Annotated in this window: 106 protein-coding genes and 4 tRNA genes (1 of these 110 running past the window's edge); 27 read left to right on the forward strand and 83 right to left on the reverse strand. The window is 74.3% G+C overall.

All coding sequences use genetic code 11. From position 1 onward, the window contains the following. Window positions 1–209 precede the first annotated feature (209 nt). The 18 genes from BMW62_RS12235 to pyrR all read right to left on the reverse strand — a co-directional run bounded on the left by BMW62_RS12235 (window position 210) and on the right by pyrR (window position 20385). A complete protein-coding gene (locus tag BMW62_RS12235) occupies window positions 210–1607 on the reverse strand; it encodes an RsmB/NOP family class I SAM-dependent RNA methyltransferase (protein ID WP_091931142.1) in 1398 nt (465 codons plus the stop codon). Next, on the reverse strand, window positions 1604–2584 hold the full coding sequence (fmt, locus tag BMW62_RS12240; protein ID WP_091931143.1) for a methionyl-tRNA formyltransferase: 981 nt from the start codon (window positions 2582–2584) through the stop codon (window positions 1604–1606). Before fmt ends, BMW62_RS12235 begins: the two co-directional genes overlap by 4 nt. Then, the gene (def, locus tag BMW62_RS12245; protein ID WP_091931144.1) at window positions 2533–3066 is read right to left on the reverse strand and encodes a peptide deformylase; all 534 of its coding nucleotides are present in this window, start codon (window positions 3064–3066) and stop codon (window positions 2533–2535) included. The genes fmt and def overlap by 52 nt, the downstream gene beginning before the upstream one ends. Then, window positions 3063–3788 carry an aspartate/glutamate racemase family protein gene (locus tag BMW62_RS12250; protein ID WP_091931145.1) on the reverse strand — a complete coding sequence of 242 codons (726 nt, stop codon included), beginning with the start codon at window positions 3786–3788 and terminating at the stop codon, window positions 3063–3065. Before BMW62_RS12250 ends, def begins: the two co-directional genes overlap by 4 nt. A gap of 168 nt (window positions 3789–3956) precedes the next feature. Further along, window positions 3957–5918, reverse strand: coding sequence for a primosomal protein N' (locus BMW62_RS12255; protein ID WP_091931146.1), 1962 nt, complete (start codon window positions 5916–5918; stop codon window positions 3957–3959). Between the two features lie 93 nt (window positions 5919–6011). Continuing rightward, window positions 6012–7226 (reverse strand): methionine adenosyltransferase, encoded by a 1215-nt coding sequence (metK, locus tag BMW62_RS12260; protein WP_091931147.1) that lies wholly within the window; start codon window positions 7224–7226, stop codon window positions 6012–6014. Between the two features lie 98 nt (window positions 7227–7324). Further along, the gene (gene coaBC / locus BMW62_RS12265; protein ID WP_091931148.1) at window positions 7325–8566 is read right to left on the reverse strand and encodes a bifunctional phosphopantothenoylcysteine decarboxylase/phosphopantothenate--cysteine ligase CoaBC; all 1242 of its coding nucleotides are present in this window, start codon (window positions 8564–8566) and stop codon (window positions 7325–7327) included. A gap of 179 nt (window positions 8567–8745) precedes the next feature. After that, window positions 8746–9009 carry a DNA-directed RNA polymerase subunit omega gene (gene rpoZ, locus BMW62_RS12270; protein WP_014376157.1) on the reverse strand — a complete coding sequence of 88 codons (264 nt, stop codon included), beginning with the start codon at window positions 9007–9009 and terminating at the stop codon, window positions 8746–8748. Window positions 9010–9069: 60 nt separating this feature from the next. Beyond that, a complete protein-coding gene (gmk, locus tag BMW62_RS12275) occupies window positions 9070–9669 on the reverse strand; it encodes a guanylate kinase (protein WP_091931149.1) in 600 nt (199 codons plus the stop codon). Between the two features lie 45 nt (window positions 9670–9714). Next, window positions 9715–10071: an integration host factor, actinobacterial type gene (gene mihF, locus BMW62_RS12280; RefSeq protein WP_091931150.1), complete on the reverse strand. Its 357-nt coding sequence runs from the start codon at window positions 10069–10071 to the stop codon at window positions 9715–9717. A 461-nt stretch (window positions 10072–10532) separates the two neighbouring features. Continuing rightward, window positions 10533–10655, reverse strand: a complete 123-nt coding sequence (locus BMW62_RS23480; protein WP_280138651.1) for a hypothetical protein — start codon at window positions 10653–10655, stop codon at window positions 10533–10535. Then, window positions 10652–11530, reverse strand: a complete 879-nt coding sequence (gene pyrF / locus BMW62_RS12285; RefSeq protein ID WP_091931151.1) for an orotidine-5'-phosphate decarboxylase — start codon at window positions 11528–11530, stop codon at window positions 10652–10654. Before pyrF ends, BMW62_RS23480 begins: the two co-directional genes overlap by 4 nt. Window positions 11531–11603: 73 nt before the next feature. Then, window positions 11604–12980, reverse strand: coding sequence for a beta/alpha barrel domain-containing protein (locus tag BMW62_RS12290; protein WP_244524000.1), 1377 nt, complete (start codon window positions 12978–12980; stop codon window positions 11604–11606). A 5-nt stretch (window positions 12981–12985) separates the two neighbouring features. Further along, entirely contained in the window at window positions 12986–16315 is a 3330-nt protein-coding gene (gene carB / locus BMW62_RS12295; protein ID WP_091931153.1) for a carbamoyl-phosphate synthase large subunit, read from the reverse strand. Then, on the reverse strand, window positions 16315–17481 hold the full coding sequence (carA, locus tag BMW62_RS12300; protein WP_091931154.1) for a glutamine-hydrolyzing carbamoyl-phosphate synthase small subunit: 1167 nt from the start codon (window positions 17479–17481) through the stop codon (window positions 16315–16317). Before carA ends, carB begins: the two co-directional genes overlap by 1 nt. Window positions 17482–17558: 77 nt before the next feature. Next, entirely contained in the window at window positions 17559–18845 is a 1287-nt protein-coding gene (locus BMW62_RS12305; RefSeq protein WP_170852354.1) for a dihydroorotase, read from the reverse strand. Further along, window positions 18845–19765, reverse strand: a complete 921-nt coding sequence (locus tag BMW62_RS12310; RefSeq protein WP_091931156.1) for an aspartate carbamoyltransferase catalytic subunit — start codon at window positions 19763–19765, stop codon at window positions 18845–18847. Before BMW62_RS12310 ends, BMW62_RS12305 begins: the two co-directional genes overlap by 1 nt. Further along, window positions 19762–20385, reverse strand: a complete 624-nt coding sequence (pyrR, locus tag BMW62_RS12315; protein WP_091931157.1) for a bifunctional pyr operon transcriptional regulator/uracil phosphoribosyltransferase PyrR — start codon at window positions 20383–20385, stop codon at window positions 19762–19764. The genes BMW62_RS12310 and pyrR overlap by 4 nt, the downstream gene beginning before the upstream one ends. Before the next feature lie 224 nt (window positions 20386–20609). Here pyrR and BMW62_RS12320 point away from each other — a divergent pair, with 224 nt between their 5' ends. From BMW62_RS12320 to BMW62_RS12335, 4 genes are all read left to right on the forward strand, one after another. Next, window positions 20610–21167 (forward strand): transcriptional regulator BldD, encoded by a 558-nt coding sequence (locus BMW62_RS12320; RefSeq protein ID WP_091931158.1) that lies wholly within the window; start codon window positions 20610–20612, stop codon window positions 21165–21167. Window positions 21168–21350: 183 nt separating this feature from the next. Further along, window positions 21351–22268, forward strand: a complete 918-nt coding sequence (locus BMW62_RS12325; RefSeq protein ID WP_091931159.1) for an ABC transporter ATP-binding protein — start codon at window positions 21351–21353, stop codon at window positions 22266–22268. Further along, complete coding sequence (locus tag BMW62_RS22655) at window positions 22265–23296, forward strand: hypothetical protein (protein WP_091931160.1); 1032 nt, start codon at window positions 22265–22267, stop codon at window positions 23294–23296. Before BMW62_RS12325 ends, BMW62_RS22655 begins: the two co-directional genes overlap by 4 nt. A gap of 213 nt (window positions 23297–23509) precedes the next feature. Further along, window positions 23510–24163: a DUF6338 family protein gene (locus tag BMW62_RS12335; RefSeq protein WP_091931161.1), complete on the forward strand. Its 654-nt coding sequence runs from the start codon at window positions 23510–23512 to the stop codon at window positions 24161–24163. Between the two features lie 212 nt (window positions 24164–24375). Here the strand turns inward: BMW62_RS12335 and nusB are convergent, their stop codons facing one another. From nusB to BMW62_RS12410, 15 genes are all read right to left on the reverse strand, one after another. Further along, window positions 24376–24783 (reverse strand): transcription antitermination factor NusB, encoded by a 408-nt coding sequence (nusB, locus tag BMW62_RS12340; protein ID WP_091931162.1) that lies wholly within the window; start codon window positions 24781–24783, stop codon window positions 24376–24378. A gap of 16 nt (window positions 24784–24799) precedes the next feature. Then, a complete protein-coding gene (gene efp, locus BMW62_RS12345; RefSeq protein WP_091931163.1) occupies window positions 24800–25360 on the reverse strand; it encodes an elongation factor P in 561 nt (186 codons plus the stop codon). Continuing rightward, the gene (locus tag BMW62_RS12350) at window positions 25361–26479 is read right to left on the reverse strand and encodes a M24 family metallopeptidase (protein ID WP_091931164.1); all 1119 of its coding nucleotides are present in this window, start codon (window positions 26477–26479) and stop codon (window positions 25361–25363) included. After that, window positions 26476–26910 (reverse strand): type II 3-dehydroquinate dehydratase, encoded by a 435-nt coding sequence (aroQ, locus tag BMW62_RS12355; RefSeq protein WP_091931165.1) that lies wholly within the window; start codon window positions 26908–26910, stop codon window positions 26476–26478. Before aroQ ends, BMW62_RS12350 begins: the two co-directional genes overlap by 4 nt. Beyond that, window positions 26907–27968: a 3-dehydroquinate synthase gene (gene aroB, locus BMW62_RS12360; protein WP_091931166.1), complete on the reverse strand. Its 1062-nt coding sequence runs from the start codon at window positions 27966–27968 to the stop codon at window positions 26907–26909. The genes aroQ and aroB overlap by 4 nt, the downstream gene beginning before the upstream one ends. Next, complete coding sequence (locus BMW62_RS12365; RefSeq protein WP_091931167.1) at window positions 27965–28498, reverse strand: shikimate kinase; 534 nt, start codon at window positions 28496–28498, stop codon at window positions 27965–27967. The genes aroB and BMW62_RS12365 overlap by 4 nt, the downstream gene beginning before the upstream one ends. Further along, window positions 28495–29679: a chorismate synthase gene (aroC, locus tag BMW62_RS12370; protein ID WP_091931168.1), complete on the reverse strand. Its 1185-nt coding sequence runs from the start codon at window positions 29677–29679 to the stop codon at window positions 28495–28497. The genes BMW62_RS12365 and aroC overlap by 4 nt, the downstream gene beginning before the upstream one ends. A gap of 72 nt (window positions 29680–29751) precedes the next feature. After that, complete coding sequence (locus BMW62_RS12375) at window positions 29752–30414, reverse strand: prepilin peptidase (RefSeq protein ID WP_091931169.1); 663 nt, start codon at window positions 30412–30414, stop codon at window positions 29752–29754. Window positions 30415–30424: 10 nt separating this feature from the next. After that, window positions 30425–31231: a shikimate dehydrogenase gene (locus BMW62_RS12380; RefSeq protein WP_091931170.1), complete on the reverse strand. Its 807-nt coding sequence runs from the start codon at window positions 31229–31231 to the stop codon at window positions 30425–30427. After that, on the reverse strand, window positions 31224–32912 hold the full coding sequence (gene mltG / locus BMW62_RS12385) for an endolytic transglycosylase MltG (RefSeq protein ID WP_139206256.1): 1689 nt from the start codon (window positions 32910–32912) through the stop codon (window positions 31224–31226). The genes BMW62_RS12380 and mltG overlap by 8 nt, the downstream gene beginning before the upstream one ends. A 59-nt stretch (window positions 32913–32971) precedes the next feature. After that, window positions 32972–33646, reverse strand: a complete 675-nt coding sequence (gene ruvX, locus BMW62_RS12390; protein ID WP_091931251.1) for a Holliday junction resolvase RuvX — start codon at window positions 33644–33646, stop codon at window positions 32972–32974. Window positions 33647–33651: 5 nt separating this feature from the next. After that, window positions 33652–36336, reverse strand: a complete 2685-nt coding sequence (alaS, locus tag BMW62_RS12395; RefSeq protein ID WP_091931172.1) for an alanine--tRNA ligase — start codon at window positions 36334–36336, stop codon at window positions 33652–33654. Between the two features lie 50 nt (window positions 36337–36386). Continuing rightward, the gene (locus BMW62_RS12400) at window positions 36387–36677 is read right to left on the reverse strand and encodes a hypothetical protein (RefSeq protein WP_091931173.1); all 291 of its coding nucleotides are present in this window, start codon (window positions 36675–36677) and stop codon (window positions 36387–36389) included. Continuing rightward, complete coding sequence (locus BMW62_RS12405; protein WP_091931174.1) at window positions 36677–37102, reverse strand: DUF948 domain-containing protein; 426 nt, start codon at window positions 37100–37102, stop codon at window positions 36677–36679. The genes BMW62_RS12400 and BMW62_RS12405 overlap by 1 nt, the downstream gene beginning before the upstream one ends. A 100-nt stretch (window positions 37103–37202) precedes the next feature. Next, a complete protein-coding gene (locus BMW62_RS12410) occupies window positions 37203–38540 on the reverse strand; it encodes a replication-associated recombination protein A (RefSeq protein WP_091931175.1) in 1338 nt (445 codons plus the stop codon). Window positions 38541–38576: 36 nt separating this feature from the next. Here BMW62_RS12410 and BMW62_RS12415 point away from each other — a divergent pair, with 36 nt between their 5' ends. From BMW62_RS12415 to BMW62_RS12430, 4 genes are all read left to right on the forward strand, one after another. After that, window positions 38577–39434 carry an aldo/keto reductase gene (locus BMW62_RS12415; protein ID WP_091931176.1) on the forward strand — a complete coding sequence of 286 codons (858 nt, stop codon included), beginning with the start codon at window positions 38577–38579 and terminating at the stop codon, window positions 39432–39434. Window positions 39435–39560: 126 nt separating this feature from the next. Beyond that, window positions 39561–40970 carry a transaminase gene (locus BMW62_RS12420; RefSeq protein ID WP_091931252.1) on the forward strand — a complete coding sequence of 470 codons (1410 nt, stop codon included), beginning with the start codon at window positions 39561–39563 and terminating at the stop codon, window positions 40968–40970. Next, the gene (locus BMW62_RS12425) at window positions 40967–42613 is read left to right on the forward strand and encodes an amidohydrolase (protein WP_091931177.1); all 1647 of its coding nucleotides are present in this window, start codon (window positions 40967–40969) and stop codon (window positions 42611–42613) included. Before BMW62_RS12420 ends, BMW62_RS12425 begins: the two co-directional genes overlap by 4 nt. 37 nt (window positions 42614–42650) lie before the next feature. Next, window positions 42651–44087, forward strand: coding sequence for a gamma-aminobutyraldehyde dehydrogenase (locus tag BMW62_RS12430; protein WP_091931178.1), 1437 nt, complete (start codon window positions 42651–42653; stop codon window positions 44085–44087). A 37-nt stretch (window positions 44088–44124) separates the two neighbouring features. On the opposite strand, the gene speB is transcribed toward BMW62_RS12430, so the two are convergent. The 3 genes from speB to BMW62_RS12445 are packed head-to-tail and all read right to left on the reverse strand — an operon-like array spanning window position 44125 to window position 47521. After that, window positions 44125–45141: an agmatinase gene (gene speB / locus BMW62_RS12435; RefSeq protein ID WP_091931179.1), complete on the reverse strand. Its 1017-nt coding sequence runs from the start codon at window positions 45139–45141 to the stop codon at window positions 44125–44127. Next, a complete protein-coding gene (locus BMW62_RS12440; protein ID WP_091931180.1) occupies window positions 45138–46454 on the reverse strand; it encodes an aspartate aminotransferase family protein in 1317 nt (438 codons plus the stop codon). The genes speB and BMW62_RS12440 overlap by 4 nt, the downstream gene beginning before the upstream one ends. Further along, a complete protein-coding gene (locus BMW62_RS12445) occupies window positions 46451–47521 on the reverse strand; it encodes an alanine dehydrogenase (protein WP_091931181.1) in 1071 nt (356 codons plus the stop codon). The genes BMW62_RS12440 and BMW62_RS12445 overlap by 4 nt, the downstream gene beginning before the upstream one ends. Before the next feature lie 132 nt (window positions 47522–47653). Here BMW62_RS12445 and BMW62_RS12450 point away from each other — a divergent pair, with 132 nt between their 5' ends. After that, complete coding sequence (locus BMW62_RS12450; RefSeq protein WP_091931182.1) at window positions 47654–49276, forward strand: PucR family transcriptional regulator; 1623 nt, start codon at window positions 47654–47656, stop codon at window positions 49274–49276. Between the two features lie 22 nt (window positions 49277–49298). Here the strand turns inward: BMW62_RS12450 and BMW62_RS12455 are convergent, their stop codons facing one another. Genes BMW62_RS12455 through BMW62_RS12475 form a run of 5 tightly spaced genes read right to left on the reverse strand, consistent with a single transcriptional unit; the run spans window position 49299 to window position 54921 of the window. After that, window positions 49299–50717, reverse strand: coding sequence for an NAD(P)/FAD-dependent oxidoreductase (locus BMW62_RS12455; RefSeq protein ID WP_091931183.1), 1419 nt, complete (start codon window positions 50715–50717; stop codon window positions 49299–49301). After that, window positions 50710–51579 (reverse strand): ABC transporter permease, encoded by an 870-nt coding sequence (locus tag BMW62_RS12460; RefSeq protein ID WP_211435101.1) that lies wholly within the window; start codon window positions 51577–51579, stop codon window positions 50710–50712. Before BMW62_RS12460 ends, BMW62_RS12455 begins: the two co-directional genes overlap by 8 nt. A gap of 13 nt (window positions 51580–51592) precedes the next feature. Next, entirely contained in the window at window positions 51593–52498 is a 906-nt protein-coding gene (locus tag BMW62_RS12465; protein WP_211435102.1) for an ABC transporter permease, read from the reverse strand. 58 nt (window positions 52499–52556) lie between these two features. Then, window positions 52557–53726: an ABC transporter ATP-binding protein gene (locus BMW62_RS12470; protein WP_091931184.1), complete on the reverse strand. Its 1170-nt coding sequence runs from the start codon at window positions 53724–53726 to the stop codon at window positions 52557–52559. After that, window positions 53719–54921 (reverse strand): polyamine ABC transporter substrate-binding protein, encoded by a 1203-nt coding sequence (locus tag BMW62_RS12475; protein WP_211435103.1) that lies wholly within the window; start codon window positions 54919–54921, stop codon window positions 53719–53721. Before BMW62_RS12475 ends, BMW62_RS12470 begins: the two co-directional genes overlap by 8 nt. A 186-nt stretch (window positions 54922–55107) precedes the next feature. Here BMW62_RS12475 and BMW62_RS12480 point away from each other — a divergent pair, with 186 nt between their 5' ends. The 4 genes from BMW62_RS12480 to BMW62_RS12495 all read left to right on the forward strand — a co-directional run bounded on the left by BMW62_RS12480 (window position 55108) and on the right by BMW62_RS12495 (window position 59779). After that, entirely contained in the window at window positions 55108–56499 is a 1392-nt protein-coding gene (locus BMW62_RS12480) for an NAD(P)/FAD-dependent oxidoreductase (protein ID WP_091931186.1), read from the forward strand. Between the two features lie 123 nt (window positions 56500–56622). Then, complete coding sequence (locus BMW62_RS12485; protein WP_244524001.1) at window positions 56623–57099, forward strand: Lrp/AsnC family transcriptional regulator; 477 nt, start codon at window positions 56623–56625, stop codon at window positions 57097–57099. Further along, window positions 57096–58505 (forward strand): aspartate aminotransferase family protein, encoded by a 1410-nt coding sequence (locus BMW62_RS12490; RefSeq protein ID WP_091931188.1) that lies wholly within the window; start codon window positions 57096–57098, stop codon window positions 58503–58505. The genes BMW62_RS12485 and BMW62_RS12490 overlap by 4 nt, the downstream gene beginning before the upstream one ends. Window positions 58506–58570: 65 nt before the next feature. Continuing rightward, a complete protein-coding gene (locus BMW62_RS12495; RefSeq protein ID WP_091931189.1) occupies window positions 58571–59779 on the forward strand; it encodes a saccharopine dehydrogenase family protein in 1209 nt (402 codons plus the stop codon). Window positions 59780–59799: 20 nt separating this feature from the next. Here the strand turns inward: BMW62_RS12495 and BMW62_RS12500 are convergent, their stop codons facing one another. Both BMW62_RS12500 and gabT read right to left on the reverse strand, forming a co-directional pair. Then, window positions 59800–60594, reverse strand: coding sequence for a carbon-nitrogen hydrolase family protein (locus BMW62_RS12500; RefSeq protein WP_091931190.1), 795 nt, complete (start codon window positions 60592–60594; stop codon window positions 59800–59802). Window positions 60595–60683: 89 nt separating this feature from the next. Then, window positions 60684–62042: a 4-aminobutyrate--2-oxoglutarate transaminase gene (gene gabT, locus BMW62_RS12505; protein WP_091931191.1), complete on the reverse strand. Its 1359-nt coding sequence runs from the start codon at window positions 62040–62042 to the stop codon at window positions 60684–60686. A gap of 141 nt (window positions 62043–62183) precedes the next feature. Here gabT and BMW62_RS23485 point away from each other — a divergent pair, with 141 nt between their 5' ends. Beyond that, window positions 62184–63698 (forward strand): PucR family transcriptional regulator, encoded by a 1515-nt coding sequence (locus BMW62_RS23485; protein WP_211435104.1) that lies wholly within the window; start codon window positions 62184–62186, stop codon window positions 63696–63698. A 130-nt stretch (window positions 63699–63828) separates the two neighbouring features. Here the strand turns inward: BMW62_RS23485 and BMW62_RS12515 are convergent, their stop codons facing one another. The 5 genes from BMW62_RS12515 to BMW62_RS12535 all read right to left on the reverse strand — a co-directional run bounded on the left by BMW62_RS12515 (window position 63829) and on the right by BMW62_RS12535 (window position 69842). Beyond that, entirely contained in the window at window positions 63829–65526 is a 1698-nt protein-coding gene (locus tag BMW62_RS12515) for a flavin monoamine oxidase family protein (RefSeq protein WP_091931193.1), read from the reverse strand. Between the two features lie 106 nt (window positions 65527–65632). Beyond that, window positions 65633–66679, reverse strand: a complete 1047-nt coding sequence (locus tag BMW62_RS12520) for an LLM class flavin-dependent oxidoreductase (RefSeq protein ID WP_091931194.1) — start codon at window positions 66677–66679, stop codon at window positions 65633–65635. Next, window positions 66676–68211 (reverse strand): APC family permease, encoded by a 1536-nt coding sequence (locus tag BMW62_RS12525; RefSeq protein WP_211435105.1) that lies wholly within the window; start codon window positions 68209–68211, stop codon window positions 66676–66678. Before BMW62_RS12525 ends, BMW62_RS12520 begins: the two co-directional genes overlap by 4 nt. 135 nt (window positions 68212–68346) lie before the next feature. Continuing rightward, window positions 68347–69066 carry a cache domain-containing protein gene (locus BMW62_RS12530; RefSeq protein WP_139206257.1) on the reverse strand — a complete coding sequence of 240 codons (720 nt, stop codon included), beginning with the start codon at window positions 69064–69066 and terminating at the stop codon, window positions 68347–68349. After that, window positions 69063–69842, reverse strand: a complete 780-nt coding sequence (locus tag BMW62_RS12535) for a FadR/GntR family transcriptional regulator (protein WP_170852355.1) — start codon at window positions 69840–69842, stop codon at window positions 69063–69065. Before BMW62_RS12535 ends, BMW62_RS12530 begins: the two co-directional genes overlap by 4 nt. 129 nt (window positions 69843–69971) lie before the next feature. On the opposite strand from BMW62_RS12535, the gene BMW62_RS12540 reads away from it, so the two are divergent. The 4 genes from BMW62_RS12540 to BMW62_RS12555 all read left to right on the forward strand — a co-directional run bounded on the left by BMW62_RS12540 (window position 69972) and on the right by BMW62_RS12555 (window position 74916). After that, window positions 69972–71480, forward strand: a complete 1509-nt coding sequence (locus BMW62_RS12540) for a (Fe-S)-binding protein (protein ID WP_211435106.1) — start codon at window positions 69972–69974, stop codon at window positions 71478–71480. A gap of 2 nt (window positions 71481–71482) precedes the next feature. Next, window positions 71483–73036 (forward strand): FAD-binding oxidoreductase, encoded by a 1554-nt coding sequence (locus BMW62_RS12545; RefSeq protein ID WP_091931197.1) that lies wholly within the window; start codon window positions 71483–71485, stop codon window positions 73034–73036. After that, on the forward strand, window positions 73023–73349 hold the full coding sequence (locus BMW62_RS12550) for a hypothetical protein (RefSeq protein WP_091931198.1): 327 nt from the start codon (window positions 73023–73025) through the stop codon (window positions 73347–73349). Before BMW62_RS12545 ends, BMW62_RS12550 begins: the two co-directional genes overlap by 14 nt. 121 nt (window positions 73350–73470) lie before the next feature. Continuing rightward, on the forward strand, window positions 73471–74916 hold the full coding sequence (locus BMW62_RS12555; RefSeq protein WP_091931199.1) for a gamma-aminobutyraldehyde dehydrogenase: 1446 nt from the start codon (window positions 73471–73473) through the stop codon (window positions 74914–74916). A gap of 61 nt (window positions 74917–74977) precedes the next feature. On the opposite strand, the gene BMW62_RS12560 is transcribed toward BMW62_RS12555, so the two are convergent. Then, window positions 74978–76414, reverse strand: a complete 1437-nt coding sequence (locus BMW62_RS12560) for an aldehyde dehydrogenase family protein (protein WP_091931200.1) — start codon at window positions 76412–76414, stop codon at window positions 74978–74980. A 99-nt stretch (window positions 76415–76513) separates the two neighbouring features. Then, window positions 76514–77605, reverse strand: coding sequence for a pyridoxal-phosphate-dependent aminotransferase family protein (locus BMW62_RS12565; protein WP_091931257.1), 1092 nt, complete (start codon window positions 77603–77605; stop codon window positions 76514–76516). 18 nt (window positions 77606–77623) lie between these two features. Here BMW62_RS12565 and BMW62_RS12570 point away from each other — a divergent pair, with 18 nt between their 5' ends. Further along, window positions 77624–78121 (forward strand): ASCH domain-containing protein, encoded by a 498-nt coding sequence (locus tag BMW62_RS12570; protein ID WP_211435107.1) that lies wholly within the window; start codon window positions 77624–77626, stop codon window positions 78119–78121. Window positions 78122–78331: 210 nt separating this feature from the next. On the opposite strand, the gene aspS is transcribed toward BMW62_RS12570, so the two are convergent. From aspS to BMW62_RS12590, 4 genes are all read right to left on the reverse strand, one after another. Continuing rightward, window positions 78332–80107, reverse strand: coding sequence for an aspartate--tRNA ligase (aspS, locus tag BMW62_RS12575; protein WP_091931201.1), 1776 nt, complete (start codon window positions 80105–80107; stop codon window positions 78332–78334). Window positions 80108–80139: 32 nt separating this feature from the next. Further along, entirely contained in the window at window positions 80140–81123 is a 984-nt protein-coding gene (locus tag BMW62_RS12580; RefSeq protein WP_091931202.1) for an aldo/keto reductase, read from the reverse strand. Window positions 81124–81125: 2 nt separating this feature from the next. Further along, window positions 81126–82388, reverse strand: coding sequence for a histidine--tRNA ligase (gene hisS, locus BMW62_RS12585; protein ID WP_091931203.1), 1263 nt, complete (start codon window positions 82386–82388; stop codon window positions 81126–81128). A gap of 97 nt (window positions 82389–82485) precedes the next feature. Then, window positions 82486–83169 carry an MBL fold metallo-hydrolase gene (locus tag BMW62_RS12590; protein ID WP_091931204.1) on the reverse strand — a complete coding sequence of 228 codons (684 nt, stop codon included), beginning with the start codon at window positions 83167–83169 and terminating at the stop codon, window positions 82486–82488. A gap of 146 nt (window positions 83170–83315) precedes the next feature. Here BMW62_RS12590 and BMW62_RS12595 point away from each other — a divergent pair, with 146 nt between their 5' ends. Further along, window positions 83316–84152: a peptidylprolyl isomerase gene (locus BMW62_RS12595; RefSeq protein WP_091931205.1), complete on the forward strand. Its 837-nt coding sequence runs from the start codon at window positions 83316–83318 to the stop codon at window positions 84150–84152. Between the two features lie 128 nt (window positions 84153–84280). Next, window positions 84281–84634: a hypothetical protein gene (locus tag BMW62_RS12600; RefSeq protein WP_091931206.1), complete on the forward strand. Its 354-nt coding sequence runs from the start codon at window positions 84281–84283 to the stop codon at window positions 84632–84634. Between the two features lie 80 nt (window positions 84635–84714). On the opposite strand, the gene BMW62_RS12605 is transcribed toward BMW62_RS12600, so the two are convergent. The 25 genes from BMW62_RS12605 to BMW62_RS12725 form a co-directional block, all read right to left on the reverse strand. Beyond that, window positions 84715–87159: a RelA/SpoT family protein gene (locus BMW62_RS12605; RefSeq protein ID WP_091931207.1), complete on the reverse strand. Its 2445-nt coding sequence runs from the start codon at window positions 87157–87159 to the stop codon at window positions 84715–84717. A gap of 92 nt (window positions 87160–87251) precedes the next feature. Next, complete coding sequence (locus BMW62_RS12610; RefSeq protein ID WP_091931208.1) at window positions 87252–87839, reverse strand: adenine phosphoribosyltransferase; 588 nt, start codon at window positions 87837–87839, stop codon at window positions 87252–87254. Further along, on the reverse strand, window positions 87836–89170 hold the full coding sequence (gene secF, locus BMW62_RS12615; protein ID WP_091931209.1) for a protein translocase subunit SecF: 1335 nt from the start codon (window positions 89168–89170) through the stop codon (window positions 87836–87838). Before secF ends, BMW62_RS12610 begins: the two co-directional genes overlap by 4 nt. Beyond that, window positions 89167–90753 carry a protein translocase subunit SecD gene (gene secD, locus BMW62_RS12620; RefSeq protein WP_091931210.1) on the reverse strand — a complete coding sequence of 529 codons (1587 nt, stop codon included), beginning with the start codon at window positions 90751–90753 and terminating at the stop codon, window positions 89167–89169. Before secD ends, secF begins: the two co-directional genes overlap by 4 nt. 14 nt (window positions 90754–90767) lie before the next feature. Further along, a complete protein-coding gene (yajC, locus tag BMW62_RS12625; RefSeq protein ID WP_091931211.1) occupies window positions 90768–91079 on the reverse strand; it encodes a preprotein translocase subunit YajC in 312 nt (103 codons plus the stop codon). A gap of 147 nt (window positions 91080–91226) precedes the next feature. Then, the gene (gene ruvB, locus BMW62_RS12630; protein ID WP_091931212.1) at window positions 91227–92348 is read right to left on the reverse strand and encodes a Holliday junction branch migration DNA helicase RuvB; all 1122 of its coding nucleotides are present in this window, start codon (window positions 92346–92348) and stop codon (window positions 91227–91229) included. After that, window positions 92345–93004 carry a Holliday junction branch migration protein RuvA gene (gene ruvA, locus BMW62_RS12635; protein WP_244524002.1) on the reverse strand — a complete coding sequence of 220 codons (660 nt, stop codon included), beginning with the start codon at window positions 93002–93004 and terminating at the stop codon, window positions 92345–92347. The genes ruvB and ruvA overlap by 4 nt, the downstream gene beginning before the upstream one ends. Beyond that, on the reverse strand, window positions 92980–93549 hold the full coding sequence (gene ruvC / locus BMW62_RS12640; RefSeq protein ID WP_091931213.1) for a crossover junction endodeoxyribonuclease RuvC: 570 nt from the start codon (window positions 93547–93549) through the stop codon (window positions 92980–92982). Before ruvC ends, ruvA begins: the two co-directional genes overlap by 25 nt. A gap of 215 nt (window positions 93550–93764) precedes the next feature. Further along, window positions 93765–94526: a YebC/PmpR family DNA-binding transcriptional regulator gene (locus tag BMW62_RS12645; RefSeq protein ID WP_091931214.1), complete on the reverse strand. Its 762-nt coding sequence runs from the start codon at window positions 94524–94526 to the stop codon at window positions 93765–93767. Next, the gene (gene pdxT / locus BMW62_RS12650) at window positions 94523–95164 is read right to left on the reverse strand and encodes a pyridoxal 5'-phosphate synthase glutaminase subunit PdxT (protein ID WP_091931215.1); all 642 of its coding nucleotides are present in this window, start codon (window positions 95162–95164) and stop codon (window positions 94523–94525) included. Before pdxT ends, BMW62_RS12645 begins: the two co-directional genes overlap by 4 nt. Window positions 95165–95185: 21 nt before the next feature. Continuing rightward, entirely contained in the window at window positions 95186–96283 is a 1098-nt protein-coding gene (locus BMW62_RS12655; protein ID WP_091931216.1) for a heparan-alpha-glucosaminide N-acetyltransferase domain-containing protein, read from the reverse strand. Beyond that, the gene (gene pdxS, locus BMW62_RS12660; RefSeq protein ID WP_091931217.1) at window positions 96280–97188 is read right to left on the reverse strand and encodes a pyridoxal 5'-phosphate synthase lyase subunit PdxS; all 909 of its coding nucleotides are present in this window, start codon (window positions 97186–97188) and stop codon (window positions 96280–96282) included. The genes BMW62_RS12655 and pdxS overlap by 4 nt, the downstream gene beginning before the upstream one ends. A 50-nt stretch (window positions 97189–97238) precedes the next feature. Further along, on the reverse strand, window positions 97239–97844 hold the full coding sequence (locus BMW62_RS12665) for a LemA family protein (RefSeq protein WP_091931218.1): 606 nt from the start codon (window positions 97842–97844) through the stop codon (window positions 97239–97241). A gap of 11 nt (window positions 97845–97855) precedes the next feature. After that, window positions 97856–99070: a glycosyltransferase family 4 protein gene (locus BMW62_RS12670; protein WP_091931219.1), complete on the reverse strand. Its 1215-nt coding sequence runs from the start codon at window positions 99068–99070 to the stop codon at window positions 97856–97858. Then, window positions 99070–100008 (reverse strand): phosphatidylinositol mannoside acyltransferase, encoded by a 939-nt coding sequence (locus BMW62_RS12675; RefSeq protein ID WP_091931220.1) that lies wholly within the window; start codon window positions 100006–100008, stop codon window positions 99070–99072. The genes BMW62_RS12670 and BMW62_RS12675 overlap by 1 nt, the downstream gene beginning before the upstream one ends. Further along, window positions 100005–100622: a phosphatidylinositol phosphate synthase gene (gene pgsA / locus BMW62_RS12680; RefSeq protein WP_091931221.1), complete on the reverse strand. Its 618-nt coding sequence runs from the start codon at window positions 100620–100622 to the stop codon at window positions 100005–100007. The genes BMW62_RS12675 and pgsA overlap by 4 nt, the downstream gene beginning before the upstream one ends. Continuing rightward, window positions 100623–101201: an HIT family protein gene (locus BMW62_RS12685; protein WP_091931222.1), complete on the reverse strand. Its 579-nt coding sequence runs from the start codon at window positions 101199–101201 to the stop codon at window positions 100623–100625. It lies immediately after the preceding gene. Then, on the reverse strand, window positions 101198–103261 hold the full coding sequence (thrS, locus tag BMW62_RS12690) for a threonine--tRNA ligase (RefSeq protein WP_244524003.1): 2064 nt from the start codon (window positions 103259–103261) through the stop codon (window positions 101198–101200). The genes BMW62_RS12685 and thrS overlap by 4 nt, the downstream gene beginning before the upstream one ends. Before the next feature lie 78 nt (window positions 103262–103339). Next, entirely contained in the window at window positions 103340–104458 is a 1119-nt protein-coding gene (locus BMW62_RS12695) for a CapA family protein (protein ID WP_091931224.1), read from the reverse strand. Between the two features lie 11 nt (window positions 104459–104469). Next, entirely contained in the window at window positions 104470–105015 is a 546-nt protein-coding gene (locus tag BMW62_RS12700; RefSeq protein WP_091931225.1) for an MOSC N-terminal beta barrel domain-containing protein, read from the reverse strand. A 10-nt stretch (window positions 105016–105025) separates the two neighbouring features. Then, window positions 105026–105409: an HNH endonuclease gene (locus tag BMW62_RS12705; RefSeq protein ID WP_091931260.1), complete on the reverse strand. Its 384-nt coding sequence runs from the start codon at window positions 105407–105409 to the stop codon at window positions 105026–105028. Between the two features lie 109 nt (window positions 105410–105518). Then, window positions 105519–105590 (reverse strand) — tRNA-Val (locus tag BMW62_RS12710). A gap of 26 nt (window positions 105591–105616) precedes the next feature. Beyond that, window positions 105617–106078 (reverse strand): TIGR02611 family protein, encoded by a 462-nt coding sequence (locus BMW62_RS12715; protein WP_139206258.1) that lies wholly within the window; start codon window positions 106076–106078, stop codon window positions 105617–105619. 26 nt (window positions 106079–106104) lie between these two features. Next, window positions 106105–106899 (reverse strand): anti-sigma factor, encoded by a 795-nt coding sequence (locus BMW62_RS12720; protein WP_091931226.1) that lies wholly within the window; start codon window positions 106897–106899, stop codon window positions 106105–106107. After that, window positions 106896–107546, reverse strand: coding sequence for a sigma-70 family RNA polymerase sigma factor (locus BMW62_RS12725; RefSeq protein ID WP_244524010.1), 651 nt, complete (start codon window positions 107544–107546; stop codon window positions 106896–106898). Before BMW62_RS12725 ends, BMW62_RS12720 begins: the two co-directional genes overlap by 4 nt. A gap of 127 nt (window positions 107547–107673) precedes the next feature. On the opposite strand from BMW62_RS12725, the gene BMW62_RS12730 reads away from it, so the two are divergent. The 4 genes from BMW62_RS12730 (at window position 107674) to BMW62_RS12745 (ending at window position 108547) form a co-directional block, all read left to right on the forward strand. Next, window positions 107674–108138 (forward strand): SsgA family sporulation/cell division regulator, encoded by a 465-nt coding sequence (locus BMW62_RS12730; RefSeq protein WP_091931228.1) that lies wholly within the window; start codon window positions 107674–107676, stop codon window positions 108136–108138. Window positions 108139–108233: 95 nt separating this feature from the next. Next, window positions 108234–108306, forward strand: a tRNA-Gly gene (locus BMW62_RS12735). Between the two features lie 41 nt (window positions 108307–108347). After that, a tRNA-Cys gene (locus BMW62_RS12740) sits at window positions 108348–108418 on the forward strand. 57 nt (window positions 108419–108475) lie between these two features. Continuing rightward, a tRNA-Val gene (locus tag BMW62_RS12745) sits at window positions 108476–108547 on the forward strand. Window positions 108548–109347: 800 nt separating this feature from the next. Here the strand turns inward: BMW62_RS12745 and coaE are convergent. Beyond that, window positions 109348–109944 carry a dephospho-CoA kinase gene (coaE, locus tag BMW62_RS12755; RefSeq protein WP_091931230.1) on the reverse strand — a complete coding sequence of 199 codons (597 nt, stop codon included), beginning with the start codon at window positions 109942–109944 and terminating at the stop codon, window positions 109348–109350. Window positions 109945–110089: 145 nt separating this feature from the next. Here coaE and BMW62_RS12760 point away from each other — a divergent pair, with 145 nt between their 5' ends. Continuing rightward, a complete protein-coding gene (locus BMW62_RS12760; protein ID WP_091931231.1) occupies window positions 110090–110350 on the forward strand; it encodes a hypothetical protein in 261 nt (86 codons plus the stop codon). 253 nt (window positions 110351–110603) lie between these two features. On the opposite strand, the gene rpsA is transcribed toward BMW62_RS12760, so the two are convergent. Then, complete coding sequence (gene rpsA, locus BMW62_RS12765) at window positions 110604–112067, reverse strand: 30S ribosomal protein S1 (protein WP_091931232.1); 1464 nt, start codon at window positions 112065–112067, stop codon at window positions 110604–110606. Between the two features lie 219 nt (window positions 112068–112286). On the opposite strand from rpsA, the gene BMW62_RS12770 reads away from it, so the two are divergent. Then, window positions 112287–113135: a class I SAM-dependent methyltransferase gene (locus BMW62_RS12770; RefSeq protein ID WP_091931233.1), complete on the forward strand. Its 849-nt coding sequence runs from the start codon at window positions 112287–112289 to the stop codon at window positions 113133–113135. A gap of 15 nt (window positions 113136–113150) precedes the next feature. Here BMW62_RS12770 and BMW62_RS12775 read toward each other — a convergent pair whose 3' ends face one another. Next, window positions 113151–114149, reverse strand: coding sequence for an AI-2E family transporter (locus tag BMW62_RS12775; RefSeq protein ID WP_170852356.1), 999 nt, complete (start codon window positions 114147–114149; stop codon window positions 113151–113153). A gap of 174 nt (window positions 114150–114323) precedes the next feature. Next, window positions 114324–115343 carry the final stretch of a DNA polymerase I gene (gene polA / locus BMW62_RS12780; protein ID WP_091931235.1) on the reverse strand. Its footprint extends 1719 nt past the window's final position, so the window shows 1020 of its 2739 coding nt (coding positions 1720–2739); the start codon falls outside the window, past its right edge — the gene reads right to left on this strand; the stop codon is at window positions 114324–114326.

Genomic DNA, 115343 nt, shown 5'->3' on the forward strand with positions numbered 1-115343 from the left:
CCCGGCTGGACCCACACCCTCGACCCCGACGGCGTGCTCACCGTCATCACCCCCACCGGCGTCACCCGCACCAGCCGACCACCGGGCTTCCGCGTTCTCACCGCACCACCACAACCACCACCGGACCCGGAACCGAACCAGGCACCGGACCCGGACGACGACCCGCCACCCTTCTGACCCGATCGTCAGGCCGGGAGCGGCCGCGTCGGTCAGCGGGTGCGGCGGAGCAGCGCCATGAACATCGCGTCGGTGCCGTGCCGGTGCGGCCACAGCTGCCCGTGGTCCCCGCGTGCGATGCCCGGCACCTCCGGGAACAGCGGTGCCACCGGCAGCACCTCGACGTCGTCCCGGGCGGCGGCGGTGTCGACGACGGCCGCCGTCTCCTCGGTGTGCGGCGAGCACGTGACGTAGGCCAGCACCCCGCCCGGGCGCACCGAGGCCAGCGCGGCGGCGAGCAGCTCGGTCTGCAGCTCCACCAGCGCGGGAACGTCCTCCGGCGTACGCCGCCAGCGCACCTCCGGGCGGCGGCGCAGCGCTCCCAGCCCCGTGCACGGCGCGTCCAGGAGCACCCGGTCGAACGTCCCGGGCGCCCACGGCGGCTCGCGGCCGTCGGCGGCCAGCACCTCGACGTCGGCCTCCCCGCCCAGCGCCTGGCGCACCAGTTCGGCGCGGTGCGGCGCGCGGTCGGCGGCGGTGAGCCGGACCCCCTCGGGGCGGAGCGCGGCGAGCAGCCCCGCCTTGCCGCCGGGGCCGGCGCACACGTCCAGCCACGCCTCGTCCCGCCCCTCCAGCGGAGCGCGGGTGAGCAGCAGCGCGGCGAGCTGGCTGCCCTCGTCCTGCACCGCCGCGCGTCCCGCGCGCACCGAGGCCAGCCGGCCGGGGTCTCCCCCGCCGAGCCGCACCGCGTACGGCGACCAGGGGCCGGGCTCGCCGCCGGACTCCTCGGCGAGGGCGTCGCGCTCCATCCGGCGGGCGACCAGGTGCACCTCCGGGGCTGCGTCGTCGGCGAGCAGCGCCGGCTCCAGCTCGGCCTCATCCCCGAGCGCGTCGCGCCAGGCCTCGACGATCCAGCGCGGGTGGTCGCTGGCCAGCGCCAGCCGCTCGTCGCCCTCGGCACCCAGCGTCGCCAGCCAGGAGGCCCGGTCACCACCCGCCGCGACCTTGCGCAGCACGGCGTTGACCAGACCGGAGGCCCCGGTGCCGACGATCGCGCGGGTCAGGGCGACGGTGGTGTCCACGGCCGCGTGCGAGGGCACCCGCAGGTCCACGATCTGGTAGGCGCCCAGCCGCAGCAGGTCCAGCACCCGCGGGTCCAGCTCGGGCAGCGGGCGGGACACGAGGCCGGTGAGGATCGCGTCGAGGGTGCCCCGGGCGCGCAGCGCGCCGTAGGCGAGCTGGGTGGCGAAGGCGGCGTCGCGGGGCTCGAGGCCGCGTTCGCGCAGCAGCTGCGGGAGGAGCAGGTTGGCGTAGGCGTCGCGCGCCGAGACGCCGTCGAGGACGTCGTAGGCGGTCAGCCGGGCGCCGTCGAGCGGACGTCGTCGCGCGGCCGGGTGCGGGCGGCCACCGCGGCGCGGGCCGCCCCCCTGGCGCTTCGGCGGGCGGGTCACTCGCCGCCCAGCCGCTCGCCCGGTCCGGGTCGCGCCCCGCGGGCCCAGTCCGCGGCCGGCAGCATCCGCTTGCCCGCGGGCTGCACCCGGTCCAGCTGCACCGCGCCGTTACCGGTGCCCACGAGCACGCCTCCGCTCCCGACCTGCAGCTCGCCGGGCCCGAGGGCGGGCCCCTCCGGCGCGGGCACGACGGGGCCGAGCCGCAGCCGCTCCCCGCGCCACGTCGTCCACGCGCCCGGAGCCGGGGAGCCCCCGCGGATCCGCCGGTCCACCACGTGCGCCGGCAGCGCCCAGTCGACGCGGGCGTCCGCCGTCTCGACCTTCGGGGCGAGGCTGATGCCCTCGGCCGGCTGCGGCTGCGGCTCCAGCGCGCCCGCGGCGATGCCGTCCAGCGTGGCCAGCAGCAGCTGCGCACCGCTGACGGCGAGCCGCTCGAGCAGGTCGCCGGCGGTGTCCCGCGGCCGGATCGCCTCGGTGAGCGTGCCGTAGACCGGGCCGGTGTCGAGGCCGGCCTCCAGGAGGAAGGTGGACGCCCCGGTCACCTCGTCGCCGGCCATGATCGCGTGCTGCACCGGCGCGGCCCCCCGCCACGCGGGCAGCAGGGAGAAGTGCAGGTTCACCCAGCCGCGCGCCGGCACGTCCAGCGCCGCCTGGGGCACCAGCGCGCCGTAGGCGACCACGGGCACGCAGTCGACGCCGAGCCCCGCGAGCTGCTCGAGGAACGCGGGCTCGCGGGGTGACCGCGGCTGGAGCGCCGGGAGCCCGGCCGCGTCGGCCCGCTCCGCGACCGGGGAACGGCTGACCTTCCGGCCGCGCCCCGAACGGGCGTCCGGCCGGGTGAGCACGGCGACGACCTCGTGGTCGGAGGCGAGCAGCGCATCCAGGGAGGGGACGGCGGGCGCCGGGGTGCCGGCGAACAGGAGCTTCAGTGCGGGCTCACCTTCACGACGGGGAGGTAGCTGCCGTGGCCCTGCCATTCGGCGGCCTGGATCTCGGCGAGCGCGGCGGCGCGGTCGGCGTCGGCGAGCCGCTCGACGAACAGCACGCCGTCGAGGTGGTCGGTCTCGTGCTGGATCGCGCGGGCCAGCAGCTCGGAGCCCTCGACCCGCACCGGGTCGCCGTGCACGTTCCAGCCGGAGGCGACCACGTGCAGGTGGCGGCGGCAGTCGTAGCGCAGGTCGGGGATGGAGAGGCAGCCCTCGGGGCCGTCCTGCACCTCCTCCCCCACCGCGGCGACGTCGGGGTTGACCAGGTGGCCGACCTCGCCGTCGACGTACCAGGTGAAGACCCGGAGGCCGACGCCGATCTGCGGCGCCGCCAGGCCAGCGCCCCCGGCGGCCTGCATGGTGTCGGTCAGGTCGTCGACGAGCCGCCGGAGCTCGGCGTCGAAGTCCACGACCGGGGCCGCGGGCCGGTGCAGCACCGGGTCGCCGAACAGCCGGATGGGGGTGACGCTCACCGGTCGATCGTATGCGGGGGTGCCGCGCCCTCCTCGGCCAGCGCGGCCCGGACGGCGGCGGCGACGTGCAGCGCCGTCGTCGGGAAGGTCGCGACGGGCACGTCACCCGGCCCGATCAGCAGCTCGATCTCGGTGCAGCCGAGCACGACGCCCTGCGCGCCGCGGGCCACCAGCCGGTCGACCACCTCCTGGTAGGCCCGCCGCGACTCCCCGCGGACGACGCCGAGCACGAGCTCCTCGTAGATGACCCGGTGCACCAGGTCGCGGTCGGCCTGCTCGGGAACCAGCACCTCCAGCCCCGCGGCCGCCAGCCGGTCGGCCAGGAAGGGCTGCTCCATCGTGTAGCGGGTGCCCAGCAGGCCGATGCGGGACAGCCCTGCGGCGCTGATCGCCTCGGCGGTGCTGTCGCCGATGTGCAGGAACGGGACGTCGATCCCGCTCGTCACCGCGTCGGCGACGGTGTGCATCGTGTTGGTGCACAGGAGCACGAAGTCGGCGCCGGCGGCCTGCAGCGCGCGGGCGTCAGCCGCCAGCAGCTCGCCGGCCGCGGCCCAGTCGCCGGCGGCCTGCAGCCGCTCGATGACGGCGAAGTCCACCGACAGCAGGATGCAGCGCGCCGAGTGGAACCCGCCGAGCCGGTCGCGCACCTGCTCGTTGAGCAGCCGGTAGTAGAGCGTGCTGCTCTCCCAGCTCATCCCGCCCAGCAACCCGATCGTCTCCACCCGCGGCATCGTCGCAGCTCGCCGGTGTCCGGCCGAGGAGGGCAAGGCACCAGGCTTCCCCGGAGACAGTCGTCCTCTGCCCACCCGGGCGGGGCAGAGAGTGACTCCCCCTGAGACAGCACTGCTGGGGAGAGCGCTGCCGGGGGAAGCGCTGCCGGGAAGACGCGGCTAGACCAGGTCGAGCGGGTCGAGCTGCACGCGCACGTGCTCGGGCACCTTCTTCGCGCTCCGCACCCCCTGCACCTCGGCCAGCGCGTGCGCCAGGGCAGCGCCCTCGGTGCGCGGCACGCGCACCAAGTACCGCTCGCGCTCCCCCTCCTGCCCGGGCCGGGGCCGCTCCGGGACCGGCCCCAGGAGATCGGCGCCGGCCGGCAGCCGCGCCGCGGCCAGGAACTCGCCCAGCGCCGACGGCGACGCCACCAGCGATGCCATGCGCGTCACCGGCGGGAAACCGAGCTCCCGGCGGTCGGCGAGCTCCCGCTCGGCCAGCCAGGCCGGGTCCCAGCGCACCAGGGCCTGCACGACCGGGTGGGCGGCGTCGGCGGCGACGACCACCTGGCCGCCGGCCGAGGCCGGCCGCACGAGCGCGGCGGCGTTGGCCCACCGGCGCAGCGTCTCCTCCCCGGCGCGCAGGTCGGCCCGGCCCAGCAGCGCCCAGGAGTCCAGCAGCAGCGCGGCGCCGTACCCGCCGTCGGCCACCGGCTCCGCGCCCGGCGTCGCGACGACCAGCGCCGGCCCCGCGGGCACGGTGGCGAGGACCCCGGACGTGCTGCCGGAGGTGCGCACGGTCGTGCCCGGGAAGGCGCGCGCGAGCTCCTCGGCGGTGCGCGACTCCCCCACCACCGCGGCCCGCAGCTTCGTCGCGTGGCAGTGCGGGCAGTCGAAGGTGGCGGCCGGACGGGCGCACCAGCGGCAGGCCGGGATGCGGGCTCCCCCGGGACCGGGGCGCGCGGAGATGCCGAGCGGGCCGGAGCAGTGAGCGCACCGGGCGGGTGCCCGGCAGCGGGCGCACGCCAGCGACGGGACGTAGCCGCGCCGCGGTACCTGCACCAGCACCGGTGCGCCGGCGGCCAGCGCCCGGCGGGCCGTCTCGTAGGCCAGCGAGGGCAGGCGGGCGGTGCGGGCCGCGGGGTCGCGGGCCAGCTCGAAGTCGTCGCCCAGCGCCTGCACCCGGGGAGCGGACGCGCGCAGCGCGGCGCGGTCGGCGACCAGCTCGTTCGCCCAGCCGGACTCCACCAGCAGTGCGGCCTCGGCGGTGCGCGACGTTCCCGCGACGACCGCGGCGCAGGAGTCCAGCCAGGCCCGCTGCACGAGCACGTCGCGGGCGTGCGGGTAGGGCGCGCGCTCGTCGGAGTGCAGGTCGTCGCCGTCGTCCCAGACGACCACCAGGCCGAGGTCGCGGACCGGCGCGAACATCGCCGCCCGGGTGCCGAGCACCACCTGGGCGGCGCCCCGGGAGGCGGCGAGGAACCGGCGGTAGCGCTTCTCCGGGGAGTCGTCGGCCCGCAGCACCGTGAACGAGCGCTCGGGCAGCAGGCGCTGCGCCGCCGCCGTCAGCCGGTCCAGGTCCCGGCCGTCGGGGACGACGACCAGCGAGCCGCGCCGCCCCGACAGCGCGGCGCGGCACAGCTCGACGAGCCGGGTGGGCCAGTCCTCACCGGGCAGCGCCGTCCAGACCGCGCGCGCCGGCCGCCCCTCGGCCAGGGCGGTGAGGAGCGCCGGACCGGCCTGGTACCGGGCGAACCCGGCGGGGTCCGGCGGCTCGGGCAGCGCCTCGGGCGTCGGCGACTCGCGCTTCTCCGCCGCGCCGCGGCGCGGGGGCAGGGCCAGCCGCAGCACGTCGCCGGCGGTGCCCGCGTAGCGGTCCGCCACCGCCCGGACCAGCCGCGCCACCTGGGGAGTGAGAACCGGCTCCCCGGAGGGCACGTGGGAGAGCGGCTGCAGCGTGCCGGTGAAGTCCGTGGTGTCCGCGAGCTCCCAGACCACGCCGTCGACCAGCCGGCCGTGGAACCGGACCCGCACCCGGCACCCGGCCTGCACCGTTTCGGCGAACTTCTCCGGGACGGCGTAGTCGAAGGGCCGGTCCAGGTGCGCCAGGGGGACGTCCACGACGACCCGGGCGACCTGCACCCGATCAGTCTCCCCGCCGCTACTGACTGGAACGGCCCCCTCCCCGGGGCCCGGCCTGAGCGTGCGAAGGCTGGGGAGGGAGGGGGTCCTTCATCAGCCGATCGCGGCCTTGAGCGCCTCGACGCGGTCCAGCCGCTCCCAGGGCAGGTCGAGGTCGGCGCGACCGAAGTGTCCGTAGGCGGCGGTGGGGCCGTAGATCGGCCGCAGCAGGTCCAGGTCGCGGACGATGGCGCCCGGCCGCAGGTCGAACACCGAGGTGATCGCCTTCTCCAGCACCTCGTCGGCGACCGTGCCGGTGCCCTGCGTGTCGACGAACAGCCCGACCGGGTGCGCCGCGCCGATGGCGTAGGCCACCTGAACCTCGCAGCGGCGGGCGAGACCCGCGGCGACGACGTTCTTGGCCACCCAGCGCATCGCGTAGGCGCCCGAGCGGTCCACCTTCGACGGGTCCTTGCCGGAGAAGGCGCCGCCGCCGTGCCGGGCCATGCCGCCGTAGGTGTCGACGATGATCTTGCGGCCGGTGAGCCCGGCGTCGCCCATCGGGCCGCCGATGACGAACTTCCCGGTCGGGTTCACCAGCAGCCGGTGCCCCGTGGTGGGGAGGCCGAGGGCGGCCAGCTCCGGCTCGACGACGAGCTCCTCGATGTCGGGGGTCAGCAGCGTCTCGATGGAGATGTCCTCCGCGTGCTGCGAGGAGACGACGACGGTGTCGACGGCGACCGGGCGGTCGTCCTCGTAGACCACGGTGACCTGGGTCTTGCCGTCGGGGCGCAGGTAGGGCACCGAGCCGTCCTTGCGCACCGCGGAGAGCCGGCGGGAGAGGCGGTGCGCCAGCGCGATCGGCAGCGGCATCAGCTCGGGGGTCTCGTCGGTCGCGTAACCGAACATCAGGCCCTGGTCGCCGGCGCCCTGGCGCTCGATCGCGTCCTCGACGGCCTGCTCCTGGTCGCGGACCTGGGCCTGGGTGCGCGACTCGTACCCGATGTCGACGCCCTGGGCGATGTCGGGGGACTGCGCGCCGATGGAGACGCTGACACCACAGGAGGCGCCGTCGAAGCCCTTCCGGGAGGAGTCGTAGCCGATCCGCAGGACCGTCTCGCGGACGATCGCCGGGATGTCGACGTATCCGGCCGTGGTGACCTCGCCGGCGATGTGCACCTGGCCGGTGGTGATCAGCGTCTCGACGGCGACGCGGCTGCGCGGGTCCTGGCCGAGCATCGCGTCCAGGATCGAGTCGCTGATCTGGTCGGCGATCTTGTCCGGGTGGCCCTCGGTCACCGACTCGGACGTGAAGAGGCGGCGTGGCACTCGGACTCCCTGGGGACGTGGCTCGACGGGTCGTTCGGTGCGGAGCACCGGGGAGGAACGTTACCGGCGCGCTCCGCAGGCGGGCACGACGGCGTGCGTCAGGCCCGCCCGGGCGGGGTCAGCCGGGCTGCGACCGCGGTCCAGATCCCGGCGGCCACGGCGTCCTTGCTGCCCCGCGGGACCTCGGTGGCGGGGCCGTCGGCGGCGAGCACGACGACGGCGTTGTCCGGCCGGCCGAAGACCTGCCCCGCCGAGACGTCGTTGACCACCAGGAGGTCGCACCCCTTGCGGGCGAGCTTCGCCCGGGCGTGGGTGAGCACGTCGGCGTCGGCGTCCCCGGTCTCGGCGGCGAAGCCGACCACCAGCTGGCCGGGTGCCCGCTCGCCGACGAGCTCGGTGAGCACGTCGGGGTTGCGGACGAGCTCGACCGCGGTCGGCTCACCGGCCGAGCCCTTCTTGAGCTTGGTCGCGGCGACGCCGGCCGGGCGGAAGTCGGCCACCGCCGCGCTCATGACCACCACGTCGGCTGTCGCCCCCCCAGCCGCCCCGGCCTCGGCGAGCATCGCGGTGCGCAGCTGCTCGGCCGTCTCCACGGCCACGACCCGGACGCCGAAGGGCACGGGGGCCTCCACGTTGGCTGCGACGAGCACCACGTCGGCGCCCCGGGCGGCGGCGACGCGAGCCAGCGCCCAGCCCTGCTTGCCCGACGATCGGTTGCCCAGGTAGCGCACCGGGTCCAGCGGCTCACGGGTGCCGCCGGCGCTGATGACGACCTTCCGGCCGGCGAGGTCGCGGGGCAGCGCGGCGGCCCCGCCCTCGAGCACGACCGCGGCCAGCGCGGCGACGTCGGCGGGCTCGGGCAGCCGGCCGGGTCCGGAGTCGGGCCCGGTGAGCCGGCCGACCGCCGGCGGGAGGACGATCGCGCCCCGGCGGCGCAGCGTGGCGACGTTGTCCTGCGTCGCGGGGTGCAGCCACATCTCGGTGTGCATGGCCGGCACGAAGACCACCGGGCAGTGCGCGGTGAGCAGGGTGGCGGTCAGCAGGTCGTCCGCCCGGCCCGCGGCGGCGCGCGCCAGCAGGTCGGCGGTGGCGGGGGCGACGACGACGAGGTCGGCGTTCTGCCCGATGCGCACGTGCGCGACCTCGGGGACGTCGGACCACACGTCGGTGGTCACCGGGTTGCCGGACAGCGCCTCGAAGGTCGCGGCCCCGACGAAGTGCAGCGCCCCGGGCGTGGGGACGACGCGGACGTCGTGCCCCGCCTCGGTGAAGGCCCGCAGCAGCAGCGCGGCCTTGTACGCGGCCACTCCCCCGCTGACGCCCAGCACGATCCGGCTCATGCGCTCATCCTCCCGATCGCACCTCCGGTGTGTGACCGGAGCCTGCGGCACTGCTCTCGAAGAACGACGCACCCGGCAGCAGCTGCCGGGTGCGTCGTCATCACTTGGGGTGCTGGAACGGCCCCCTCGCAGGGCCCCGCCGCGAGCTCGCGAGCGGTGGGGGGCGAGGGGGTCCTTCTTCAGTTCTCGCCGGCGGTGTGCGCCAGGAGGCCCTCGTTGATCTCGCGGAGCGCGATCGACAGCGGCTTCTCCTGGGGCGCGGTGTCGACCAGCGGGCCGACGTACTCCAGCAGGCCCTCGGAGAGCTGGCTGTAGTAGGCGTTGATCTGGCGCGCGCGCTTGGCGGCGAAGATCACCAGGCCGTACTTGCTGCTGGTGCGCTCGAGCAGCTCGTCGATCGGCGGGTTGGTGATGCCCTCGGGGGCGGGTGCGACTCCGGACACGGTCGGACGGGTCTCCTCGATCGTTTTCGTGGGAGCGGGCGGGCCGGCGGACCGGCGGGCTCACTCGTGGGCGCTGCCCCCCGCAGACGGACCGGGTGACGGCGCAGTCAGCAAGCCTACCAACTCGTCCGCGGCGCGGGCGACGTCGTCGTTGACGACCACCACGTCGAACTCGCCCGAGGAGTCAAGCTCGGCCTGCGCGATCGCCAGCCGGCGCTCCTGGACGGCGGCCGGCTCGGACCCCCGGCCGGCCAGCCGGCTCACCAGCTCGGCCCACGAGGGCGGGGCCAGGAAGACCAGTTGGGCCTCCGGCGCCCGCGCCCGGACCTGCCGGGCGCCCTGCAGCTCGATCTCCAGCAGCGCGGGCCGGCCGCTGGCCAGCTGCGCCTGCACCGGCGCGAGCGGGGTGCCGTAGCGGTTGCCCGCGTACTCGGCCCACTCCAGCAGCCCCTCGGTGGCGATCAGGCGGTCGAACTCGGCGGCGGAGACGAAGTGGTAGTGCACGCCGTCGACCTCACCGGGCCGGGGACGACGAGTGGTGGCCGACACCGACACCCAGACCTCGGGGTGCCGCCGCCGGACCTCGGCGACCACGGTGCCCTTGCCGACCCCGGAGGGTCCCGAGAGCACGGTCAGCCGTGCCGGTGTCGCTACAGCCACTCGTCGTCCTCGCCCGGGGTCGTCGGCGGTTGCCGACGACCCTCCTCAGACGGAGCCGTCGGCGGGGACCTGATCGGCGTCGACCTTGTCGCCGCCGAACTCGGCCTCCAGCGCCCGCCGCTGGTTGGCGCCCAGCCCCCGCACGCGCCGCGTGGGGGAGATCTCCAGGCGCTCCATGATCTTCGCAGCCCGCGCCTTGCCCACACCGGGCAGGGATTCCAGCACGGCGGAGACCCGCATCTTGCCGATCACTTCGTCGGTCTCGCCCTGCTTGAGGACGTCGCCGACCGTGGCGCCCTTGCTCTTGAGTCGCTCGCGCAGCTCGGCGCGCGCCTTGCGGGCCGCGGCCGCCTTCTCGAGGGCGGCGGCCCGCTGTTCCGGGGACAGTTCAGGCAGGGGCATCGTGCAACCCAATCGTGTGTCGTCGTCGGCCGATCTCCGACCGGCGGTCGTTCGGTTTGCGGAGACGCACCGCGTCTCCGCCGCGAGCCTCTCGGTCGCCGTGGTTCCCGGCAAATCCGCAGGTCACGCGCGGGCACGGAGACCGGCCGCGCGACCCGGGAACCCCACGTTCACACGATCGCTGCCTGTCCGGTGACCGTGCGTAATCATCCCAGGTCGGGGCCTCTATCCGGACGGTCCGGTTTCGCCGCGTCGGCGCCCCGCGCAGGCGGGGGTCGGGAACCCGACACGCCGACGAGACGACACGCCCGACGGCCGTTCCGGCCCGGTCAGCGGCTCGGCGCACGGCTCGGGGAGCGGCTCTCGGGTGCCGCGTCCCGTGCGTGAGGGGCGTCGACCTCGCGGTGCGGTCGCCGTCCTCGCGGTGTGCGGCGAGGACGGCGGCGGTATCGCGCGGCTGATCAAGCGGCGTCGGCGAGCCCCGACCCGGCACCCGGGCGGTTGGCCGCGGCGAAGGCGAGCACCCCGGCGACGAGCAGCGCGGCGCCGAGCGCCCCGGCCAGCCACGGCAGCGCCCGCCTCATGCCGCCAGGGCCTCCGCCCAGCGCTCGGCCGCGACCCGCAGCGCCGTCGCGTCCGGGCCCGCGCCCAGCACGTCGCGGGACACCGTGGGCACGACCGCCGCGCGGTCGCCGAACAGCCTGCGCAGGTCGGCGACCGTCCCGCCCTGCGCGCCGAGCCCGGGCGCGAGGACCGGACCCCCCAGGCCGGAGAGGTCGACGTCGAGGTCGCGCAGGGTCGCCCCGACCACCACGCCGAAGGAGCCGGTGCTGGGGCCGAACCCGGTGGCGAGGTCCCGCAGGGCCCCCGGGTCGGGCAGCGGGTCACCCACGACCCAGCCGGGGGTGTTCCAGCCGCGCACCGTGTCGACGACGACCTGTGCGGCCGACCGCTCCCCCACGAGCGCGTGCTGGAGGGTGCCGGCGTCGGGGTTGGAGGTGCGGGCCAGCACGAACAGGCCCCCGCCGTGCTGCCGGGCGGTGTCCACCGCGGGCTGCAGCGAGCCCGGCCCGAGGTAGGGGCTGACCGTCATCGCGTCCACCGCCAGCGGGTGGTCCGGCCGGAGCTGGTCGGCGTAGGCGGCCATGGTGGAGCCGATGTCGCCGCGCTTGGCGTCCAGCAGCACCAGCGCCCCGGCGGCGCGCGCCCGGGCCACCCCCTCCTCGAGCACGGCGAGGCCGCGGGAGCCGAACCGCTCGTAGAAGGCGATCTGCGGCTTGAGGACGGCGACCGACCCCGCCAGCGCGTCGACGACGGCGTCGGTGAACCGGGCCACCCCGGCGGCGCTGTCGGGCAGCCCCCAGGCGTCGAGGAGGGCGGCGTGCGGGTCGATGCCGACGCAGAGCGGCCCGCGGGAGGCCACCGCATCGGCCAGCCGCTGCCCGAAGGGTGCAGTCACGAGTCCTCCTCGCTGTCGCTCGTCGGACTCGCGCCCGGCAGTGCTGTGCCCATGCGTGACCTCGCGAGCTCGGTCACTCGACCTCCACGGATCGGGACAGGGTCTCCCCCAGCTCGTCGACGCAGCGCCGGGCGAGCAGGGGGTCGGCGAACGCGCCGGCGGCGGACTGCACGGCGTCGGCCCCGGCGGCGAAGAGGGCCTCGAAGGACGCCGGGTCGGTCACCCCGCCCATCGCCAGGACGTCGAAGGGCACCCCGCCGGCCTCGCGCAGCGCCACCAGGCGGCGGGTGAAGTCCAGCGCCGATCCGCGCACCGCGATGCCCGAGAGCCCGGCCAGCTCCCGCCCGGGGAAGGTCGGGGTGCCGTCGCTGCGCCGCACCCGGCTCTGCACGGTGTTGATCCCGGCGATCCCGTCGACCAGCGGGGCCAGCCGCGGGACCAGGGCGGCGAGCCGCTCCCGGTCGAGCCAGGAGAGCTTGGCCACCAGACCGGTGCGGTCGTCCAGCTGCCGGCGCACCGCCTCGACGACCGCGACCGTCGCGTCGGCGTCCAGGCACAGCGGCGGCTTCACCCCGGCCGCCGACCGGTCGAGGGTGTTCGGGCAGGAGAGGTTCAGCTCGACCACCGTCGCGCCCGCCTCCTCGGCCAGCCGCGCCGTGCGGGCGAAGTCGGCGGCCAGCGCGGCCGCCTCGCCGGCGCCCTCGGGGTCCTCGCCCATGACACTCACCAGGAGGAGCTGCTCGTCCCCCACCGCGGCGACGGCGCGCGCGAGGTCGGCCATCCACTCCTCCGGCTCCGGCGACGGGACGCCGAAGGAGTTCACGCTGCTCACCGCCGGTGAGCCCGGCGGCACCCAGTCCCACGGGTCGGCGACGACGTCCGCACCGGCTCCCGGGGGGAGGCTCGCCGTCAGCCCCGGTGCGACGGTCCAGTTCGGGGCCTCGTTGGGCGGGTGGGCACGGCCGCGGACGGTCTTGTACGTCAGCACGTTCCAGCCGTCGGCCACGTTGCGCCGCACCCACGCCGCGCTGCCGTTGAGCACGCAGGAGGGCACCCCGATCGGGAACCCCACCGTGCGGCCGAGCAGCGGCCAGCGCCGGCCGCCCGCCGTCGGCCGCTCGGGCAGCCGCGGGCCCAGCGGGCGCTCCAGGTTCTCCCGGAAGGAGCCCAGCACGTCGTACGCCGGGCTCGGCACCCCGTGCCGGGCCAGCAGGTCGGCCTGCCGGGCGGTGTAGAGCGCCCGGGTCAGCAGCGGCAGGTCGTCCTCGCCGACGGCGCCGGTCGCGAGCCGGGCCGCCAGGTCGGTGGCTGCGCCGGTCAGCGCGTCGAGCTCCGCCTGCGGGGGCCGCCCGAACCGGGTGACCCCCGCGGCGAACGCCGCGGGCAGCCCGTCGACCAGCCCGCGGGCGACGAGGTCGTCCCGCAGCCGGGTCACGGCGCCGGGTGGCACCGAGGTCACTCCCCCGTCCCGGCGAAGGTGCTCGGCCCGCCGTGCGTGCCGCCGGCCAGCGCAGCGTGCACCTCCTGCAGGCTGCGCACCCCGATGCCGCCGTGGCGGAGCGCCTCGATGCCCTGCACCGCGGCGGCCATGCCCTGCACCGTCGTGATGCACGGGATGCCGGCGCTCACCGCGGCCGTGCGGATCTCGTAGCCGTCCAGCCGCGGCCCGCTGTTGCCGGGCGCCCCGAACGGCGTGTTGACGACCAGGTCGACCTCGCCGGCCTGGATCCGCTCCACGACGTTGCCCGGCCCCTCGCTGAACTTCCCGACCACCTCGGCCGCGACCCCGTGCCGCCGCAGCACCTGCGCGGTGCCGGTGGTGGCCAGCAGGCGGAAGCCCAGGTCGGCCAGCCGCTTGATCGGGAAGACCGCCGAGCGCTTGTCCCGGTTGGCCAGCGACACGAACACCGTGCCCTCGGTCGGCAGCGACCCGTAGGCGGCGGCCTGCGACTTGGCGAACGCCGTGCCGAACTGCGCGTCCAGGCCCATGACCTCGCCGGTGGACTTCATCTCCGGGGAGAGCACGGTGTCGACGCCGTGGCCCTCGACCGTGCGGAAGCGGTGGAAGGGCAGGACCGCCTCCTTGACCGCGATCGGGGCGTCGTCGGGCAGGTCGGTGCCGTCACCGGTGGCCGGCAGCACGCCGGCGGCGCGCAGGTCGGCGATCGACTCCCCGACGGCGATCCGCGCCGCAGCCTTGGCCAGCTGCACCGCCGTCGCCTTGGACACGAACGGCACCGTGCGGCTGGCCCGCGGGTTGGCCTCGATCACGTAGAGGATGTCGTCCTTGATCGCGTACTGGACGTTCATCAGCCCGCGGACACCGATCCGGGCGGCGAGCTTCTCGGTGGCCGCGCGGATCTTCAGCAGGTCCGCCGAGCCGAGGGTGATCGGCGGCAGCGCGCAGGCCGAGTCGCCGGAGTGGATGCCGGCCTCCTCGATGTGCTCCATGACCCCGCCCAGGTAGAGGTCGGTGCCGTCGTAGAGGGCGTCGACGTCGATCTCGACGGCGTCCTCCAGGAAGCGGTCGACCAGCACCGGGTGGTCCGCGCTGACCTCGGTCGCCTTGGCGATGTACGCCTCGAGCGTGGCGTCGTCGTAGACGATCTCCATGCCGCGCCCGCCCAGCACGTAGGAGGGGCGCACCAGCACCGGGTAGCCGATCCCCGTGGCGATGGCGTGGGCCTCGGCGAACGTCGTCGCCGTGCCGTGCTTGGGCGCCAGCAGGCCGGTGTCGGCGAGCACGCGGGAGAACGCCCCGCGGTGCTCGGCGGCGTCGATCGCCTCGGGCGAGGTGCCGAGCACCGGCACGCCGGCGTCCTTCAGCCGCTGCGCCAGGCCCAGCGGCGTCTGGCCACCGAGGGTGCAGATCACCCCGGCCACCGGCCCGGCCGCGCGCTCGGCCTCCACGACCTCGAGGACGTCCTCGAAGGTCAGCGGCTCGAAGTAGAGCCGGTCGGCGGTGTCGTAGTCGGTGGAGACGGTCTCGGGGTTGCAGTTGACCATCACCGCCTCGTAGCCGGCGTCCTGCAGCGCCATGACCGCGTGCACGCAGGAGTAGTCGAACTCGATGCCCTGCCCGATCCGGTTGGGCCCGGAGCCCAGGATCAGCACCGCGGGCTTCTCCCGCGGCTGGACCTCGGTCTCCTCGTCGTAGGAGGAGTAGTGGTACGGGGTGCGGGCGGCGAACTCGGCGGCGCAGGTGTCCACGGTCTTGTAGACCGGCCGCACGCCCAGCCGCCAGCGCAGCGCGCGGACGCCGTCCTCACCGGCGAGCTCGGGCCGCAGCGCCGCGATCTGCCGGTCCGAGAGCCCGTGCCGCTTGGCCCGCCGGAGCAGCTCCGGGGTCAGGGACGGCGTCTCGCGGACGGCGGCGGCCACCTCGCGGACCAGCAGGAGCTGGTCGACGAACCACGGGTCGAAGCCGCTGGCCTCGGCCACCTGCTCGACCGTCGCGCCCGCCGCCAGCGCCGCCTCGGCGGTGTAGAGCCGGCCGTCGACCGGGGTGCGCAGTGCGTCGAGGAGCTCCTCGGCCGAGCGCGGGTCGGCCGCGCCCGTCCAGAAACCGGCCACCTTCGTCTCGGTGGAGCGCATCGCCTTGCCCAGCGCCTCGGCGAAGTTGCGGCCCATCGCCATGACCTCGCCGACGCTCTTCATCGTCGTGGTCAGCCGGGGGTCGGCGCCGGGGAACTTCTCGAACGCGAACCGCGGGATCTTCACCACGACGTAGTCCAGCGTCGGCTCGAAGGCGGCCGGGGTGACACCGGTGATGTCGTTGGTGATCTCGTCGAGGGTGTAGCCGATGGCGAGCTTCGCGGCGATCTTGGCGATCGGGAAGCCGGTCGCCTTGGACGCCAGCGCGCTGGAGCGGGACACGCGGGGGTTCATCTCGATGACGACCAGGCGGCCGTCGGCCGGGTTGACGGCGAACTGGATGTTGCAGCCACCGGTGTCGACGCCGACCTCGCGCAGGACGGCGATGCCGACGTCACGCATGCGCTGGTACTCGACGTCGGTGAGGGTCATCGCCGGCGCCACGGTCACCGAGTCGCCGGTGTGCACGCCCATCGCGTCGATGTTCTCGATGGAGCAGATGACGACGACGTTGTCGCTGCGGTCGCGCATGAGCTCGAGCTCGTACTCCTTCCAGCCGAGCACCGACTCCTCGATCAGCACCGTCCCCACCGGGGAGTCGGCCAGCCCGTGGGCGGCCATGCGGCGCAGCATCGGCTCGTCGGTGGCGAAGCCGGAGCCCAGACCGCCCATGGTGAAGCTCGGCCGGATGACCACCGGGTAGCCGACCTCCTCGGCGGTCTCCAGCGCCTCCTCCACCGTCGAGCAGACCCGCGAGCGCGGGGCGTCGGCGCCGATGGACCGGACGATGTCCTTGAACATCTGCCGGTCCTCGCCGCGGTTGATCGCGTCGACGTCGGCGCCGATGAGCTGCACGCCGTACTTCTCGAGCACCCCGTTCTCGTACAGGCCGATCGCGATGTTCAGCGCCGTCTGCCCGCCGAGGGTCGCCAGCAGCGCGTCGGGGCGTTCCTTGGCGATGACCTTCTCCACGAACTCCGGGGTCAGCGGCTCCACGTAGGTGGCGTCGGCGATCTCGGGGTCGGTCATGATCGTCGCCGGGTTGCTGTTGACCAGGCTGACCCGCAGCCCCTCGGCCCTGAGCACGCGGCAGGCCTGGGTGCCGGAGTAGTCGAACTCGGCGGCCTGGCCGATGAGGATCGGCCCGGAGCCGATCACCATCACGTGCTCGATGTCGGTGCGCTTGGGCATCAGTTGGTCTCCCCCGTGCTCGACTGCACCGTGGTGGGCGGGCTGACGGCCGGGCGGTCCCCGCTGCGGGCTGCCTCCATCAGGTCGACGAAGCGCTGGAACAGCGGCGCCGCGTCGTGCGGTCCGGCCGCGGACTCCGGGTGGAACTGCACGCTGAAGGCCGGGGCGTCGACCAACCGCAGCCCCTCCACGACGTCGTCGTTGAGCCCGACGTGGCTGACCTCGACCGGGCCGTACGGGGTGTCGGTGGGCCGGTCCAGCGCCGCGTCGACGGCGAAGCCGTGGTTGTGGCTGGTCACCCGCACCGTGCCGCTGACCCGGTCGAGCACCGGCTGGTTCAGGCCACGGTGGCCGAAGCGCAGCTTGTAGGTGCCCAGGCCGAGCGCCCGCCCGAGGATCTGGTTGCCGAAACAGATGCCGAACAGCGGGCGGCGGGCGTCGAGCACCCCCCGCACCGCCTCGACCGCGTAGTCGGCCGCGGCGGGGTCGCCGGGTCCGTTGGAGAGGAACACCCCGTCGGGCCCGGCCGCCAGCAGCTCCTCGGCGGTGGCCGTCGAGGGCAGCACGTGGGTCTCGACGCCGAGCGCGGCCAGGTGGCGCGGGGTGGCCGTCTTGATGCCCAGGTCGAGCGCGGCGATCGTGAACCGCTTCTCGCCCACCGCCGGGACGACGTAGGGCTCGCCGGTGCTCACCGTCGGGGCGAGGTCGGCGCCGGTCATGCCCTCGGCCGCGGTGACGCGGGCGAGCAGCTCGTCGGCGGAGAGGTCGGTGCTGATGCCGGCCCGCATCGCCCCCCGGTCGCGCAGGTGGCGGGTCAGCGCACGGGTGTCGACGCCGCTGATCCCGACCACGCCCTGGGCGACGAGCTCGTCGTCCAGGCTGCCGGTGGCGCGCCAGCTCGCCGGGCGGCGGGCGGGGTCGCGCACGACGAAGCCCGCGACCCACATGCGGCTGCTCTCGTCGTCCTCGCCGTTGACGCCGGTGTTGCCGATGTGCGGCGCCGTCATGGCCACGATCTGGCCGGCGTAGCTGGGGTCGGTCAGCGTCTCCTGGTAGCCGGTCATGCCGGTGGCGAACACCGCCTCGCCGACCGTCGTCCCGACCGCGCCGTAGGCCTCGCCCCGGAACGTCCTGCCGTCCTCGAGCACGAGGATCGCGTCACTCACTCTGCTACTCCCGTTCGGCTGCGCGCTCGCTCCGCTCCTCGCTCGTTCCTCGCTGCGATGCTCACTCGCTGTCGCCGTCACCGCGTTGCCTTTCCGTCCAGAACCGTCGGGACGCCCCGCAGGAACGTCGCGACCACCCGGCCGGGGAGCTCCCGGCCGGCATAGGGGCTGTTGCGGCTGCGGCTGGCCAGCGCCGCGGGGTCCACCGTCGCGCGGGCGGCCGGGTCGACGAGCACGAGGTTGGCCGGCTCGCCCGGTGCGATGGGGCGGCCGTGGCCGTCGAGGCGGCCGATGGCGGCGGGGCGCACCGACATCCGGTCGGCGACGCCGGCCCAGTCGAGCCGGCCCGGCTCGACCATCGTCTCGATGACGACCGAGAGCGCCTGCTCCAGCCCGAGCATGCCGGGCCGGGCCTGCGCCCACTCGCTCTCCTTGTCCTCCACCGCGTGGGGGGCGTGGTCGGTGCCGACGGCGTCGATCGTGCCGTCGGCCAGCCCGGCCCGTAGCGCCTCGACGTCGCGGTCGGTGCGCAGCGGCGGATTCACCTTGAACACCGGGTCGTAGGACTCCGCGCAGGCGTCGGTGAGCAGCAGGTGGTGGGGGGTGACCTCGGCGGTGACCTGCACCCCGCGGGACTTCGCCCAGCGCAGGATCTCCACCGAGCCCGCCGTCGAGACGTGGCAGACGTGCAGCCGCGCGCCGACGTGCTCGGCCAGCAGCACGTCGCGGGCGATGATCCCCTCCTCCGCGGCGGCCGGCCAGCCGGTGAGACCGAGCTTCGCGGAGCGGTCGCCCTCGTGCATCTGCGCGCCGGCGGTCAGCCGCGGCTCCTCGGCGTGCTGGGCGACGACGCCGTCGAAGGCCTTCACGTACTCCAGCGCGCGGCGCATGAGCGCGGGGTCGGCGACGCAGTGCCCGTCGTCGGAGAAGATCCGCACGCGGGCGGCGGAGTCGGCCATCGCGCCGAGCTCGGCCAGCCGCTCGCCCCCGAGCCCGACGGTCACCGCCCCCACCGGGACGACGTCGACCAGCCCGGCCTCCTGGCCCAGCCGCCACACCTGCTCGACCACGCCTGCGGTGTCGGCGACCGGGTCGGTGTTGGCCATGGCGTGCACCGCGGTGAACCCGCCGAGGGCGGCGGCCCGGCTGCCGGTCTCAACCGTCTCGGCGTCCTCGCGGCCCGGCTCGCGCAGGTGGGTGTGCAGGTCGACCAGGCCGGGGAGGGCGATGAGGCCGGTGGCCTCGACCACCTCGGCGCCGGTGGCGTCCAGCGAGTCGCCGACCGCGGCGATCCGGCCGTCCTCCACCAGGATGTCGGCGGGCTCGCCGCCGAGCGGCCGCGCCCCCTTGATCAGGTAGTTCATCACTGGGGCGAGCCTCCGAGCAGCAGGTAGAGCACGGCCATGCGGGTCGAGACCCCGTTGGCGACCTGCTCGACGATCGTGGAACGGACGGAGTCGGCCACCTCGGCCGCGATCTCCATGCCGCGGTTCATCGGGCCGGGGTGCATGACGATCGCGTCGTCGGGCAGCGCGGCCATGCGGCGGGCGTCCAGGCCGTAGCGGCGGCTGTACTCGCGGGCGCTGGGGAAGAACGAGGCGTTCATCCGCTCCGCCTGGACCCGCAGCATCATCACCACGTCGCTCTTGGGCAGCACCGCGTCCAGGTCGTAGCCGACCTGGGCCGGCCAGCTGCCCACGCCGACGGGCAGCAGCGTGGGCGGGGCCACCAGCGTCACCTCGGCACCGAGGGTGTGCAGCAGCCCGACGTTGGACCGGGCGACCCGGCTGTGCAGGACGTCGCCGACGATCGTCACGCGGACCCCGTCGAGCCGGCCCAGCCGCTGCCGGATCGTGTAGGCGTCCAGCAGCGCCTGCGTCGGGTGCTCGTGGGTGCCGTCGCCGGCGTTGACCACGCTGCCGCGCACCCAGTTCGCCAGCCGGTGCGGTGCCCCGGAGGCGGAGTGCCGGACGACGACGGCGTCGGCGCCCATCGCCTCCAGGGTGAGCGCGGTGTCCTTGAGGCTCTCGCCCTTGGAGACGCTACTGCCCTTGGCGGAGAAGTTGATGACGTCGGCCGACAGTCGCTTGGCCGCGAGCTCGAAGCTGATCCGCGTGCGGGTGGAGTCCTCGTAGAAGAGGTTCACCACCGTGCGCCCGCGCAGGGTGGGCAGTTTCTTCACCTCGCGGCCGGCGAGCGCCTGGTCGATCTGCGCGGCGGTGTCGAGGACCAGCGTCGCGTCGTCCCGGTCGAGGTCGGCTGCCTCCAGCAGGTGCCGCTTCACCGGTCCCCCTCCTCGGTCACGAGCACCTCGTCGATCCCGTCGACCTCCTGCAGGTGCACGCGCACCTGCTGCGTCCGCGACGTCGGCACGTTCTTGCCGACGAAGTCGGCGCGGATGGGCAGCTCGCGGTGGCCGCGGTCGACCAGCACCGCCAGCTGGACGCTGCGCGGGCGGCCCAGGTCACGCAGGGCGTCCAGCGCCGCGCGCACCGACCGGCCGGAGAAGAGGACGTCGTCGACGAGGACGACCAGCCGGTCGTCGATCCCGTCGTCGGGCAGGACCGTGGGCTCCAGCGCCCGGACCCCGCGCAGCCGCAGGTCGTCGCGGTAGAGCGTGATGTCGGCGGTGCCGACGTCGACCGCGACGCCGGTGAACGCCTCGATGCGCCCGGCGAGCCGGCGGGCCAGCGGCGCGCCCCGGGTCGGGATGCCCACGAGGACCAGGTCGGAGAGCCCCCCGTCGGCCTGGTCGGAGCCGTCGTCGGGACGCATGCTGGCCGCCCGCTCGATGAGCTGGTGGGCCATGCGGTCGACGACGCGGGCGACGTCGGCGGAGGAGAGCAGGGTGCCGGGGGTGCTGCCGGGAGACGTGCTCCGGGCAGGGTCGGGCGAGCGGGCCATGAGGCCTCCTTCCCCGCCTCACTGGACGGGTCGTTAAAGGAGTGGTCGGACCGGCGTCGACGGTACTGCACGCCCACGTCCGGCTCGCCGCCGCCCGGGCGGCCCCGCCGGCGCGGCGTCCGCCTGCGGTTTCGCGCCGACCCGGCTGTTGTGATTCCCGCTTCGCACGTACGCTGCGTGACGAACAGCCCCGATCCGAGACGACGGACAGTGAGCAGACAGCGATGAGCACCGACTACTCACGGGCCCTCGGCGCCCGGCTCCGCGCGATCCGCAACCAGCAGGGCCTCTCCCTGCAGGGCGTGGAGGACAAGTCGCACGGCCGCTGGAAGGCGGTCGTCGTCGGCTCCTACGAACGCGGCGACCGCGCCGTGACCGTGCAGCGCCTCTCCGAGCTGGCGGTCTTCTACGGCGTCCCGGTGTCCGAGCTGCTGCCCGATCCGCGGCCCAGCTCCGCCGTCACCTCGACCAACAAGATCGTGCTGAACCTGGAGTCGCTGGGGTCGTTGCCGGCCGACGAGGCCGGCCCGCTGGCCCGCTACGCCTCGACCATCCAGGCGCAGCGGCACGACTACAACGGCAAGGTGCTGTCGATCCGCGCCGAGGACCTGAAGTCGCTGGCGATCATCTACGACATGAGCCCCGACGAGCTCACCTCCCGGCTGATCGAGTGGGGTGTGCTCTCCCCCGGGATGGAGGGGATCGTCAGCTCCGGTGGCGACGAGGAGCTCGAGGAGGACGTCGACGACGCCTGGGGTGACCGCCGGCGCTCCCCGCGCTGAGAAAACACCCCCTGCCCCCCGGCGCTCGCGAGCTCGCGCCGGGCCCCTGCAGGGAGCGGTCGTTCCATCCGCTCACCAGCGGACCGGCTGGTTCCGGACACGCGCCGCGGGTGCTGTCGCCGGAGCAGCGGATGTGCCAGGGTGCGGCGACCCGGGCACCCGACCGGGAGGCGGGAGACCGGCGTGCCGGCGGTGCAGATGACGGGGGTCGCCAAGACCTACCGCGGACGGGGCGGTCAGGTGCTCCGCGCGCTCGACGGCCTGGACATGACGGTCGACACCGGCGGCGTGCACGGGCTGCTCGGGCCCAACGGATCCGGGAAGACCACCTCGATCCGGGTCCTCCTGGGGCTGGTCCGCCCCTCGGCCGGCGAGATGCGGCTGCTGGACCGCCCCGTGCCGACCGATCTCCCCCAGGTGATCGGTGAGGTCGGCGCCCTCGTGGAGACGCCGCTGTTCTTCCCCGGCTTCTCCGGCCGGCGCAACCTCCGGCTGCTCGCCGAGACCGCCGGGGTCCCCGCCGCCCGCGTCGAGGAGTGCCTGGAACTGGTCGACCTCCGCGACCGCGCCGACGACCGGTTCAAGGGCTACTCCCTCGGCATGAAGCAGCGCCTCGGCATCGCGGCGGCGCTGCTCAAGGCGCCCCGCCTGCTGATCCTCGACGAGCCCAGCAACGGCCTGGACCCGGCCGGCATCCGCGACGTCCGCGAGCTCATCCGGCGGCTGGGCCGCGACGGCCGCACGACGGTCCTGCTCTCCTCCCACCTGCTCGCCGAGATCCAGCAGGTGTGCGACTCGGTGACCATCCTCGCCCGGGGGCGCCAGGTGGCCGCCGGCCCCGTCTCCTCCGTGCTGGACCGCGCCGGCACCGGCGACGTCCGCGTGGCGGTGCCCGACCCGGCTGCCGCCGCCGCCGTGCTGGGCGGCGCCGGGTTCTCCGTCTCCCCCGCGCCCGACGGGCAGATCCTCGTGCACGGCGCCCCGGCACCGGGCGAGATCACCCGCGTGCTCGCCGGGCACGGCCACTACGTCGAGGAGCTGGTCCGCGTGACCCCCGACCTGGAGAGCGCCTTCCTCGCGATCACCGGGGAGCAGGCGTGAGCGCGGTGACCGAGCAGCCGACGACGTCCCCCGAGCCGGCGGCCACCCGGCCGCGGGGCAGCCTCTTCCGCGCCGAGGTGCACCGGTTCACCTCCCGCCGCTTCATCCAGGTCCTGCTGGCCCTGGCCACACTCGGCTGGCTCGGGGCCGTCGTCATCGGGCTGCTCAACTTCGGCGAGCCGACCGACGCCGACCTCGCCGCCGCGACCCAGCAGCGCGACGAGTTCCTCGCCGGCGAGCGGGAGTTCCGGCAGGTCTGCGAGCAGGACGCCGAACAGGCCGGTCAGCCCGTCGACCAGTTCTGCGGCCCGCCCCTGACCGAGTCGGACGTCCCCGTCGAGGACTTCCTCACGACGGCGCCCTTCGACCTCGCCTCGGCCGGCGAGGCCGGGGCGGTGGGCTTCGCCGTCGCCGCGGCGGTGCTCGCCTTCCTGATCGGGGCCACCTGGATCGGGGCCGAGTGGTCCACCCGCACCATCGTCGCTTTGCTCTTCTGGGTGCCGAACCGGCTCAAGGTCATCGGCACGAAGACCGGCGTCCTCGCCCTCGCGGCGTTGACCCTCGGTGTCGCCGCGCAGCTCGCGTGGCTGGCCATGGCGTGGCTGCTGGACGCCCTCGTGGGCAGCGACCGTGGGGTCCCGGACGGCTTCTGGTCCGGGCTGCTGGCCGCGCAGGGACGCGGCATCGTGCTCACGGTGCTGGTCGGCCTCATCGGCTTCGGCCTGGCGAACCTGGTGCGCAACACCGGGGCGGCCCTGGGTGTGGGCTTCGTCTACTTCGCGGTCGCGGAGAACGCGCTGCGCATCCTCGAGCCCACGACGGACCGGTGGCTGCTGTCGACCAACTCCATCGCGCTCGTCCTCCCGGGCGGCCTGGAGCTGTTCGACCTCGGGGGCGGTGGACCCTCGGCGGCCGAACCGACCACCTACCTGGTCAGCAACCTGCAGGGCGGCCTCGTCGTCGGGGTCTTCGCCGCGGTGCTCATCGGCGTCGGCACCTGGCTGTTCGTGCGGCGCGACCTGCACTGAGTGATCTGTCGTCCTCCGGACGACACCGCGACCAACGGCAGTCACCCTGCTGCGACGAGCGCGTCCGCACACTCCTCGCCGGACCCTCCGGGCCCACCTCGTCGGTGCCGTGCAGCTGTGCTTCGTCGTCCTCCGGACGACACCGCGGCCAACGGCCGTCCCACCCCTGCCGCTCCGGACCGCTGTTGTCGTAGGCCCGTGGTGGAGTGATTCGTGATCTCGACGTTCCAGGCCTTGGTGGTCGCTCTGCTGTTCATCCTCCCGGGAGCGGCATACACCTTCGCCCTCGAGCGGGTCGGCGGCTCGTTCGGCGTGAAGCTCGTGGATCGCATCTTTCGGTTCCTTGCTGCATCGGCCGTCTTCCAGGCTCTCTTCTCCGGGCCGGAACTGTGGGCATACCGTGAATGGGTCGCCAGCGGACGTCTGGAGCGGGGCGAGGTCCCTTGGTGGCTGGTGCAGGCAGTTGCCCTGGCATACGTCCTGGTCCCCATCGGCGTGGGGAGCCTGGTCGGTAGGGGGCAGAAGGCACGCTGGCGCTGGGTCACCGCTTTCACAGGGGATTCTCCGGAGCCGCGAGCGTGGGACTACCTCTGGCGGCGCAACGCACGCGGGCTGGTGCGTGTCCGGCTGAAGTCGGGCAGCTGGCTGGCCGGCATCTATGGAGTCAGCGCCACAGGCGTCCGCTCCTATGCCTCGGGCTACGACGAGGAAGGAGACGTCTACCTGGCCGAAGCCCTGAGCGTGGATCCGGAGTCAGGCGCGTACGAAGTGGACGACGACAGTCGGCCCGTGCGCATGGAGGGTGCCCCGGGACTCCTCATACGATGGTCGGAAGTCGAGTACCTGGAGTTCGAGGAGATCGCATGACCCACGAGGACAAGAGGACTCCGACCCCCGTCCGCCGGGATCCTCGCTCGTCGGACTTCGAGAAGCGCGGGGGGTACCCGAGTTCCGGTGAGCCGGTGGCCCAACTACCCCGGGTGCGCCCCGGACCTGGTCCTGGCGGCAAGCGCCCGACCGAAGGTCCCCCACAAGCGCGCGCGAAGGGCTGATCCGCCAGCGTCGACCCGCTGGACGACTCAGGCGGTGGGGACCTCGGCGGCGAGGATGGCGCCGAGCACGCCGTTGACGTACCGGGGCGACTCGTCGGTGGAGATGGCGCGGGCCAGCTCCACCGCCTCGTCGATGACGACCGCGTCGGGCACGTCGTCCACCCAGAGCAGCTCGAAGGTCGCCATGCGCAGGATCGCCCGGTCGACGTCGGGCAGCCGCTCCAGCGACCAGCCGGAGGTGTGCGCCTCGATCAGCTCGTCGATGCGCGCACCGTGCTCGGCGACGCCCTCGACCAGGCGGATGGCGTGGTCGGGGATCGGCGGGTTGCCGTCGGCGACCCGTTCGCGGAGCAGCTCCACGCGCTCCCGGCCACGCACGTCGGCCTCGTACAGGACGTCGACGGCGCGCTTGCGCGCCTTGGTCCGTGCGGCCATGAGGGTTACCGCGCTGTCAGTTGACGCGGCCGAGGTAGCGGCCGTCGCGGGTGTCTACCTTCAGCTTCTCGCCGGTGCTGATGAACAGCGGCACCTGGATCTGCGCGCCGGTCTCCAGCGTGGCGGGCTTGGTGCCACCGGTGGAGCGGTCGCCCTGCAGGCCCGGGTCGGTGTGCTCGACGACGAGCTCCATGGTCACCGGCAGCTCGACGTACAGGGGGTTGCCCTCGTGCACCGCGACGACGACCTCGGTGTTGTCCAGCAGGTAGTTCGCGCCGTCGCCGACGGTCTCGGTCGGCACGTAGATCTGCTCGAACGTGTCCCCGTCCATGAAGACGAAGTCGGTGCCCTCCTTGTACAGGTAGGTCATCGACCGCTTGTTCACGGTGGCCGTCTCGACCTTGGTGCCGGCGTTGAAGGTCTTGTCGACGACCTTGCCCGACAGCACGTTCTTCAGCGTCGTGCGCACGAAGGCCCCGCCCTTGCCGGGCTTGACGTGCTGGAAGTCGGTGACGGTCCAGAGCTGGCCGTCCAGGTTGAGGACGATGCCGTTCTTCAGGTCGTTGGTGGTAGCCATCTAGAGGACCAGCAGTTCCTTGCTCGTGAGGGTCAACAACTCGGGCGCGTCGCCGGTGACGATCAGGGTGTCCTCGATCCGGACACCGCCGTGGCCGGGCAGGTACACGCCCGGCTCCACGGTGACGGCCATACCGGCGGCAAGAGTACCCGCGCCCTGCTGGCCGATGCCCGGCGCCTCGTGGATCTCCAGGCCCACGCCGTGCCCGAGGCCGTGGGTGAAGTGGTCGCCGTGCCCGGCCGCCACGATCACGTCGCGCGCCGCGGCGTCGACGGCGACGACGTCCGCCCCGACCGCGAGCGCCGCCCGGCCGGCCGCCTGCGACTCCGCCACCAGGGCGTAGACCTCCCGCTGCCAGTCCGCCGCCTGGCCCAGCACCAGGGTGCGGGTCATGTCGGAGTGGTAGCCCTCGACGGTGGCGCCGAAGTCGAGCTTGAGGAAGTCGCCCGAGCGCAGCTCGGTCTGGTCGGGCCGGTGGTGCGGGATGGCCGAGTTCGCCCCGGTGGCGACGATCGTCTCGAACGACGGCGCCTCGGCGCCCAGCGCCAGCATCCGCGCATCCAGCTCGCGGCCGACCTCCAGCTCGGTGCGGCCGGGACGGAGCGCGCCCTCGGCGGCCAGCTCGGCCAGCGCCTGGTCGGCGACGGCGCACGCGCGGCGCAGCGACTCGATCTCGTCGGGGTCCTTGACCGCACGCTGGGCCTCGACGGCCCGGCGCACCGACGCCAGCTCCGGGACGGTCCCGCCCGCGGCGGCGTCGGCGAGCACGCGCTCCAGCCCGTGCAGCCCGTCGACGGTGAGGTCGTGGGACTCGTAGCCGATCCGCCGGGCGGGCAGTGCTCCCGAGCCGGAGCGCACGGCCTCCCGGGCCAGGGCGGGCACCGTGGCCCGGTCGACGAGCAGCTCCACGTCGGGCACCTGCACGCCGGCCTGGGTCGTGTACCGGCCGTCGGTGCCGAAGAGGTCGCGGCCGTCCACCCGCAGCAGCAGCGCGCCGTTGGAGCCGGTGAAGCCGGTGAGGTACCGGACGTTGAGCAGGTTGGTGACCAGCACGGCGTCCAGCCCGCGCTCCGCGGCGGTGGCCCGGAGCACCTCGCGCCGCTGGGAAGCGCGGCTCACGAGACGCCCCGCAGCGTCATCCACTGCAGCGCCAGCACGTAGCCGTGCACCCCCAGCCCGGCGATGACGCCGTCAGCCACCCGCGAGACGTAGGAGTGGTGCCGGAACTCCTCGCGCCGGTGGATGTTGCTGATGTGCACCTCCACCACCGGGGCGGTCACCGCGGCCAGGGCGTCGTGCAGCACGACCGAGGTGTGCGACCAGCCGCCGGGGTTGACCACGATCGGGTCGCCGGCGTCGGTCGCCTCGTGGATCCAGCGGAGCAGCTGGCCCTCGTCGTCGGTCTGGCGCACGGCCACCTCGACGCCCAGCTCCCGGGCGGCGGTCTCCACCAGCTCGACCAGCTGGGCGTAGGTGGTGGTCCCGTAGACCTCGGGCTCGCGGGTGCCGAGCCGGCCGAGGTTCGCGCCGTTGAGCACGTGGATCGTCATGTGTCATCTCCGGAGACGGCGGCCCAGGCCGCGTCGAGCCAGGCCTGGTCGGGGTCGTTCAGGATGCGGGGATCGCCCAGCCCGTCGAGGACGACGAAGCGCAGCGAGGCGCCGCGGGCCTTCTTGTCCACGCGCATGACCTCCTGCAGCCGCGGCCAGTCTCCGGCGTAGGTGGTGGGCAAGCCCATGGCGGTGAGGAGCTCGCGGTGCCGGTCGACCTCCGCGCGGGTCAGCAGCCCGGCCTGCCCGGCCAGCTCGGCGGCGAACACCAGCCCGACCGCGACCGCCTCGCCGTGCCGCCAGCCGAAGTCCTCGACCCGCTCGACCGCGTGGCCGAGGGTGTGGCCGTAGTTGAGGAACTCCCGGACGCCGGTGTCGAGCAGGTCCTCCCCCACCGCGGCGGCCTTCACCCGTACCGCGCGCTCGATGAGCTCCTCGGTGTCGCGGCGCCCCGTCGGGTCGGCGGCCAGCAGCTCGAGGATCCGGCCGTCGGCGATGAAGCCGCACTTGACCACCTCGGCCAGCCCGGCGCGGAACTCGTCCTGGGGCAGGCCGGCCAGCAGGTCGGTGTCGGCGAGCACGCCCGCGGGCGGGTGGAACGCGCCGACCAGGTTCTTGCCGGCGGCGGTGTTGATGCCCGTCTTGCCGCCCACGGCGGCGTCGACCATGCCGAGCAGGCTGGTGGGCACCTGGACGACGCGGATGCCGCGGGTCCAGGTGGCCGCGAGGAAGCCGGCCAGGTCGGTGACCGCTCCCCCACCGAGCCCGACGACGGCGTCGGACCGGGTCAGCCCCAGCCGGCCGAACTCGTCCCACATCGCGGCCGCGACCTGCGCGGTCTTGGCCGCCTCACCGTCGGGGACGACGAGCGCCTCGGCCGCGACGCCGGTGGTCTGCAGGGTCTCCACGGCGGCGCCGGCCGCGGCGGCGAGCGGCGGGGCGTGGACGACGGCCACCTTCGGCGTGCCGGCCAGCACGAGCGCCAGCTCCGCCTGGGCGCCGGCGCCGATGACGACCTCGTAGGGCTGCTCCCCCGCGACCGGGACGCGGCGGGTCACCGGGCTCCCTCCGGGGTCAGGACGGCGAGCACCTCGGCGATGACCTCCTCCGGCGCGCGCCCCGCGGTGGCGACGCGGTGCGTGGCCACCTCCGTGTAGAGCGGGGCGCGCTGTTCGAGCATGGTGCGCAGCATCGCGCGCGGGTTCACGGCCAGCAGCGGCCGGTCGCGGGAGAGCCCCACGCGGCGGGCGGCGGAGGCGACGTCGACGTCGAGCCAGACCACGGCCTCGCCGGCCCGGCCGTGGGCGACCAGCAGCTCGCGGGTGGCGGCGCTGGTCACCGCTCCGCCGCCGAGGGCCAGCACCCCGGTGTGCTCGGTGAGCGCGCGGGCGACCGCCTGCTCCTCCAGCGCGCGGAACTGCGGCTCGCCGTGCTGGACGAACAGGTCGGCGACCGTCGACCCGGTGGCCTCCTCGACGTCGCGGTCGGTGTCCCGGAACGCCAGCCCCCGGGCGGCGGCGACAGCCGTGCCGACCGTCGTCTTCCCCGAGGCGGGCGGACCGACGAGGACCAGGGCCGGCCGGTTCACCGGTAGGGCAGGGCGTCGAGGTAGGCCTGCGCGTTGCGCCGGGTCTCGGCGACCGAGTCGCCGCCGAACTTCTCCAGCGCGGCGTCGGCCAGCACGAGGGCGACCATCGCCTCCATCACGACGCTGCCGCGCGGCACGGCGCACGCGTCGCTGCGCTGGTTGATCGCGACCGCGGCCTCCCCGGTGGCGACGTCCACGGTCTGCAGCGCCCGGGGCACGGTGCTGATCGGCTTCATCGCGGCGCGGACGCGCAGCACCTCGCCGTTGGTCATGCCGCCCTCGATGCCCCCGGCCCGGTCGGTGAGCCGCTGCACCCGGGTGCCGCCGTCGGCGAGCACGATCTCGTCGTGGGCCACCGAGCCGCGGCGGCGGGCGGTCTCCAGCCCGTCGCCGACCTCCACGGCCTTGACCGACTGCACGCCCATGAGGGCGGCGGCCAGCCGGGCGTCCAGGCGCCGGTCCCAGTGCACGTGGCTGCCCAGGCCCGGCGGCAGCCCGTGGACGACGACCTCGATGACGCCGCCGAGCGTGTCACCGCATCTGCGGGCGTCGTCGATTTCGGCGGTCATCCGCTCGCTGGTGGCCGGATCGGCGCAGCGCACCGGGTCCTCGTCGAGCCGCGGGTTGTCCTCGGGCCCGGGCACGAGGCCGTCGGGCGCGACCACCGGGCCGATGCCCACGACGTGGCTGACCACCGAGACCCCGAGCGCCTGGCGCAGGAAGGCCTGCGCGATCGCGCCGAGGGCCACCCGCGCGGCGGTCTCCCGCGCGCTCGCCCGCTCGAGCACCGGCCGGGCGTCGTCGAAGCCGTACTTCTGCATGCCCGCCAGATCGGCGTGACCGGGCCGCGGGCGGGTCAGCGGCGCGTTGCGGGCCTGCCCCGCCAGGATCTCGGCGTCGACCGGGTCGGCGGACATGACCGTCTGCCACTTCGGCCACTCGGTGTTGCCGACCTGCACCGCGATCGGCCCGCCCTGGCTGCGGCCGTGGCGCACACCGCCGGTGAGGGTGACGACGTCCTGCTCGAAGGACATCCGGGCACCCCGCCCGTGCCCGAGCCGGCGACGGGCGAGCTGCAGGTCGAGGTCGGCCGTCTGCACCTCGACCCCGGCCGGGAGGCCCTCGAGGATGGCGGTGAGCTGCTGGCCGTGCGACTCACCGGCGGTCAGCCAGCGCAACATGCCGGGGATTCTAAGGGGACCACCCTTCCCCCCTTCCCTCGCGGGCTCGGGCGGGACCCCGAGGGGTGGCCCTCAGGTGGGTGGGACACCGCCGAGCGCCAGCGCCAGGACGGCGCCGGCCAGCAGCGGCGGGCCGAAGGGCACGGTGCTGCGCCAGCCCGCCCGCCGCGTCGCCACGAGGGCCAGCGAGACCAGGCCCCCGGTGAGCAGACCGAGGAACACGCCGGCCAGCAGCACGCCCCAGCCGGACCAGCCGAGCACCAGTCCCAGCAGCCCGAGCAGCTTGACGTCGCCGAACCCCAGGGCCGCGGGGCCGGCCAGGCGCGCCGCACCCGAGAGGACGAGGGCTGCGGCGCCCGCCACGAGGGCCCGGACCAGCGCCGGCCAGGTGCCCAGCAGCGCGGCGTCGACCAGCAGGGCGGCACCGCAGACGGCCGCGGCCGGGAGGAGCACGCGGTCGGGCAGCCGGTGCGCGGCGAGGTCCACGCCGGCCAGCACGACCGCGGCCCCCGCGGCCCAGGCCAGCGCCGCGGTGGCGGGGCGCGGCCCGCCGAGCAGCACCGCCGCGGCCAGCAGACCGGCGGTGAGCACCGCCGTCAAGGCCACCCGGGCCCGCGACGGGGTGGCGGCGTCGTCCCGGGCGGCGAGCCGGACGGTGCTGCGGGCCAGGAGGGGCCCGAGGAGCAGTCCGGCCAGCACGGCGACGCCGGTGAGGACGGCGTGGGACACGTCCACGGCGGGCGGCTCAGCGGGCGTCGAGCGCGGCGCGCATCGCACCGATGGGGGCCGGCTCCCCGGTCATGAGCTCGACCTGCACGGTGGCCTGCCAGAAGAGGACCTCCAGCCCGCTGATCACCGCGCCGCCGGCGGCGGAGACCGTCTCGGCCAGCGGGGTGGGCCAGGGGGCGTAGAGGACGTCCAGCACGGTCTGCCCGCCGTGCCAGTCCAGGGCCGCCACGGCCGGCTGCCCCGCGACCGGCACGGTGCTGACGACGACGGGGGCCTCGACCCGCGCCCCCTCCAGCGGCAGCACCCGCGCCTGCACGCCGAGGGTTTCCAGGACCCGCACCACGTCACCGGCCCGGGCCGGTTCCCGCACGACCACGTCGACCCGCTCAGCCCCCAGGGAGGCCAGCGCCACGGCGGCGGCCGCCGCGGTGCCCCCGGCGCCGAGCACTGCCGCGTGCCCCACCTCGTCCACGCCGGCCACCTGCAGGGCCGTGCCGATACCGGCGACGTCGGTGTTCTCGGCCCGCCAGCCGGCGTCGGTGCGGACGAGGGTGTTGGCCGCGCCCAGCAGCCGCGGCAGCGGCTCCACGACGTCGGCGACCGCGACCGCGGCCTGCTTGCACGGCATCGTCACCGAGAAGCCGCGCCACTCCTCACCGAGGCCGGCGAGCAGCACCACCACCTCGTCGGCCCCGATGTCGAGGGCGTCGTAGGTCCAGCCGTCCAGCCCCAGCGCCGCGTAGGCGGCGCGGTGCAGCAGCGGCGAGAGCGAGTGGCTCACCGGCCGCCCGAGGACCGCCGCCCGCTGCGGCCGGTCAGCCACCGCACCCGAGGCCGGCGTCGGCGCACCGCTGGCGGGCCTGCTGGAACTCGGCGTAGTCGCTGGTGAAGAAGTGCGCCCCGTCCTCCGACTCGAGCACGTAGTACAGGAGGTCCCCGGTCGTCGGGGCCAGCGCCGCCTCGAGGCTCCGCTCACCCGGGGAGCTGATGGGGGTCGGCGGCAGGCCGCGCCGGTTCCGCGTGTTGTACGGGTTGTCGCTCTGCAGGTCCGTGACCGTCAGCTCGTTGCCGCTCTTGTCCAGCCCGTAGGCCAGCGTCGCGTCGATGCCGAGCGCGATGCCCGCGTTCAGCCGGTTGTAGATCACCTGGGCGACGTCGGCGCGCTCCTCGTCCAGCCGGGTCTCCGACTGGATCATCGAGGCGATCGTGACCACCTCGCCGGGGGTGCGCCCGAGGGCGGCGGCCCGCTCCTCGAGCCGCAGGCGGGCGGCCACCTCGTTGAAGGTCTCGACCATCCGCTGCAGCATCTGCTGCGGCGTGGTGCCCGGCTCGAAGTCGTACGTCGCCGGGAAGAGGTAGCCCTCCAGCTGCCCGCCGGCGTACGGGGGCAGCGGCAGCGCCGCGGGATCGGCCGCCGCCTCCAGCTCCGCGAGCGGCGTGCCGGTCTCCTCCGCGAGCCGGGTGAGGATCTGCTCCACGGTGAAGCCCTCGGGCACGGTCACCCGCGTCACCTGGCGGGACGCCGGGTCCAGCAGCAGGTCCAGGGCGCCCTGCCCGCTCATCTGCAGCCGCAGCGAGTAGACGCCGGGCTGGATGCCGGTGGCCGCGGGCTCGCCCTGCGCGGCGTCCACGAACGGCCCGGTGGAGGCGATGACGTCGGCGTCGGCCAGCGTGCGGGCGATGTCGGTGAGCGTGTCGCCCTGCTGCACCCGCACGTCGACGCTGCCGGTGCCCGGACCCGCGTAGTCACGGGCGGCCGGGTCGAGCATGCCGAGGAGTTGCTGCCCGGCGAGCACGATGCCCACGACCATGCCGCCGAGGACCAGCAGCGCCAGCCCGATCGCCAGCGGGCGACGGCGCCGCCGCCGGCGCTGCGGGTCCGTGCGCGGGTCGTAGGGGGCGATCGGGATCTCGTCGTCGTGCAGCAGGCCGCCGTCGTCGGGGTCCCCGTGCAGGTCCAGGTCGTCCTGCGGGTGGAGCGCGGCCGTGTCGTCCGCCGGGGTGGCGCCGGGGGCGGGCTGCGGCGCGTCGCCCTCGTCCCGGCGCCGGCGCAGGACGCGGCGCCGGGGCCGGGGCCGGTCGTCGTCCACGTTCGCGCCGATGACGTCCAGGCCACCGGTCGGGTCGTCCGCGGCCGGCTCGGCCGGCGGCTCCTCGGGGGTGTCGTCGGGCCCGGCGGAGAGCCGGGGCGCGGCGACGGTCGCGTCGTCGTCCACGGCGTCCTCGCGCGGTCGCAGCCGGTCCCACGCGCCGGCCGGCAGCGGCGGCAGCGGGGCCGAGGGGTGCTGGCGGTCGAAGCCGTGGTCGTCGCGGTCGCCGTGCCGGGACGTCAGGGGGCTGTCGGCGGACGACCACCCGCCCGGCGCGCCCATCGGCCCCGTCTCGTCACCGGACCGGTCGACCAGCCCGGCACCCGGGCGCGGGAACACCGGCGGGTGGCCGGAGGTGCCCGGCGGGAAGCCACCGGCAGGGGCACCGAAGCCGGTCGGGAACGGTGCCGGCATGCCACCGGTCCCGTCGTCGAACGCGTGCCTCCCCCGCCGCTGCGGCCCGCCGGGCGCGCTCACGAGGGCGCCTGCCGGCTGTCGAGGTACTGCTGCAGGATCACCACGGCGGCCGCCTGGTCGATCACCGCGCGCTGGCGACGGCTGTCGATGCCGCCGTCGCGGAGGTGGCTGGCTGCGGTCACGGTCGAGAGCCTCTCGTCGATCAGGTTCACCGGCACGTCCGGGATCCGGTCGGCCAGTTCCTGTGCGTAATCGGCAGCATCCTGCGCGGAGGCACCGGCGGCGCCCGACAGGTGCACCGGCTCTCCCACCACCACCTCTGACACCTCGTGTTCCGCGACCAGGGCGGCGAGCCGGTCCAGGTCGGCACCGTCCTTGGCCCGGCGCAGCGTCTCCAGGGGGCTGGCGAGGGTGCCCGTCGGGTCCGACAGCGCCAGCCCGACCCGCACGGTGCCGACGTCGACGCCGAGGACCCGGCCCCGGGCACGGCCGGCGCCGGCGCGGCGCGGAGGCACCTGGAGGTGCTGCGGCCAGCCGCCGGACAGGTCGATCTCCGTGGTCTCGTGCTTGACCGGCGGGAAGCCCTGGCTCAGGTCGATCTCCGTGGTCGGGTGGTACGTCGGCTGCTCCCCCGTGCTCGGGCGCGGACGCGCCGGCGGCACCGCCGGCAGCTTCCGCCGGCGGCCACCGACCGGGCCGGTGTCCTCGGGGTCGTACTCGGTGTCGGGCACGTTCGTCACCTTCCCGTGGCGGTCGCGACCGCCTGCTCGCCGGCCTGCAGTGCCGCGGGGATACCCGCGGGATCGGTTCCGCCCCCCTGGGCGACGTCGGACTTGCCGCCACCGCGGCCGCCGACGGGTGCCGAGGCCGCCTTGAGGACGTCGTTGGCCGACAGCCCCCGGGTGACCGCGGCCGGGTTCAGTGCCGCCACCAACGCCACCTTGCCACCGGACTCCGATGCCAGCAGCACGACCGCCGGCCGGTCGGCCCCGATGCGGCCGCGGACGTCGAGCGCCAGCGTGCGCAGTTCCCCGCCGCCGAGACCGGCCGGGGAGCCGGTGACGACGGCGACGCCGCCCACGTCGCGGGCCGACGCGGCCAGCTCGCCGGCGGCCGCCAGCGTCTGCTGCGCCCGCAGGTCGGCCAGCTCGCGGTCCAGGTCGCGCAGCCGGGAGACCATGCCGCCCACCCGCTCGACCAGGCCGTCCTGCGGCGACTTGAGGATCTCGGCCAGCTGGCGCACCAGGTCGCGCTCGCGCGCCAGGTACCGGAAGCCCTCCAGCCCCACCACGGCCTCGACCCGCCGCGAGCCCGAGCCCACGGAGGATTCACCGGTCAGCGCCAGCGTGCCGATCTGCGCACTGCCGCGCACGTGGGTGCCACCGCAGAGCTCGCGCGACCACGGGCCGCCGATCTCCACGACCCGCACCTGCTCGCCGTAGGTCTCGCCGAACAGCGCCAGGGCGCCGAACGCCTGCGCCTCGGGCAGCGTCATCCAGCTGGCGGAGACCCTGTGGTCGGCGCGGACGGCGGCGTTGGCGACGTCCTCGATGTCGGTGCGCTGCTGCTGGCTGAGCGCGCCCTGCCAGGCGAAGTCCAGCCGCAGGTAGCCCGGCCGGTTGTAGGAGCCCGACTGGAGGGCCTGGGGGCCGAGCACCTGGCGCAGCGCGGCGTGCACCACGTGCGTGCCCGAGTGCGCCTGGCACGCCGACAGCCGCCACTCGCGGTCGACCTCGGCGGTGAGCTCGGCACCGGCGCGCAGCTCGCCCTCGAGCACCCGCACCTGGTGGGCCACGAGCCCCTTGACCGGGCGCTGGACGTCGATGACCTCGGCGCGGCCGCCGTCCCAGGTGAGGAGGCCGGCGTCGGCCACCTGTCCGCCGGACTCGGCGTAGAACGGCGTGCGGTCCAGCACCACGCGGGTGATCTCGCCGGGCCCGGCCGGCCGGTCGCCCTCGTCCTCGCCCTCGGCGACGACGCCCAGCACGCGGGAGTCGGTGCGCAGGGTCTCGTAGGCCCGCCAGTCCGTGGGACCGTGCTCGGCGAGCAGCCGCCGGTAGGCCAGGACGTCGACCGAGCCGGTGCGCTTGGCCCGCGCGTCGGCGCGGGCGCGGTCGCGCTGCTCCGTCATCAGGGCCCGGAAGCCCTCCTCGTCGACGGTGACGCCCTGCTCGGCGGCCATCTCGAGGGTGACGTCGATCGGGAAGCCGTAGGTGTCGTGCAGGGAGAACGCCTGCTCCCCCGAGAGCTTCGGGGCACCGGCCTGGTTGGCCTGCTGCACCGCGGTGTCGAACAGCGCCGTCCCCGAGGCGAGGGTGCGCCGGAACGCCTCCTCCTCGGCGTAGGCCACCGACGAGATCCGGGCGAAGTCGGTCTCCAGCCCGGGGTAGCTGGCCTTCATGGCCTCCTTGGAGACCGGCAGCAGCTCGGGCAGGGTCGCCTCGTCGACCCCGAGCAGCTTCATCGAGCGGACGGCGCGGCGCAGCAGCCGGCGCAGGATGTAGCCGCGCCCTTCGTTGCCCGGGGTAACGCCATCGCCGATGAGCATCAGCCCGCTGCGCACGTGGTCGGCGACGACCCGCAGCCGCACGTCGGCGTCGACGTCCTTGCCGTAGGTGACGCCGGCGAGGTCGGCGGCCCGGCGCAGCACCGGCGCCACCTCGTCGATCTCGTACATGTTGTCGACGCCCTGCAGCAGGAAGGCCACCCGCTCCAGGCCCATGCCGGTGTCGATGTTCTTCTTCGGCAGCTCGCCGAGGACCGTGAACTCCTCCTTGCTGCGGACGTCGGCGAGCTCGTACTGCATGAAGACGAGGTTCCAGATCTCCAGGAACCGGTCGCCGGCGGTGTCCACCAGCGGGCCGCCGTCGGGGCCGAACTGCGGGCCGCGGTCGAAGTAGATCTCCGAGCAGGGGCCGCCCGGGCCGGCCGCCCCGGTGTGCCAGTAGTTGTCCTTCTTGCCCAGCCGCTGGATCCGCTCGACCGGCAGCCCGGCGATGCGGCGCCAGGCGTCGGCGGCCTCGTCGTCGTCGAGGTAGACCGTCACCCAGATGCGGTCGGGGTCGAAGCCGAGACCGCCGTCCTCCAGCCGCCCGGTGATCAGCTCCCAGGCGTGCTGGATCGCCCCCTCCTTGAAGTAGTCGCCGAAGGAGAAGTTGCCGTTCATCTGGAAGAACGTGCCGTGCCGGGTGGTCTTGCCCACCTCCTCGATGTCGAGGGTGCGCACGCACTTCTGCACGCTGGTGGCCCGGGCGAAGGGGGCGGGCTCGCGGCCGGTCAGGTAGGGGATGAAGGGCACCATGCCGGCGACGGTGAACAGCAGCGACGGGTCCGGGGAGACCAGCGAGGCGCTGGGGACGACGGTGTGGCCGCGCTGGGCGAAGTGCTCCAGGAAGCGGCGGCGGATCTCGGCGGTCTGCATCTCAACTCAGTTCTGCGGGGCCCGGTGCGCGTGCGGCGCGGGCCGGTGGGTCAGAGGTCGGCGGCGTGCGCGCCGCCGCGGCGGGCAGGGAGCTCGACCTGGGACGGGTCCGGCAGGGGCGCGTCGAGCCCGGTGCCGGCGCGCAGCTCCTGCTCCCGCTCGCTCATGGCCTCGCGGACGTCCGCGCCGAAGTCGCCGATCGCGTCGGCGAGGTCGCGCAGCCCCTCGGCGATCGAGGCCCCGATGCCGGCCGGTGTCATCTTCTCGGCGGCGGCCGAGAGCTTGCGGACGACGAGCGCCCCGATGGTGATCCCCATCGCGAGCCAGAACAGCCGGCGCATCAGGCGGCCCGCCGGGCGGACCGGCGCGTGCGGCGCGCCTCCTTGTCGCGGCGGGCGGCGTCGGCGATCGCCTGGCCCTCCCGCTTCTTCTTCGTGGCGCTGCGGACGCCGTAGCTGAACGCGGCCACCTTGATCAGCGGGCTGCCCAGGGTGGCGGCGACGACGCTGGTGAGCGCCGCGACGTTGCTGGAGACGTTGGCGGCGTTGCCGGTGATGTCGTCGACCCGCTCCAGGTTGCTGTTCACGTGCGCGACCGTGGTGCCGGCCTGGCTCAGGATCGGCGCGCTCTGCTCGCGGACCTGCCGGATGGTCAGGGTCGTCTCGTCGAGCGTCCGGCCGAGCTTGAGCAGCGGGACGGCCACGAGCACCACCAGCAGCACCAGGGCCCCGGCTGCGATCAGCCCGGCGATCTCTCCTACGGACACGCGTGCTCCTGTTCTGAGGGGATTCGGCGCCCGGGGGCGACGTTCCGGCCTCGTCACAGTAGTCGCGGGCCCGCCGGGCCGTCCGTGCCCCGCCGCCGGGTCAGCGCGTCCGGCGGAGGATCGCCCGCAGCTTCGCCAGCCGTTCGCCCAGCCGCGCCTCGACGCCGCGGTTGGTGGGGCGGTAGTAGTCCCTGCCCACCAGCGCATCCGGCGGGTACTGCTGGGCCACGATGCCGTCGGGGTGGGCGTGGGGGTAGGAGTAGGTCTTCCCGTGGCCGAGCTTCTTCGCCCCGGCGTAGTGCGCGTCGCGCAGGCCGGGTGGCACCGGGCCGGCCAGCCCCGCGCGGACGTCGGCCACCGACTCCCCCATCGCCACCGTGACCGCGTTCGACTTCGGCGCCGTGGCCAGGTGGACGACGGCCTGGGCCAGCGGGAAGTGGCCCTCGGGCATGCCGATGAACTGCACCGCCTGCATCGCCGCGACGGCCGTGGTCAGCGCGGTGGGGTCGGCCATGCCGATGTCCTCGCTGGCGCTGACCACCAGCCGCCGGGCGATGAAGCGCGGGTCCTCCCCCGCCTCGACCATGCGGGCCAGGTAGTGCAGCGCGGCGTCGACGTCGCTGCCGCGGATGCTCTTGATCAGGGCGCTCGCGACGTCGTAGTGCTGGTCGCCCTGCCGGTCGTAGCGGACCGCCGCCTGCGCGACCGCCGTCTCCAGCGTGGCGAGGTCGATCTCGGTCGCGCCGACCGCGCGCGCCGCGCCGGCGCCGGACTCCAGGGCGGTGAGCGCCTTGCGCCCGTCGCCGCCGGCGATGCGGACCAGGTGCTCCTCCGCCTCCGCGGCGAGCGTGACCGCGCCGTCGAGCCCGCGGTCGCTGGCGAGGGCCCGGTGCAGCAGCAGGCGGACGTCGCCGTCGGTGAGGGGCTGGAGCGCGAGCACCAGGCTGCGGGACAGCAACGGGCTGACCACGGAGAAGAACGGGTTCTCGGTGGTGGCGGCGATCAGGCTGACGATCCGGTCCTCCACCGCCGACAGCAGGCTGTCCTGCTGGGTCTTGGAGAAGCGGTGCACCTCGTCGATGAACAGCACGGTGCGACGGCCGGCGTAGGTGAGCTCGCGCTTGGCGCTCTGGATGACCGCCCGCACCTCCTTCACCCCGGAGTCCAGCGCCGACAGCTGCACGAACTGCCGCTTGGTGGCCAGCGAGATGACGTGCGCGAGGGTGGTCTTGCCGGTGCCGGGCGGGCCGTAGAGCACCAGCGACATCGGCTCGTCGGACTCGACCAGCCGGCGCAGCGGTGCGCGGTCGCCCAGGAGGTGCTGCTGCCCGACGACCTCGTCCAGCGAGCGCGGGCGCATCCGCACCGCCAGCGGGGCGCCCGGGTCGACGACCGGCGCACCCTCCTCGCCCGGCGCGGGGTCGAACAGCGAACTCACGGGTGGGAACGCTACCCGCGGGGCACGACAGCCCCCATGCAGCAGCGACGCATCGGGACCGTGACCGTGGGCGCCATCGGGCTGGGCGCCATGCCCCTGTCCACCAAGGGCGAGCGCCCCTCGGGGGAGGACGCCGTCGCCGTGGTGCACGCCGCGCTGGACGCGGGCGTCACCCTGATCGACACCGCCGACGCCTACGCCCGCGACGAGGCGGAGTTCGGGCACAACGAGGAGCTGGTGGCGCGGGCGCTGGCCGGCTACGGGGGTGACACCTCCTCGGTGCTGGTCGCGACCAAGGGCGGCCACACCCGCCGCGGCACCGACTGGGAGCTCGACGGGTCACCGGCCTACCTGCGGCGCGCCTGCGAGGACTCGCTGCGGCGGCTGGGCGGGGACGCCATCGGGCTCTACCAGTTCCACCGGCCCGACCCGGCGACGCCGTGGGAGGAGTCGATGGGGGCGCTGCGGCAGCTCGCCGACGACGGGCTGGTGCGCATGGTCGGCATCTCGAACGCCGACATCGCGCAGATCGACGTCGCCCGCTCGATCGTGGGCGAGGCACTGGTGAGCGTGCAGAACCAGTTCTCCCCCGGCTGGCGCCACTCGGCCGACGAACTGGCGCACTGCGCGGGCCACGGCCTGGCCTTCCTGCCGTGGAGCCCTTTCGGCGGGGTGACCTCCGCCGGGTCGCTGGGCTCGACCGCGCCGGCGTTCGCCGAGGTGGCCGAGGAGCGCGGGGTCTCGGTGTACCAGGTCACCCTCGCCTGGCACCTGGCGCAGAGCGACACGGTCGTCCCCATCCCGGGTGCCTCGCGCATCGCCTCGATCCAGGACTCGGTGGCCGCTGCCGACGTCGAGCTCTCCGCGGACCAACTGGCCCGCCTCACGGGCTGACGGGGACACACCGTCACCCCGCCGCCACGCCGGTGTCCTGATCGGCCTCTTGCCCGCCCCGGCGTCCGTGCCAGAGTCCCGCGCAGACGTGACCAGCGGGAACACCTGATGGCGGAGGCGGCATCGATGTCGGGACGGCTGCGGGGACCGGGCGCCGAGGTCGCCGGCGGGGACGCGTCCGGCACGGGCGTCGATCCGGCGCGGGTGGTGGCGCTGACCGAGCGGGAGGAGGCGGTCTTCGCCGCTCGTCACCAGCGCTGCGCCGCCCTGCACGAACGGGCCCGGGCGAGCATGCCCGGCGGCGTGCCGATGAGCTGGATGGCCAAGTGGGCGGGCCCCTTCCCGCTGTCGGTCGCCACCGCGTCCGGCTCCCGCTTCACCTGCGCCGACGGCGTGGAGTTCGTCGACCTCTGCCTCGGTGACACCGGCGCGATGACCGGCCACTCCCCGCCCGCGGCGGTCGCCGCCGTCGCCCGGCAGGCGGCCCGGGGCATCACCCTCATGCTCCCCACCGAGGACGCGGCCGTGGTGGCCGAGGAGCTGACGTCCCGGTTCGGCCTGCCGCAGTGGCAGTTCACGCTGTCGGCGACCGACGCCAACCGGCACGTCGTCCGCTACGCCCGGCACCTCACCGGCCGGCCCCGCGTCCTGGTCGCCGACGCCTGCTACCACGGCAGCGTCGACGAGACCTTCGCGACGCTCGACCGGGAGGGGCGGGTCGTCCCGCGCCGGGGGAACATCGGCCCGCCGGTGCCGCCCTCGGCGACCACCTCGGTGGTGCAGTTCAACGACGTGGCCGCCCTGGAGCGGGAGCTGGCCACCGGCGAGATCGCCTGCGTGCTCATGGAGCCGGCGATGACCAACGTCGGCATCGTGCTCCCGGAGCCCGGCTACCACGAGGCCCTGCGGTCGCTGACCGAGCAGCACGGCACCCTGCTCGTCCTCGACGAGACGCACACCCTCTGCGCCGGGCCCGGCGGGATGACCGCGGCCGGCAGGTTGCGGCCCGACGTCGTGACGCTCGGCAAGGCCCTCGGCAGCGGGGTCCCGTGCGGGGCGTTCGGGATGACCGCCGAGGTCGCCGACCGGGTGCGCCGGTCGGTCGAGCTGGAGGACGTCGACGTCGGCGGCATCGGCGGCACGCTGGCCGGCAACGCGCTCTCCCTCGCGGCGATGCGCGCCACCCTGCAGCAGGTCCTGACCCCCGACGCGTTCGCCGGCATGCTCCCGCTGGGCGCCCGGTGGGCCGAGGGCGTCGCCGGCGTGCTCGCCGACCAGCAGGTCCCGTGGCACGTCACCCGGCTCGGGGCGCGCGCCGAGTACGCGTTCGCGCCGGTCCCGCCGCGGACCGGCCGCGAGGCCGCCGCGGCCGACGACTTCCCGCTGCAGACCCTGCTGCACCTGTCGGCGCTCAACGCCGGGATCCTGCTCACGCCGTTCCACAACATGGCGTTGATGGCGCCCACGACCACGGCCGAGGACGTCGACCGGCACACCACGGCGTTCGCCGCCGTCCTCGGGGAGCTGGTGGCGTGAGCGGCGGGACAGCCGACCTCGTCCTCACCGGAGCCGCCGTGTGGTGCGGCGGCCCGGAGTCCCGCCGCGCCGGGGCCCTGGCCGTGCGCGGGAACCGGATCGTGGCGGTCGGCACCGAGGACGAGGTGCGGCAGCACGCCGGCAGCCGCACCGAGCACCTCCACCTCCCGGGTCGGCTGGTCGTCCCCGGGTTCCAGGACGCGCACGTCCACCCCCCGCAGGCCGGCCGCAACCGGCTCAGCGTGGACCTCGACGGCCTGCCCGACCGGGCCGCCTACCTGGAGGCCGTCGCCCGCTACGCGGCGCAGCACCCGGAGCGGTCCTGGATCTTCGGCGGCGGCTGGTCGATGGAGCACTTCCCCGGTGGCGCGCCCGTCAAGGAGGACCTCGACCGCGTCGTCCCCGACCGGCCGGTCTTCCTCTTCAACCGCGACGTGCACGGCGCGTGGGTCAACTCCCGCGCTCTCGAACTCGCCGGGATCACCCGGCACACCCCCGACCCGCCCGACGGGCGCATCGAGCGCGATGCGCACGGCGAGCCGACGGGAACCCTGCACGAGGGGGCCGCCTACACGCTGAACGACACGGTGGTGCCGGCGCCCGACCCGGCGGAGCTGGAGGCCGCGATCCTGTCCGCCCAGGAGCACCTGCACCGGCTGGGGATCACCGGGTGGCAGGACGCGTGGGTGACACCGGAGACGCAGCGGGCCTACGAGTCGCTGGCCGCCGGAGGGCGGTTGACCGCCCGGGTGGTCGGCGCCCTGTGGTGGGACCGGCACCGCGACCTCGGTCAGGTGCCCGACCTGCTCGCCCGCCGGCAACGGGGGCGGGCCACCGGGCACGGCCGGTTCTTCCCGACCACCGTGAAGATCATGGCCGACGGCGTCCTGGAGAACGGCACCGGCGCGCTCCTGGAGCCCTACTGCGACGGCTGCGGCGGCGAGTCCGGGAACAGCGGTCTCAGCTATCTCGACCGGGACGAGCTCGCCGCCGCCGTCACCGCCCTGGACGCCGAGGGTTTCCAGGTGCACGTGCACACCATCGGCGACCGCGCGGTGCGCGACGCGCTGGACGCCGTCGCCGCGGCCCGGGCCGCGAACGGCCCGGCCGACCGGCGCCACCACCTCGCCCACGTCCAGCTCATCCACCCCGACGACCTGCCGCGCTTCGCCGAGCTGGGCGTGGTGGCCAACTGCCAGGCGTACTGGGCGCAGCACGAGCCGCAGATGGACGACCTGACCCTGCCCGTCCTCGGCGACGAGCGGAGCGGGTGGCAGTACCCCTTCGCCGACCTGCTGCGCGCCGGTGCCCGCCTCGCGATGGGCAGCGACTGGCCGGTGACCACACCCGATCCGCTGCAGCAGATCGAGGTCGCCGTGACCCGCGTCGACCCCGCCGACCGCAGCGCACCGCCGTTCCTGCCCGAGCAGCGGCTCTCCCTGACCGAGGCCCTCACCGCCTTCACCTCCGGTAGCGCCTACGTCAACCACGACGACGGGGAGTCCGGGCGCCTGGCGCCGGGCATGCGCGCGGACCTGGCCGTCCTCGACACCGACCTGTTCGCCGACGGCGCCCCGCCGGTGGCCGACGCGCGGGTCGAGTTCACCGTGGCCGCCGGCCGCGTGGTGCACCAACCCCGTTGAACCCTGCCCGTCCGGGCCCGTCCAGGAGGAGCGGTCGATGACCGAACTGCGCAACTTCGTCGACGGCGGGTACGTCGACGGCTCCGGCGACCGCCGCTCCGACCTGGTCGACCCCACGACCGGAGAGGTCTTCGCGACGGCACCGGTGTCCGGTGCGACCGACGTCGACCGCGCCTACCGGTCGGCCGCGCGGGCGTTCGAGGGCTGGCGGGAGGCGACTCCCTCGACCCGGCAGAAGGCGCTGCTGGACTTCGCCGACGCGGTGGAGGCCCGCGGCGAGGAGATCCTGGCGCTGGAGAGCCGCAACACCGGCAAGCCCTTGGCGGTCGCCGCGCGCGAGGAGCTGCCCCCGATGGTCGACCAGATCCGCTTCTTCGCCGGCGCCGCCCGCGTGCTGGAGGGGCGGTCGGCCGGCGAGTACCTGGCCGGGCACACCTCCTGGGTCCGGCGGGAGCCGGTCGGCGTCGTCGGCGCGGTCACCCCCTGGAACTACCCGATGATGATGGCGGTCTGGAAGATCGCCCCCGCGCTCGCGGCGGGCAACGCGGTGGTCCTCAAGCCCAGCGACACCACCCCGGCCACGACCCTGCTGCTCGCGGAGATCGCGGCGGAGTTCCTGCCGCCCGGGGTGCTGAACGTGGTCTGCGGCGACCGGGACACGGGGCGGGCCGTGGTGGAGCACCCGGTTCCCCAGATGGTCTGCATCACCGGATCGGTGCGGGCCGGCATGGAGGTCGCCGACGCGGCGGGGGCCGACGTCAAGCGCACCCACCTGGAGCTCGGCGGCAAGGCGCCGGTCGTCGTCTTCGACGACGCCGACGTCGCGGCGGCCGCCGAGGCGATCGCTGCCGCCGGCTACTTCAACGCCGGTCAGGACTGCACGGCGGCGACCCGGGTCCTCGCGGGGCCGCGGATCCACGACGACTTCGTCGCCGCGCTGTCCGAGCAGGCGGCGAGCACCACGACCACGGCGCAGCACGGCCCCGGCGACGAGGACGCGCTCGTCCCGCCGCTGAACAACGCCGCCCAGCTGGACCGGGTGCTGGGGTTCCTCGACCGGGTCCCCGGCCACGCGACCGTCTCCGCCGGCGGCGGGCGGCAGGAGGGCCCCGGCTTCTTCGTCGAGCCCACTGTCGTCGCGGGGCTGCGCCAGGACGACGAGATGGTGCAGGACGAGGTCTTCGGCCCGGTGATCACCGTGCAACGGTTCACCGACGAGGGCGAGGCACTGCGCTGGGCCAACGGCGTGCGGTACGGGCTGGCCTCGAGCGTGTGGACGACGGACGTCGGCCGGGCCATGCGGATGACCCGGCGGCTGGACTTCGGCTGCGTCTGGGTCAACTGCCACATCCCCGTGGTGGCCGAGATGCCGCACGGCGGCTTCAAGCACTCCGGCTACGGCAAGGACCTGTCGATGTACAGCCTGGAGGACTACACCCGGATCAAGCACGTGATGGCGAACATCGAGGCGTGAGGGTCCGGCGGCCGGGCCGGGCCCCGGCCGCCGGGCGTCAGCCCCGCCCGTCCAGCAGCGGGCGGGCGGGGTCCCAGGTCGTGCCGTCCCGGGCGTCGGCCCGCCGGCGGGCCAGCGCCGACAGCGCCTCGAGCACCACCCGGTTGCCCAGGTAGGCGGTCACCTCCGCGACGTCGTACGGCGGGGACACCTCCACGACGTCGACGCCCACCACGGGCAGTTCCAGGCAGATCCGCCGCACCGCGTCGAGCAGTTGCCGGGAGGTGAGGCCGCCCGGCTCGGGGGTGCCCGTGCCCGGCGCCATGCCCGGGTCGACCACGTCGACGTCGACGGACAGGAAGACGCCGTCGCAGTCGTCGACCGCCAGGGCCATCGCCTCGTCGAGGCAGGCGTCCAGGCCCCGGGTGACGATCTCGGTCATCTCGTAGGAGCGCAGGCCCCGGGCGGCCATCCAGTCCAGCGTCTCCGGCCCGGGCCAGTAGCCGCGCAGCCCGATCTGCAGGAACCGGTCGCCCCGCGCCGCACCCGACTCGATCAGCCGGCGCATCGGCTGGCCGTGCCCGTAGAGGGAGCCGAACTCGATGTCCCCGGTGTCGGCGTGGGCGTCGAAGTGCAGCACCGACACCCGCCCGTGGCCGTGGTGGTTGGCCACCCCGGTGACGTCCGGAAGCGCGATCGAGTGGTCCCCGCCGAGGACCACCGGGATCGCCCCGGCGGCGGCGACCGCGGTCACCGCCCGCTCGACGGCGGCGAGGGCGCGCTCGATCTCCCCCGGCGGCATCTCGACGTCCCCCGCGTCGAGGACCCGCAGGTCGGTCAGGCCGTCCACGCGCAGCGCCAGCGACGGCCGGGAGCCGTCGTGGGCGAGGTAGCACGCCTGGCGGATCGCCGACGGGCCGAACCGGGTGCCCGGCCGGTGGGAGGTCCCGCCGTCGAACGGGGCGCCGACGATGACGACGTCGGCGCCGGCGAAGGAGGCGGGGTCGTCGAGGTCGCAGCGCGGCACACCGAGAAAGGTGATGTCGGGGCCGAACTGGCTGCCGTACCGGCTCATGCCGGCTGCGGCCCGGACGCCGCCGGCAACGAGGCCCGCAGGATGTCCAGCCCCTCGTCGGCCTCGTCGGCGCCGAGGGTCAGCGGCGGGGCGACGCGCAGGACGTTCCCGTGCAGCCCGCCCTTGCCGATCAGCAGGCCACGGTGCCGGGTCTCCTCCATCACGCGGGCAGCGGCGGCGGGGTCGGGCACCCGGGAGCCGGGCTCCACCAGCTCGATGCCGATCATCAACCCCGCGCCGCGGACCTCGCCGACGAGCGGGACCGTCCGGGCGATCTCCCGGAGCCCGTCGAGCAGCCGCCGCCCGACGGTCCGGGCGTTGGCCTGCAGGTCGTGGTCGAGCAGGTAGTCGAGGGTCGCCAGCGCGCCGCGGGTGGACAGCGGGTTGCCGCCGAAGGTGGAGATCGAGTTGGCCGTCAGCCCGTCCATGAGGTCGGCCCGGGCGACGACGCCGCCGATGGACAGCCCGTTGCCCAGCCCCTTGGCGAACGTCATCGCGTCCGGGACGACCCCGTGGGCGGAGATCCCCCAGAAGGTGTCCCCGGTGCGGCCCCAGCCGGTCTGCACCTCGTCGGAGACGAACGGGATCCCGTGCTCGTCCAGGACGTCCTTGAGCGCCCGGAAGAAGCCGACCGGCGGGACCACGAACCCGCCGACGCCCTGGACCGGCTCGGCGATCATGCAGGCCACGTCGCCGGAGGTGGTGGTGAGGAGCACGTCGCGCAGGTCGTCGGCGGCCGCCCGGCAGAAGTCGGCGTCGGAGAGGTGACCGAACGGGCTGCGGTAGCGGTAGCCGTTCATCACGTAGCTCACGTCGACCGGCGAGAACGACGACGGCGACCAGCCGCGGTTGCCGGTCACGCCCATCGCGGCGTAGGAGCGGCCGTGGTAGCTGTTGCGCAGCGCCAGCACCTGGTTGGACCGCCGGGCGGAGGTGGTGAGCAGCAGGGCGGCCTCGTTGGCCTCCGTACCGCTGCTGGTGAAGAAGACCTTGGCGTCGGGGATCCCGGAGAGCTCGGCGATCCGCTCGGCGAGCTCCACCTGCGACCGGATCAGGTAGAGGGTCGAGGTGTGCAGGACTCCGGTGTCCGCCTGGGCCGAGATCGCCTCGGTGACCTCGGGGACGCCGTAGCCGAGCATGTTCGTGAGGATCCCGGCGAAGAAGTCCAGGTACTCCCGCCCCTCGCCGTCGATCACCCGGCAGCCCTTGCCGGCGGCGATCTCCAGCGGCTGCTCGTAGTTCAGCGTGAGCCAGGACGGCAGGACGGCGCGGTGCCGGGCCAGCAGCTCGGCGGCGCTCCCCCCGCCGGTCACGCCGCGCCCCCGCTCGACGCCAGGGCCTCGGCCACCGCGGGGTGCACCACGTCGCCGCCGGCCACGTTGAGCGAGCCCGCCAGCCGCTCGTCGGCCGGGTCGGTGACCAGCAGCCGCAGGTACGGGGCGACGGCGGCCGAGAGCGCCCGGCTCGCCGTCCGGGGGTACTGGCCGGGCACGTTCGTGACGCAGTAGTGCAGCACCCCGTGCGCCAGGTAGGTCGGGTCGCTGTGGCTGGTCGGCCGCGCCGTCTCGATGCACCCGCCCTGGTCGATGGCCAGGTCGACGACGACCGACCCCGGGCGCATGGCGGCGACCATCTCCTCGGTGACCACGATCGGGGCACGGGCGCCGGGCACCAGGGCCGCACCCACCACGAGATCGGCGTCGGCCACGGCGTCCGCGACCGACTGCGGGGAAGAGGCGAGGGTGCCGGTGACGGTGCCGGCCTGGTGCGCGGTCCACAGCCGGTGCAGGTCGACGTCGACCCCCAGGACCTCGGCGTCCATGCCGCGGGCCCCGCGGGCGGCCATGGTGCCCGCGACGCCGAGCCCCAGCACGACGACCCGGGCGGGTGGGACACCCGCGGCCCCGCCCAGCAGGGTGCCGTTGCCCTTCGCCAGTGCCGCGGCCCCCATGATCGCGGCCGCGCGACCGGCGATCTCGCTCATCGGGGCCAGCAGGGGCAGGCCGTGGCGGTCGCTGACGGTCTCGAAGGCGTGCGCCTCCACACCCGCGTCCTGCAGGGCGCGGGTCAGGGCAGGCTCGGCGGCCAGGTGCAGGTAGCAGAACAACCGCAGCCCGGGGCGGAAGTGGGTCCACTCCGGCGGCTGCGGCTCCTTCACCTTGACCACCACGTCCGCGGCCCAGGCGTCGGCCGCCTCCGGGACGACGTGCGCCCCGGACTCCTTGTAGTCCGCGTCGTCGAACCCGGCCCCCAGGCCGGCGCCGGCCTGCACCAGGACGCGGGCGCCCCCGCGGGTCAGGAGCGCCACGGCGCTGGGGTCCAGGGCCACCCGCCGCTCGCCGTCCTTGGTCTCGGCCACCAGCCCGATGCTCGTCTCCACCGATCTCCTCCAGCCCGCGCGGTGTCCCCCGGATGAGACGCCGGTCACCTCCAGCCTGGTCAGCGCGGCGGCGCGACGGCAAGATACGGATCGTCAGGGCATCCCGGCCCGACCTGACGATCCGGAAACCCGATGCTGCCGACCGTCGCCGAGGTGCTCGACCTGCCGTCCGTGGCGGCCGGGCGCCCCCTGACCACCGCATCCCGCGCCGCCCTCGCCCGGCCGGTGCGCTGGGTCCACGTCAGCGAGGTCCCGGACATCAGCAGCCTGCTCAGCGGTGGGGAGCTGCTGCTCACGACCGGCATCGCGCTGCCCGACGACCCGGCAGGGCTCGCCCGGTACGTCGACGAGCTCGCCGACGTCGGGGCCTCCGCGCTGGTCGTCGAGCTCGGCCGTCGCTACACCGAGCTGCCGGCCACGCTGCTCCGGGCCGCGCGCCGCCGGGACCTCCCCCTGGTCGCGCTGCAGCGGCCGGTCCGCTTCGTCGACGTCACCCAGGCCGTGCACTCCCACATCGTCGAGGCGCAGTTCGCGCAGCTGCAGCGGTCGGACACCGTGCACGCCGCCTTCACCGCGCTCACCGTGGCGGGTGCCTCCCCGGCGGACGTGCTCGCCCGCGTCGCCGAGCTGGCCGGCTGCCCGGTCGTGCTGGAGAACCGGGCCCACCGGGTGATCCTGGACGAGCCCGCCGGGGTGCCCCGGACCGTCCTGCTCGACGGATGGGAGGCCCGGTCCCGCCGGGCTGCCTGGACCGGAGCGACCGGCACCGGGCCCGAGGGCTGGCTCGTCACCCCGGTCATGGCCCGGGGCGAGACCTGGGGCCGGCTGGTCGCGGTCACCGACGGCACCGACATGGCGTACCGGACGGTGGTCCTCGAACGCGGCGCCACCGCCCTGGCGGTCGGCCGCCTCCTCGAACGAGACCGGGAGACGCTGGAGCGGCACGCCCACCGCTCGCTGCTCTCCGACATCGTCGAGCAGCGCTGGGCCTTCCCCGCCGAGATCGCCTCGCGCGTGACCGCAGCCGGGCTGCCCGTCGCCGGCCGTTCCCTGGTGGCCGCCGTCGTCCACTGGCCGGACGCCCCCGCCCGCGGCACCGTCGCCGGCGAGAGCCCGGCGGCACGGGCGCTGGAGCGCGACCGGGCCGAAGGCGTCGGGCTGGCCGCCCGGCTGTGCCGCCTCCCCGCGCTGGTCGGCACCGTCGGGCACGGGGAGGTCGGTGTCCTGGCGGCGCTCGACGGCGTCACGGGGGCGAACCTGGAGCAGACGCTGCACCGCCTGGCCGACGCGCTCCGCGCCCAGCCGCTGGCCGGCGCCCGCCCCCTGATCGGCGTGGGCAGCGTCGTCCCCGGCCTGGCGGAGGCGCGGCGGTCGTTCCAGGAGGCGTCGCAGGCCGCGCAGGCGGCGGTCGGCGACCCGCGGGGCCTGCCGTTCTACCGGCTGGTCGACGTCCGGCTGCGGGGTCTGCTGCACCTGCTGCGCGAGGACCCCCGGCTGCAGGCGTTCGTCGAACGCGAGCTCGCCCCGCTGCTGACCGCCCACGACGCCGATGCCCTGCTGGCGGCGCTGCAGGCGCTGCTGGCCCGCGGGGGCAACAAGACCGCCGCCGCGGCGGCGGCGCACCTGTCGCGGCCGGCGTTCTACGCGCGGCTGGCCCGGGCCGAGCGGCTGCTGGGGCTGGACCTGGACGCGCCGGAGTCGCGGCTGTCCCTGCACGTGGCGCTGCTGGCCCGCAGCGCCCAGCAGCCGGTCTGACGGGTCCTGCGGGCCGGTGGGCTCAGGAGTCGAAGCCGAGCCCGGCCCGGTCCAGCCCGCGCAGCCACAGGTTGCGGCGTCCCCCGTGCCGGTCGGCCCGGGCCAGCGACCACTGGGTCAGCGCGATGCCGGCCGACCGCAGGGGTTCGGGCGGGAACGGCGTCGGCCGGCGTCGCACCATGGACAGCCGGGTGCGCTCGGTGTCGGCGCCCGACAGCAGGTCCAGGACGACGTCGGCCGCGAAGCGGGTCGCCCCCACCCCCAGCCCGGTGAAGCCCAGCGCGTAACCGACCCGGCCGCCGCGGGCGCGCCCGTAGAACGCGCAGAAGCGGGTGCTCGTGTCGATCACCCCGCCCCACCGGTGGGTGAAGCGCACGTCGGCCAACTGGGGGAAGGTCTCGGCGAAGTGCCGGGCCAGCCTGGCGAACGTCTCCGGACGCTGGTCGAGCCGCGGCTCGATGCGGCTGCCGTAGTGGTAGACGGCGTCGTACCCGCCCCAGAGGACCCGGTTGTCGCGGGTCAGCCGGTAGTAGTGGAACCGGTTCGCGGAGTCGCCGACCCCCTGCCGGTTCCGCCACCCCACAGTCGCCAGCTGGGCGGCCGACAGGGGCTCGGTCACGAGCACGTAGTCGTACACCGGCACGGTGTACGGGCGCAGCCGCCGCAGCAACGACGGGAAGGCGTTGGTGGCCAGCACCACGCGGGCGGCCCGCACCGTGGCGAACGGCGTCCGCAGCACCACCCGGCCACCCTCGGTGCCCATCGCGGTCACCGGCGTGTGCTCGTGCAGCCGGACGCCGTGCGACTCCGCGGCGGCGCGCAGGCCCCAGGCGAGCCGGGCGGGCTCCACCAGCGCGGTCGTGTGCCGCTCCCAGAGCCCGGCGAGGTAGGTGGGGCTGTCCAGCTCGGCGCGGACGGCGTCGGCGTCGAGCAGCAGCGGGGGCGGTGCGTCCGTGGTCACCGGCAGCCGCGCCCGCTCGGCCAGCTCCTCGGCCTGCCACGGCTCGGTGGCCACGTCCAGCGCGCCGGTGCGGCGGAAGTCGCAGTCGATGCCGTAGCGGTGCACCGCCTGCTCGATCCCGTCGAGGTTGGCCTCCCCCAGCCGGTCGAGGACGGCCATCTCCCCCGGCCACCGGGCGTACCCGTTCGCCGCACCGTGGGTGAGGCTCGCCGCGCAGAACCCGCCGTTGCGCCCGCTGGCCTGGGTGCCGGTGCGGCCGGCCTCCAGCACGACGACGTCGTCGGCTCCCCCGTCCCCGAGGGTGGCCCGCTCGCGGGCGCGCAGCGCCGTCCAGAGCCCCGTGTACCCCCCGCCGACGACCGCGAGCTCGCAGTCGACGTCCGCCACCAGCGCCGGCGCCGGCGGCGGTGCGGCGCGGTCGTCGAGCCAGAACACCGCCGGCTCGGCGTCCGCCAGGGCCGACAGCGCCGGCTCAGCCACGGCGGGCGCGCTTGACGAGCTCCCCGATGCCGACCGCGAGCAGCGCGGCGAGCAGCATCGCGGTCCCGATGACGTTCACCTGCGGCGGCACGCCGCGCTGCGCGGCGCCCCAGACGTACATGGGGAAGGTGATCGTGTTCCCGGAGTTGAAGTTCGTGATGATGAAGTCGTCGAAGGAGAGGGCGAACGCCAGCAGCGCGGCCGCCAGGATGCCGGGCGCGGCCAGCGGCAGGGTGATCCGGCGGAAGGTCTGCCACTCGTTGGCGTAGAGGTCCATCGCCGCCTCCTCCAGGCGGCTGTCCAGGCCCGCGAGCCGGGCCTTCACCGTGACGACGACGAAGCTGACGTTGAACATGATGTGCGCCAGCACGATCGTCGTGAAGCCGGTCCCGACCCCCAGGTTGACGAACAGGGTCAGCAGCGAGGCCCCCATGACGACCTCGGGGGTGGCCATCGGGAGGAACACCAGCAGGCTGGTGCCCGTCCGGCCGCGGAACCGGTGCCGCACCAGGCCGAACGCCAGCAGGGTGCCGAGCACGGTCGAGACCAGCGTGGCCAGGGCGCCGATCTCCAGGCTGCGCACGACCGCGTCGCACATGCCCGCCGGGGCGCACGGGTTCAGCCAGGCCTCGGTGGAGAACCCCTGCCAGGTGAAGTTGAAGCGTCCCGCCGGGTCGTTGAAGGAGAAGAGCAGCACGACGGCGATCGGCACGAACAGGTAGACCAGCACCAGGACGGCGAAGGCCATCACCAGGTGCCTGCGGACCCACCCGGACAGGCGGGCGAGGGCCGAGGTGCGCCGGGGCCCACCCGGGGCCGGGGCGGCGCCGGAGCGGGTGGGGCGGTCGAGGGTGGTGGTCACGTCGCCCTCCGGCTCACAACAGGTCCCGCGCGCCGACGCGGCGCACGTAGACGAGGACGATGACCAGCACCGAGACCATCAGCGCGAAGGACAGCGCGGCGGCGGTCGGGTAGTCGAGCACGGTGAGGAACCGGCTCTGGATCACCGTGCCGACCATCGCGGAGTTCGGGGTGCCGAGGAACTGCACGTTGACGTAGTCGCCCGCTGCCGGGATGAACGTCAGCAGGGTGCCGGCCACCACGCCGGGCAGCGACAACCGCCAGGTCACCTTGCGGAAGGCCGTGAAGGCGTTGGCGTAGAGGTCGGCGGCCGCCTCGAGCAGCCGCTCGTCCATCTTCTCCAGGCTGGCGTAGAGCGGCAGGACCATGAACGGCAGGAAGTTGTAGGTGAGACCGAGGATCACCGCGGCCGGCGTGGCCAGGAGGCGGCCGCCGTCGTCCAGCAGGGCCACCGCCCGGAGCGTGTCCACGACCCAGCCGTCGTCGCTGAGGATGATCTTCCAGGCCAGGGTGCGGATCAGGAAGCTGGTGAAGAACGGGGCGATCACGAGGATCAGCAGCAGGTTGCGCCAGCGGCCGGCCTTGAACGCGATCGCATAGGCCAGCGGGTAGCCGATCAGGAGGCACAGCAGCGTCGCCGCCCCGGCGTACAGGAAAGAGCGCCCGAACTGCGCGCCGAAGGTCGACAGGGCCTCGCTGTAGTTCGCCCACTCCCAGGTCAGCCGGTACCCCTGGCCCAGGGATCCGGTCTGCAGGGACATGGAGGCCAGGGCGACCATCGGGACGAGGAAGAACACCGCCAGCCAGGCCAGGCCCGGCAGGAGCAGCAGATAGGGGGTGTACCACCGCCGCGGACGCGGCGGCTCCTCGTCGGTCGCGTCGGTGGCCGGCCCGGCGTGGCCGGTGAGGGCCGCCGTCACCGGCGCTCCCCGACGCCCGCCGCTCGTCGCCCGGAGACGCGGGCAGGGACCGGCCGGGTCACGACCGGGCCTCCGCGAGCACCGACGCCCCGGACTGCTCGGCCACCTCGGTCGGCGCGGCGTCGAGCGGGAAGGTGTGCTCCGGCCGCCAGGCCACGGTGACCTGCTCCCCCGCGGCGACCCGTCGTTCGCCGCCCGCGTTCTGGGCGAACACGCTGATCTCCTGCCCCCACGGGGTCCGCACGAGGTACTGGGTGGACAGGCCCGTGAACGACACGTCGGTGACCGTGCCCGGGACCTGGTTGCCCAGCGCCGCCCCGGGGGCCTCCCCGGCCGGGACCGCGACCGTCTTCTCCGGCCGCACACCGAGCGACAGCCGGGCCCCCGGGGAGCCGTGGCGGCCGGGGATGCGCAGCCGGCAGCCCTGGACGGTGACCAGTGTGCCGTCCCCGCCGACCTCGTCGACGACGCCGTCGAGGCAGTTGGACTGGCCGAGGAAGTTGGCCACGTAGCGGCTGGCCGGACGCTCGTAGAGCTGCTCGGGGCCGCCGAGCTGCTCCACCCGGCCGGCGTTCATGACGGCGATCGTGTCGGCCATGGTCATGGCCTCTTCCTGGTCGTGCGTGACGTGCACGAAGGTGATGCCGACCTCCGTCTGGATGCGCTTGAGCTCCAGCTGCATCTGCCGGCGCAGCTTGAGGTCGAGGGCACCCAGGGGCTCGTCGAGCAGCAGGACCCGCGGCCGGTTGATCAGCGCGCGGGCCAGGGCGACGCGCTGCTGCTGGCCGCCGGACAGCTGCCCCGGCCTGCGCCGGCCGAAGCCGCCGAGCTCGACCAGCTCCAGCATCTCGTCCACCTGCCGGCTCACGTCCTTGACCCCGCGACGGCGCAGCCCGAACGCGACGTTCTCGGCGATCGAGAGGTGCGGGAAGAGAGCGTAGCTCTGGAACACGGTGTTGACGGGGCGCTTGTAGGGCCGGAGGTCGGTGACGTCGTCCTCGCCCAGCAGGATCCGGCCCCCGGTCGGCTGCTCGAGGCCGGCCACCATCCGCAGCGTGGTGGTCTTGCCGCACCCCGAGGGCCCCAGCAGCGCGAAGAAGGATCCGGCCGGGATGGTCAGCGTGAGGTCGTCCACGGCGGTGAACCCGCCGAAGCGCTTGGTGACCCCCTCGATGCGCACGTCGCTGCTGGTGCGGTCCCCCTCCGCCGGGCTGCGCCGGTCAGGCACCGATCACCGCCTGGAAGAGGTCCTGGTACTCCCGCTCCTCCTCCTCGGTGAGGGCCTTGAAGCCGTGCAGGTTCGCCAGGATCTCCGGCGTCGGGAAGATCAACGGGTTGTTCGCGACGTCGGGCGCGGTCTCCAGCGCGGCCTCCCGGGCGCCGGCGACCGGGGTGACGTAGTTGACCCAGGCCGCGACCTGGGCCGCCACCTCGGGGTCGTAGTAGTGGTTGATCAGCTGCTCGGCGCCCTCCTTGTTGGCGGCCCCGGCCGGCACCATCAGGTTGTCCGACCAGAGGATCGCCCCCTCGGCGGGCAGCACGAGCTGGAGCGCGGGGTCGTCGGCCTGGAGCTGCACCACGTCGCCGGACCAGGCGAACGCCGCCCCGATGTTGCCCGCGGCCAGGTCGGCCGCGTACTCGTTGCCGGTGAACTGCCGCACGTAGCCCTCGTCGACGATCTCCTGCAGCTTGGCGATCGCCGCCTCGTAGTCGGACTGGCTGTGGTCCTCGGGCGTCTTGCCCATCGACAGCAGGATCAGCCCCATGGTGTCGCGCATCTCGCTCAGCATCGTGATGCGGCCACGGAGGTCGGGCTGGAACAGGTCGTCGACCCGCGTGATCTCCCGTCCCAGCTCCTCGGGGTTGTACGCGATCCCGGTCATGCCGCTCTGCCAGGGCAGGCTGTACCGGCGGCCGGGGTCGAAGGGGACGTCCTGGTAGGCGGGCTGCAGGTTGCTCGCGTTCGGGATGTTGGACGTGTCGAGCTCCTGGACGTACCCCAGCTGGATCATCCGGCCGGCCATCCAGTCGGTCAGCACGATCAGGTCCCGGCCGGTGCTGCGCCCCGCCTCGAGCTGCGGGGCGATCTTGCCGAAGAACTCGTCGTTGGAGTTGATGTCCTCGGTGTAGGCCACCGACAGGCCCGTCTGCTGCTCGAACGCCTGCAGCGTCGGGTGCACGCTCGCGTCGTCCTCGGCGGTGTCGAGGTACAGCGGCCAGTTCGACCAGTTGACCGTGGTGGCGTCCTGGGCGCTCCCCGCACCGGGGGCGCCGGCAGCGTTGTCGGTGCCCTCCGTGCCGCACGCGGACAGCAGGGGGCCGGCGGCCAGGGCGGCTCCGCCCAGGCCGATGACCCGCAGGAAACCACGGCGGTCGAGCGCTGCAGACGTGATCCGCATCAGCTCCGGTCGTAGATCGCTCAACGGCGTGTCCTTCCGCGACGGCGACCCTGCCGGGCCGCCGGGTGGGGTCAGCGAGTGACGAGGTGCGAGAAATTTCACATCAGTGCTTGCGCAGTGCGCAGATTGGCAGACAACATCCCCGCCGGACAAGGGTTCGGTCGTCACGGATCGATACCGCTACGGATTCCTTCGCCGACGGGAGTCGCCATGACCACCGATCCGACCGTGCCCGGTCCACCCGGGCTCTGGTTCGACACGCTCCCGGGGGCGGTCGTCCCCCGCCCGTCCCTGAGCCGCGACATCGATGCCGACGTCGCCGTCGTCGGCGCCGGGTTCACCGGCCTGTGGACGGCGTACTACCTCGCCCGGGCCGACCCGACCCTGCGGATCGTCGTGCTCGAGGCCGAGGTCGCCGGGTTCGGGGCCAGCGGCCGCAACGGCGGGTGGTGCTCGGCGCTGTTCGCGGCCAGCCGCGAACGCATCGCCCGGACCGCCGGGCGGCAGGCCGCCGTCGACCTGCACCGGGAGCTCCGGCGGACCGTCGACGAGGTCGGCCGGGTCGCCGCAGAGGAGGGCATCGACGCCCAGTACGTGAAGGGCGGCACCCTGGCGATCGCCACGCGGCCCGAGCACGTCGCCGCGCTGCAGGCGGAGGTGGAGCACGAGCACGCGTGGGGGGCCGGCGCCGAGGACGTCGCCTGGCTGGACGCGGCCGAGACGGCCGGGCGGGTCCGGACGTCGACCTGCCTGGGCGGGGTCTTCACCCCGCACTGCGCCCGGGTCCACCCCGCCCGCCTCGTGCGCGGGCTCGCCGACGTCGTCGAACGCGCCGGCGTTACCGTGCACGAGCGGACCCGGGTCACCCGCATCGGCCCCGGCGTGGCGGAGACCGCGCACGGCCGCGTCCGCGCCGACTCCGTCATCCGGGCGACGGAGGGGTACACGGCCACGCTCGCCGGCCACCGCCGGGCCCTCGCACCCGTCTACTCGCTGATGATCGCCACCGAACCGCTCCCGCCCGGCTTCTGGGACGAGGTCGGCTGGGCCGGCCGCGAGACGGTGACCGACGGCCGCAACCTGATCATCTACGCGCAGCGCACCGCCGACGACCGCATCGCCCTCGGCGGCCGCGGCGCGCCCTACCACTACGCGTCGTCGGTCCTCCCCGGCCACGACGGCTCCGAACGCGTCTTCGCCGCGCTGCGGCGGACGCTGGTCGACCTGTTCCCCGCTGCCGCCGACGCCCGGACCACCCACCGCTGGGGCGGGCCGCTGGGGGTGCCCCGCGACTGGATGAGCTCGGTGGGGCTGGACCGGCGGACCGGTCTGGCCTGGGCGGGTGGCTACGTCGGTGACGGCGTGGGGACGTCGAACCTCGCCGGCCGGACCCTGGCCGACCTGGTGCTGCAGCGCGACAGCGACCTCGTGCACCTGCCGTGGGTCGGGCACCGCTCCCCGCACTGGGAGCCGGAGCCGCTGCGGTGGCTCGGCATCAACGGCGGGCTGCAGCTGGCCGGGCTGACCGACGCGATCGCCGCCCGGACCGGACGGCCGGCGCGCCGCACCGGGCAGCTCCTGGCCCGGCTGACCGGCGGCTGATCAGCCGGTCGGACAGCGGATATCGCCGTATCCGTGCGGTGCAACACAGGAATGAGTGGGATGGACGAGATCGAACGACGGAATCTCTTGCCACGGGGTGCCGCCGGACGACACCATGCCGGGGTGACCACACGCCCCCGGCAGGACCGGGGCCATCAGCTCGACGACACCTCGAAGGCGATCATCGAGCAGCTCCAGCAGAACGGCCGGCGCGCCTACGCGACCATCGGCCGCGAGGTCGGGCTGTCCGAGGCCGCCGTGCGGCAGCGGGTCCAGCGCCTCCTCGACGCGGGGGTCATGCAGATCGTGGCCGTGACCGATCCGGTCCAGCTGGGCTTCGCACTGCAGGCCATGATCGGCATCCGCGCCGACGGGGACCTCACCGAGATCGCCGACAAGATCGGGAAGCTCCCCGAGGTGGACTACGTGATCATCACGGCCGGCTCGTTCGACATCCTCGTCGAGATCGTCTGCGAGGACGAGGCCCACCTCCTGTCCGTCGTCACCAACGGCATCCGCGCGCTGCCCGGAGTCCGCACCACCGAGACCTTCGTCTACCTCAAGCTCGCCAAGCAGACCTACACCTGGGGAACCCGATGACCGCCACCTCGCAGTTCGTGACGACGCCCGGCACCACGGCGGCGGCGGACCGGCTCTCCGCCGCGGCCCGCGACCACCTGTGGATGCACTTCACCCGGCACTCGACCTACGACGACGGCGGCGAGGTGCCGGTGATCGTGCGCGGCGAGGGCCCCTACATCTGGGACGCCCAGGGCCGCCGCTACCTCGACGGGCTCTCCGGGCTGTTCGTCGTCCAGGCCGGCCACGGGCGCGCCGAGCTCGCCGAGGCCGCCGCCCGGCAGGCCACCGAGCTCGCCTTCTTCCCGCTGTGGAGCTACGCGCACCCGACCGCGATCACCCTGGCCGAGCGGCTGGCCGCCGCGGCGCCCGGGGACCTCAACCGGGTCTTCTTCACCACCGGCGGCGGCGAGGCGGTCGAGACGGCGTGGAAGCTGGCCAAGCAGTACTTCAAGCTCGTGGGCAAGCCCATGAAGCACAAGGTCATCAGCCGGGCCGTCGCCTACCACGGGACCCCCCAGGGCGCCCTGTCCATCACCGGCATCCCGGCGGCGAAGATGCCCTTCGAGCCACTGGTCCCCGGGGCGCACAAGGCTCCCAACACCAACTTCTACCGGGCTCCCGAGCACGGGGACGACCCCGAGGCCTTCGGCCGGTGGGCGGCCGACCAGATCGAGATCGCCATCGAGATGGAAGGGGCCGACTCCGTCGCGGCCGTGTTCCTGGAGCCGGTGCAGAACTCCGGCGGCTGCTTCCCGCCGCCTCCCGGGTACTTCGCCCGGGTCCGCGAGATCTGCGACCGGCACGACGTCCTGCTCGTCTCCGACGAGGTGATCTGCGCCTTCGGCCGGCTCGGTGAGACCTTCGCCTGCGACCGGTACGGCTACGTGCCCGACATGATCACCTGCGCCAAGGGGCTCACCTCGGGCTACTCCCCCATCGGCGCCATGATCGCCAGCGACCGGCTGTTCGGGCCGTTCCGCCGGGGCGACAACTCCTTCGCCCACGGCTACACCTTCGGCGGGCACCCCGTCTCGGCCGCCGTGGCCATGGCCAACCTCGACCTCTTCGAGCGGGAGGACCTCAACGGCAACGTGCGCCGCAACGAGGGCGCCTTCCGCCGGACCCTGGAGGGGCTGCTCGACCTGCCGATCGTCGGCGACGTCCGCGGGGACGGGTACTTCTACGGGATCGAGCTGGTCAAGGACAAGGCCACGAAGGCGACCTTCGACGACGACGAGGCCGAGCGGCTGCTGCGCGGGTTCCTCTCCAAGGCGCTGTTCGACAACGGCCTGTACTGCCGCGCCGACGACCGGGGCGACCCGGTGGTGCAGCTGGCGCCGCCGCTGACCTGCGACCAGAGCCACTTCGACGAGATCGAGCAGATCCTCCGTTCGGTCCTCACCGAGGCCTGGCAGCAGCTCTGAGCCCGGGGCGGCCGGCGCGCTCCGCACCGGCCGCCCCGTCCGACCCGATCCCCCCGGAGGTGGGCATGCGCATCCTGCTGGTCGGCGCCGGAGGTGTGGGCGCGGCGGTGACCGCGATCGCCGCACGCCGGGAGTTCGTCGAGCGTCTCGTCGTGGCGGACGTCCAGCTCGCCCGGGCCGAGAAGGCCGTGGCCGCGACCGGCGACCCCCGGTTCGTCGCCGCCCGGGTGGACGCGTCCGACGAGGCGGCCGTCGGGGCGCTGCTGGCCGAGCACGGGTGCACCGTGCTGCTCAACGCGACGGATCCGCGGTTCGTCATGCCGCTGTTCCGGGCCGCCCTGTCCGCGGGCGTCGACTACCTCGACATGGCGATGTCGCTGTCCCGCCCGCACCCGGAGGAGCCCCACCGCCGGACCGGGGTCAAGCTCGGCGACGAGCAGTTCGCGCTCGCCGGGCACTGGGAGGCGGCCGGGCGGCTCGCCCTGGTCGGGATGGGCGTGGAGCCGGGGCTGTCCGACGTGTTCGCCCGCTACGCCGCCGACCACCTCTTCGCGGAGATCGACGAGCTCGGCGTCCGCGACGGAGCGAACCTGGCGGTGCGCGGCCACGACTTCGCGCCGTCCTTCTCCATCTGGACCACGATCGAGGAGTGCCTCAACCCGCCGGTGATCTGGGAGCGGGATCGCGGCTGGTTCACCACCGAACCGTTCAGCGAGCCGGAGGTCTTCGACTTCCCCGAGGGGATCGGCCCGGTCGAGTGCGTCAACGTGGAGCACGAGGAGGTCGTCCTCATGCCGCGGTGGGTCGACGCGCGGCGGGTGACGTTCAAGTACGGGCTCGGGACGGAGTTCATCGACGTCCTCAAGGCGCTGCACAAGACGGGCCTGGACTCGACCACCCCGGTGCGGGTCGGTGATGTGGAGGTCGCGCCACGTGACGTCGTCGCCGCCACCCTGCCCGACCCCGCCGGACTCGGCGGGCTGATGACCGGCAAGACGTGCGCGGGCCTGTGGGTGCGCGGCACCGGCCGCGACGGCAACCCGCGTGAGGTCTACCTGTACCACGTCGTGGACAACGCCTGGTCCATGACGGAGTACGGGACCCAGGCCGTCGTCTGGCAGACCGCGGTCAACCCGGTGGTGGCCCTCGAGCTCCTCGCCACCGGCCGGTGGCAGGGCGCCGGCGTCCTGGGCCCGGAGGCCTTCGACGCCGTCCCCTTCCTCGACCTGCTCACCGCCTACGGCTCCCCCTGGGGGATGCGCGAGGGCGGCTGAACGCCCTCCCGTCCCGGCGCTCAGGCCGGCGGCGCGGCGTACAGCTCGGGACGGCGGTCGCGGAGGTAGGGGTTCAGCGCGCGGGAGGGCGCCAGGGCAGCCGGGTCGACGTCGGCGACCAGCAGCTCCTCCCCCAGCCCGGCCCGGGCCAACTCGGTGCCGTCCGGGCCGATCACGCAGCTGGAGCCGCAGTAGGTGTAGCCGCCCTCGCGGCCGATCCGGTTGACGTAGGCGACGAAGAGCTGGCTCTCCAGCGCCCGCGCCGGCACGAGCAGCGAGCTCACGGCGCCGTAGGGATCCATCAGTCCGGTCGGGACCACCAGCAGCTCGGTTCCCGCCACCGCGTGCGCCCGGACCGCCTCGGGGAACTCCACGTCGTAGCAGATGAGCAGGCCGACGACGACGCCGTCGAGGGAGAACTGGACGACCCCCACGTCGCCGGCGACGAAGCATTCGCGATCGAGGTCGCCGAAGAGGTGCGCCTTCCGGTAGCCGGCGAGCAGCGTGCCGTCCCGGTCGACGACCTGCACCGAGTTGGCGATGCCGGAGGCCGTCCGCTCGGGCTGTCCGAACGCGATCGCCACGCCCGTCTCCACGGCGACGGCGGCCATCCGCTCGGTGTAGGCGCCGGGCACGGGCTCGGCCAGCGCGGTCACCCGCTCGGCACCGATCGCGTAGCCGGTCACCGACATCTCCGGCGCGACCAGCAGCCGGGCGCCGGCCTCGGCCGCGCGCCGGGCGGCGTCGGCGATCGCGGCCAGCCCCGCCTCGGCATCCGGCGTCTCCGCCGGCCCCTGGAACAGCGCGACGCGCATGGGTCTCCTCCTGCTGTCGGTGCCGGCCCTCGACCGGCCAGAGGGCTGCCTCCCGTGCGGCGTCCGCAGGGGCGCCGCACGGGACGGCCTCACCGGGCCGCGACCTGCTCGGCGAAGGCGGCGTCGAGGACGTCGAGCGCGTCGGCGAGCAGCTCCTGCCCGATGACCAGCGGGGGCAGGAAGCGCAGCACGTTGCCGAACGTGCCGGCGGTCAGCACGATCACCCCCTGCGCGTGGCAGGCCTTCGCGATCCGGCCGGCCAGCTCGGCGTCCGGCTCGGTGGTGCCGGGACGGACCAGCTCGACGGCGAGCATGGCCCCTCGCCCGCGGACGTCGCCGATGACCCCGGTGCGGTCGGCCAGCGCCCGCAGCCGCGGCACCATGGTCGCCTCGATGGCGCGCGCGGCGCCGGCGAGGTCCTGCTCGCGCATGGTGCGGATGGTCGCCAGCGCGGCGGCGCAGGCGACCGGGTTGCCGCCGTAGGTGCCGCCGAGACCCCCGGTGTGGACGGCGTCCATGATCTCCGCGCGCCCGGTCACCGCCGACAGCGGCAGGCCGGCGGCGATGCCCTTCGCCGTCGTGATCAGGTCCGGGACGACGCCCTCGGCCTCGCAGGCGAACCAGCTGCCGGTCCGGCAGAAGCCGGTCTGGATCTCGTCGGCCACGAACAGCGCGCCCGACTGCCGGCACCAGTCGGCGATCGCGGGGAGGAACCCGTCGGCGGGGACGACGAAGCCACCCTCGCCCTGGATCGGCTCGATCAGCACGGCCGCGACCTCGTCCGCGCCGACCTGGGCCTCGATGACCGCGATCGCGCGGGCCGCGGCCTGCGCGCCGGTGATCCCCGGTTCGTCGCGGTACGGGTAGGACATCGGCACCCGGTAGATGTCGGAGGCGAACGGCCCGAAGCCGTGCTTGTACGGCATGTTCTTCGCCGTCAGCGCCATCGTGAGGTTCGTGCGGCCGTGGTAGGCGTGGTCGAACACGACGATCGCCGAACGCCCGGTGGCGTGCCGAGCGATCTTGACCGCGTTCTCGACCGCCTCGGCGCCGGAGTTGAACAGCGCCGACTTCTTGGCGTGGTCGCCCGGGGTGATCCGCGCCAGCTCCTCGCACACGGCGACGTAGCCCTCGTAGGGGTTCACCATGAAGCAGGTGTGGGAGAACGCGGCGACCTGGTCGGACACCGCGGCCACCACCTCGGGTGCGGCGTGGCCGACGTTGACCACGGCGATGCCCGCGCCGAGGTCGATCAGCGCGTTGCCGTCGACGTCGACGACCACGGCTCCTTCGGCGCGCTCGACGTAGCAGGGCACGGTGCCGCCCACGGCGGCGGACACCGCGGCCGCGCGACGAGCAGCCAGTTCCCGCGAGCGGGGGCCGGGCAGCTCGGTGACCAGCCGGCGCTCCTGGGGAACGCTCCGGGGTCCGGCCAGCACGTCGGTCATCGGTCCTCCTCGGGAATGGGTCGCGCGCCCCCCGGGAGGGGGACGAGCGGTGTCCAGGGTCCGCCGCCCCGCCCCGCGGCGGTACTGTCCACTCCGGCGCCCGGGAGGCGTCGGAGTGTCCGCTTCGTCGAAGGTCTGCCCGTGCCGGTCACCGTCGCCACCCTGCTGGGCCACCCCGCTCTCGGTCTCACCCTGCACACCCGCTCGGCCCCGGTGGACCGGCGGCTGTCCTGGGTGCACGTCAGCGAGCTCGCCGACCCGGCCCCGTTCCTCGAGGGCGGTGAGCTCCTGCTGACCACCGGCCTCCCGCTGACCCCCGACGGCGACCGCTGCCTCGAGTACGTCGACCGGCTGGCCGGAGCCGGGGTGGCCGCCCTCGGCCTGGGCACCGGGCTCAGCCACCCGCACGTGCCCCGGGAACTGGTCCGCGCGGCCGACGAGCGCGGCCTCGCCGTGCTCGAGGTCCCCCGCCGGACGCCGTTCATCGCACTGTCCCGAACCGTCTCGGCAGCCCTGGCCGCCGACGAGTACGCCGCGGTGGCGAAGGCAGCCGCGGTCCAGCAGGAGCTGACCCGCGCGACGCTGGGCACGGGGGCGCCGGCGGCGGTGGTGGAGCGGCTGGCGCGCCACCTGGGGGGTTGGGCGCTGCTCGTGGACGCCGCCGGGACGCCGCTGCAGGCCGCGCCCCGGTCCGCCCTGCAGCGGGCGGGCGACCTGGTCCCGGCGATCGACCGGCTGCGCGCCGCGCGGCCGCCGGCCGGTGCGGCGCTCACCCGGCCCGAGGACGTGGTCCTCCTCCAGTCGCTGGGCACCGGCGCACGCGCCCGCGGCTTCCTGGCCGTCGGCCGGCGGGGCCCCTTCCCCGCGGCGGACCGCTCGGTGGTCAACGCCGCCGCCCTGCTGCTGACCCTGCGGCTGGAGCAGTCCCGCGCCCTCGACGGCGCCACGGCGCTCCTGCGCGCCGCGCTGCTGCGGCTGCTGCTCGAGGGTCAGGATGCCCTGGTCGGCTCGGTCCTCGGCGAGCTGGGCGAACGGCTGCCCGATGCGCCGGTCCGACCGCTGGTGGTGCTGGGCGGTGCGGACCAGCGCGCCGCCGCCGTGGACTCCGCCGGGGACGCCGCCGCCCATGCCGGGGAGACGCTCTTCGCCGCGGACCTCGACGGCGCCCTGGTGATCCTGGTGGCCGGCGGCGGGAAGCTCGCGGATCGGTCGACGGGCCTGACCGGCGGCGTCGCCGGCGCCGTCCTGGGCACCGCCGAGCCGGTGCCGTGGCCGCGGCTGGCCGACGGCGTGCGGCAGGCCCGCCAGGCCGCCGAGCACGGCCGGGCGGGCGGGCACGCGGCCACCGCCTTCGCCGACCTGGCCGGTCGCGGGCTGGGTGCCCTGCTGGACCCGGCTGCCACGTCGGCGTTCGCCGAGGCGACGCTGGCGCCGCTCGTGGCCGCGGACCGGGCCGGGCCCGGGGACCTGGTCGACTCCCTGCGGATCTGGCTGTCCTGCCACGGCCAGTGGGAGCCCGCGGCCGCCCGGCTCGGCGTGCACCGCCACACCATGCGCAAGCGCATCCGGCGGGCGGCGGAGCTGCTCGGCCGCGATCTGGACGACCCCGCCGTCCGCGCCGAGCTCTGGCTGGCCCTGCACCCGCCCACGGCTTGATCCGAGCGTGGTGACGGGATGGAACGGCCACCCTTCAGGGGCCCGCGCCGAGCGTGGTGACGGGATGGAACGGCCACCCTTCAGGGGCCCGCGCCGAGCGGAGCGAGGTGTGGGGGGAAGGGTGGTCCTTCTACTCGGGCAGGCGCACCGGCGCCAGATCCTGGAACAGGTCCCCGGGCCCCGGGTTGCCCGGGTGCGTCCGGCCACCGAGGTGGTGGAGCACGCCCCACACCGCGTTGAGCGCCGTCTGCACCGCCCCCTCCGCCCAGCCCGCCGTCCAGGAGATGTCGTCGCCGGCGAGGAACAGCCCCCGGAAGCGCTCCGGCAGCTCGTCCTGCATGAAGTGCGTGAACAGCCGCCGCTGGTAGCGGTAGTGGCCGGGCAGGTTGGCCTTGAACGCGCCCATGAAATCGGGCTCGGACTCCCACGAGACGGTGACCGGTGAGGCTATGACGTGCCGGCGCAGGTCCACGTCGGGGTAGATCTGGCGCAGCGAGGCCAGCATGACCTCCATCCGGTCCTGCGCGGACAGGGGCAGCCACTTGAGCGAGTCGTCGGCCCACGTGTACGACAGGCAGATCAGCCCGGGGCGGCCCTTCCCCTGGTCGAGCAGGTAGGTGCCGCGGGTCATGCGGTCGGTGAGCGTCATGCTCATGCGGTCCCGGCCGGTGGCCGGGTCGACGTCCTGCCAGAACGGGCGGTCCACGAGGCAGAACAGCTTGGTGGACCCCATGTAGTGGGTCCGTTCGATCGCCGTCCAGTGGTCGATCGGGAACAGGTCCTCGTCGCAGGAGATCCGGGAGAGCAGCATCCAGCTCTGCGCCGTGAAGACCGCGGCCGGGTAGGTCCGGATCGAGCCGTCGCCGGCGGTGACCGTGAGGTGGTGCGGCGCGGTGCGGTGCAGCCGGGTCACCCGCGGCAGCGGTCGCCCGCCGGGGTGGAGGGAGGCCAGGGTCGTGCCGGCCGGCCAGTGCGCGGGATCGGCGGGCGCCGCGTGCCACAGGCCCACGGGCAGCTGCTGGCTGCCGCCCACGATGCTCAGGTGGTCGTCGTCGGCGGCGGTGTAGACCACGCGCAGGATCTCGAGGATCGAGTTGGGGTAGTCGGTGTCCCAGCCGCCGGTACCGAAGCCGACCTGGCCGAAGATCTCACGGTGCCGGAACGAGCGGAACGCCGGCGAGGCGGCCAGGAACCCGTAGAAGGTGGTGTCGTCGAGCCGCTCGACCAGCTCGTCCCACAGCTTCTTGATCGTGACGACGTCCCGCGTGCGGATCGCGTCCTGCATCTCCGCCAGCCGCGCCCCCTCGACGAGGGTCTGGTGCCAGGCGTCGGCGACCTCGCGGTAGACCGGCGGCAGGTCGTCCAGGGTGCGGGCGTAGTGGGTCTCCCCCTTCAGATCGACGACCGTGCTCGGCGTCGCGACGTCGAGCGGGTTGGGGAACCGCTCGGTCGCCAGGCCCAGGGCGCGCACGTAGTGGAACAGGGCGGTCGACGTCGGCGGGAAGCGCATGGCGCCCATCTCGGCGACGACGCCGGGGTGGCCGTCGAAGCCCACCGAGCGCAGCCGGCCACCGATCTCGTGCGCCTCGTAGACGACCGGGCGCAGGCCCAGTCGCATCAGCTCGTACGCGGTCACGATCCCCGAGAGCCCGCCGCCGATGACCGCCACCTCGGTGCCCAGTGCGGCCTCCGGCAGCCGGCCCAGGCCCGCCGGGTGCGCCAGCCAGTCGTCGTAGGCGAACGGGAAGTCCGGCCCGAACATGGTCAGCGACCGCGCCGGCCGCTCCTGGCCCGGCTCGTAGGCGTTGACGGGGATCGCGGACGTCATGACGGGGGTCCTCCGGCCGGGACGGGGTGCTGGGCGCAGCGCGGACGTGCAGGGGCCCGGTCCACCCCGTGCTGGGTGGGCCGGGCCCCGGACGCCGCGGCAGAGGCTACGCGAACGCGGGCATGACCTCGTCGTGCAGCAGCTGCAGCTGCTCCTCCACGGTGGCGACCCCGGGCAGCTCGCGGCCGGTGAACGCCTTGACCAGGGATGCGTCGGTGAGGGCGGCGACGACGTGGTTGACGCCGGCGGGCTCGATCTCCTTGATCTTCGCCGTCACCTCCTCCGGCGTGCCGGCGAAGGACAGTTTGTCGGCGAGCTCCGGGCTGGTCAGCTCGATGCCCCGGGCGAGGTCGCCGCCGGCGATCGCGTCGATGATCGGCTTGAGGCTGTCCGGGTCCACGCCGTTGCGCTGCAGTTGCTCGGCCGGCATCGAGGAGGCGTAGATGCCGACCATGCTCCGGGCCGCGTCCTTGGCCGCCGCCGAGTCCCGGCCGACGGCGACCACGACCCAGGCTCCGAAGTCCAGCGTCGTCCAGTCCTTGCCGGCCCGCTCGGCACCGATGCGCAGGTGCTCGGCGGCGTACTCGTAGGCCTCGCGCGTGTAGCTCAGCGCGTGGTGGCAGCCGTCGGAGTGCTCGGCCGCGGCCTCGAAGGACTTCGGACCCCGCATCGCCCCCATCTTCACCGGCAGCCGCTCCTGCACCGGCCGGGCGAAGGTGAACAGGCCCTCGTAGGAGAAGAACTCCCCGTCGAAGGTGATCGCGCCGTCGTCGAGGAACGTGCGCATCACCTTGACGCCCTCGATGACCCGCGACAGCGGCTTGGTCTTCGTCCAGTCCGTCTTGTACTGGGCGAGCAGGCCGAAGTTGCCGCTGGAGAGCACGACCTCCGCACGGCCACCGGTCAGCTCGTCGAGCGTTGCGGCGGCCTGCGCGATCAACGTCGGCTCGCGCAGGGTCACCGCCGAGACGCTGGGCCCCATCCGCACCCGCGAGGTCTGGGCGGCCGCGGCGGCGAAGATCAGCCAGAGGTCCTTGTGCCAGGTCTCGTCGGCCGCGTAGACGGCGTGGAAGCCGAGCTCGTCGGCCAGCCTGATCGCCCGGAGCGACTCCTCGAGGGGGTAGTCGGGCAGCATCGCGTAACTGAACTTCATCGGATCTCCTCGGTCACCTGGGCGCGGCTCTCGCGCCGGATCTGCTGGAGCTGTGCGGCCACCTCCCGGGCATCACCTTCCGGGATGTGCGAAGAATGCCGGTCCGGCCGGGCCAGGAACAGGTACAGCAGCCCGCTGCCTGCGACGACGGCCAGCCCGATGGCGACGATCCAGCGGTCGAGGAAGGTCTCCGTGCCGGGTGCGGGCTTGATCAGCAGGACGATGGCGAAGATCCCGTAGGCCAGCGCGAGGACGTTGACCACGAGTCCGGCGGTCCCCAGGTTCCAGAGACCGGCCGGCCGCCAGCCCTTGAGCCGCTGCCGCAGCGCGGCCAGCACCACGGCCTGGAAGGAGACGTAGATGCCGAGGACGGCGAAGGCGGTGACGCGGGCCAGGATGTCCTCCTGGAAGTAGACGAACACCGCGATCAGCACCGGCACGACGCAGACGACCAGCAGCGCGTTGATGGGGACGGCGTGCGTCGGTGAGACGCGGGCCAGCCACCCGCTCGCCGGCAGCATGCGGTCGCGGGCGAACGCGTAGAGCAGCCGGCTGCCGGCGGCCTGCAGGGACAGCACGCAGGACAGGAACGCGATCACGATGACGACCAGGAAGACCTTCGACCCGGCCGTTCCCAGGGAGCTCTCGAGGATCGACGGGATCGGGTCGGCGTCCTCCCCGTTCACGATCGCCTGCAGATCCGGCGCGGCGAGCACGTAGCCGGCGTAGGACAGCAGGCCGGAGACCCCGCCGACCAGGATGGTCAGGATCATCGCGCGCGGGATCTGCCGGGTCGGGTCGGCGACCTCCTCGGCGACGTCGCCGCAGGCCTCGAAGCCGTAGAACAGGAACAGCCCGGACAGCGACGCGGCGAGGAACACCCCGAGGTACCCGTCGCCCCCACCGGCACCGAGCGTGTCGAAGAAGACCGAGAACGGCTGCTCGCGGCGGAACAGCAGCAGGAACAGGCCGAGCGCGATGACGCCGATGAGCTCCGCGGCCAGGCCGATCTGCGCGATCCGCGCCAGCGTGCGGGTGCCGCTGTAGTTGACGGCGAAGGCCACCACGAGCAGGGCGACCGCGGTGAGCAGCACGACGCCCGAGGTCGCCTCCAGGTCGAACAGCGCGGCCACGAAGCCGCCGCCGAACTCGGCCACCGCCGTGACGGTCACGATGATCGCCCAGATGTAGATCCACGAGACGATCCACGCGTAGCGCCGGCCCCACAGCCGCCGGGTCCACGGGTAGATGCCGCCGGCGAGCGGGTACTGGGACACGACCTCGCCGAACACCAGGGACACCATCAGCTGGCCGGCGCCGACGATGACGATCCACCAGATGGCGGGCGGCCCGCCGATGGAGAGGCTGTAGGCGAACAGCGAGTACACGCCGACCAGCGGCGACAGGTACGTGAACCCGAGCGCCATGTTGGCCCACAGGCCCATGCTGCGATGGAACTCGCCGGTGTAGCCGAGCGCGGCGAGCTGCGCGTCGTCGTCGCTGGTACCGGTGGGTGCACCGGGTCGGGTCACGGGGTTCTCCTCGGGTGCGGGCGACGGGCCGTCCACGGACACGGCTGTGTCCGAGGTCACGATGTCGAGGAAACCTATAGAGCCAGAGTTCAGAGGACAAGAGCACGCGAGCGCGGGCTCGTCCCGCCACGCCGCTCAGGCGGTGAGGACGCTGCCGCCGTCCGCCGGGACCACGCGCCACGGCGTACCGGGGACCTCGACGACCGGGCCGGCCGCCGCGGCACCGGCCGGCAGCAGCCCGCCCACCAGCCAGCGGGCGGCCGTCGAGAGGACGATGCGACCCTCTTCGTCGACCAGGACGAACGGTGCCGGGAGCCGGCCGAGGACGCGCAGCAGGTGCGCCTCGAAGCTGCGCACGGGGACGTCGGCGCCGGCCACGCCGGCGAACTCGCCGTCGACCACCACCGGCTCGGTCAGGGTCAGGAGGTAGCGGCCGGTGCCGTGCACGTCGACGTAGGGGCCGACCACGTGCCGGCGCCCGGTCCGGCGCGGCACGTCGAACCACTCGGCCGCGGTGTAGTCGTAGTACCCCAGGCTGGTCGGTTTCAGGTCCGGCTCGAGCGAACGCAACCGGCCGCCATCGGGGTCGACCTGCCACCACTCCAGACGCAGCGGGAGCCCGCGCTCGGGGCGGGGCGCGACGACCAGGCCGAGACCGACGGCGAGCTGGTCCGACTCCCGGAGGAGCTCGCGGACGTCGTCGGCGAGCACCGGCCCCCGGGTCAGGAAGCCCTCCCGCGCGCCGGGCCGCAGCGCCTCGGCGCGCACGGTGCCGACGGTGCCGAAGACCCGCTCCACCACCTCCGCGACGGCCGCGGCCACCCGCGGGGCCTCCGCCGCAGGCGCGGGGGTCACGAGACCTCCCGCGGGCGGTCGGCCGCTGCGTCCGCACCGGGCAGCCGCAGGCGCAGCTCGATCGACCAGAGCGTCCGCGTCTCGATGTGCTGCTCCGCCCGCGCCCGTGCGCCGGCCGGGTCGCGCGCCTCGACGGCGTCCACGACGGCCCGGTGCCCGGCGACGATGACCCCCAGCAGCTCCGGGGCGTGCGCCGGGGGCCACGGCAGCTGGCCGAGCTCGAGGTGCAGGTCCATCTCCTGCATCGTCAGCCGCACCGACTGCGCGCAGGCGGCCAGCTCGACGTAGAAGCGCCCCTCCGCCCGCCGCTGCCCGGTGACGGAGTCCGCCTCGGCCAGCCGGTCGACGATGTCCCGGAGGCGGGCGATCTCGGTGCGGGAGGCACGCGCGGCGGCCAGCCGGGCGGCGGTCGCCGCGACGGCCCCGTGGACGTCCCCGAGCTCCCGCAGGTCCGCGGTGCCGAGCTCGGCCAGCCGGGCCTCGGCCAGCCCCGCCAGCACGTCCTCGCGCGCCCGCACGAAGCTGCCACCGCCGCGGCCGCGGCGGGTCTCGACCAGCCCGAGCTTCCGCAGCTCGGCCAGCGCCTCCCGCAGGGTCACCGTGGAGACGTTGAGCATCGTCGCCAGGTCGGTCTCGGTCGGGAGCTGCTCGCCGTCACCCAGGAGCCCGAGCGCGATCGCACTCCCGACGCGCCGCACCACGGCCTCGCTGCGCAGGGCGCCGTCGTCGAGCGGGGCGAAGACCGCGCGCCGCGCGTCACCGCTGAGCAACTGCACGTCCGCCTCCTCGGTCCGGGATGACCGGAAGTCTCCCACCCACCGCCCGCGGGCTTAACCGTTGATTCCATAGGTTTTGGTGGCTACTGTGACGCACGCCCCAGCCTTCCTGTGACGAGGAGCACCGCAGTGACACAGGTCCAGCCCGAACGGGCACCCGGGCAGGCCCCCCGGGTCGACGCCCTCTCCGAACCGTTCACCCCCGGGGCCCCCTCCAACTCGCCCGAACTGGCGGAGTTCCCCGAGACGCTCGCCGGACCGGTCCCACCGCCGGTGCAGGACCCGAGGACGGCCGCGTTCGTCGAGCAGTGGCGCAACACCTCGTACAACTGCTTCTCCTCGGGCCACAAGTTCTGCCGCGAGGTCTGCCCGGTCACCCAGGTCGAGCGCAACGAGTCGTGGACCCCCACGGCCTTCCACGCCAACGTCGTGGCGATGGAGCGCGGCGAGCTGTCCATCGAGGACATCGCCGCCGACTACGTCAACTGCACCCAGTGCGGCGCCTGCGAGCTGCGGTGCCCCAACACGCTCTTCACCGGCGACTTCTACCGCTTCCGCACGCGGACGGTGGACGTGGTGAAGGCGGTGCGCTCGCTCGCCGTCGAGAGCGGTGTGCACCAGCCGGGCTGGCAGAGCTGGAACGAGCGCACCGACCTGCGCACCCACGAGCCGGTGCTGGGCGAGACGCCGGTCAGCCAGGAGAAGGTCCGGGACTGGGCCGAGGGGCTCGACATCCCGATCGGCGGCGAGACCGTCCTGTTCGTCGACTGCGAGGCGGCCTTCTACCGCACCTCGGTGCCGCGCGCGGTGGCACAGATGCTGCAGCTGGCGGGCTACGAGTTCGGCCTCATGGGCGAGCAGTGGTGCTGCGGCGGGCCGGCCGCCGAGATGGGCTACGCCGAGCAGGCGCAGCGCTTCGCCCGGCACAACCTGGACAACTGGCGGGCCACCGGCACCACGCGCGTGCTCGTGCTCGACCCGCACGACTACATCAGCTTCACCGAGGACTACCCGAAGTACTTCGGCGAGGAGTTCGACATCGAGGTCGTCCTCGTGATCGAGGTGCTGGCCCAGCTCCTGCGCGAAGGGAAGCTGACCCCGTCGTTCCCGGTCGACCGGGCGATCACCTACCACGACCCGTGCCGGCTCAACAAGCGCAAGGGCATCTGGGCCGAGCCGCGGGAGCTGCTGCGGGCGATCCCCGGGCTGCGGTTCGAGGACGTCGACCGGGTGACCCAGTGGTCCTACTGCTCCGGTGGCGGTGGCGGCCTGCCGATCGAGAAGCCGGAGCTGACGCGGAAGATCAGCGCGCTGCGCCTGGAGCGGGCCGCGGAGCTCGACGTCGACACCGTGGTCAGCGCCTGCCCGTGGTCGGAGCGACCGCTGTCGGAGGCCGGCGACGCCGAGGACATCGACGTCGTCGACCTGCACGAGCTGTTCGCCCAGTCGCTCGGGATCACGGTCGGCGGTTCCCGCGGGGACGTCGGCGACCGCCGGCTGGCGCAGGAACGCACCGGCGTGCCCGGGCGGGCGCGGCGGACCCGCGGCAGCTCCGGTGGCTGCGGTGGGGGTGGCTGCGGCGGCGGCTGCGGTTCCGGGGGATCGGGCAACGGCGGCTGCGGGTGCGGAGGGCACTGACCATGACGATCACCGAACCGGCGCCGTTCACCACCGAGCCGCTCAGCGACGACCGGCTGCACCAGCTCGTCTCCGCCCTGCGGCCGGTCCTGGACGACGACCAGATCCTGCTGGCGAAGACCGACCGCTACAACCGGGCCCGCGTCCCCGCACCGTTCCCGGTGCACCGCTGGTCGGAGCGGGTGCCCGACGTCGTGGTGATGCCGCGGACGACGGAGCAGGTCGCCGCCGTCGTGCGGATCGCCAACGACCTCCGCATCCCGGTCGTCCCCCGGGACGGCGGCACCGGGCTGACCGACGGCGCGGTGCCCATGCGGCGCGGCATCGTCGTCGACGTCAAGAAGATGAACCAGATCCACGAGCTGGACCTGGTCAACCGCACGGTGACGGTGGGCACCGGGATCAGCATGCTCAAGCTGAACGAGCGGCTCGCGCAGCACGGGCTGTTCTACCCCGACGACCCGGCGTCCTACCCGTGCTCGCTGGTCGGCGGGCGGATCGGCACCAGCGGCTGGTCGCTGATCGGCTCGCGCTACGGCCACACCCGGGACCTGGTGCTCAGCTTCGACCACGTGCTCCCCACCGGCGAGGTCCTGCACGTCGGTGACGGCATCGGGGGGAAGATCAGCAAGAGCTCGAGCGGCTACCAGCTCAAGCACCTGTTCATGGGCCACCAGGGCACGCTGGGCATCGCGACCAAGGCCACGCTCAAGCTGTTCCCCAAGCCGGAGGCCGAGCTCTCCCCGTTCTGGGCGTTCGACAACTACGAGAACGCGCACGCCTGCACGGGTGCCCTGGCCCGCGCCGGGGTGGCGACCTTCGCCGGCGCCGTCCTGTTCGACGAGCACAAGGTCGCCTACCTGCGGCGCGACGACGAGGCCTACATCCCGCAGCCGGCGGACGTCCGGGCGCTGGTCTGCTCGGTGATGTACGGCTACGAGGACGAGGTCCGCGCCGGGGGGAAGCGGCTGTTCCGCATCGCGAAGGAGCACGGGGCCCGCTACCTCGGCGACGAGATCTCCGAGGGCGACTGGGCGGCCCGGCACGACCGGTACGCCACGCCCCTGCACGGCCGCACCAAGGACGGCCAGGTCATCCCCATGTCCTGGCACTGCGAGGACGCCGCGGTCAACTTCTCGAACGTGCCCGCGGTCAGCCGTGCCTGGCACAAGATCCTGGCCGACCTGCGGCGCAAGACCGACGTCTTCGACGACTGGGGCATGTTCGCCTACACCTCGGCGGCCACCGGGGTGGACTACCTCACCGAGATCGACGTCGGTATCTGGGAGCAGCGCCTCGACGACGCGGCCTGGGCGGCCTGGGTGCAGGCCAAGCGGGAGATCGCGGCGGTGGCGCTCGCGCACGGCGGGTCGATGAGCGCCTGCCACGGGTCCTGCCGGGAGGGCGAGGTCGATCTGCTCCCCCAGGAACTCGGCAAGGGGTTCGACGTGATGCTCGACGTCAAGCGCGCGCTCGACCCGAACAACATCATGAACCCCGGCAAGTACCTGCTGGACCGCGCGTACGGGAGGGACACGACCGATGAGGGACGTTGACCAGGAGCAGGACCCGGGCCCGGCCGCGACCGCGCCGTACCGCTTCGCCGACCAGCACACGCCGCCCGCGGCGCAGCGGGTCAGCGAGGTCGCCCGGACGACGTTCGAGCACGTCTACGAGGTCGACCCCCGGCTGATGGAGGTGCACGTCCTCCAGCAGGTGTTCCCCAACTGGGACACGTTGCGCATCATGCGCAGCCGGCAGGACCACCTCGAGTGGATGCACCACCACTTCGCCGAGAAGGTGGTGACCGGCTCGGAGCTCCTGGCCGAGGTGGAGCGCGAGAGCGCACCGACGCCGCCACCCCTGTAGGACGGCGCCGCCCCCCGGCCCGCGCGTCCCGGACGGCCAGCGACCTACGGATCCCGTTCACATCCCGGCTGCGCGCCGCGAAGACTAGCGCGCAGGCACTTCCGACCGATAGGAATCAGTCGTGACCGAGAAGCTGGAACTGAAGAACTTCGTCGGTGGGCAGCAGACCGACACCACCGACGGCCGACGCATGGACCTGGTCGACCCGAGCACCGGCGAGGTCTTCGCCTCCGCGCCGGTCTCCGGGCCCGAGGACGTCGACCGGGCCTACCGCACCGCCGCCGATGCGTTCGAGACCTGGCGCGACACCACGCCCTCGGAGCGGCAGCGGGCATTGCTGCGGCTGGCCGACGCGGTGGAGGAGCACGCCGAGGAACTCATCGCACTGGAGAGCCGCAACACCGGCAAGCCGATCGGGCTGACCGCGTCGGAGGAGATCCCCCCGATGGTCGACCAGATCCGGTTCTTCGCCGGTGCCGCCCGGACCCTGGAGGGCAAGGCCGCAGCCGAGTACATGGCCGGGCACACCAGCTGGATCCGCCGCGAGCCGATCGGCGTCGTCGGTCAGGTGACGCCCTGGAACTACCCGATGATGATGGCGGTCTGGAAGATCGCCCCGGCGCTCGCGGCGGGCAACACCGTCGTCCTCAAGCCGTCGGACACCACGCCGGTGACCACGCTCCGGCTGGCTGAGCTCGCCGCCGACATCCTCCCGCCGGGCGTCCTGAACGTCGTCTGCGGGGACCGGGACACCGGCCGGGCGCTGGTGGAGCACCCGACGCCCCAGCTGGTGGCGATCACCGGCTCGGTCCGCGCGGGCATGGAGGTGGCCGGAGCCGCTGCGCGGGACGTCAAGCGGGTGCACCTGGAGCTCGGCGGCAAGGCGCCGGTCGTCGTCTTCGACGACGCCGACCTCGAGGCCGCCGCCGAGGCGATCGCCGTGGCCGGCTACTTCAACGCCGGGCAGGACTGCACCGCCGCGTCCCGGGTGCTGGCCGGCCCCGGCATCCACGACGACTTCGTGGCGGCGCTGACCGAGCAGGCCCGGAGCACGGCCACCACGTACGAGAAGGGCGCCGAGGACGAGGACGCCATGGTGCCGCCGGTGAACAACGCCAACCAGCTGGCCCACGTCACCGGGTTCCTGGACCGGGCGCCCGGCCACGCGGAGGTCACCGCGGGTGGCCGCCGGCAGGGCGACCGGGGTTTCTTCGTCGAGCCCACCGTCGTCGCCGGGCTGCGGCAGGACGACGAGATGGTGCAGCGGGAGATCTTCGGCCCGGTCATCACCGTGCAGCGGTTCACCGACGAGGACGAGGCGGTGCGCTGGGCGAACGGTGTGGAGCTCGGCCTGGCCTCCAGCGTGTGGACCAGGGACTTCGGCCGCGCGATGCGGATGAGCAAGCGGCTGGACTTCGGCTGCGTGTGGATCAACGCGCACATCCCGCTGGTCGCCGAGATGCCGCACGGCGGGTTCAAGCACTCCGGCTACGGCAAGGACCTCTCCCTCTACGGGCTCGAGGACTACACCCGGGTCAAGCACGTCATGGCCAACATCGAGTCCTGACCGCCCCGACGCAGCGAGGCCCCGGTCCGAGAGGACCGGGGCCTCGCCGTCTCCAGCGGGTTCAGAGATCGATGCCGGTGAGCACGAGGACGCGCTCCTCCGTGAGGTCCTCCATCGCGGCGCGCACACCCTCGCGGCCGGTGCCGGAGTCCTTCACGCCGCCGTAGGGCATCTGGTCGGCGCGGAAGCTGGGCACGTCACCGATCACCACTCCCCCGACCTCGAGCACCTGGGCCGCGCGGAAGGCCACCTGCAGATCCCGGGTGAAGACGCCGGCCTGCAGGCCGAAGCGGCTGTCGTTCACCCGCGCGAAGGCCTCGTCCAGGGAGTCGACGGTGTCGAGGACGACGACCGGGCCGAAGACCTCCTCGCAGGACACCTTCACGTCCACCGGGACGTCGGCGAGCACGGTCGGGGCGTACGACGCCCCGTCGCGGGTCCCACCGGCGAGGAGGCGGCCGCCCGCGGCCACGGCCTCGTCGACCCAGCTCTCCACCCGGCGGGCGGCCTGCTCGTCGATCAGCGGGCCGACGTCGGTCGCGCTGTCGGTCGGGTCTCCGGTGACCAGCTTCCCCACCGCCTCGACCACCCGGTCGGTGAGCCCGGCGGCGACGTCGCGGTGGGCGAGCACCCGCTGCACCGACACGCAGGACTGCCCGGCCTGGTACATCGCGAAGGTGGCGATGCGGGTGGCCGCCCAGTCCAGCGCCGCGTCGTCCTGGTCGGGGGCGACCACCGCCGCCGCGTTGCCGCCGAGCTCCAGGGTGACGTGCTTGCGCGGGGCGGACTCGCGGATCGACCAGCCCACCGGCACCGAGCCGGTGAACGAGACGACCGGCAGGCGCGGATCGCCTACCAGCTGCGCAGCCACCTCGTTCGGCACCGGGAGCACCGACCACGAGCCGGCCGGCAGGTCGGTCTCGGCCAGGATCTCGCCGAGCAGCAGGGCGCTCAGCGGCGTCGCCGGGGCGGGCTTGAGCACGATCGGGGCGCCGACCGCGATCGCCGGGGCGACCTTGTGGGCGACCAGGTTCAAGGGGAAGTTGAACGGCGCGATGCCCAGGACCGGGCCGCGCGGGGCGCGGCGCACGAGCGCCATCCGGCCGCTGGCGGCCGGGTCGGTGTCCAGCCGCTGCAGCGTGCCCGACCACCGGCGGGCCTCCTCGGCACCCCACCGGAAGGTGGAGACCGCCCGGGTGGCCTCCGAGCGGGCCCACTTCAGGGGCTTGCCCGACTCCGCGGTGATCAGCGCGGCGACCTCCTCGGCGCGCTCGGCGAGCCGGCGGGACACGTGGTCCAGCGCAGCCGCCCGCACGTGCGCCGGGGTCGCCGCGCAGGCGGCCCGGGCGTCGTGGGCGGCGGAGACCGCGGCCTCGACGTCCTCCGCGGTCGCGTTCGTCGTGCGGCCGGCGAGCGCGCCGTCGAAGGGCGACCGCACCTCCAGCACATCGGTTCCGGTCGCCGGCCGGCCCGCGATCCAGTACGGGGTCGTCGTCATGGCTCCTCCTCGGGTTCCGGACGGAGCCTGCCCGAGTCCCGCGATCCCGCGGGATGTCCGGTCCGGCCACTCCGCGCCGGCCGGTACGCCATCCCGGCACTAGCGGCCCAGGACGTCCTCCAGCGCGGCCAGCACGAGGCCGACCCTGGCGGGCGACGCGTTCGGGCCCATCAGCCCGATCCGCCAGACGGTGGCGGCGTACGCTCCGGCACCCGCGCCGATCTCCAGGTCGTACCGCTCGAGCAGCTCCGCGCGGACGGCGGCCGGGTCGACGCCCTCGGGCACCTTCACCGTCGTGAGCTCCGGTAGCCGGTGGCCTTCCGCGGCGAAGAGCTCCAGCCCGAGCTCGGCCAGCCCCTCGTGCAGCAGCCGTCCGGCCTCGGCGTGCCGGGCGTGCACGGCGTCCAGCCCCTCGTCGAGGATCCGCCCGAGCCCGGCGTGCAGCGACACGACCATCCCGGTGGGTGCGGTGTGGTGGTAGGTGCGGCCTCCCGAGCCGGCGGCCTCGCCCGCGTACCCGCCGAGCATGCCGAGGTCGAGGTACCAGCTCTGCGGCTTCTCGATCCGCCGCTCCCAGGCGCGGTCGGAGATGGTGAACGGCGCGAGCCCCGGCGGGACGCCCAGGCACTTCTGCGAGCCGGAGTACGCCAGATCCACGCCCCACTCGTCCAGCCGCACCGGGATCCCGCCGAGCGAGGTGACGCAGTCGGCGAGCAGCAGGGCGTCGCCCTTGCCGGCGGCGAGCGGCTCGAGGTCCGAGCGCACGCCGGTGGAGGTCTCGGCGTGCACGGCGGCGATCAGCTTCGGCGACGGGTGCGCGGCCAGCACCCGCTCGGCGTCGACCGGCTGCCCCCAGTCGTGCTCGACGGCGACGACCTCGGCGCCGCACCGGGCGGCGACGTCGGTCATCCGCTGCCCGAACAGGCCGTTCACCGCGACGACGACGACGTCGCCCGGCCCCACGGTGTTGACGAACGCCGCCTCCATGCCCGCCGACCCGGTGGCCGACAGCGGGAGCGTGCGCCGGTTCTCCGTCCCGAACACCTGACGCAGCCGGTCGGAGGTCTCGTCCAGCACCTGCAGGAACAGCGGGTCGAGGTGCCCCAGCAGCGGCAGGCCGAGCGCGGCGGTCGCCTCCGGGTAGGGGTTGGACGGACCGGGACCGAGCAGGGTGCGGGCGCGCAGCGGCATGTCCAGCAAACTACCGGCGTGGCCACCGACCAGCCGGACGACCTCGACCGCACGGCCGCGATCGCGATGTACCGCGAGTACGCCGCCACGCTGCCCGCTCCGCCGCTCGAGGAGCCCGCGGTCGAGAAGTTCGGCGACAGCGCGTCGCTGGCCGACGAGCTCATCGGCCTGGTGCTCGCCGGGACCAAACGTGCGACGGCCGCACTGGTCGTCGACTTCCTCGACGACGACCAGCCGCTGCCGCGCATCGGCGGGCACTGGATCGCCTGCGACGGCAGCGGCGCGCCCCGCTGCGTCCTCGAGACGACGGAGCTGCGGCTCGGCCCGCTGCACAGCGTCGACGACGCCTTCGCCTGGGACGAGGGAGAGGACGACCGGACGCGGGACAGCTGGCTGCGCGAGCACGAGCGCTACTTCCGGCGCACCCTGCCCCCGCGCGGCCGGACCTGGGCCGACGATCTCGAGGTGGTCTTCGAGCGCTTCCGCGTCGTGTGGCCCCCCGAGGTCACCGACTGAGGACCTCTCGGCCGGCGGCGCACCCGCCCCGGGCCGCACCACTGCGCCCGGGGCAGTCGCGCTCTGCCCAGCCCACCTGGGACAGAGAGGTACTGCCGCCACGAGACCTCCCGGGGACAGTCGCTCTCTGCCCACCCCACGTGGGCAGAGACCTACTGTCCCGGCAGCACCTCGCCCTGGCCGGCCGACGACCGTGGGAAGGGCGAACGGCTACTTCGTCGGGTCCGAAGGCCCCGGCGCGCCGGGCTCGCCGGGCAACGCCGGCTCCTCGGGCCTCGCGTCGATGCCGGCCTCCTTGCGCTGCGCCTCGGTGATCGGCGTCGGCGCGCCGGTCAGCGGGTCGAACCCCGCGCCGGTCTTCGGGAAGGCGATGACCTCGCGGATCGACTCCACGCCCGAGAGCAGCGCCGAGAGCCGGTCCCAGCCGAGCGCGGCGCCGGCGTGCGGCGGCGGACCGTAGGCGAAGGCCTCGAGGAAGAAGCCGAACCGCTCGCGGGCCTCCTCGCGGGACATCCCGAGGGTCTCGAACACCCGCTCCTGCAGCTCGGCGTCGTGGATGCGGACCGAGCCGCTCATCACCTCGTTGCCGTTGATCACCATGTCGTAGGCGTCGGACAGCGCCGCGCCCCTGTCCTCGGCGAACCGGTCCCGCCACTCGGGGGTGGGCGAGGTGAAGGGGTGGTGCATGAAGGTCCAGTCACCGTCCTCGGTCTCCTCGAACATCGGGAAGTCGACGACGAAGAGGAACGACCAGGAGCCAGTCTCGATGAGCTCCAGCCGCTTGGCGATCTCGTTGCGGGCCGCGCCGAGCAGTTCCTGCGAGGTGCGGCGGGCACCGGCGGCGAAGAAGACGCAGTCGCCCGGCGCAGCACCCACGGCCTCGACCAGCCCGTCGCGCTCGGCGTCGGAGATGTTCTTGGCGACCGGGCCGCCGAGCGTGCCGTCCTCGGCGATCGTGACGTAGGCCAGACCGCGCGCGCCCCGGGACTTGGCCCAGTCCTGCCACGCATCGAACGCCCGCCGCGGCTGCGAGCCGCCGCCGGGCATCACGACGGCACCGACGTAGGGCGCCTGGAAGACCCGGAACGGGGTGCCGGAGAAGTACGACGTGAGCTCGGTCAGCTCGATGCCGAAGCGCAAGTCGGGCTTGTCCGAGCCGAACCGGTCCATGGCCTCGCGGTAGGTCATCTGGGGGATCTCGGGGATCTCGTAGGACGCCAGCTCCCGCCACAGCGCCCGGACGACGTCCTCGGCGATCGCGAGCACGTCGTCGCGCTCGACGAAGCTCATCTCGAAGTCCAGCTGGGTGAACTCCGGCTGCCGGTCGGCGCGGAAGTCCTCGTCCCGGAAGCAGCGGGCGATCTGGTAGTACCGCTCCAGGCCGCCGATCATCAGCAGCTGCTTGAACAGCTGGGGCGACTGCGGCAACGCATACCACTTGCCCTGCTGCAGGCGCACCGGCACCAGGAAGTCCCGCGCGCCCTCGGGGGTGGAGCGGGTGAGGTTCGGCGTCTCCACCTCGGTGAACCCGTGCCCGGCCATCACCCCGCGGGCGATGCGGCTGATCTCCGAGCGCAGCCGCATCGCCTTCGCCGGGCCCTGCCGGCGCAGGTCGAGGTAGCGGTACCGGTAGCGGACGTCGTCGGACGCCGCCTGGTCGGTCTCGATGGGGAACGGCAGCGGCGCCGCGGTGGACAGCACCCGCAGCTCCGTCGTCGCCACCTCGATCTCGCCGGTGGGCAACTCGGGGTTCTCGTTGCCCTCCGGACGACGCCGCACCTCGCCGGTGACGAGCACGCAGTACTCGTTGCGCAGGTGGTGGGCCTCCTCCTCGCGGACGACGACCTGCACGTACCCGGAGGCGTCGCGCAGGTCGAGGAAGACCACCCCGCCGTGGTCGCGGCGGCGGGCCACCCAACCGGCGAGGGTGACGGTGGTGCCGGCGTCGGACGCGCGCAGCGTTCCGGCGTCGTGGGTGCGGAGCACGGAGGTGCCTTTCGAGAGAGACAGGGAGGGGGTTACCAGCGGTCGTGCACGTGGGCGCGGATGCGCTCGTCGTACACGCGCTCGAGGTCGGCGAGCTGGCTGCCCGACAGCGGCGCCATGGTGGCGGCCGCGACGTTGCCGCGCACCTGGGTGACGTTGCGCGCCCCCGGAATGACGGTGGTGACGCCGGGCTGGTCGATGACCCAGCGCAGCGCGAACGCCGCGGTGGGCACCGCGTCGCCGGCGATCTCGGCGACCTCGCGGGCCGCGGCGACGCCGACGTCGAACGGCACGCCGGCGAAGGTCTCGCCGACGTCGAAGGCCTCGCCGTTGCGGTTGAAGTTCCGGTGGTCGTCGGCCGGGAAGGTCGTCGACTCGTCGTACTTGCCGGTGAGCAGCCCGCTGGCCAGGGGGACGCGGGCGAGCACGCCCACGCCGGCGGCGGCAGCGGCGGGCAGCAGCTCCTCCAGCGGCTTGCGCCGGAAGATGTTGAGGATGACCTGGATGGTGGCCACGCCCTCGTGCTGCAGGGCCGTCAGCCCCTCGGCCACGGTCTCGACCGAGACGCCGTAGGCGGCGATCGAGCCGTCGGCGACGAACCCGTCGAGGGTGTCGAACACGTGCTGGTCGGAATAGACGGCGGTCGGCGGGCAGTGCAGCTGCACCAGGTCGAGGGTGTCGACGCCGAGGTTGCGGCGCGACCGGTCGACCCAGGCGCGCAGGTTCTCCGGCGTGTACTGCGCGGCCTCGAACGGGTCGGCGCGCCGGCCGGCCTTGGTCGCCACGAACGGCCGGTCGGCCCGGGGCGCGAGCGCCTTGCGGATCCGCTCCTCGGAGCGGCCGTCGCCGTAGACGTCGGCGGTGTCCAGCAGGGTCACCCCGGCGTCGAGCGCGGCGTCGAGCACCTCGGCGGCGGTGTCCTCGTCGACGTCGCCCCAGTCACCGCCGAGCTGCCACGTGCCCAGCCCGATCACGCCGACCTCGGCCCCGGTCTTCCCGAGCGGTCGCTGCTCCATGCTCATCCCTCCACACTCGCACGCACCCGGTCGAACAGCTCGCCCACGGGGACGGCCACCTGCTCGCCGGTGCGCATGTCCTTGAGCTGGCCGACGCCCTCGGCCAGGTCCCGGTCCCCCACGACGACGACGTGCGTGGCGCCGGACCGGTCGGCGGCCTTCATCGCGCCCTTGAGCCCGCGGTCGCCGTAGACGGTGTCGGCGGCCACCCCGGCCTGCCGGAGCTGCCCGACCAGCCGGACCGCCACCCGCTTGGCCTCGGCCCCCAGCGGGACGACGAACGCCTGCACCGTGGCGGCCACGCCGACGTCCAGCCCCTCGGCCTGGACGGCGAGCAGCGTGCGGTCGACGCCCACGGCGTACCCGATGCCCGAGACGTCAGGGCCACCCAGGGCCGCCGACAGCCCGTCGTAGCGCCCGCCGCCGCCGATGGCCGACTGCGCGCCCAGGCCGTGGTGCACGAACTCGAACGTCGTCTTCGTGTAGTAGTCCAGCCCGCGCACGAGCTTCGGCGCCTCGGTCCACGTCACGCCGAGGTCGGTGAGGTGCTGGCGGACGGCGTCGTAGTGGGCTTTCGTGGAGTCCGAGAGGTGGTCGACCATCAGCGGGGCGTCGTCGAGCTGCGCCTGCACCTCGGGCCGCTTGTCGTCGAGCACCCGCAGCGGGTTGATCGCCGCCCGGCGCCGGGTCTCCTCGTCGAGGTCCAGCCTGTCGAGGTAGGCGACGAGCAGCTCGCGGTACTGCGGCCGGCAGGTGGCGTCGCCCAGCGAGGTGAGCAGCAGCTCGAAGTCGGTGAGGCCGAGGTCGCGGAACCCCTGCACGCCCAGCGCCACCACCTCGGCGTCCAGCGCCGGGTCGTCGACGCCGAGCGCCTCCATGTCCACCTGGGTGAAGTGGCGGTACCGGCCGGCCTGCGGCCGCTCGTAGCGGAACGCCGTGCCGACCGTCCACAGCTTCACCGGCAGCGCGCCGCCGTGCAGGCGGTGCTCGATGAAGGCGCGCATCAGCCCGGCGGTGAGCTCGGGGCGCAGGGTCAGCGAGCGACCGCCGCGGTCGGTGAAGGTGTACATCTCCTTCGTGACGACGTCGGTGGACTCACCGACGCCGCGCGAGAAGACGGCGGTCTCCTCGAACACCGGCGTCTCGACGTAGCCGTAGCCGGCCCGGCGCAGCGGCGCGGTCAGCGTGTCGCGGACGGCGAGGAAGCGGGCGGAGTCCGGCGGCAGCGTGTCGAAGGTGCCCTTCGGCGCGGTCAGCCCGCTCACGTGTCCTCCTCGCTGTCCCCCGCAAGCGGGAGGTGCCCCCAGCTCGTCAGCCGCGTTCGCGGAGCTGCTGTGTCCTCTGGTGAGCTCGCAAGCTCGCTCACAACCCCCGCCCCTTCGGCGCGGCCGCGGCCTCGGCCAGGTAAGGGTTGGTCGCCCGCTCGCGGCCGATCGTCGTCGCCGGGCCGTGGCCGGGCAGCACGACCGTCTCGTCGGCGAGCGGCAGGACGACGTCGCGCAGCGACGAGAGCATCGCGTCCCACGAACCGCCGGGCAGGTCCACGCGGCCGACCGAGCCGGCGAACAGCACGTCGCCGGCGAGCAGCCCGGGCGCCTCCCCGAGGTCCAGCTCGAAGACCACCGAGCCCTGGGTGTGCCCGGGCGCGTGCCGCACGGTGAGGTCCACCCCGGCCAGCGACAGCACCGCGCCGTCGTCGAGCGACTTCACGTCCGACGGGTCCGGCAGCCGGACGCCGGTGATCAGCGGGGCCAGCGCGGGCCCGTGCCAGCGGGCCGGGTCGCTGAGCATCCCGGAGTCGTCGGGGTGCAGGTAGGCGGGGATGTCGTAGCCGTCGCAGACCGGCAGCACCGAGAAGGTGTGGTCGAGGTGCCCGTGGGTGAGCACCACGGCGACGGGCTTGAGACCGTCCTCGGCGAGCAACCGGGCGAGGGGCTCGACGGCGTCCATGCCCGGGTCGACGACGACGCACTCCTGCCCCGGTCCCGACGCCACGGCGTAGCAGTTGGTGCCGAATGCGCCGGCGGGGAACGAACGGATGAGCACCCGTGCAGGTTACGCGGGGGCGCACGCGGGTTCCGGCGCTGCCAGGGAACGTCCAGTCCCGCCACCTAGACTTCCACCCCGACCAGCGCCGCCGCCCGCCGTCGCGGCCGCCCACGAAGCCCCGTCCGCCCGAGGAGTCCGCCCCCGTGCCCACGAACAAGCAGCGTCGGGAAGCCGCGCAGCGCCACCTGCAGCGCCAGCTGGAGCGCCGCGCCGACCAGGCGAAGAAGCGCCGCCGCAACCTCGGGCTGCTGCTCACCGCGCTCGCCGTCGTCGTGGTCGTCGGGGCCGCCCTGCTCATCACGAACGTGTTCGGTGGCGACGACGCGACCGACGACCTGGCGGCCGAGCCGACCACGCCGGCGGCCACCTCGTCGGCGGCGCGCACCACCAACGCCGACGGCACGGTCACCTGCGAGTACCTGCCCGACGAGTCGGGCAACACCAACCTCACCGACGTGGGCACCCCGCCCAACCCGGAGGCCACGCCCACGCAGGGCACCGCCACCGTGCTGATGAGCACCGACCAGGGCGACCTCACGCTCACCCTGGACCGGGCGCAGGCCCCCTGCGCGGCGGCCAGCTTCACGTACCTCACCGAGCAGGGCTTCTACGACGGCACTCCCTGCCACCGGCTGGTCGACGCCGAGACCTTCGGGGTGCTGCAGTGCGGCGACCCGACCGGCACCGGCTCCGGCGGGCCCAGCTACAAGTACGCCGAAGAGGTCACCCCGGACACGACCTACCCCCGCGGGACCGTCGCCATGGCCAAGACCGCGGCCCCGAACAGCACGGGCGGCCAGTTCTTCCTGACCTTCGTCGACACCGAGCTGCCCCCGGAGTACACGGTGGTCGGCACGATCGACGAGGCCGGCCTGGGTGTGCTCGACGCGGTCGCCGCCGGCGGGGTCCAGGGAGCCGAGGGCCCGGGCGACGGCGCCCCGAACATCCCGGTCACCATCGAGGACATGGCCGTCGTCTAGCACGCGCCCAGCCCACGACGAGAGCGCCGGTCCCCGAAGGGATCGGCGCTCTCGTCGTTCCTCGCCAGATCAGGGAGCACGTGGGCAGAGGCAGAGCGACCGCGCAGGGTCGGTAGGGTGTCGCGCTCGTGGCCACCATCACCGTCTACCGGGAGTACGGCGCCCCGCTCGTCGGCCGGATGCAGGTGTTCGTCGACGGGAACCGGGTGGCCGCCCTGCGCAGTGAGGGCAGCGTTGACATCACGATCGATGGCGGGCAGCACACGGTCCGTGTCGCCCTGTGGCCGCAAGCCAGTGCACCCGTCGAGCTCGACCTCCCTGCCGATGGCCGGGTGACGCTCCGCGCCCGCGTCGGCCTGCGCGCGAACACGTTCGCCGCCCTGTTCCGCCAGCGCGGCAAGGCCCTCGACCTCGACGTGGTGGCCGGGCGCCCGCGGATCCCGGCGGCGCGCACGGCGCATGTCGACATCAGGCACGTCTGAGTCAGCACCGGGGCGGTGCCCACAGCACAGAGCACGGTCCCCAAGCCGGCGTCGGCGGTGGCTTGGGGGCTCCGGGCCGACTAGGCGGTGACGCGCTCGACGTCGAAGACGCCCTCGACGTTGCGCACCGTCTGCAGCACCGCGCCCAGGTGCGCGGGGTCGGCCAGCTCGAAGGTGAACCGGCTGATCGCGACGCGGTCGCGGCTGGTCTGCACCGATGCGGAGAGGATGTTCACCCGCTCGTCGGCCAGCGCCTTGGTCACGTCCGAGAGCAGGCGGTGCCGGTCGAGGGCCTCCACCTGGATGGCCACGAGGAACACCGACCCCGGCGAGGAGGCCCACTCGACCTCCACCAGACGTTCAGGCTTGCTGCGCAGGTCCCCGGCGTTGGTGCAGTCGGTGCGGTGCACGCTGACACCCCCGCCGCGGGTCACGAAGCCGAGCACCTCGTCGCCGGGCACCGGGGTGCAGCACTTGGCGAGCTTGGCCCAGACGTCGGTCATGCCGTGGACGATGATCCCCGGGTCGCCGCGGGCCGTGCGCCGCGTCGAGGGCCGACGGGTCGGGATGGCGGTCTCGGCGATGTCCTCCGCCGCGCCCTCGCTGCCGCCCAGGGCGGCCATGAGCTTCTCGACCACGGAGGCGGCCGAGAGCTGGTGCTCCCCCACCGCCGCGTAGAGGGCGGTGACGTCGGCGAACCGCAGGTCCTTGGCCAGCGTCGACAGCGCCTCGCCGCCGAGCAGCCGCTGCAGCGGCAGGCCCGCCTTGCGCATGGCCCGGGTCAGCGCCTCCTTGCCGGCGTCGACCGCGTCCTCACGGCGCTCCTTGGTGAACCACTGGCGGATCTTCGTCCGGGCGCGCGAGGAGCCGACGAAGGTCAGCCAGTCCTTCGAGGGGCCGGCCGTGGGCGACTTCGAGGTGAAGATCTCGACGACGTCGCCGTTGGAGAGCTTGCTGTCCAGCGAGACCAGCGAGCCGTTCACCCGGGCTCCGATGGTGCGGTAGCCGACCTCGGTGTGCACCGCGAAGGCGAAGTCGACCGGCGTGGACTCGCCCGGCAGGCTGACGACGTCGCCCTTGGGCGTGAAGACGAAGACCTCCTGAGGCCCCAGGTCGTAGCGCAGGGTCTCGAGGAACTCCCCGGGCTCCTGGGCCTCGCGCTGCCAGTCCAGCAGCTGGCGGAGCCACAGCATGTCGTCGGCCGAGCCGGCCTTGGGCGGCGCGCCGCTCTCCCCCGCCGCGGGCTTGCCGCCGGCGCGGGCCTTCTCCTTGTACTTCCAGTGCGCCGCGATGCCGTACTCGGCGGTGCGGTGCATGTCGTGGGTGCGGATCTGCAGCTCGACCGGCTTGCCCTGCGGCCCGATGACCGTGGTGTGCAGCGACTGGTACATGTTGAACTTCGGCATCGCCACGAAGTCCTTGAACCGGCCGGGCACCGGCTGCCAGTGGGCGTGCATGATGCCCAGCGCCGCGTAGGTGTCGCGCACCGAGTCGACCAGGATCCGGATGCCAACGAGGTCCCAGATGTCGGTGAAGTCCCGGCCCCGGACGATCATCTTCTGGTAGATCGAGTAGTAGTGCTTCGGGCGGCCGGTGACGACGGCCTCGATCTTGGCCGCCCGCAGCTGCTCGGTGACCGACGCGGTGACCTCGGCCAGGTAGGTGTCGCGGGAGGGCGCCCGCTCGGCGACCAGCCGCACGATCTCGTCGTAGCGCTTGGGGTAGAGCGTGGCGAACGCGAGGTCCTCGAGCTCCCACTTGATCGTGTTCATGCCCAGCCGGTGGGCCAGCGGGGCGAGGATCTCCAGCGTCTCGCGCGCCTTCTTCTCCTGCTTCTCGGGCGGGAGGAAGCGCAGCGTGCGCATGTTGTGCAGCCGGTCGGCGAGCTTGATGACCAGCACCCGCGGGTCGCGGGACATCGCCACGATCATCTTGCGGATCGTCTCGGCCTGGGCCGCGTCGCCCAGCTTCACCTTGTCGATCTTGGTGACGCCGTCGACGAGGTGGGCGACCTCCGAGCCGAAGTCGGTGGTGATCGTCTCCAGGGTGACGCCGGTGTCCTCGACGGTGTCGTGAAGCAACGCCGCGATCAGCGTCGTGGTGTCCATGCCGAGGCCGGCGAGGATGGTGGCGACGGCGAGCGGGTGGGTGATGTAGGGGTCGCCGCTCTTGCGCTTCTGGCTGCTGTGCGCGCTCTCCGCGACGTCGTAGGCCCGCTGCAGCAGCACCAGGTCGGCCTTGGGGTGGCTCTGCCGGTGCAGGGCGGCGAGCGGTTCCAGGACCGGCCGGACCAGGCCGCTGCGCTGGCCGGCGACGATCCGGCGGGCGAGCCGGTCGCGGACGCGCCGGCGCGGGATGCCGGGCTCGGCGTCCGGCTCCGCGCCGACGTCGTCGGGACGGCGGACCGCCGGGCGCTCGGGCAGCGGGCTGCGCACGGGCGCCTCGGCCACGGGCTCGGCGACGACCCCACCGGTGGCTGCCCCGGCCCGCGCGGCAGCCGCGTCGGCGGCTACTTCGGAGGCCACGGCGACTCCTGCGGCTGGCAGAGGGGGGACCCGCACCATGCTAGCGGGACCGCGCCCGCCGCCGCCGGGCTCGCGACCGGGATCTCCCTCGGTCAGGTGGCCCAGAGGGCGTGCACGGTGTGCGGGGCCAGCAACTGCCGGCCACCGAGCGCGGCCAGCTCCACGACCACCGAGATCCCCGCCACGACCCCGCCGAGCTGCTCCACCAGCGCGACGGCGGCGCCGAGCGTGCCACCGGTGGCGAGCACGTCGTCCACGAGCAGCACCCGCTGCCCGGGCCGGACGGAGTCGGCGTGCAGCTCCAGCGTCGCGGTGCCGTACTCCAGGGTGTACTCGGCCGAGACCCGTTCGCGCGGCAGCTTGCCCGCTTTGCGGACCGGCACCACCCCGACGCCGGCGTCGAGGGCGACGGCCGCGGCGAGCAGGAACCCGCGCGCCTCCACCCCGGCGACGACGTCGAACGGCCGCCCACCGGGGTACCGGGCGGCCAGCGCGGCCGTCCGGGGGTCCGACGCGCCCGGGGTGGCCAGCCCGTCGACCATCCGCCGGAAGGCGTCGCCGTCGGCGAAGACCGGCGTCAGGTCCCGGAATACGATCCCGGGCTCGGGGTGGTCCGGGACGTCGACGGTGAGCGAGGCGATGAGCTGATCGAGCGGGAGCTCGGCGGGCACCGCGCTCACCGGCGCCGCTTGCCCGACGGCCGGCCGGCGCCCGGGCGCTGCGGCCGGGCGCCAGGCCGCGGCGCGGCGGTCGCGCCCCGCGCCCCGTCCGGGCGCACCGACGCGGGTGACTCCACGACGACGTCCGCGGGCACGCTCTCGGGCAGGTCGGCCACGGCCACCCCGCCGGCCGGCCGGCGCCGCCGGGCGCTGGCGACCGGGCCGGCCGGGGCGGCAGCACCGCCCGTGCGGGCGGCCGAGGAACGCCGGGCCAGCACCCGCCGGCGGAGCGCCTGGACCTCGGGCTCCCGCTCCTTGAGGTCGGCGACGATCGGCGTGGCGAGCACGATCGAGGAGTAGGTGCCGGCGGCCAGGCCCACGAAGAGCACGAGGGCGAGGTCCTTGAGGGTGCCGACGCCGAGCAGCCCGGCCCCGACGAAGAGCAGGCCCGCGACCGGGAGCAGCGCGATGACCGAGGTGTTGATCGACCGCATCAGTGTCTGGTTGACGGCCAGGTTGGCCGCCTCGCCCCAGGTCATCCGGGCGCTGCGCTCGAGGTCGCGGGTGTTCTCGTCGACCTTGTCGAACACCACCACGGTGTCGTAGAGCGAGAACCCGAGGATGGTCAGGAAGCCGATGACCGTCGACGGCGTCACCTCGAACCCGACCAGCGAGTACACCCCGGCGGTGATCACGATGTCGTGCACCAGCGCGGCCATGGCGCCGACCGCCATCTTCGGCTGGAAGCGCACGGCCAGGAAGAGGACGACCGCGACGAGGAAGACGGCCAGCGCGACGAGCGCCTGGTCGGTGATGTCCTGGCCCCACTCGGCGCTGACCGACTCCGGGCTGACCGACTCGGGCGCGATGCCGACGGTCTCGGCCAGCTCCTCCACCACGGCGCGCTCGGTCTCGTTGTCCAGCTGGGCCGTGCGGATGAGCAGTGTGTCCCCGCCGACGATCTGCGCCGTCGCGACCTCTGCCCCGGCGTCCTCGGCCGCGGCCCGGGCGTCCTGCAGCTGCTCCTGGGTGCCGGGCAGCCGGAAGCTGTTGCCACCGGCGAAGTCGATGCCGAAGTTGAAGCCGCGGAAGACCATGGAGGCGATGCACAGCAGCACCACCACAGCGGTGATCTTGTAGATCAGCCGGCTCCGGCCGACGACGTCGAGGCCCGCCTCGCCGTTGTAGAGCCGGTGCGCGAGGCCCGCGCGGCCGGTCCGCCGGACCGGGGGCGCGGCGACGTCCTCGCCGGCCTCGTCCTGGGGCAGCCCGGCGTCGGCGAGCGCGTCCTCGCCGGTGCCCACCGGCTCGTCCGCGGGCGTCGGCTCCGCCGGGTCCGTCGGGCGGGTCATGAGGTGCTCCTGTCCTGGCGGCCGCCCGCGGCGGCGCCGACGAGTTCCCCGGCCGGCGCGTCCGTGCCCGGCCGGCGGGTGTGCTCCACCCGTCCCAGCCCGGAGAAGCGGTTCCGGCCGAAGCCCTTGAACCGCGACAGCACGGCCATGAGCGGGTGGGTGAAGAGGAAGACGACGACGAGGTCCAGGACGGTGGACATGCCGAGGGTGAAGGCGAAGCCCTTCACGTCCCCGATCGCCAGCAGGTAGAGGATCGCCGCGGCCAGGAAGCTCACCGCGTCCGCGGACAGGATCGTGCGCCGCGCGCGGACCCAGGCCCGCGGGACGGCGGAGCGCAGCGACCGGCCCTCACGGATCTCGTCCTTGAGTCGCTCGAAGTACACGACGAAGGAGTCGGCGGTGATGCCGATCGAAACGATGAACCCGGCGATGCCGGCGAGGCTGAGGGTGAACCCGATCTCGCGGCCCAGCAGGATCAGGCAGGCGTAGACCACCACGGCCGAGAGCACGAGGCTGGCGATCATCACCAGGCCGAGCAGCCGGTAGTAGAACAGCGCGTAGACGAACACCAGGGCGATGCCGATGGCTCCGGCGATCAACCCGGCCTCGAGCTGCTCCTCGCCGAGCTCGGTGGAGATCGACTGCGCCGTCGCCTGGGTGAAGGTCAGCGGCAGGGCGCCGTAGCGCAGCTGGTTGGCCAGCTCGGTGGCCGACTCCTGGTCGAACTGACCGGTGATCGTCGTCGGGTTGGTCGTGATCGGGCTGTTGACGGTCGGCGCCGAGATGACCCGCCCGTCCAGCGTGAAGGCGACGGGCGAGCCGACGTTGGCGGTGGTGTAGGCCGCCCACGTGGCCAGGCCGTCGGACTGGAAGTCCAGCAGCACGATCCACTCACCGGTCCCGGGCTCGGTGCCCGGGTTGGCGTCGTCGATCTCGGTGCCCTCGATGATCGTGGGGCCGAGCAGGTACTTGGCGGTGCCGTCCTCGCTGCACGCGGCCACGAAGTCCTCGGGCCGGGTCACCTCGCCGAGCAGCTCCTCCGCCTCGCAGGTCAGGGTCGCGAAGGCGGCGGCGGCCTCCTCCTGGGTGACCGCGGGGGCGTCGGGGTCGGGCAGGGTCGGGTCCTCGACGGCGCCGTCGCCGACCTCGGGGTCCGCGCCCTCCTCGGCCCCCTCCTCCGTGGCGGGGTCCTCCTCGGCCGGGACGGCCGGGACGGGGCCCTGGACCACCGGCCGGAACCGCAGCTGCGCGGTGGCGCCGAGCTCGCGCGCCTGCTCGCCGTCGTCCCCGGGGACGGAGATGATGATGTTGCTGTCGCCCTCGGTGACCACCTCGGCCTCGGCGACGCCGAGCCCGTTCACCCGCTGCTCGATGATCTGGCGGGCCAGCTCCAGGTCCTCCTGGGCCGGCGCCTGGCCGTCGGGGGTCCGGGCGGCGAGGGTCACCGTGGTACCGCCGCGCAGGTCGAGGCCGAGCTGCGGGGTACGGGTGTCCCCGGTGAAGAACACCAGCCCGTAGAGCAGGGCGACGATCAGCGCGAACGCGCCGAAGTAGCGCCCCGCCGGGAGCGTGCGGTTGGCCACGGAGCTCCTCCGGGTCAGACGGTGCCGTCGGCCGGGCGCGCGGTGTCCCCGTCGGACTGCGCGGCGCCTGCCGGGCGGCGCACCTCGAGGATCGCCTGCCGGGCGAAGGTGACGACGACGCCCGGGGCGATCTCCAGGTCCAGCGTCGTGTCCCCCAGGGCGGCGACGGTGCCGTGCATGCCGCTGGTGGTCATGACCGGGGTGCCGATCACGAGGGAGGCCTGCAACGCGGCCTGCTGCTCCTGCATGCGCTTGCGCTGCCGCGCGGGCAGGACGAACAGCACGACGGCCAGCAGGGCCAGCATGATCAGCGGGAAGTACTCCACGACAGGTGTGCCTCTCTTCCGCGACAGGTGCCTCGCGGTGGTGCGGCCCGGGACGGGACCGCTCGGGTGCGTCGGTTGCCGTGCACGCGGCGACCAGGCGGGACGCGCACGGCCCGGCCTGCGAGTTGCGCGCCAGCGTCCGGGAGTCTAGGCGTCGAACAGCGTCTCTGACGACGACCCCGGTACCGGTGGGTCTGCTGTGACCCGCCCGAGGGGGACGCCGCCCCGCGGCACCGGCCGGCCCAGGTGCTCCCAGGCGGCCTCGGTGGCGACCCGCCCGCGCGGCGTCCGCGCCAGCAACCCGGCCCGCACGAGGAACGGCTCGCACACCTCCTCGACGGTGTGCGGCTCCTCCCCCACGGCCACCGCGAGGGTGGCGACCCCCACCGGCCCGCCGCCGAACTTGCCCACGAGCGCCTCGAGGACGGCACGGTCGAGGCGGTCCAGCCCGAGGTGGTCGACGTCGTAGAGGGCCAGCGCGGCCTCGGCGACCTGACGGGTGACGCGGCCGTCGGCCTCCACCTCGGCGTAGTCGCGCACCCGGCGCAGCAGCCGGTTGGCGATGCGGGGGGTCCCGCGCGAACGGCCGGCGATCTCCGCCGACCCCTCGTCGGTCAGCTCGACGCCGAGCAGCGCGGCGCTGCGGGCGAGCACCCGCTGCAGGTCGGCCGGCTCGTAGAACTCCATCTGCCCGACGAAGCCGAACCGGTCGCGGAGCGGGCCGGTCAGCAGCCCGGCCCGGGTGGTGGCCCCGACGAGGGTGAAGGGGTTGATCTCCAGCGGGATCGCCGTCGCCCCCGGCCCCTTGCCGACGACGACGTCGACGCGGAAGTCCTCCATCGCCATGTAGAGCAGTTCCTCGGCGGGGCGCGCGATGCGGTGGATCTCGTCGATGAACAGGACGTCGCCGGGCGCCAGGTTCGACAGCATCGCCGCGAGGTCGCCGGAGCGCTCGATCGCCGGGCCGCTGGTGATCTTCACCGAGGTGCCGAGCTCGGAACCGATGATCAGCGCCAGGCTCGTCTTGCCGAGCCCCGGCGGCCCGGACAGGAGCACGTGGTCGGGCGTGCGACCCCGCCGCTTGGCCCCCTCGAGGACCAGGGCGAGCTGGCGGGCGACCTTGGGCTGGCCGATGAAGTCCTCGAGCGAGTGCGGCCGCAGCGCCGACTCGACGACCCGCTCCTCATCGCCGGCCTGCGGCGACACCGTCCACTCCGGCGTGGCGTCGGCCAGCTCACCGGTCAGCGACCGGTCGAACGGCGCGCTCACGACCTACCCAGCTGCTGCAGCGCCCGCCGCAGCAGCACGGCGACCTCCACGCTCCCGGTCGCGGCGATCTGCTCGTCGGCCACCGGGGCGAGCTGGGTCACCGCGCTCTCGGCCTCCTTGCCGCTCCACCCCAGGCCGACGAGCGCGCTGGTGAGCTGATCGCGCCACGGCGCCACCGGCGTCACCGAGGGCAGCCCCGCGGGCACGGGCGCGTCGAGGGAAGTGTCGGTGGAGGTGGAGCCCAGCCGGTCGCGCAGCTCCAGGATCAGCCGCTCGGCGCCCTTCTTGCCGATGCCCGGCACCTGCATCAGCGCCTTGACGTCGGCCATCGACACCGCCCGGCGGACCTCGCGCGGCGGGTGGATGGCCAGCACCGCCTGCGCCAGGCGCGGGCCGACGCCGTTGGCGGTCTGCAGCAGCTCGAACAGCTGGCGCTCGTCGTCGTCGGCGAAGCCGTAGAGGGTGAGCGAGTCCTCGCGCACCACCAGGCTGGTGGCCAGCCGGGCGGCCTCCCCCACCTGCAGGCGGGCGATGGTGCCGGGGGTGCACTGCACCGCCAGGCCGATCCCGCCGACCTCGACGACGGCGCCGTCCGGGGAGACCGCGGCGACCCGGCCGCTCACGCTGGCGATCATCGCGCCGCCACCCCCGTCCACCGCGGCAGCGTGGTGGACCGCACCGGCGCACCGATGCCGCCGGCGAGCGCCGCCGTGCGCAGCCGCTGCTGCGCCGGACCGCGCCAGGCGTGGCAGACGGCCAGCGCGAGCGCGTCGGCGGCGTCGGCCGGCTTGGGGGCGGCGGCGAGCCCGAGGACCCGGGTGATCATGAGGGTGACCTGCTCCTTGTCCGCGCGGCCGTTGCCGGAGATGGCCGCCTTGACCTCGCTGGGCGTGTGCCAGGCGACCGGCCGGTCGGCCTGGGCCGCGGCGAGCGCGGCGACCCCGGCCGCCTGCGCCGTCCCCGTGGCGGTGCCCTTGTTGTTCTGGGTGAACACCCGCTCGATGGCGACCACGTCGGGGCGGTGCTCGCGCAGCAGCGCCGTGACCGCGGTGTGCAGCTCCAGCAGCCGCAGCTCCAGGTCCAGCTCCGCCAGGGTCCGGACCACCCCGACCCCGATCGCCGTCGGCCGCGCCCCCGGGCGCCCGTCGACCACTCCCCACCCGCACCGGGTGAGGCCCGGGTCGATGCCGAGCACCCGCATGGTCACGCTCCCGTCAGCCGAACTGGTGTTCGACCGAGGCTAACCCCGCCCCCCGACCGACCCCCGCCAACACGCCCGGTGACGTGATGGAACGGCCCCGGTGCAGGGCCCCGCCACGAGCGGAGCGAGTGGTGGGGGGCACCGGGGTCCTTCTGGGCCCCGGTGCAGGGCCCCACCCCGAGCGGAGCGAGGGGAAGGGGGGCACCGGGGTCCTTTCAGGCGTCGGCCGCGACCTGCTCCATGACCTCGTCGGGCACGTCGTAGTTGGCGTAGACGTTCTGCACGTCGTCGCAGTCCTCGAGCGCGTCGATCAGCCGGAAGACCTTGGCCGCGCCCTCGGCGTCGAGCTCCACCTGGACGCTGGGCTGGAAGCCGGCCTCGGCGGAGTCGTAGTCGATGCCCGCGTCCTGCAGCGCGGTGCGGACGGCGACCAGGTCGGTGGGCTCGCAGAGCACCTCGAGGGTGTCGCCGAGGTCGCGCACCTCCTCGGCGCCGGCGTCCAGCACCGCCATGAGCACGCTGTCCTCGTCGACCTCGCCGGACGTCGGGACCACGACCACGCCCTTGCGGGAGAAGAGGTAGGAGACCGAGCCGGGGTCGGCCATCGACCCGCCGTTGCGCGTCATGGCGGTGCGGACCTCCATGGCGGAGCGGTTCTTGTTGTCGGTGAGGCACTCGATGAGCACCGCGACGCCGCCGCTGGCGTAGCCCTCGTAGGTGATGCCCTGGTAGTCGACGCCGCCGGCCTCGAGGCCGGCACCGCGCTTGACCGCACGGTCGATGTTGTCGTTGGGCACCGAGCTCTTCTTGGCCTTCTGGATGGCGTCGTAGAGCGTCGGGTTGCCGGCGGGGTCACCGCCGCCGGTGCGGGCCGCGACCTCGATGTTCTTGATGAGCTTGGCGAAGAGCTTGCCGCGCTTGGCGTCGATCCCGGCCTTCTTGTGCTTGGTCGTCGCCCACTTGGAGTGGCCGCTCACGGCTCTCCCCTCTCTGCGTCGGCCAGGTGACGGCGCACGATGTCGACGAACAGCGCGTGCACCCGGCGGTCCCCGGTCAGCTCGGGGTGGAAGCTGGTGGCCACCACGTCCCCCTGGCGGACCGCGACGATCCTACCGTCGGCCGGTCCGCCGACGACCCGGCCGAGGACCTGCACCCCCGGCCCGGCCTCCTCCACCCACGGCGCGCGGATGAACACGGCGTGCACCGGCCCCCCGGTCAGCCCGTCGAGCTCGACCCGGGTCTCGAAGGAATCGACCTGGCGGCCGAAGGCGTTGCGGCGGACCGTCACGTCCAGCCCGCCGACGGTCTCCTGGCCCGGCGGCGCGTCCAGCAGCCGGTCGGCGAGCAGGATCATCCCGGCGCAGCTGCCGTAGGCGGGCAGCCCGGCGCGGACGGCGTCCCGCAGCGGCTCCAGCAGGCCCCACCGCGCGGCCAGCTTCGCCATGGTGGTCGACTCCCCGCCGGGGACGACGATGCCGTCGAGGCCGGCGAGCTCCTCCGTGCGGCGCACCGGCCGGGCGTCGGCGCCCTCGGCGTGCAGCGCGGCGAGGTGCTCGCGCACGTCGCCCTGGAGGGCCAGCACCCCGATGACGGGCGGGTTGGTCGAACTGCGCACGGTGCCGACGGTACGGCTGGCTCAGAGCGCCGGCGCCGACGGGGCGAGCCCGGCCGCGCGGCTCGACGTCCAGGTGAGCAGCGACTCCAGCGGCCCGCGGCCGACGGTGCGCCGCCACCCCCACGCACCGGCCAGCGCGGCTCCGGCGAACCACAGCCACAGGACGGGGCCCTGCACCCGGCCGGGGGCGACCTCCACCAGCACCCGGATCGCCACGAGGTGGGTGGCGTAGACGGTGAGCGCCAGCGCTCCCACGGCGGCCACCGGGGCGGTCAGCCGCGGCAGCCGCTCGGTGACGGCCAGGCAGCCGACCACCACGAGGACGGCGAAGCCGGTGGAGCCGAGGACATCGAAGGTGGTCCCGCTGTGCGGCTCGGCGCCGGTCAGCCAGTCGACGTCGAAGACCCCCGGGACGGTGAAGCCGGTCTCCGGGCCCGCGGAGGGCGCGCCGCCGGCGAGCAGCCGCGTGCTCACCCAGCCCCCGCCGTAGCCGAGGACCGCGGCCGCCGCCCCCGCCGCGGCCAGCCGCAGGCGCACCGCACCGGAGGCCAGGTCCAGCCGGCCCACCGCGAGGCCCACCAGCACGAAGGCGATCCAGAGCAGCGCCGGGTAGTAGCCGGTGACCAGCAGCGAGGCGAGCAGCCCCTGCGCCGCCCCCGTCGTGGTGAGCACCTGGCCGGCGATCACGAGCAGCGGCGGGACGACGACGGCGACGACGCCCGCGGTCACGAGCAGCCGGCGCACCGGCCACCGCAGGAACGGCAGCACGAGCAGGAACAGCACCCCGTACACGCCCAGGATGACCGCGACGAAGGTGCCCAGCGCCTCCAGGACCAGCCCGAAGGCGAAGACCCACAGCGCGCGGACGACGATCCGCACCCGCACCCGGCCGAGTTCCGATCCCTCGGGCGGCCGGTCGCGCCCGGAGAGGAGCGCCACCGAGATGCCGGCCAGGGTGGCGAACAGGACCGACGAGCGGCCGTCGACGACCGCGGTCCAGGTTCGCGGGTCCGGGTGCAGCTCGCCGCCCACCCGCAGGTGGGCGGCGAACATGCCGAGCACGGCGAGCCCGCGCGCGACGTCCAGCCCGCCGATGCGTCGCCGGACGTCCACGGTCACCAGCCGCGGGTGGCGTACCGCTCGCTCTCCGGGAGCGTCGCGACGTTGATCCCCACCATCGGCTCCCCCAGCCCGCGCGAGACCTTGGCGATCACGTCGGGGTCGTCGTGGAAGGTGGTGGCCTGCACGATGGCGGCCGCGCGCTGCGCCGGGTCACCCGACTTGAAGATGCCCGAGCCGACGAAGACGCCCTCGGCACCGAGCTGCATCATCATCGCGGCGTCGGCGGGGGTGGCGATGCCGCCGGCGGTGAAGAGCACCACGGGGAGCTTCCCCAGCCGCGCCACCTCGGCGACCAGGTCGTGCGGGGCCCGCAGCTCCTTGGCGGCGACGAAGAGTTCGGTCTCGTCCAGGGTCGCCAGCCGGCGGATGCCGGCGCGCAGGGCCCGCATGTGGCGGGTCGCCTCGACGACGTTGCCGGTGCCCGCCTCACCCTTGGAGCGGATCATCGCCGCCCCCTCGGAGATGCGCCGCAGCGCCTCACCGAGGTCGGTGGCGCCGCAGACGAAGGGCACGGTGAACGCGTGCTTCTCGATGTGGTGCGCCTCGTCCGCGGGCGTGAGCACCTCGGACTCGTCGATGTAGTCGACGCCCAGGGACTGGAGCACCTGCGCCTCGACGAAGTGCCCGATGCGGGCCTTGGCCATCACCGGGATCGAGACCGCGTCGATGATGCCCTGGACCATGTCGGGGTCGCTCATCCGCGCGATCCCGCCCTGGGCGCGGATGTCGGCCGGCACCCGCTCCAGCGCCATGACGGCGACCGCGCCGGCGTCCTCGGCGATCCTGGCCTGCTCCGGGGTGACGACGTCCATGATGACGCCGCCCTTGAGCTGCTCGGCCATGCCGCGCTTCACGCGCTCGGTCCCGGTCCCGTCGTCCGTCCGGTCGAGGTGCCCTGCCACTGTTGTCCGCCTTCGCTAGCCCAGCTGAGTTGCGAGCAACCTTACGGCCGTCAGGACGCGAGGCGGCCGGCGACGTCGGCACCCGCCCCCACGTCGCCCAGCCGGTCGTCGTCGCCCAGCCGGTCGTCGTCGCCCAGCCGGTCGTCGTCGCCCAGCCGGTCGTCGATGTCGAAGTAGCGCGGCAGCGGGCGCCTGCGGTGCAGCCCCGCCCAGCGGGAGGCGCGACGGCCGCGGAGCTCCCGGGTGTCGCGGACGGCGTCGTTGTAGAAGCGGCGGGCCAGCGCGACCCGCGTCTGCGTGCCCGCCAGGTCGGTGCGCAGCGCGGCCGGGACGCCGGGCAGGTCCGGCGGCAGCTCCCGCAGCTCGTGGCCCAGCGCGTTCTCCGCCAGCTCCCGGTCCCCCGTGTCCCGGGCGGCCCGCGCCCCGGCGGCACCGCTGGCCAGCCGGGAGCGGACGTCGTCGCCGAGCGCGGCGGGGTGGTGCCGGGCCAGCTCCTCGGCCAGGCCGGCGCGGCGCTGCAGCTGGGCGTCCAGCGCGGCCCAGGCCCGGTCCACGCGTGCGGCCAGCCGGCGCAGCCGGGTGAGCGTCCACCCGGTCCAGACCACCAGGAGCAGGAGCACTCCGGCGGCGAGCAGCAACCAGGCCTCGGGCGTCACGGTCCCCGAGGCTAGCGGCGCGGCCGCCGGATGCGGGGAGGTCCGGCCGCGGTGCCGGTCGGCGGCACTCCGGGGAAGTCGTGCTCGGGCGCGGCGGTGACGACGCCGCCACCGGGCGGGAGCACGGTCTCGTAGACGGCCAGGATGCGCCGGGCGAGCACCTGCCAGTCGTAGCGCGCGGCCGCCCGGGATCCGCGCGCGGCCAGCTCGGCGCGCCGGCCGGGGTCGGCGAGCAGGTCGGACAGCGCCTGCCCGAGCGCGGCGGGGTCGTCCCGGCGCACCACCACGCCCGCCGCGCCGTCGTCCAGCACCCGGACGAAGGCGTCCAGGTCGCTGGCGACGACCGGCGCTCCGGCGGCCATCGCCTCGATCAGGATCACGCCGAAGGACTCGCCGAGCAGGTTGGGCGCGCAGTACACGTCCACGCTGCGCAGCAGCGCCGCCTTGTCCGCCTCCGACACCTCGCCGAGGAGCGTCACGTGCGGCCGGAGCTCGGCGCCCACCATGGACCACAGCTGCTCGGCGTCGCCGCGGCCGGCGATGAGCAGCCGCGTGCCCGGGTGCTCCCGGACGACGCTGCGCATGGCCTCGAGCAGCACCGGCAGGCCCTTGCGGGGCTCGTCGAACCGGCCGACGAACCCGATGGTCGGCGGGCCGCCGCGGCCGCGCCCGAGGCCCGGCAGCGCGGGGCCGTCGGCGAAGAACGGCACGTGCACCCCGTTGGGCAGGATGACCGCGTCCCCCCCGAGGTGCTCCACCTGCACGCGCCGGGCGAAGTCGGAGACGGCGATCCGGCCGCTGATCTTCTCCAGCCACGGCCGGGCCATCGGGCCGACGGCCGCCAGCCACTTGGAGCGCGTGGTCGCCGCGTGGAACGTCGCCACGATCGGCCCGGTCGCGATCATGCAGACCAGCAGCGACACCGACGGCGTGGCCGGCTCGTGCACGTGGACGACGTCGAAACGACCGTCCCGCAGCCAGCGGCGCACCCGCGCGGCCGACACCGGCCCGAACTGCAGGCTGGCCATCGAGCCGTTGTACGGGACCGGGACGGTGCGCCCGGCGAAGGTGAGCCAGGGGTCGGTGACCGACTCCTCGTGCTGGGCGGGGGTCAGCACCTCGACGTGGTGACCCATGCCGCGCAGCGTCCCGGCGAGGTCGCGCACGTGGTACTGGACGCCGCCGGGGACGTCCCACCGGTAGGGGCAGACCAGGCCGATGCGCATCAGGACGCCGCCTCCGCGCGGGGCGGGTCGGGCGGGACGTCGGGCCAGATCCGGCCCAGCACGTGCCAGTCCTCGGGGCGCTCGGCGATGCCGGCGGCGAACGCGTCGGCGACCTGCTGCATCGCCGTCGGCACCCGGTCCTTCAGCCGGCCGGGCCCGTGCACCGGCACCTCGGGGTGCACGCACATCCGCCAGCCGGCCCCGCTGAACTGGCAGACGGCCGGGATCAGGGCGGCGCCGGTGCGATCGGCGAGCAACGCCGCGCCGCCGGGCATCGTGGCCGTCCGCCCGAAGAAGGTGACCGGCACCCCGCCCGCGCCCAGGTTGCGGTCGACGAGCAGGCAGGCCACGCCACCGTCGGCGAGCCACTCCCGCAGCACCTCCGAGCTGGGGCGCTCCCCGCCGGTGAGCGGCACCACCCGGAAGCCCAGCGACTCGCGGTAGTCGAGGAAGCGGCGGTAGAGCGACTCGGGGCGCAGCCGCTCGGCGACGGTCATGAACGGCCCGTCCAGCCAGTCGGTGAACCAGGCGCCGGCGGCGTCCCAGTTCCCGCTGTGCGGCAGCGCGACGACCACCCCGCGCCCCTCCGCGCGGGCGCGGGCGATGTGCTCGATCCCGGGGACGTCGCTGTCGTCGCGGATCCGCTCCGCGGTCAGCGTCGGCAGCCGGAAGGCCTCCTGCCAGTAGCGGGCGTAGGAGCGCATCGCGCGGCGGGTCAGCTCGGCGAGCTCCGGCTCGGTCAGCCGCCCGCCGGTGACCACGCGCAGGTTGGCCCGCAGCTGGCGCACGCCCCTGCCGTCGCGGCCGGCGGCCCGCTCCCCCGCCCGGTCGAACAGCGCCCGCGCAGCCGGCTCCGGCAGCATGCGCACCGCCCGCCAGCCGGCCGCGTACCCGGCGTCGGACAGCCGGCCGGCGAGCCGCTCCCGGGCACCGCTCACGACGCGATCCGCCGGCCGTCGGCGGCGCGCTTCACCGCCAGGACCCGCTGGGCCACCGTCACCGCGCTGCCGGCCAGCAGCACCCAGAGCGCCACGTGCACGGCGTACGGGATGCCCAGCCCGGTGAACCCGGTGCCGGTCAGCACGAGGATCAGCCGCTCGGTCCGCTCGACGACCCCGACGTCGCACGTCAGGCCCATGCCCTCCGCCCGCGCCTTGATGTAGGAGGTGAGCACGCCGAGCACGAGGCAGAGCAGGGCGAGCAGCACCAGCAGGCGGTTGTCGCCGCTGCCGGAGAACCACCAGACCAGCGCACCGAAGATCGCGGCGTCGGCCGCACGGTCACCGGTGGAGTCCAGCACCGCACCGAACACCGAGCCGCCGCCGCGCAGGCGGGCGAGCGCGCCGTCCAGCATGTCCAGCAGGACGAACACCGTGACGGTGAACGCGCCCCAGAAGAGGTGCCCGGTGGCGATCAGCCCCGCGGCCCCGGCGATCGCGCCGACCGTGCCGGTGATGGTCACCATGTCCGGCGAGATCCCCATACGGGCCAGCCGGACCGCCAGCGGGTTGACCACCTTGGCCACCACGGGCCGGGCGTTGACGCCGAGCACTCAGGCCTCCGGTACCGCGACGGCGTGGTCGGCCCACGCGCCGGCGAGCAGCGCCCGGGTCTCGCCCAGCACCTGCGGCAGCACCCGGGTGAGCCCGACCACCGGCATGAAGTTGGTGTCCCCGCCCCAGCGCGGCACGGCGTGCTGGTGCAGGTGGTCGGCGATGCCCGCCCCGGCCACGGCCCCCTGGTTCATGCCGATGTTGAACCCGTGGGCCCCGGTCACCGCGCGCACGACCCGCATCGCCGTCTGGGTGAACGCGCCGAGCTCGGCGACCTCCTCGGGCGTCAGGTCGGTGTAGTCGGGCACGTGCCGGTAGGGCACGAGCATCAGGTGGCCGGCGTTGTACGGGTAGAGGTTGAGCACGGCGAACACCGACAAGCCGCGCGCCACCACCAGCCCCTCCTCGTCGCCGAGCGTGGGGATCACGCAGAACGGGCAGTCGTGCGCCCCGGTGGGCTTGCCCTCACCCCGGATGTAGGCCATCCGGTAGGGCGTCCACAGGTGCTCGAACACCGTCGCCGGGCCGCCGTCGTCGGAGGAGACCGGCACCCGGTAGGGGGCGTTGTCCTCGCTCATCCGGGGACCGCCCCGGTCTCCGCCGTCGGGTCGGCGTTGCTGCGGGCCGCGATCCAGCCGGCGATCCGCTCGACGGCGGCGTCCACCGCCACGCCGTTGTCCTGGCTGCCGTCGCGGAACCGGAAGGAGACCGCGCCGGCCTCGGCGTCGGTGGCGCCGGCGATGAGGACGAACGGGATCTTCTGCTTGCTCGCCGTCCGGATCTTCTTCTGCATCCGGTCGTCGGAGTCGTCGATCTCCACGCGGATGCCCCGGGCGCGCAGCTTCAGGGCGACGTCGGCCAGGTAGGGCACCTGCTCGTCGGTGACCGGGATGCCCACCACCTGAACCGGGGCCAGCCAGGCCGGGAACGCGCCGGCGTAGTGCTCGGTGAGCACGCCGAAGAACCGCTCGATCGAGCCGAACAGCGCCCGGTGCAGCATCACCGGCCGCTGTCGGCTCCCGTCGGCTGCCGTGTACTCCAGACCGAAGCGCTCGGGCAGGTTGAAGTCGACCTGGATGGTCGACATCTGCCAGGTCCGCCCGATCGCGTCCTTGGCCTGGACGGAGATCTTCGGCCCGTAGAACGCGGCGCCGCCCGGGTCCGGGAACAGCTCGAGCCCGGAGTCCAGCGCCGCCTGCCGGAGCGCCTCGGTGGCCCGTTCCCAGCCCTCGTCCGTGCCCACCGACTTCTCCGGGTTCCGGGTGGACAGCTCCAGGTAGAAGTCGCTCAGCCCGTAGTCGGCCAGCAGTCCCAGCACGAAGTCGAGCAGCCCGCGGAGCTCGCCGGCCATCTGCTCCGGGGTGCAGTAGATGTGCGCGTCGTCCTGGGTGAACCCGCGGGCACGGGTGAGCCCGTGGACGACGCCGGACTTCTCGTAGCGGTAGACGGTGCCGAACTCGAACAGCCGGAGCGGCAGCTCCCGGTACGAGCGGCCGCGGGAGTCGAAGACCAGGTTGTGCATCGGGCAGTTCATCGGCTTGAGGTAGTAGTCCTGCCCCTGGCGCCGGACGTTGCCCTCGCTGTCGCGCTCCTCGTCCAGCTGCATCGCCGGGTACATGCCCTCGGCGTACCAGTCCAGGTGCCCGGAGGTCTCGAACAGCTGCCCCTTGGTGATGTGCGGGGTGTTGACGAAGGAGTAGCCGGCCTCCTCGTGCCGTCGCTGGCTGTACTTCTCCAGCTCCCGCCGGATGATCCCGCCCTTGGGGTGGAACACCGCCAGCCCGGAGCCGACCTCGTCCGGGAAGCTGAACAGGTCCAGCTCGGCGCCGAGCCGCCGGTGGTCGCGGCGCTCTGCCTCGACCAGGTGCTCCAGGTAGGCCTTGTGCGCGTCCTTGCTCTCCCAGGCGGTGCCGTAGACGCGCTGCAGCTGCGGGTTCTTCTCGCTGCCGCGCCAGTAGGCGGCGGCCGACCGGGTGAGGCTGAAGGCCGGGATGTTGTTCGTGCGTGGCAGGTGCGGGCCGCGGCACAGGTCGGTCCAGACCCGCTCGCCGGTGCGGGCGTCGAGGTTGTCGTACATGGTGAGCTGCGCGCCGCCTCCCTCGACGGAGGCGCCATCATCCGAGGACGCAGCCTCGCCGCCCTTGAGCCCGATCAGCTCCAGCTTGTAGGGCTCGTGCGCCAGCTCGGCCTGGGCGTCGGCGTCGCTGATCTCGCGGCGGGCGAACCGCTGCCCGGCCCGGACGATCTCGGTCATCTTCTTCTCGAGGGCGGTGAGGTCCTCGGGAGTGAAGGGCCGCTCCGGGTCGAAGTCGTAGTAGAAGCCGTTCTCGACCGGCGGGCCGATGCCCAGCCGGGTGCCCGGGAAGAGTTCCTGCACGGCCTGGGCCAGCACGTGGGCGGCCGAGTGGCGGATGACCGCGCGGCCGTCGGCGCTGGACGCCGCCACGGCCTCCACCTCGGCGTCGGCGTCCGGCGCCCAGGCGAGGTCCCTGAGGTCGCCGGTGGCCACCTCGCGGACGACGACGGCGCCGTCGGCGCCCTTCAGCGGGATCCCGGCCGCCTTGAGCGCGTCCTGCGCCGTCGTCCCGGCCGGCACCCGGATCGGTCCGACGGCGGTGGGCGAGGGCTGGGTGGACACGAGCATGCTCCAGGGATCGAGGCGGCGGGCGTCGCGCGACGCCCGTTCTGCGGGCCCCGAGCCTAGTGCGCGCCGGGCTCAGTCCCGGACGACCTCCAGCCCGGCCGCCACCGCGCCGCGCCGGTCGAGGACGTCGAAGATCCGCGCGGAGCTCACCGGGTCGGCCGGCACCACCCGCACGCCGGCGCCGAACTCGATGCGCAGGGGCACCGCCTCGGCCGCCGAGACGGTGAACCGGCCGTCGGCCCCGCGGGTGAAGGTGAACCGCGCGGCCACCGAGTCCTCGGTCGCGTACCCCCGCGTGGCGTGCTCGGCGACGTGGTTGCCCAGGCCGTAGGCGACCCACTCGCCGCCGATCCGCTCGAAGGGCTGCACCACGTGCGCGTGGTGCCCCAGCACGAGATCGACGTCGGGCGAGGCCAGCAGGGCGCGCGCCGCGGCCTCCTGGGCCGCCGTCGGGTCGTGGTCGTACTCCTGGCAGCAGTGCAGGCTCGCGACGACGACCTCGGCACCGGCGGCCCGCGCCCGCGCCGCCCCCGCCAGCATCCCGGTGACGTCGGGCACGGCGACGACGTCGACCGACCACTCCCGCCCGGCCGGCAGCGGCACCCCGTTGAGGCCGAACGTCGCGGCGACGTGGCCGACCCGCACGCCGTCCACGTCGACGACCGTCGGCTGCGCGCTCTCCGCCTCGCTGCGGTACGTGCCGGTGACCGCGATGCCGGCGTCCTCCAGGGCGTCGACGGTGCGGGCGAGCCCGTCGAAGCCGGCGTCCAGCGAGTGGTTGGACGCCGTCGAGCACACGTCGTACCCCGCGCCCGCGAGCGCGTCGACGATCTCGGGCTGGACGCTGAAGCCCGGGTAGCCGCGGTAGGGACCACCCTCGGGCGCCACCGGCGTCTCCAGGTGGCAGATCGCCAGGTCGGCCCCGCCGATGATCCCGGAGACCGGGGCGAACACCCCGCTGAAGTCGTACGAACCATCGGGCCGCGACGCCCCGGAGGTCAGCGCCCGCCCCTGGTGCACCAGCACGTCGCCGGTCGCCACCAGCGTGAAGCTCTCCGGCTCCGCGGGCGGCTCGGCAGCCGGGGCCGTGGTCGCCGGGGCGGGCTCGCCCGCCGGTCCCGGGCTCTCCGGCCCGCTCCCGCAGCCGGTCAGCAGCAGCACGGCCGCCCCCGCGGCCCACCAGCGACGCACGGACGACGACGCTAGAGCCGGACGGGGTCGCCGACGGCGATCTCGCCGGGCTGCCGCACCTCGGCGTACACGCCCAGGCAGTGCTTCGGCGTCCGGACGACGGCCAGCCGCGCGGTGCCGATGCGCAGCTCCCGGCCCACCCAGGTCCGCTCGTCGTCGTCGGGCAGGTCCAGCAGCACGTTGGCGCGCGGGTCCTCGGCCGAGCAGCCCTCGGGGACGTCGCCCGCCGCGGCCCGGTCGATCGCCTGCCGGGAGACCAGGTGCACGGGCGCGGCATCGGCCGCGGAGCCGCCCGGCGCCGGCTCGACCCGCACCGGCCGGCCCAGCGCGCCGGCGACCGCTCCGGCGTCGGCACCCGGGTCGCCGGTCGGCGTGAGCGCCGCCAGGCCGGGGGCGTGCTTGCCGCGCACGACCTCCCCGCTCGCCGCGTCGACGACCGTCCAGGCGCGGTCGCCCTCAGGTCCCGCCGCGTGCAGGTGGACCCGCTCGCGGGCCGTGCCGCCGAGGGACTTGACGGGGTAGACCCAGATCCGCGTCACGCGCCCGCTCGTCGTCACGGCACCGACCCTAGGCCGCCGGGCGGGACCGGCGCAGGCGGCGCAGCTGGGCGCCCAGGTAGGGCCGGGCCCGCCGCTGCCCACCGCTGCGGGCGATCGCCGCGGCGAGGTCGTCCAGGGCCCGCGCCAACCGTTCCGCGTCGGCCGGCCACCCGCGGCGCCGGCACTCCTCGAGCCACTCGACCGGGCTGCGGTGCCCCCGCTCCCCGTTGCACCGACCGCATGCCGCCAGCTCGTTCTCCAGCCACGACGGCCCGCCCTTGACCCGGGGGACGACGTGCTCGGTGGTGGGGCGGACCAGCGGTGAGAAGCAGCGCCCGCACCACACGCAGGTCGGGCCGTCGCGGTCCAGGACCAGCTGGAGCCGGGCGGCACGGTCGGGCTGGGCGGTCATCACGGCCATGGTCCCGCGATCCGTCTGCCGGCGCCGCAGGGGCGGGACGGGCGGGAACGACGGAGGGCCAGGTTCCCCGTCTCCGGGTTTCCCTGGCCCTGCGTGCCGGTGGGCGATACTGGGTTCGAACCAGTGACCTCTTCGGTGTGAACGAAGCGCTCTACCACTGAGCCAATCGCCCGTTGCGCTTCCGATTGTGCCAGACGCTCATCGCCAGAGCGGCACCCACCCCGGCACCCAGTCCGGCACGCCCATCAGGTGCAGGCTGACGACCAGGATGCCGTAGACGGAGGCCGCCGTCGCGAGCCCGAGGAGCAGCCGCACCCACATCCGCTGGGCGCCGACCCAGTCGGTCCAGCGGGCGACGTGCCGCCTGGTGAATGCGAGCAGCCGCTCCGCCCAGGTGAACTCGGTGGCCAGGATGAAGAGGCCGGCGATCACGGTGAGCCACCCCGGGCCGGGCAGCGGGATGGTGGCCAGGCCCAGGGCGACGACCAGGCTGCCGACGATCCCCACGGCCACGCGGTAGCCGTGGTCGATGCTGCGGCGCACCGCCAGCCGCCGGCGCCAGCGGGCCTCGGCGACCCGCTCGCGCAGGCTGTGCACCTCGTCGGTGTCGTACCGCGCGCGCCGGTCCTCCGGGCTCCCCGGCTGCCGCGGCCCCGCCACGGGTGCCGTCGTCGTCTCTCGCGCGCTCAGCTGGTCACCTGCCCGGTCGCGACTACCTCCGTCGGTGCCGACGGAGCCTGCCGACCGGGCTCGATGCTGATGCCGTACTCCGGGAAGCCGTCGAGACCGGTCTCCCCGGAGCCTACGGTCTGCACCTCGATCTGCGAACGCTCGACGTCGAACGCGCCGAGCGCCACGGGGTCGCCCGCGCCGAGCCCCCACAGGACGTAGGTCGAGGACGACGTGTCGTTGCGCGCCAGCCCGTCGGTGACCACCTGGACCGCCTCGTCCCGGACCACCACGGTCGCCACCTGCCGCTCGTCGGCGGTCAGCGGTGCGATCGTGGCCCGCCCCGGGCGCAGCAGCTCGGCCACCGCCTGCTCCTGGGCGGCGAGGGTGGAGCGCAGGTCGTCGCGGGCGCGGTCGAGCGCGGCCACCCACACGCCCAGCCCGACGACGGCGGCAACGGCCGCGGCGACCAGCGCGCGCGGCAGCAGCGTCCGCCGCGCCGGTGCCGGGTGGGGCACCGGACGCGCCTCCTCACGGGAGGGAGCGGGAGCCGGCGGCGCGGAAGCTGCCCGCGGCGGCAGCTGCTCGGTGGCCTCGACGGCGGCCCGGAGGCGGTCCCGGAGCTGGGGTGACGGCTCGGCGGCCGGCAGGTCGTGCGCCATGGCCGCCATGACCTCCGACGTCTCGGCCACGGTGCGGGCGCAGCGCTCGCAGGTGGGCAGGTGCCGCGCGAAGCGCGCGTCGTCCTCGGGTTCGAGGGCGTGCAGGGCCCAGCCGACCGCGAGCTCGTCGTACGCGTGCTCGCCGCTCATCGCGTCGTCCCGTCCACCGACGAGCCACCCTCCAGCGCGCTGCCGCCCGGCGGGCCGCCCAGCCCACCGAGTTCCGACCTCAGCCTGCGCATGCCGGCCAGCATCCTCGTCTTCACCGTGCCCAGCGGCGTCCCCGTCAGCGCGGCCACCTCCCGCTGCGTGTAGCCCCCGTAGTACGCCAGCGTCAGCGCCTCCTTCTGGGCCGCGGGGAGCTCGCCCAGCGCGGAGCGCACCTGCTGGGAGACCACGCGGGACCAGGCGTCGTCCTCGACGTCGCGGGCGGCCACCGGGCCCTCGAGCACCGCCTGGTCCTCGGCCCGGTTCTGCCGCCGGCGCTGGGACTCCTCGCGGCGCACTGCGTCGACCGCCTTGTGGTGCACGACGGCCAGCAACCAGGAGGAGAAGCTCCCCCGCGCCCGGTCGTAGGCGTCGGGATCACGCCAGACGCCGAGGAACACCTCCTGCAGCACGTCCTCGGCCAGGCCGTCGTCGGCCAGGATCCGCCGGGCCAGCGCGAAGGCCGGCCGGCGGAAGCGCTCGTACAGCTCGTCGACGGCGGTCCGGTCCCCGGCACGGATGCGCCGGAGGATCTCGACGTCGCCGACGCCGTCCTCCGGCCGGAGGACCGGTCGGCTCACGGCTCCCATGGTCACACGGGGCATTCGGTAGGACGCGCCCAGATGGTTCAGAACACCCGTCTGTGACGCATGATGCTGGAGTGACTCGACGACACGAAGCACGTCACTTCTGCCAACCGCGGTCGTTGGAACTGTCATGACGAGCCGATGGACTCCCGGCCACATCTCCCCCATCACTCTTCACCTGGTCGGCCCGCGGTCGTGGACCGAGGTCCCGGCCCTGCTGTGCTACGACCCCACCGACCCCTATGCCGTGCGCATCGCCTTCGGTGACGCCGACGACCAGGACGGCGGGGCCGACGGCGAGGAGGGCATCGCCTGGCTGGTGAGCCGGGAACTGCTCCAGGCCGGGCTCGAGCACCCGGCGGGCGACGGCGATGTCCGCGTCTGGCCGGCTCGCGCGACGGCCGACCTGCTGTACCTGCACCTGCGCGCCCCGTCGGGCGAGGCGCTCTTCGAGCTCTCCCGCGCGACGGTCGCCGCCTTCCTGCGGCACACCGAGGCCCTGGTGCCCCCCGGGTCGGAGGGGGAGCTGCTGCAGCTGGACCAGGAGCTCGACGCCCTGCTGTCCAACGGCGGACCCGACTCGCCGGGGCGCTGACCTGCGAGGACGCTCCGGCGGAGCCCCCCTGGGAGGGGGCGGGGGGACCCCCCTGCACACCCCCTCAGGACGTCCGCTAGAGTTCTCCCCGTAACGCGGACGTGGCTCAGCTGGTAGAGCATCACCTTGCCAAGGTGAGGGTCGCGGGTTCGAATCCCGTCGTCCGCTCGGGACCTCGGGCACCGGTCGAGAGACTGGTGCCCGCGTGCGGTGGAGTGGCCGAGAGGCGAGGCAACGGCCTGCAAAGCCGTCTACACGGGTTCAAATCCCGTCTCCACCTCGTCGCTTCCTCGCGGGGCACGAGCGCGGAGGAGGGAGCCGGTCAGCTGACCGGATCGGGCGATTGGCGCAGTGGTAGCGCGCTTCCTTGACACGGAAGAGGTCACTGGTTCGAACCCAGTATCGCCCACCGGACGAACCCCGGGACGCCGGCCGGGCGCCTGGGGTTCTGCCGTTCCCGGGAGTTCACGCCCGGTCGTGCAGCACCCGCTCCGCGACGACGAGTCTCCCGTCGGTGACCGTGGTGAGCCCCAAGTCGCCCAGCAGCGGGGCAGGCCGGCGGCGGTCGGCCCGACCCGCACCGTCGAGGCACCGGCCTCCCGTGCGCGCTGCAGCAGCAGCTCCGCCGCGGCCCGCCCGATCTCCCGGCCCCGGGCCTCGGTGACCAGCCAGAGCCCCGCCTCCAGGACGCCGGACTCGCCGGTCCGCCGCAGCCGGCCGGAGCCGACGACCCGCTCGTCGTCCCCGGCAGCCTCGACCACGATCCAGGTCGCCTCCCGCGCCGGCCCGTCGAGCCCCACGCGCCGCTCGCGGTGGAACGCGCGCAGCCACTCCACGCGCTCGGGCGACCACCGCTCCCCCGGCGTGACCCGCGGTGTCACCTCGTCTGCGGCCACCCCGCGCAGGGCCGAGGCGACCAATCGCGACAGGGCCGCCTCGGTGACGGGTGCCAGGTCGACCGCGGGGAGCTCGGCCAACCTCGCGTTCGCGCGCCCGAGCCTGCGCCACGAGGCGAGCACGAGGCCGAGGTAGCCCACCGCCAGGATCACCCACCCCCACCGCAGCCACGACGACGTGTCCTCGTCCGCCCAGGAGAGACCGGCCAGCCCGCCGTAGACCCCGCCCAGGCCGGCCTGCAGGCGCAGCTGCCTCCGCGCGCCGATGACCTCCTGCTGCGCCTCCCGCCGACCCCGGACGAGCGACCCGGCGTCAGCCACGCGCCGGCTCGACCCGCTCCGCCCAGAACCGGTCGACCTGCTCGGCCAGCTGCTCCGGCGTCCCGCTGTTGTCCAGGACGACGTCCGCGACAGCCCGCCGCTGCTCGTCCGTGGCCTGGGCGGCGATCCGGGCCCGGGCGTCGGCCTCGCCGAGCCCCCGCCCGACCAGCCGGGCCACCCGCGTCTCCCGCTCGGCCGCCACGACGACGACGAGGTCGTAGCTCCCCGCCTGACCGGTCTCCACGAGCAGCGGGACGTCGTTGACCAGCACGGCGTCGTCCGGGGCCGCGGCGACGAGCGCTGCCGAGCGCTGCCGCACGAGCGGGTGGACGAGCGCATCGAGCCGCCGTCGCGCGCCCTCGTCGGAGAAGACGATCGCCGCCAGGGCGGCGCGGTCCAGGGAGCCGTCGGCGGAGAGCACCCCGTCACCGAACTCCGCGACGACGGCGGCGAGCCCGGGGGTGCCGGGTTCGAGCACCTCGCGGGCGATCCGGTCGGCGTCCACGAGCACGGCTCCGAGTTCGACCAGCAGCCTGGACACGGTGCTCTTGCCCGACCCGATCCCGCCCGTCAGTCCGATCCTCAGCACGCACGGACAGTAGCGACCACCCGGCTCGAGATCACGGAGAGGTAACACGCGGCCGAAGCGCCCGGCGCGTCGCTCCAGTCACACGCGCACCACCGCTAACGTCTGCCCCGGCGATCTTCCCCGCCGAGAGAGGCAGACCGAGAACATGTCCCGTCACACGCCCGCTGCGTCCCCGTCGTCCCACGCCGCCGGCCGGCACCGGCTCGGCTCCGCCTCGGGCGTGCGCTGCGCCGACATCCCGGCCGTCCGCGAGCGGATGGAGTTCCAGCGCCCGGCCGTCGCCCACCGCAGCTCGTTGCTGCGCTGGATGTTCTCGACGCCGACCACCGGCCGGCACACCTGGAGCTTCCTCGCGGGCTCCGGCGGGCGGCCCCGCACGGCGTTCGCCATCATCCTGAGCCTGTAAGGCCCCGTCCCGCGGCTCGCCCCGAGCCTGCGAGGGGTGCGGAGGACGGGGTCCTCCTGCTCCCCCGCACCGCCGCACGCCGCGGCGACGCGCACCCGGAGTGCGACCGAAGGCCCGTGGACACCGTCCGCGGGCCTTCAGCGTGCCCGGATCCGGTGGTGGCAGGCCTCAGGCACCTCGGAAGACGACGGAGGCCCAGGACCGAACGGTCCTGGGCCTCCGTCGTGCGGTGCTGGTGGGTCAGACCCTCAGGTCACTCGCCGCCGGCCAGCTTGGCGCGGAGCGCGGCGAGCGCCTCGTCGCTGGCGAGCGTGCCACCGGTGCTGGGAACGTCCGGCGTCGCGTCGGCGCTGGAGTAGCTGCCGCCGGCCGCAGCCTCGGCGTCGGCCTCCTTGGCCGCCGCGATCTGCTTGCGGTGCGCCTCGAAGCGGGTCTGGGCCTCGGCGTACTGGCGCTCCCACGTCTCGCGGGCCTCGTCGTAGCCCTCGAGCCACTCGCCGGTCTCGGCGTCGAAGCCCTCGGGGTAGATGTAGTTGCCCTGCTCGTCGTAGGAGGCGGCCATGCCGTAGGCGGCCGGGTCGAAGGTCTCCTCGTCGCCGACGACGCCCTCGTTGGCCTGCTTGAGCGACAACGAGATCCGGCGGCGGTCCAGGTCGATGTCGATGACCTTGACCAGGATCTCGTCGCCGACCTGCACGACCTGCTCGGGGATCTCCACGTGGCGCTCGGCCAGCTCGGAGATGTGCACCAGGCCCTCGATGCCCTCGTCGACGCGCACGAACGCACCGAAGGGGACGAGCTTGGTGACCTTGCCCGGCACGACCTGACCGATCTGGTGCGTGCGGGCGAACTGGCGCCACGGGTCCTCCTGCGTCGCCTTCAGCGACAAGGACACGCGCTCGCGGTCGAGGTCGACGTCGAGGACCTCGACGGTGACCTCCTGGCCCACCTCGACGACCTCGGACGGGTGGTCGATGTGCTTCCAGGACAGCTCGGAGACGTGCACCAGGCCGTCGACGCCGCCCAGGTCCACGAAGGCACCGAAGTTGACGATCGAGGAGACGACGCCGCTGCGGACCTGGCCCTTGGCGAGCTTGTTGAGGAACTCGCTGCGCACCTCGGACTGGGTCTGCTCCAGCCACTGGCGGCGGGACAGCACGACGTTGTTGCGGTTCTTGTCCAGCTCGATGATCTTCGCCTCGAGCTCGCGGCCCACGTAGGGCTGCAGGTCGCGGACGCGGCGCATCTCGACCAGCGACGCCGGGAGGAACCCGCGCAGGCCGATGTCCAGGATGAGACCACCCTTGACGACCTCGATGACGGTGCCGGTGACGACCTCGTCGGCTTCCTTCTTGGCCTCGATCGTGCCCCAGGCGCGCTCGTACTGCGCGCGCTTCTTGGAGAGGATCAGCCGCCCTTCCTTGTCCTCCTTCTGGAGGACCAGGGCTTCCACCTCGTCGCCGACCTTGACGACCTCGTTCGGGTCGACGTCGTGCTTGATGGAGAGCTCGCGCGAGGGGATGACGCCCTCGGTCTTGTAGCCGATGTCCAGCAGCACCTCGTCCCGGTCCACCTTGACGATGACGCCCTCGACGATGTCGCCATCGTTGAAGTACTTGATCGTCAGGTCGATGGCGGCGAGGAAGTCCTCGGCGGAACCGATGTCGTTGATGGCGACCTGGGGGGTGCTGGAAGGACGGACCTGAGTGGAGGTCATGTGGTTGGTTGCTCCGGACGGTTTATGCGTAGGGACAGGACGACCCGCGGCCGTCGGACCGCGGGGAGGTACAGCGGGGAGAACCGGCGCGGGCATTCCCGGGAGGGAAGGGCACGGCAGACCTCTGGCGCCCCTCCATGGTACGGACGCCGGGAGCCTCCGGTCCACCTGGGTGGGACCGCTCCTGCCCGGCCGGCGGCGTGTCACGATCGGCGTGTCATGACCGCACCCCCTCCTCGCCCCGGCCTCCCCCTCGGCAGCGACGGCTACCCCGTCGCGGGCGGGGTCGCCCGCCGCGCGGCCGGCACCGAGGAGTCGGCTCGCGCGAACCGCCGCTGGTGGGACGCCGCGGCCCCGGCCTACCTGGCCGAGCACGGCACCGACCTCGGCGATGTCGACTTCCTGTGGTGCCCCGAGGGCCTCCGCGAGGCCGACGCCCACCTGCTCGGCGATGTCGCCGGCCGGCGGGTGCTGGAGATCGGCTGCGGCTCGGCGCCCTGCGCCCGCTGGTTGCGGGCCGCCGGGGCCGACGTCGTGGCCCTCGACCTCTCCGGCGGCATGCTCGCCCGCGCCGCCGGGCTCAACCGGACGACGGGGATCGCCGTCCCGCTGCTCCAGGCCGACGCCGGTGCGCTGCCCCTGGCCGACGCCGGCCTGGACGCCGTCTGCTCGGCGTTCGGCGGGCTGCCCTTCGTGGCCGACGTGGGGGCCGCGCTGCGGGAGGTCGCACGGGTGCTGCGTCCCGGCGGGCGCTTCGTGGCGTCGGTCAACCACCCGATGCGCTGGCCGTTCCCCGACTCCCCCGACCCCGCGGACCTGCGGATCGCCTCCTCCTACTTCGACCGGACGCCCTACGTGGAGACCGACGACGCGGGCCGCGCCGTGTACGTGGAGCACCACCGCACGGTCGGCGACTGGGTGCGCGCCGTGGTCGGGGCCGGCCTCGTGCTCGAGGACCTCGTGGAACCGGAATGGACGCCCGGGCGCACGGAGAACTGGGGCCAGTGGTCGCCCGAGCGCGGCGCGCTGGTCCCGGGCACGCTGATCCTGGTCGCCACCCGACCCTGAACCTCTGGTCGAGGCTCAGCCTCCGGCGATGGGCCGGGACCCGTGCCGCACCCACAGCTCGTGGCCGGCGGCCGAGATCGCCGCGGCGAGCGGCACGAACAGCAGCGCCCCGGCGATCCCCCACAGCACGCCGCCGACGGTGACCGCGATCAGCACCGTCACGGCGTTGAGGGGCAGCCGGTTGCGCATGACGTACGGCTCCACGAACGAGTTGCCCAGCTGCTGCACGACCACCACCAGCCCCAGGACCAGGGCGGCCGTGACGAGCCCGCCGGACGCGTAGGCGACCACCACCGCGACGAGCCCCGCGACGAACGCACCGATCGTGGGGATGTAGGACGCCAGGAACTGCAGCGCCGCGAGGGTCAGCGCCAGCGGGACGCCGAGCAGGAGCAGACCGACGCCGATGCCCACGGCGTCGAACACCGCCACGATCGTCAGGCCGCGGACGTAGCCGCCGACGGTCGTCCAGGCCGCGCGGCCGGCGGCGTCGACGTCCTCGCGCACCCGGCCGCCGAACTTCCCCAGCAGCCAGCGCCAGATACCCGGCCCGCCGTGCAGGAAGAGGTAGGCGAGCGCCACGACGAGGAACGCGGCGATCACGACCTCGACCACCGTCCGCGCCGGGCCGAGCAGGTCACCGGCGCTGGTCCCGCCGCCGGAGCCTCCTCCGCCGCCCCCGGACGAGCCGAAGCTCGGCAGCTCGACGCCGAAGCGCTGCGACAGGTCGGAGGAGACCTGCTGGAACTGCTCCCGCAACCGGGGCAGCTGGCCGGCGATGCGCGCACCCAGGGCCAGGAGCCCGCCGCCGAGGACGCCGACCAGGAGCAGCACCGCCCCGCCCGCAGCCAGCCAGCGGGGCGCCCCGCGGCCGTGCGCCCACTCCACGAGCGGCGCCAGGATGCCCGCGACGAGCAGCGCGATCAGGACGGCCACCAGCGGCAGAGTCACCTTGACCGCGAAGCCGGCGAGCAGCCAGAGCAGGACCGCGAGGACGAGCAGCCGGCCGCCCACGGCCGACGACCGCGCCAGCCAGGCGGGGACCGGTGGACCGTTCGGACCGGAGGGTGCAGGGGAGCCCATGGACCCGGTGTGGACCGGGGAGCGGCCTATGACACATCCACCGGGTCCACCGGCCCGGATCGACAACAGCCTGTAACGCGAGGCGCGCTGGCCGGGGCGCCGCCGTCAGTGGGCCGCGGCGTCCCAGCTCGACCCGACGCCCACCGAGACCTCCAGCGGCACCGACAGCTGCGCGGCGCCCGCCATCTCGCGACGGACGAGCTCCTCCAAGGCGTCCTTCTCCCCCGGCGCGACCTCGAGCACCAGCTCGTCGTGGACCTGCAGCAGCATCCGCGACGCCAGCCCTTCGGCCGCGATGGCCTGCTCCACGTTGAGCATCGCCACCTTGATGACGTCGGCGGCCGAGCCCTGGATGGGGGCGTTGAGCGCCATGCGCTCGGCCATCTGCCGCCGCTGCCCGTTGTCGCTGGTCAGGTCGGGGAGGAAGCGCCGCCGGCCCAGGGTGGTCTCGGTGTAGCCGGTCTGCCGGGCGTCGTCCACGACGCCGTCGAGGTAGTCGCGGATGCCGCCGAAGCGCTCGAAGTAGGCGTGCATCTGCTCGCGCGCCTCCTCGACGGAGATGCGCAGCTGCCCGGACAGCCCGTAGGCGGAGAGCCCGTAGGCCAGCCCGTAGCTCATCGCCTTGATCCGGCGGCGCATCTCCGGGTCGACCTCCTCGATCGGGATGTCGAAGGCTCGCGAGGCGACGAAGGAGTGCAGGTCCTCCCCCGACGTGAACGCCTCGATGAGCCCCTCATCGCCCGAGAGGTGCGCCATGATCCGCATCTCGATCTGGCTGTAGTCGGCCGTCATCAGCGACTCGTAGCCCTGGCCCACGACGAACGCCTGCCGGATCCGCCGCCCCTCGGCGGTGCGGATCGGGATGTTCTGCAGGTTGGGGTCGGTCGAGGAGAGCCGGCCGGTCGCCGCGATCGTCTGCTGGAAGGTGGTGTGGATGCGCCCGGCGTCGTCGACCATCGGGATCAGCCCGTCGATGACCGTCCGCAGCCGGGTGACGTCGCGGTGGCGCATCAGGTGCTCGAGGAACGGGTGCCCGGTCTGCGCGAGCAGGTTGGTCAGCGCATCGGCGTCGGTGGTGTAGCCGGTCTTGTTCTTCTTCGTCTTGGGCAGCCCCAGCTCGTCGAA

Origin of the sequence: Blastococcus sp. DSM 46786 (assembly GCF_900109665.1) — a bacterium.
Taxonomy (GTDB): Bacteria; Actinomycetota; Actinomycetes; order Mycobacteriales; family Geodermatophilaceae; genus Blastococcus; species Blastococcus carthaginiensis.

Excerpts from the sequence above, each read along its gene's own strand:
- fmt (WP_091931143.1), bottom strand. The coding sequence starts at position 2,584 with ATGGCAGGGCCACGGCAGCTACCTCCCCGTCGTGAAGGTGAGCCCGCA.
- coaBC (WP_091931148.1), bottom strand. The coding sequence starts at position 8,566 with ATGAGCCGGATCGTGCTGGGCGTCAGCGGGGGAGTGGCCGCGTACAAG.
- mihF (WP_091931150.1), bottom strand. The coding sequence starts at position 10,071 with ATGCCCCTGCCTGAACTGTCCCCGGAACAGCGGGCCGCCGCCCTCGAG.
- BMW62_RS23480 (WP_280138651.1), bottom strand. The coding sequence starts at position 10,655 with ATGAGGCGGGCGCTGCCGTGGCTGGCCGGGGCGCTCGGCGCCGCGCTG.
- carB (WP_091931153.1), bottom strand. The coding sequence starts at position 16,315 with ATGCCCAAGCGCACCGACATCGAGCACGTGATGGTGATCGGCTCCGGG.
- BMW62_RS12305 (WP_170852354.1), bottom strand. The coding sequence starts at position 18,845 with ATGAACTACCTGATCAAGGGGGCGCGGCCGCTCGGCGGCGAGCCCGCC.
- pyrR (WP_091931157.1), bottom strand. The coding sequence starts at position 20,385 with ATGGCCCGCTCGCCCGACCCTGCCCGGAGCACGTCTCCCGGCAGCACC.
- BMW62_RS12320 (WP_091931158.1), top strand. The coding sequence starts at position 20,610 with ATGAGCACCGACTACTCACGGGCCCTCGGCGCCCGGCTCCGCGCGATC.
- nusB (WP_091931162.1), bottom strand. The coding sequence starts at position 24,783 with ATGGCCGCACGGACCAAGGCGCGCAAGCGCGCCGTCGACGTCCTGTAC.
- efp (WP_091931163.1), bottom strand. The coding sequence starts at position 25,360 with ATGGCTACCACCAACGACCTGAAGAACGGCATCGTCCTCAACCTGGAC.
- aroQ (WP_091931165.1), bottom strand. The coding sequence starts at position 26,910 with ATGACGATCCACGTGCTCAACGGCGCGAACCTCGGCCGGCTCGGCACC.
- aroC (WP_091931168.1), bottom strand. The coding sequence starts at position 29,679 with ATGTTGCGCTGGCTGACCGCCGGTGAGTCGCACGGCCAGCAGCTCACC.
- mltG (WP_139206256.1), bottom strand. The coding sequence starts at position 32,912 with ATGCCGGCACCGTTCCCGACCGGCTTCGGTGCCCCTGCCGGTGGCTTC.
- alaS (WP_091931172.1), bottom strand. The coding sequence starts at position 36,336 with ATGCAGACCGCCGAGATCCGCCGCCGCTTCCTGGAGCACTTCGCCCAG.
- BMW62_RS12400 (WP_091931173.1), bottom strand. The coding sequence starts at position 36,677 with ATGCGCCGGCTGTTCTGGCTCGCGATGGGGATCACCATCGGGGCGCTC.
- BMW62_RS12415 (WP_091931176.1), top strand. The coding sequence starts at position 38,577 with ATGCAGCAGCGACGCATCGGGACCGTGACCGTGGGCGCCATCGGGCTG.
- BMW62_RS12420 (WP_091931252.1), top strand. The coding sequence starts at position 39,561 with ATGTCGGGACGGCTGCGGGGACCGGGCGCCGAGGTCGCCGGCGGGGAC.
- BMW62_RS12430 (WP_091931178.1), top strand. The coding sequence starts at position 42,651 with ATGACCGAACTGCGCAACTTCGTCGACGGCGGGTACGTCGACGGCTCC.
- speB (WP_091931179.1), bottom strand. The coding sequence starts at position 45,141 with ATGAGCCGGTACGGCAGCCAGTTCGGCCCCGACATCACCTTTCTCGGT.
- BMW62_RS12450 (WP_091931182.1), top strand. The coding sequence starts at position 47,654 with ATGCTGCCGACCGTCGCCGAGGTGCTCGACCTGCCGTCCGTGGCGGCC.
- BMW62_RS12480 (WP_091931186.1), top strand. The coding sequence starts at position 55,108 with ATGACCACCGATCCGACCGTGCCCGGTCCACCCGGGCTCTGGTTCGAC.
- BMW62_RS12490 (WP_091931188.1), top strand. The coding sequence starts at position 57,096 with ATGACCGCCACCTCGCAGTTCGTGACGACGCCCGGCACCACGGCGGCG.
- BMW62_RS12495 (WP_091931189.1), top strand. The coding sequence starts at position 58,571 with ATGCGCATCCTGCTGGTCGGCGCCGGAGGTGTGGGCGCGGCGGTGACC.
- BMW62_RS12500 (WP_091931190.1), bottom strand. The coding sequence starts at position 60,594 with ATGCGCGTCGCGCTGTTCCAGGGGCCGGCGGAGACGCCGGATGCCGAG.
- gabT (WP_091931191.1), bottom strand. The coding sequence starts at position 62,042 with ATGACCGACGTGCTGGCCGGACCCCGGAGCGTTCCCCAGGAGCGCCGG.
- BMW62_RS12515 (WP_091931193.1), bottom strand. The coding sequence starts at position 65,526 with ATGACGTCCGCGATCCCCGTCAACGCCTACGAGCCGGGCCAGGAGCGG.
- BMW62_RS12520 (WP_091931194.1), bottom strand. The coding sequence starts at position 66,679 with ATGAAGTTCAGTTACGCGATGCTGCCCGACTACCCCCTCGAGGAGTCG.
- BMW62_RS12545 (WP_091931197.1), top strand. The coding sequence starts at position 71,483 with ATGACGATCACCGAACCGGCGCCGTTCACCACCGAGCCGCTCAGCGAC.
- BMW62_RS12550 (WP_091931198.1), top strand. The coding sequence starts at position 73,023 with ATGAGGGACGTTGACCAGGAGCAGGACCCGGGCCCGGCCGCGACCGCG.
- BMW62_RS12560 (WP_091931200.1), bottom strand. The coding sequence starts at position 76,414 with ATGACGACGACCCCGTACTGGATCGCGGGCCGGCCGGCGACCGGAACC.
- BMW62_RS12565 (WP_091931257.1), bottom strand. The coding sequence starts at position 77,605 with ATGCCGCTGCGCGCCCGCACCCTGCTCGGTCCCGGTCCGTCCAACCCC.
- BMW62_RS12580 (WP_091931202.1), bottom strand. The coding sequence starts at position 81,123 with ATGGAGCAGCGACCGCTCGGGAAGACCGGGGCCGAGGTCGGCGTGATC.
- secF (WP_091931209.1), bottom strand. The coding sequence starts at position 89,170 with ATGACCCGCCCGACGGACCCGGCGGAGCCGACGCCCGCGGACGAGCCG.
- ruvC (WP_091931213.1), bottom strand. The coding sequence starts at position 93,549 with ATGCGGGTGCTCGGCATCGACCCGGGCCTCACCCGGTGCGGGTGGGGA.
- BMW62_RS12670 (WP_091931219.1), bottom strand. The coding sequence starts at position 99,070 with ATGCGCATCGGCCTGGTCTGCCCCTACCGGTGGGACGTCCCCGGCGGC.
- BMW62_RS12685 (WP_091931222.1), bottom strand. The coding sequence starts at position 101,201 with ATGAGCGAGGACAACGCCCCCTACCGGGTGCCGGTCTCCTCCGACGAC.
- BMW62_RS12705 (WP_091931260.1), bottom strand. The coding sequence starts at position 105,409 with ATGACCGCCCAGCCCGACCGTGCCGCCCGGCTCCAGCTGGTCCTGGAC.
- BMW62_RS12720 (WP_091931226.1), bottom strand. The coding sequence starts at position 106,899 with ATGAGCGGCGAGCACGCGTACGACGAGCTCGCGGTCGGCTGGGCCCTG.
- BMW62_RS12725 (WP_244524010.1), bottom strand. The coding sequence starts at position 107,546 with ATGGGAGCCGTGAGCCGACCGGTCCTCCGGCCGGAGGACGGCGTCGGC.
- BMW62_RS12730 (WP_091931228.1), top strand. The coding sequence starts at position 107,674 with ATGACGAGCCGATGGACTCCCGGCCACATCTCCCCCATCACTCTTCAC.
- BMW62_RS12760 (WP_091931231.1), top strand. The coding sequence starts at position 110,090 with ATGTCCCGTCACACGCCCGCTGCGTCCCCGTCGTCCCACGCCGCCGGC.
- rpsA (WP_091931232.1), bottom strand. The coding sequence starts at position 112,067 with ATGACCTCCACTCAGGTCCGTCCTTCCAGCACCCCCCAGGTCGCCATC.
- BMW62_RS12770 (WP_091931233.1), top strand. The coding sequence starts at position 112,287 with ATGACCGCACCCCCTCCTCGCCCCGGCCTCCCCCTCGGCAGCGACGGC.